The sequence below is a fragment of the Prevotella pallens genome (assembly GCF_900454935.1).
In the GTDB taxonomy this organism is placed as follows: domain Bacteria; phylum Bacteroidota; class Bacteroidia; order Bacteroidales; family Bacteroidaceae; genus Prevotella; species Prevotella pallens.
In genome coordinates, this window is the sequence record NZ_UGTP01000004.1 from 1 (window position 1) to 115,343 (window position 115,343).

Consider the following 115,343-nt stretch of genomic DNA (forward strand, 5'->3'; position numbering starts at 1 on the left):
GTATAGCTCAAAGAACGAAATACACAAGATTTACTACCACAAAATAGGCACGCCACAAAGTCAAGATGTGTTGTTTTACCAAAATCCAACCCAACCTTTACGCTTCTATTCGGTATCGCTGAACAAAGAAGAAACCATTATGTTTCTCTACGAAAGTGGGGCAGGCTCTGGCATGAACCTATATGTGCGCGACCTACGAGTACCTAATTCGCAGTTTATACAGATGACTTCCAATATGGATTTGCAGTATAATCCCATTGGAACAGTAGGCGATAACATTTATTTGCTTACTAACGATGGCGCACCAAAGGGGAGAATAATGGTGGCAAACGTGCATAAACCAGGCTTTAAAGACTGGAAAGAACTTGTAGGAGAAACCAAAAACGTGCTCGAGAATGCACAATTCGCCGCCGATAAACTGGTGCTTAGCTATAGCAAAGATGCTTCTACACACCTTTATGTTTACTCTTTAGATGGCAAAGAACTTAACGAAATAAAGCTTCCAACCGTAGGACGGGCGAGCTTTAGTGGCGAACGTGGACAAAAAGAATGCTTCTATAGCTTTGCATCGTTCACTGTTCCAGGTGCCATTTACCAGTACGACATAGCACAAAACAAGAGTTCTGTTTACACCGAACCTAAGGTTAAGTTCAGCCTTAACCAATATACCACAGAGCAAGTGTTCTTTAATAGCAAAGACGGAACACGTGTTCCAATGTTCTTAACCTACCGAAAAGGACTGAAACGAAACGGAAAGAACCCAGTGTTGATATACGGATATGGTGGCTTTAATGTATCTTTATCGCCCAATTTCTCGTCTATGCGCATACCATTCCTTGAGAATGGCGGTGTATATGTACAGGTAAACCTACGCGGAGGAAGCGAATATGGAGAAGAATGGCACGTTGCTGGTACGAAAATGCAGAAGCAAAACGTGTTCGACGACTTTATTTCGGCTGCCGAATGGCTCGTTTCTAACCACTTTACAAGTAAAGAACACATAGCCATAATGGGTGGAAGCAACGGTGGTTTGCTGGTAGGTGCATGTATGACACAGCGTCCCGACCTCTTCAAAGTGTGCATACCGCAAGTGGGAGTTATGGATATGCTGCGCTATCACAAGTTTACTATAGGCTGGAATTGGGCTCCCGACTATGGAACAAGCGAGGATAGCAAAGCTATGTTCGACTATTTGCGTGCTTATTCGCCCCTCCATAACCTGAAGAAAGGTGTAAGCTATCCTGCAACACTCGTAACAACAGCCGACCACGACGACCGTGTTGTGCCTGCACACTCGTTTAAATTTGCTGCAACTTTGCAGGAATGCCAAGGCGGAACAGCACCTGTTCTTATTCGTATTGATAGTAAAGCAGGGCACGGAAGTGGCAAACCACTGGCTAAACAATTAGAAGAGCAAGCCGACATTTATAGCTTTATAATGTGGAACTTAGGTATGAAGTTTAAATAAAAGCATTAAATAGGTTAGCTAAATATAGCCCATTTAAAATTAGAACCCATCTTTTTGTTTCGCAAAAAGGTGGGTTTTGTTTTTAAATATTGTGTTATTGGCAATCCGTCAGTAGCCGTAGGGGCATATTTATCGTGCCCGCATATACGAAAACACCCACGAAATGGGGAACGAAAATACGTGTGTGGCGATGTGAATATACGTATTTAAAAATGTGGAAATGTATATTTGTTGAAATGGATACACGTTTTTGATAACGCAAGGACACGGGCACGATAAATCCGCCCCTACGCCTTGCGGTGTGTTCGTTGGGTGTTTTGTGTGTGAATGTGGACATTTTGCGGTGTGTTTCGTGGTCTGTTTCGTGGGTGTTCGTTGCACATTCACGGAACGTTCGCAACATATTCATTATCTGTATGTTACATAATCACCATTCAAAAGTATGGTTTTTGCATTGCAAAAGTATGGTTTTTGGCGTGCAAAAAGGGGGTTTTTGGCGTGCAAAAGTATGGTTTTTGTAATTCGAAAGTATGGTTCTTGTTTTTGTTATGCAATAGTGTGCATAACCAATAATAAGGTTTGTGTATTTCGTTTTTTATACTTACCTTTACAACTTAAACGTAAATTGCAAAGGCATAATGGAAGAACACCTCACTGTTTATAGGGCTTCGGCAGGTTCAGGAAAAACATTTACGCTTGCCGTAGAATACATTTCGCTGTTGGTGAAAGACCCCGAGAACTATCAACACATACTTGCTGTAACCTTCACAAACAAGGCAACGCAAGAAATGAAGATGCGTATACTCTCACAACTATACGGCATTGCCAACTCGTTACAGTCGTCGCAACAGTATTTTAATAAGGTAAAAGAAAAAACAAATATGCCCGATGCCGTGATAAGAAACAATGCACGGGCAGCCCTAACCTTGCTTATTCATCGCTATAACAACTTCCGAATACTCACCATTGATGCTTTCTTCCAACAAGTTTTGCGCAATTTGGCACACGAATTGGGGCAAACAGCCAACCTGAGAGTAGACCTTAACAACGAGGAAATTACCGAAAAGGCTGTAGACCAAATGATAGAAAGTTTGGAAAAAGGGCAACCTGTGCTACAGTGGATAAGCACTTACATAAACAATAGCATAGAAGACGACAACGGTTGGAATATTATTGGAAAGATAAAAACCTTTGGAACAAACATATTTAAAGACTTTTATAAAGCACACGAAGCCAATTTAAAAGAACAACTTAGCAATGCCGACGACTTTAAAGTCTACGAAACTACTTTGAGAAAACGTAGAAACGACATTCGAAAAACATTCAACAGTAAGGCAAAAAGCATTCTAAACGAAATAAAAAATGCCAATCTGGACATACCTTCTAACTATCGTAGCGGACTGTATAAGTATTTAACAGATAGCGCAATAGCACCGCTTACTAACAAACCTCTTAAAGCTGGTGTGCTAAAAGCCAACGAATCGCCACAGAACTGGACCAGTTCCAAATGTGCAAAAGCCGACAAACAACAAATACAAACACTGGCTGCAGAAGTGCTTTCGGCACAACTTAGCGAACTAATTGCCTACAATGACGACAATTGGAACGAGTTTCAGTCTATTCAACTCACCCTTTCGCACCTTTCAGAACTACGACTTTTGCACGCCATAGCCGATGCTGTGGACAACTTAACAAAGGATACTAACCGCTTTATGCTTAGCAATACACAAGCATTGCTTAAAGAATTAATTGCAGATAGCGACACTCCTTTCATATTTGAACGTATTGGTGCACGCCTAAAACACGTAATGATAGACGAGTTTCAGGACACCAGCACCATACAATGGCAGAACTTTCAGGTGCTGTTAGCCAACTGTATGGCACAAGAATTGTCGCAAAACCTAATAGTAGGCGATATAAAACAAAGCGTGTATAGGTGGCGACAAGGCGATTGGGGCATACTAAACAACATTGAAAAGAGCTTTGCTCACCAAAAAATAAGACTGGAAACGCTCGATTATAACTATCGTTCCGAAAAACGAATAATAGACTTTAACAACGCCTTTTGGGAACAATGTGTTGCTAATACTGCCAAAGAAGTAGCGCAAGACGATGCCGAAAAAGCCGAAATAGTGCAGAAAGCATACGAAGATGTGGCACAAAAAACACATAAAACTACCGAAAATGGATTCGTAAAAATAAGTCTTTATCCAAGCAAAAGTATGAAAGAGGCTGTGTTAGAAGAACTTATAGAAACCATAAAAGAACTGTTTAACAATGGATATGGTGGTAAAAACCAAAGTAAAATAGCCATTCTGGTACGCTCTAAAAGCAATATTCAAGACATAGTAAACGCACTTTTGCAAAGCTTTGGCAACGAAATTAACATCGTTTCAGACGAGGCTTTTCGCTTAGATGCATCGCTATCGGTAAACATTATAGTGAGTGCTATGCACCTACTTACCCACCCAGACGATGTATTAACACGGGGAAAACTGGTGAAACTCTACAATCAGGAGGTACTAAAAAAGCCATTAACCGACACCGATTTACTGGTTTCTATCAATGAAAGCAACAATATTGACACTAAAAATATAGACAAAAAGGAACGTAGAAAACTGGCTACAGAACAGCAAATGGCTAAATTAAACAGCCAATTGCCACCAGAATACGTAGCAAACAGAGAACTTTTGTTGGGTCTTCCTATCGTAGATTTAGTGGATAAACTATTTATGTTGTTCGGCTTAGACCAGTTAGAAGGGCAAAGTTCGTACATTTGTACACTCTACGATACCCTAAACGACTTTCTGAAAGACCACACAGCAGACATCGATGACTTTATAAACGAATGGGAAAACAGCCTCTCTTCGAAGACAATACAGAGCGATGAGATAGAAGGAATACGCATTATGACCATTCATAAAAGTAAAGGTTTAGAGTTCGATAACGTCATAATACCTTTCTGTAACTGGGAAATGGAAAAGAAAGGAACACTCTGGTGCGAAACAAAAAACAAGCCAGCTCCCTACAATAAGCTACCTTTGCTACCCATAGACTTTAGCAGAGACAAGCTGATAGGCACAGTTTTCGAAGACGATTACAAGGAAGAACACTTCCAAAACATAGTAGACAACCTGAATTTACTATACGTTGCGTTCACAAGAGCATCGAAAAACTTGTTCGTTTTTGGCTTGCGTCAAGGCAAAACAACACTCGATAACATCGCAAAAGGCACTCCACCAGGAAACCGTTCTTATGCTATTGAATTGGCATTAAGGCAGGTTAGCGAACAATTACAAGGCAGTTTGCTTAGCTTTCCCGACGATATTGGTAGCGAAATACATTTCGAATATGGCACATTAGTCCCCGAAATGCACGAAAAAGAACATGCTGTGGCGGACAATCCATTCCTTATTAAACCCGACAAACACATTGTTAGCATTGCTACATACCCACAAGCGGCAACCTTTAAACAGAGCAATAAGAGTATAGAATTTGTGAAAGGAGAAGACGTAGACCCTTCTGACAGAACACGATATATAAAGATTGGTAATGTGTTACACCAACTTTTTTCAACCATTTATACCACTGCCGACATTCCAGCACGGCTCAACGAATTGGAACAACAGGGCATAATATACAACGATGAGATAACTTCGGCACAGCTGCGCACCCGTATTGAAGATGCCATAACCAACCCACAGGTGCAAGAATGGTTCTCTAAAAGGTGGCAACTATATAACGAATGCACCATATTAGAGTATAATAAAGATACCAACGAGATGGAAGAACATCGCCCAGATAGGGTAATGACCGATGGAAAAGAGTTTGTTGTGGTAGACTTTAAGTTCGGAAAAGAACGCGAAGAATATAAGAAACAAGTGCAACAATATATGGAAATTCTTATTCGTATGGGGCATAAAAAGGTGTCAGGATACCTGTGGTATGTAGTAAAAAACAACGTAGTGGAAGTGAATATCTAACCTTAAACTTAGCAAAATGAATACTTTTCTGCAAGCAGTAGCCACCAATTTAATAGAAAAATACGGCAACGACTTAGCCCATAAGGCTATTGTTTTTCCAAACAAACGTGCTGCTTTGTTCCTAAATCAGGAGTTAGCGAAACACGCTAACGGTCCTATTTGGAGCCCATCGTACGTTACTATCTCCGAATTATTCCAGCAACAGTCGAGCTTAACCATAGCCGATCCTATTAAAAGTCTATGTATTCTCTATAAAGTATATATGGAACAAACTGGCAGAAACGAGACTCTTGATGAGTTTTATGGCTGGGGACAGCTGTTGTTAGCCGACTTTGACGACATAGATAAGAACATGGCAGATGCCGAAAAGGTGTTTCGCAACATACGAGACCTGCACGAATTGGACACGATAGACTATCTTTCGGATAGCCAAAAGGCAGAACTCAGTAGGTTTTTTGCTAACTTTACTGGCGATTCGAGCATACTAAAAGACCGCTTTTTAAGACTTTGGAGCAAGCTATACAATATTTATTCGGAGTTTAAAACCAGGTTACGCAAAGAGAATTTGGCTTACGAGGGTATGTTATATCGTGATGTTATAGAGCAAAAACAACTACCTAACCGCTACGATACCTATATTTTTGTGGGTTTCAATGTGCTACAAAAGGTAGAACAAAAACTGTTTTCGGCTCTGAAAAGTGAGGGGAAAGCACGCTTTTATTGGGACTACGACCACTACTATATGGCACAATCTAACGAAGCAGGCGTGTATATTAATAAGTGGTTGCGTGATTTTCCTAACGAATTTGCTGCCGATAACCCACTCTATACTGGCTTCGAAGCGGCAAAAGAAGTGCGCTACGTGTCGGCACCAACCGAGAATTTGCAAGCCCGTTACGTGTCCGAATGGTTGTTAGAAAACCAACGTTACAAGGCAGGAAGGCATACTGCGGTGGTTATGTGCAACGAAATGCTGTTGCAAACTGTTATACATTGCATTCCACCAGAGGTTGAAACGCTCAACGTAACAACGGGTTATCCACTGTCGCAAACACCCATTAGCTCTATGGTTTGGCAACTTATAGCCTTGCAAACCGAAGGTTTTTCGGCACAAGAGGGGGCTTACAGGTTGCAACAATTGGCACATGTGCTACGCCACCCCTATGGAAAATATTTGGGAATAGATGCTAACAACCTGCTTGCAGAACTGCAAACGGAGAAGCAATACTACATTAAAGTGGAACGAACACGCCTTAAACACGTTGATAAACCAGTGGAAGCGTTGGTGGAATGGCTGGTAGAGATGGTTAGAACCATAGCTACTAATGGGGCAGAAAACCACAATCAGCTATTTCAAGAGTCTACTTTCCGAATGTACACCCTACTTAACAAGCTGTTAGAACTAATGAAAGAGGGCGACCTAATGGCAGATTTTGTTATGTTTCGCCGCCTATTCAGTCAGCTAATAGCATCTACTTCCATTCCATTTCATGGCGAACCAGCTCGCGGAGTACAGGTAATGGGAGTGCTGGAAACACGTAATCTCGACTTTGAAAACGTGTTGTTGCTTTCTTGTAACGAGGGAAATATGCCCAAAGGGGTAAGCGATGTGTCGTTTATTCCACACTTTGTGCGAAAAGCATACGGGCTTACCACCATCGATAATAAGGTTTCTGTGTTTAGTTATTACTTCCATAGGCTGTTGCAAAGAGCCAAAAACGTTACACTGTTGTATAACAATTCTACCGAAGGAACACGGGTAGGAGAAATGAGTAGGTTTATGTTGCAACTCTTAGTAGAGAGTAAATTAAACATAAAACAATGGGCATTGCAAGCCGGACAAGAGCCGTTGCGCTTGCAAAAACAAACCATTTGCAAAGACGAAACCGTGTTGAGGAAACTCAATAGCATATCTTATTTCTCGCCAACTGCCATAAACACCTACCAACGATGCCCTGTAATGTTTTATTATAAGTATGTTGCAGAACTATTGGAAAGTAACGACAACGACACAGACGATATAGATGGACGTGTGTTTGGTAATATTTTTCACTGTGCTGCACAGCTTATGTACGAGCAACTTTTACCACGCGAGGTAATTAAAAGCAGCGATATTGAACGACTTTTAAGCACCGGGCGGTCGGTGCAATCGCCTACATCGGGCAACGCAAACGCCACTTTAGACAGCGTTGTGAGCGAAGCTTTTGCCAGAGAACTGTATCTTCAGAAACCTGGAAACACCCACCACCCAAAGCTAAATGGACTGCAAATTATTAAGAAAGAGGTGATTGTGAAGTTCTTGCGACACCTTCTTCAGATAGATTTGCATACATCTCCTATGCGAGTAATACGTCACGAGTTCGACATTTACAAGCGTTTTACAATAAATGTTGGAGGAAAACAGAAAACAATAACGGTAGGCGGGCGTGTAGATAGGTTAGACGAAATAAAGCTGAACACACCCCAAGAGCAACTGAGAGTGGTTGATTATAAAACTGGAAATAAGGTTGCAGGAGAGTTAAAAAAGGTGGAAGATATATTCAATCCGGCAAAAATATTGAACGAAAAGAACGATTATATATTCCAAGCAATACTATATAGCATTATAGAACAGACCGAAGACAACACCAACAACCCCAACCACAAACCAGTAAGTCCGGCATTGCTCTTCATACAACACGCTAATAGAGAGAACTATTCGCCCGTTGTGGTGCTGGAAGGAGCACCTGTTACGAATGCTGCAACCTACGAAAACGATTTCGAAAACTTCTTAAAAGAGAAGTTGGAAGAACTGTTTAACAGCGAAACATTTATCCCAACAACCAACCAAAAGATATGTGAGAACTGCCCATACAACCAGCTTTGCGGACAAAAATAGCCGAACAAAGAGGTTAAAAATATAGCCGTAATGGTGTTGTTATGGGGGTATGAAAAGAATAGAAATACCACCCTTGTTTTTGAAAATAATTCTAACGAAAAACAAAAACCCCCTTTTTACAAAACAAAAACCCCCTTTTTACAAAACAAAAACCCCCTTTTTGCATTGCAAAAAGGGGGTTTTTGGAAGACAAAAAGGGGGTTTTTGCAACGCAAAAATATGGTTGTTGTAATGTGTTAAGTATTAGGCGGTTATGCAAGCGTGTTGTTTTTGCCAAACATTAGCGTACGAATGGTTGTGTTACATTGTTTCTTCTGATATTCTTTTAATACCATTCTGTTGAATATTCTGCCAGGTATGTTTAATGAATAGCGTATTTTGCAGCGTTCATTCCGTAGGCGTAGGGGCAGATTTATCGTGTCCGATTCCACGAAATTCCACGAAATAATGTTGCGCATCTCCACTGTTTGCATCGCAATTCGTACCCAATTTCTGTAATTTTTAAATGCTTACAGCACCTTGAATTTGGCAAATTTCAACAGCAATTGTTTCCTTCCTGCATTGCGAAACGTTACGGTTGCTTTGGTGTTTTCGCCACTTCCTTCAATTGCTTCTACCACACCTATACCGAAACGGAGGTGTTCTATGGTTGCACCAACAGATAACTGGCTGGCTGAAACTGTGCCAAATGTTGTAGAAGAGCCTGTTGGCGACTGTGCAGAATTGCCACCAACGCCAGCAGATAGGGTAGATGTTTCGGTTTGTCTGCCACCGTTTGATATGGCTGCCGATAGTCTTTTAAAGTTTCCTCCCTCGCTTATCAGTCGTTGTTTTGTGCGTTCCGATAGCGGATTTACTGCACGTTCGGGCATTCGTGGAGCCGTAATTTTGGGTCGAGGGTCAGCCTTAAACTGTGTTGCCACAGGGTTTGCGTTTTGCCATCGGCTATCTTTTGCAGGCTCGTCCCACGGCATACGGTTGCCAATACCACCAAATGGCAGGTTCTCAGCGTCTATATAAGCAGGGTCAATGTCCTTTAAAAAGCGGCTAGGATTATTGAATTGCATGGAACCAAAGTGGTAACGGTTCTTTGCATTGGTGAGATAGCAAAGCTGTTCTGCCCTTGTTATAGCCACATATAGTAGCCGGCGTTCCTCTTCAAGCTCTTTTCGCGAACTGGCAGCTATGGCATTGGGGAATATATTCTCCTCTAATCCCACCACAAACACTACCGGAAACTCCAAACCTTTGGCAGCATGGATAGTCATAAGCGACACTTTCGGGCTGCCATCGTCCGCCTTATCCAAGTCGGAATAGAGTGCAACCTCTTGCAAAAAGTCGGTTAAGAAAGTTTCATCTTCCCTTCCTTCCTCTCTTCTTTCGTCCACAAAGGCTTGCATTCCTGCCAAAAGTTCTTCCAAATTCTCACGTCTTGCAATGTCGTCGGGCGATGTTCCCTGTGCCAAATCAGCCCAGATGCCACTTTGTTTTATTATTTCTGTTCCCAAAGAGTATGCATCTGTCATTGCCAATTGGCGTATAAAGTTGCTAATAAGCTCTACAAACGCAGTTAGTTTTGTGGTTGTTCCCTTATTAATATCTAAGTTATAGGTTGGCGGATTGGTGATAACGTCCCACAAACTAGCCCCTTTTGCATTGGCACATTCTATTATTTTTTGTAGCGTAGTGCCTCCGATGCCTCGTGTTGGATAGTTTATGATGCGTTTAAATGCCTCTTCGTCGTTCGGGTTAGCCACCAAACGGAAGTAGGCTATAATGTCTTTTATCTCTTTTCGTTGGTAGAACGACAGTCCACCAAATATCTTATATGGTATTGAAGCCTTACGCAATTCGTCTTCAAAGCTACGACTTTGTGCGTTGGTTCTGTACAAAATGGCAAAGCAATTGTATTGAAATGCTTTTGTGCGGTGTAGTTTTTTAATTTCTTTTACCACCACCATAGCTTCCTCTTTATCGCTGTAGCACGAGTGATAGCTTATTTTTGAGCCTTCGCTTTCCTTAGAATAAACCTCCTTTGGAATTTGTTTTACGTTGTGTTTCATAAGCGAATTAGCTGCTTCTACTATCTTTTGGGTAGACCGATAGTTGCGTTCGAGCTTGAAAACCTGTACATTATCAAACTTTTTTTGGTAGTCTAATATGTTGTCTATGTTGGCTCCTCTAAACGAATAGATACTTTGATAGTCGTCGCCCACCACGCAAACACGTTGGTGTTTTACGGTTAGTAGTTTAACAATAGCCACTTGTACAGAATTGGTATCCTGGTATTCGTCTACCAAAATATACTGAAAGCGGTCGGCATACTTATTGCGAATGTCGGCATTTTCGTTGAGAAGGCGAAACGTATTCACCAAAATATCATCGAAATCCATAGCGTTCGCTTGTTGGCAACGTGCTTGATACACTGTATAAATGCGTGTAACAGCCTGCAGTTTTGCCCCTCTTAAACCACTTTGTCCACCATAGCTACTACCAAAAGCATCGGGACCGATGAGCTGATTCTTAGCCATCGATATAATATTGTGTACTGTAGATGGCTTATAATCCTTATCGTTCAGTCCCAAAGTCTTAATAATCGACTTTAGAAGCGACCGCGAATCGGTTTCATCGTATATGGTAAAGTTGCTGTTATAGCCTATATGTTGTGCCTCTGCTCTAAGAATGCGAGAGAAAACAGAGTGGAATGTGCCCATATAAAGCTGACTGGCTTGTTTCTGATTTACTAGTTTTGCAATGCGTTCTTTCATTTCTCGTGCAGCTTTATTGGTGAAAGTGAGTGCTAAAATGCGGTAGGGCAGCACACCATACATTATTAAATAGGCTATTTTATAGGTAAGAACGCGTGTTTTTCCCGAGCCTGCGCCAGCCACAACCAGCGATGGTCCGTTGCAATATTCTACTGCTTCGCGTTGATTTTCGTTGAGTTGTGCGAGCAGTTGTTCTATTTTTTCTTGTTTATCCTCTTGCATTTGTGTTGTAATGGTAGCGTTTTCTAATTGTTTAATGGGAAGGCTGGTATGTGTTTCATCTGTGTTTCAATCTGCCTTAACCGCTTTCTCATGTACGGTCCTGGTGCTTTCGATGAGAAGCGACGGGGGTTGGGGAGTGTCGCTGCAATAAGTGCACAGTCGGAACGGGTAAGATTTATAGCATCTACATCGAAGTTTTTCTCTGCACAAGCCTGTACTCCGTATATGCCATCGCCCATTTCTATGGAGTTGAGATATACCTCCATAATGCGTTGTTTGCTCCAAAACGTTTCTATAAGAAAGGTGAAATAAGCCTCTAAACCCTTGCGCAGCCACGACCTTCCCTGCCATAAGAACACGTTTTTTGCCGTTTGTTGCGAAATGGTAGACCCACCACGCATACGCTTTTTGCCGTTTAGGTTGTCCTTTGCAGCCTGTTCTATAGCCTGATAGTCGAATCCGTGGTGTGTAAGAAAACGTTGGTCTTCGCTCGCTATGACGGCAACAGGCATAGAAGGCGACATCTTTTCTATTGGAATCCAGTGGTGATAGAGTTTTATTTTCTCGCCATTTCCAATCTGTTCAAAGCATCGCACCAGCATTAAAGGCGTAAAATAAACAGGTATAAAGCGGTATACAATAACGCTTAATATAGTGGATACGAACAGTAAACCCACTATCCATTTAGCAAATTTAATAACTTTCTTTACCATACAATGCACAAAGTTACGAAAAAGAAAGCGGTTTAACAAGAAAACTTTCTGCTGTTTGCTATGGTGTTTGCATAGAAAGTGTTGCACAGTGTTGCTTTCTATGGCTGTTAAGTTTACCATATTTAGTTGTTATTTTCGGCAATATAGGTGTTATAGAATCCCAAACGTGCGTGGCGTTTATAGTGGTGATGGTTTGCTTTAGATCCGCTTTAACAACTGTGATGTATAGTATTTAAAAACCAAAAACCCCCTTTTTGCATTGCAAAAGTATGGTTTTTGGTGTACAAAAAGTAGGTTTTTGCAATGCAAAAAGTAGGTTTTTGGTAAGGCGTTGTTATACAAATAGTTACGCAGTGTTATTTTCCTGATGTTCTATTTGTGTTATTGGTGTCGCAAATGCGCCATATTTCGTACATTAAAACCAATTGTTTTTAATTGTGATATGGGTGCGATGAATTGGCAAATACGCCACACGGTGTGTTCGCTGCCATACATTTGCGAAAAAAGTATCCACACGTTGGTGTTCCTAGGTGTATATATTACACAGCAAAAAGGTGGATTTTGTTTTTAGATTTTATTGATCTGGATTCTCAATAAAGCCTTTGTATTGTTCTTCTAATCCATTTTCAATGCTGTTGTAAGCCTCCTTCATGGTTTCTTTTTCAAATTCAACGCCCTTTCCTTTTGGTGGAATTGGTTCGTGAATGGTGAGCGAAAGTGGGTGCCAAACAGGGAAATGCCAGTCGCGTGTGCGGGGCATAACATCGAAAGCACCATTAATAGTGATGGGACAAACTGGCAATTGAAGCTCGTCGGCTAGCATAAATGCTCCACGGCGGAATACTCCCAGATGTCCTGTAAAGGTGCGTGCGCCTTCTGGAAATACCACAACCGACATACCTTCGCGTAGAGTTTCGCGTGCTTGATCGTAGGTTCGCTTAATTTTACTCGCCCCCGACTTGTCTACAAAAATATGGTGTGCACATTCGCAAGCTATTCCAATGAATGGTATTTTGCGTATGCTCTTCTTCATCATCCACTTAAAATTTCGTCCTAAAAAGCCGTAAATGAGGAATATATCGAACGATCCTTGATGGTTAGAAACAAACACATAGCTTTGGTTTTGGTGCAAATGTTCGCGTCCTTCTACCTTTACAGGCAGCAAAAGGGCACGAATAGTGAACTTTCCCCATAGTCGTCCGGGGTGATAACCCCAGAAGTGGCCGTTGCCTAAGCGGCATCCTATGGCTGTAACCGTTGCTGTTATAATGGAAGCAACCAGGAAAAGCGGAAGGAAAACAAACAGCACGTATATCCGATAGAGCAGTGTGAGCAACGTGCCAACAATAGTTTTGTGTCCAGTTTGTGTAGTTTTTTTGTTGTAGTTTTGTTGCATAGTGTTTGTAAGATGTTGCTTATTATGTTGTTTTAGCCTTAAGTGTGATAACCACAATCTCGTTTGGCATATTCACACGGAAGGGTGCAAAGCCTCCCAAACCATCGGTAACGTTTAGAAAATGGTTGCCACTGCGATACACACCATAGTCGTTTTCCTCTCTAATTTCGGTTGGTCGAAATCCAAAAAACTGCATTTGTCCGCCGTGTGTATGTCCACACAGTGTTATTTGCGCTATGTTTTTAGGCAGTATATGGCGTCTCCATGCCGATGGATCGTGCTGAAGCATAATAACGAAAGCCCCTTTGGCAACCCCTTGAAGTGCCTTTTGGTAGTTGGCTTTTTGTGGAAATGGCGGCTTACCATCGTTCTCTGTACCTGCAATAACAATGCTATCGTTGCCTCGTTTTATGGTTATGTGGTTGTTTTCTAACAAGTTCCACCCTAATTTATGGCGTACAATGTTAGCAAAATCGTTATTTTGTTGTTCAGCCTCTTTAGGGTTTAGTTTTACATATTCGGTATAATCGTGGTTTCCGCGCACGGCAATGGCATTCTTCATACTGGTTTTCAGGAGGTTTGTAAAGGGCAGAATTTCGCTTGGACGCATATTTTGGAGGTCTCCCGTAAACACTATTAGGTTGGCGTTCTGGTGTTTTATGCTGTCCATTTCGTGTTCCAGAATAAACCGTCGCCACCCATTGAAAGTGCCAATGTGCATATCTGACACCTGAACAATGCGGTATCCATCGAAGTTTTTGGGTAAATTGCTTACATTAAGGGTGATATGGCGCACCCGAATTTGGGAAAAACCGAATGTAAGACCGTACACATACACCAAGAAAGCGGCTATTCCAGCCGCCAAACCCACGTAATGGCCGTAGTTTCTGCGTGTTTTTACAATGGTTTTGCGCACCAATGAACCAACGAGCGAGCATATACCAAAGATGGTTTTTGGTGCTACGAAAGCGCCTAAAAGGAATAAATAGGTGTTAAGCCATGTAAGATTAGTAGGTGCAAAGTTGTGTATAGACGCTAAAACACAGGTGTATACCACAAGAAAAATAGTAGGAATCCACCATGCTAATCGTTGTTGCCACGTGATATGAATACGTTTTCGGAAGTAGTGAATATCTATATAAACATCGGAAAGAACGATGATGAGTAGTAAAGGAATAACAATTCGTGCTATCATATCTATTTATTATTAAAGTTTCTGAATGCGATTTGTTCTCCGCGATAGTGGGAATCGAATTGGTTTTGGTTAAGAATATGCACCCCATTGCAGAAAGTATGCACCACTTTCCAATGGTATTCGTGTCCCATCATAGGGCTCCATTTACATTTGCTTTGTATGTTTTCCTTGCTAACCGTCCATGTTGTGTTCGGCTTAACAATAGTAATGTCGGCACGATAGCCCTTTCTTAAAAAGCCCCTTTCGTCAATTTTGAAACGCTGAGCAGGCGCATGTGCCATAAGTTTAACCAACTGTTCTATTGTAATAATGCCGTTATCAACCAGTTCGAGCATAGTTGGTAGCGAGTATTGTACCATTGGCATACCCGAAGAAGCGGTAGCACAGCCACCCTGTTTCTGCGATAAAAGATGCGGAGCATGGTCGGTTGCCACAGTGGTAATACGTCCATCGGCAAGTGCTCGGCGTAGTTCGGCACGGTCGTGCGCTGTTTTTACAGACGGATTACACTTAATTAACGCTCCCTTTGTGGCATAATCGTTGTTTGTAAAGTACAAATGCGCAATTACAGCCTCCATTGTTACGAAGTCGCAAACGTGTGGTTGTTGCAACAAATGTAGTTCGCGAGCCGTTGAAAGGTGTGCAATGTGTAGTTGGGTATGGTGTTTCAGCGCCAATTCTACAGCGAGTTTAGAACTCTGGAAGCAGGCATCTTCGCTCCTAATTTCGTAGTGATGACAGATATCGGGGTCGTCTCCGTAGAGCATTTTTGCCTTTTTCATATTGTTGGCAATAATGTTTGAGTCTTCGCAATGCGTCATAACGGGTAGGTTTTTGGCTGCTGCTGTAGCAAAAATCTGCTCTAATGCGCTCCGTCTGTCCACCAACATATTTCCCGTAGAGGCTCCCATAAACAGTTTAACCCCAGGTATGGTGTGTTCGTCGAGTAGTTTTATGGTGTCGGCATTGCAGTTTGTGGCTCCGAAAAAGAACGAATAGTTAATGTGAGAGCTGTGTTTGGCACGTTCAAACTTATCGTTTAGTGCTTCGATAGTGGTGGTTTGCGGATTGGTGTTGGGCATTTCGAAGAACGAAGTAACGCCTCCGAACGCTGCAGCACGGCTTTCGCTTTCAATATCAGCCTTGTTTTCCATTCCCGGTTCACGGAAATGCACGTGCGAATCAATGATTCCTGGTAAAACAAAACACCCCGTGGCATCGACTATTTCGTCGAAATTGCCACGGGGTGTTGTATTTTCTGTTATGATTTCGGCTATTCGATTGTCTTCAATGACGATTGTGCCATTGAATGTTTTTCCTTCATTTACTATCGTTCCGCCTTGAATGAGTTTCCTCATTTTGTATGTATATATATATAATGTGTATCTTTTTTTATTTTGCTATCGTAGTATCGCCAGCCATTTCGGCAGGAGTTGGTGGAGCAATATTGCTATTGTTGGGCATTGTTTCCTGCGTTGGTAGCTCCATTCCGTTCATTTCTTTCTGTGCGCGTTGGAACTTTTCGTAGAAGTCTTTTATGGCTGCGTTGTTCTTAAACACGTCAGGAGCTTTCGCCATAATAAACTCTACCCACGATGGAAGTTGGCTTACTGCATTTGCATATAGGTAGTCGTTCATCCAAATAGGGTAGGCGTTAGGTGTCATATCGTAGGAAACTCGTGTGAGAAAGCCCCACGTAGAGAGTGTGTTATCAAAGTTATTGGTAACGAAAGCCGTGAAAAGCTTATCTATATTGGCATAAACAAGCAGTGCTTTCTTTATTAATCGGGCGTTAGTAGCCTCTTCGTCGTGTCCATTCATTATGGAAACACCTTCTTCATGGTCTATTTCTATGAATTGATTTCGTAGTTGTGTGAACTTCGTCCAGAAGGTATTGAGCTTCTCATTTAGGGGAGTTCCGCTCACACGGAGTAGAGTATTGTCGAGTTTAAGCTGTATATCGCCTTCTTCTAACACTATTGGGAACTGCAAATTCATATCATCCATATAGATTTGAGCTACCTGTACAGAATCGAGAGTACCCTTAAAGGAGAAGTTTCCATGCACTACTTCACATGAATCGAGTGTTATTAGCGAGTCGCCAGAGCCTCCTTTTAAATAGAGTTGCCGTCCATCGAGACTAGAAATGTTTGACGTTCCGTGTATATAATATGACTTAGTGCACGATGTTAGCGCCAATAATATAACGAGAGCGTAAAGTATTTTATTCATAGAATGTATTCTTTTATGTTTCATTCGCTGGTGCGTCTCATTGCTGCGGCGTGTTCAAGCGAGTTCATCATAGTCGATTTGCTTTACTAAAAGTTTATTCATACCGTCTCACAAAAGTACAATGTAATTGTGAAGTAGCGAAAGTTTTTCATTGATTTTAAGACATCTGTAATGTATTTAGGCTTTTTTTTAAGTTCCAGACTGTTGTTCTCTTTTTAGAAGATGGTCTATTCGGTGTATTGTATAGAACTCTATTACAGTGGCAATCAGTAGTATTACCACCCAGTTATGGTACACAATGTTTACGTAAGTGGTATATCCTTCGATGGAATTAACGGCATACGGACGTATAATTCCATATACATCTTCCACCATAAATAGTCCGGCGAGAATGAATCCTATGTCTGCTATCACCATAATTCTACGCAAACGGCGTATAGCAAAGTTCGTTCCAAGGTATTGTTGCCGCATTTGCATAGTGGAAAATCCTATTGCACCAATCAGCATAACAATGCAAGCGATGTCTTGTTTAATGAAGAATGCGTAGAGTCCAGTACCCAATGCCATCATTAAACCGCCGATTGCATAAATTATTGTTTCTATTTTACTTAGTTGTTTCATATATATTTTTGCCTTTAAATGGCTGTTCGTCATCGCTAAGAACGAAGATATCCTCATCGTCTGCTTTCATAAAATAGCGTTCGCGAGCTATTTTTGCAATGGCATCGGGACTTGTATTTAGGTCCTTTAATCGCTGCATATCGCTGTAATATTGCTTTTTATATTTTGCGATATCGGTGTTTAGGTCTTGTATTTCGTAGTAACATTCTATGCTACGACGGAAGCTATTCTCATCGAAAACGCCCACTATAAGTATACCAAGTACTATTACTATTTGGTATCTAAAGCGACTTATAAATGTAAAAACGTGTCCTGTAAACTTGTTCACCTCTTTATTTTAGTTATAGTTTATAGTTTTTTGCAATGCAGTAGCGTAGATAAGCAGTTTGAATGCCATTGTTGCTATTAGCTGCAAAAGTACAGAAAACTTTTTAAAAAAGGCGGAGCGGTGTTGATATTTTATGCTAATTAACAATTAATTCGATATCTCTTCTGTTTCGTTTTCTTACTTTTTATTATCTTTGCAACACCAAAAGAAATAGAAAAATATGGGAGAATACATTGTATCGGCACGTAAATACCGCCCTATGTCGTTTGCTTCTGTAGTGGGACAACAGGCACTTACCACTACGTTAATGAATGCAGTGAAGAGCAAACGACTGGCTCACGCTTATTTGTTTTGTGGTCCGCGTGGAGTAGGAAAGACTACTTGCGCCCGCATTTTTGCCAAAGCCATAAACTGTGAACACCCTACTGAGCAAGGCGAAGCGTGCAACGAGTGTGAGAGTTGTAAAGCTTTTAACGAAGGAAGAAGCTATAATATATTTGAATTAGATGCCGCAAGCAACAATTCTGTTGAGAATATTAAGGCACTAATGGACCAAACTCGCATACCACCACAGGTAGGACGATACAAGGTTTTCATAATAGACGAGGTGCACATGCTATCGTCTGCCGCCTTCAATGCCTTTCTAAAAACGCTGGAAGAACCGCCAGCACACGTCATCTTCATTCTTGCTACTACCGAAAAACATAAAATTCTACCTACAATACTATCGCGTTGCCAAATCTATGACTTCGAACGTATGTCGGTTCCTGGCATTATTGACCACCTAAAAAAGGTTGCAGAGAAGGAAGGAATAGTATACGAGGAGGCGGCATTGAACGTTATTGCCACGAAAGCAGATGGCGGAATGCGTGACGCCCTCTCCATTTTCGACCAGGCAGCAAGCTTCTCTCAGGGCAACATAACCTACCAAAAGGTGATTGAAGACCTGAATGTTTTAGACGCAGACAACTATTTTAACATTGTAGATCTATCGTTAGAGAATAAAGTTCCAGAGATTATGGTGCTTTTAAACAACGTTATAAATAAAGGTTTTGATGGGGGAAACCTTATTAACGGACTAGCTTCGCACGTGCGAGATGTACTAATGGCGAAAGATGCACAGACTCTTTCGCTGCTCGCTACTAGCAACGAACAACGCCAACGCTACCAACAGCAAGCTGCAAAATGCCCTACACAGTTTCTCTATAAGGCATTAGAGATTATGAATAGGTGCGATGTGGAATACCGACAAAGCTCAAACAAGCGTCTCTTAGTGGAACTAACGCTTATACAAGTGGCACAAATTACACAAAAAGAAGACGACTCTCCCGCTTCGGGGCGTAGCCCTAAGCAGTTAAAAACCCTGTTCCGAAATATTATATTAACGGCTCAACCGCAAACAGCATCGCAGGTAGCTGGGGCGAGCCGTAAGCATAATGCACACGAAAAAGAGCAAGATAGTGCTGCAACACACGTTACAGTAGCTACCAAAAATCCCCTCGTAAGTGCGCAATCGCCTGTCTCTGCTATGCCAAAAGTACGGTTAGGTAGTCTTGGAATGTCGTTTGCACAGCTTATGAACGAGGGAAAGAAAGAGGAGAAACACGAAGAAGATGTTGAGATAACCAATAAAGACGAACATCAAAGCTTTACTTGGCAAGAGTTAATAGTGGAATGGAAGGGTATGTGCAACCGTATTGCTAAGATAAATGTGAGTCTTGCACAACGCATGAAGCTTATTAAGCCGCAGATATTGCCCGATGGTAACATTGAAGTAGTGGTAGGAAACAAAATCCTACTCGATGAAATGCAGACCATTCGTGGTAGAATACGTGCTACGATGGCACAGCGTTTACACAACGGACAGATAGATGTGATGTTGCGATTGGCTAAGGCTGAAGAGTTGAAACCTATTCTTACACCGCGCCAAGAACTTGAAAAAATGCAGCAACAGAACCCTTCTATTGCTAAACTTATAGAACAATTGGGACTTCAATTAGAGTAAAACACTACACAAACTACGGGCTTTGGGTTGCTATCTTCCTAAGGCTTACAAATTGTTAGTATAAAAATCATCGATTATGGAAACAGGTATAGAAAATGAAATAGTACACGATGTTGCTTCGTTATTATTAGAAGCCGAGGTTCTTTTTGCTGTTGTTATGGCATGGATAATGGCAATTTTCTTTAGCGCAATGGCTACCCGACCATCGTTTACCAAATGGAAAAATGTGTTAAAAGAACGTTTTTGGCTGTTCGTAGTCTATTTTACACTGTCTGTTATAACTGTTGCTGCCGCATATTGGTCTAGTTTCAACTATCTTTCTTTGGGTGTTGTAGCTGTTTTTCTTATAGTTTTGCTTATTTCATTTCCCCTTTATTTTTTAGTGTTTTTCTTGCGTTTGAGGCGTTGGATAGCCACTAATCCAGATTATGCAATGATAGTTTTCGGTAGGAGAAGGTGGTCTGGAAAACTTCATATTATAGAAATACAAAAGATAGATGGCGTTGTTGGAAAGCAAATGAATATATTTTCTGTTTCGGGCGAATGCTTGGTGCCACCAGGAAAGCATAAAATTAGCTTTGTGGTGTGGGAACGAACATGGATGCCTCGAGGGTATATTTCGCAGAAAATGTTCGACTATGATGTAGAGATAGAACTAAAATCGGGTGGTTTATACGTTGTGCAAGAGCACCCTTCGTTGCCTTCTTTGAATATATCTTTAAGCTGTTTTGCTCCTAATATGCGTGAAATGGCAGAATGAAAACCATAAACAGAGAGTTTGAATGTTACCATTCGAGGTGTTCTACTCGTTGTTTTGGCAAAATAATATCGTAAAAAATAAAGTAATATTACCTTATAAATATGGACGCAAGTACATTCTATTTATGTTTATTTTTGTGGTGGGCATGCTGCTATGTAATAACTTCCTACTTAGTAAACCCATCGCATGTGCGTTGGAACAACCCTATAAAGCAAAGTCGTTTTGTAGTTCTTTCGGCTTTAGCAGTATCTTTTTTAAGCTTTATAGCACATTCTTACGTGTATATAGAGGAATATCAAGCAAAGAATAACATAGAATTTAAATCAATATCCCACTTTTTTTCCTGTCTTACCAACCCACAGTCGAAACCCATTTTCGAGGCAGATTACTTCTTACTGATAGTTGTAATAGTTGTTATTTCTATAATTCCGCTTATCCAACACCTACGTTTAATATGGTGGATAAGTAGACACCCACACTATTCAATACTTACTTTCAAGGTGATACCCGAGATGCCGCCTCGCAAAATATCTATATTCAGCATAGATAATAAGTATTCTTGTGGCGGAAGATACATCTTGTCTTATTATAAATATTTGGTGTTGCCAGGCAAACATAAGTATGAATTCTGGTTAGGAGTACTACGTGGAAGGGGCGTCTATAGGCGTTTGTTCGGCCAAGAAATGGAACTTGATTTGTTGGCAGGCCATCAGTATGTGGTGGAAGAAGACGCTATGGTAGACGAATTCCACGTTTATGATAGTTGTTCAGCCCCCGAAACAGATAACGATATTGTAGAAACACGAAAATGAAATCCATTATGAGTATCAACCCTTTTTGGTTTTTTCTAACTTTCTGGCTACTCCCATTCGTTGTCATCAATATCTTACAAAGTCGCAAAAACTGGCATCTCAACCGGTGGTATAATCCTTTGCGCATAGCCATAACCGAACTAATGGTCTTTGGCGGAGCAGTTATTATAAGCGTAGCCTACTTTCTTTACCTGTATATAACGTCGGAACCGTCTTTGTTTAGTAGCTTTAGCCTTTACATTTTAGTATGTATAGTGGTTGTTTTTGCCAATGCTCTTATAAAGTTTTTGCGGTTAAAACGCTGGATAAACAAGCATTCTAACTATGCAATTCTGGCTTTCGACACTCCAACTTCGTGGATAAAATCCATTCGTTGTCTGCATATTGGAAAGTTAGATGGCGTGAAAGATGCCAAAGGAAAGGCGTTTTTTTACGATAAAAGCACCCTTGTTGTGCCAGGAAAACACGAGTTTTGTTTTGATATACAAAAGCGATCGGGCAAAACTATCGTCCATTTATATTCCGTTTATATGGACTTCAACGTAGCACCAAGTACGATGTACGTTTTAAAAGAAAACGAAGACGCAAAGAAATTATACATTAGTTACAGTTGTTCAGCCCCCGAAACAAATAGCCAACCATAGAGTTATATCCCATTATTTGTACATCAACGTTTTGCAATAACCCTGTATTCGAATTCCAAAAACCCACTTCTTGCATTGCAAAAACTATGCTTTTGCACGCCAAAAACCATACTTTTGCACGCCAAAAACCATGCTTTTGTATGATGAGTATGTAACATACAGAGAATCAATACGTTGCGAACGTTCTGTGAACACCCAACGAACACACCTGAAACGCCCCACGAACGCCCTCGAAACGCCCCACATTCACACTGCGAAAACCATACTATTGCAACACAACAGAATAGGAACGAAAATACATTAGAAGCAATTCTTAGTCTATATTTGTTACTCTTTATGCGATTTTTATCAAAGTTTCGTGATTTATAAAGCTTAAAAGTGTTTTTTAATATAATTTAGATAGTAACCTGATACATATCCGAGTATAATGTCGTACTTTTGCGTAAATATTAAAAGAAAGTAGTAAAACAAAAGAAATTATGGCAGAAGCTATAGATATTCGCGAGCTAAATATACGAATAGAACAGAAGAGTGGATTTGTAACAAACCTAGTTACAGGAATGAATCAGGTAATAGTAGGGCAACAACACCTAATAGATTCCCTGCTGATAGGTCTGCTTAGCGATGGACATATACTCCTTGAGGGTGTACCGGGATTGGCTAAAACCCTTGCAATAAAAACACTTTCGCAACTTATAAATGCCAAATACAGTCGCATACAGTTTACTCCTGACCTTCTTCCAGCCGATGTAGTGGGTACCCAAATATACTCGCAGAAGGAGGAAAAGTTCTTAGTTAAGAAGGGACCAGTATTTGCAAACTTCGTCTTAGCCGATGAAATTAACCGTGCACCAGCTAAAGTTCAGAGTGCATTATTAGAGGCAATGCAAGAACACCAAGTAACTATTGGCGACGAAACCTTCAGTTTGCCAAATCCATTTATGGTGATGGCAACGCAAAACCCTATAGAACAAGAAGGAACATATATGCTTCCAGAAGCTCAGGTAGACCGTTTTATGTTGAAAGTAGTAATAGATTATCCAACAATAGACGAGGAAAAGCGCATTATTCGCGAGAATCTTAGCGAACATTTGCCCACAGCTCCAGCACTAATATCTGCCGACGACATTATCGAAGCACGTAGTGTGGTGCGCGAAGTATATATAGACGAGAAGATAGAACAATATATTGCCGACATTGTTTTTGCCACTCGCTATCCCGAACGTTATGGATTAAGCAAACTAAAACAAATGATAACATTCGGCGGAAGCCCACGTGCCAGCATCAATTTGGCTAAAGCTGCACGTGCGTACGCCTTTATTAAGCGTAGAGGATACGTAGTTCCAGAAGACGTAAGAGCTGTTGCACACGATGTTTTACGCCACCGTATCGGTCTGTCGTACGAGGCAGAGGCAAGCAATACTACCACCGAAGGAATAGTAAGCGATATCATTAACAACATACAAGTGCCATAACGGCAAAAGAAGGATAACAAATGAACGCCACCGAAATACTCAGTAGGGTGAGAAAGATAGAGATTAAGACACGCCGTCTTAGTCAGAACATCTTCGCAGGACAATACCATTCAGCCTTTAAAGGGCGAGGTATGGCCTTCTCAGAGGTGCGCGAATACCAGTACGGCGACGATGTTCGCGACATCGATTGGAACGTTACGGCACGCTTTCATAAACCTTTTGTGAAAGTGTTTGAAGAAGAACGAGAACTCACCGTTATGCTTCTTATAGACGTAAGTGGGTCGTTAGACTTCGGAACAACGCAACGAACAAAAAGAGATATGGCAACCGAAATAGCTGCAACACTCGCTTTTTCAGCCATACAGAATAACGATAAGATAGGCGTAATATTCTTTTCGGACCGCATAGAGAAGTATATAGCACCCAAAAAAGGACGAAAACACATTCTATATATCATACGCGAGATGCTCAATTTTGAGCCCGAAAGCAAAAAAACCGATATTAATGCCGCCTTAGAGTTCCTTACTCGTGTGGTAAAACACACCTGTACGGCATTCGTTTTGAGCGACTTTTATGTGCGATCCGACTTCGAACACGTGCTCCAAATAGCCAATCGGAAACACGATGTAATAGCTGTGCAGGTGTACGATAGGCGTGCTAAGGAACTACCAAACGTAGGATTAATGAAGGTTTGCGATGCTGAAACAGGCCACGAAATGCTTGTTGATACCAGCAGCGCTAAGCTTCGGAATGCCTATAAAGCCAATTGGAACAAGCTACAATGCCAATTGCAAGCTATATTTACAAAGACAAACGTAGACAATATATCTGTTGCAACAAACGATGACTACGTTAAAAAACTAATGATACTGTTTGCTCAACGAAGCTAATGAAGAAGTTTTTAGCAACCATAACCATAGCTCTATTAGCTATAACAGCCACTGCACAAGTGCACGTGAACGCCTCTTTGGATTCAACAAAGATACTTATAGGCGAACGAACCCATTGGAATATCACCGTAGATGCGCCAAAAGGAGCACGAGTGGCATACCAACACTTTGCCGATACCACCAATGTGCCACACGGAATAGAGGTTATGGAACAACGCATAGATACTACGCACAACGGCAATGCGTATACCTTAACATTCAAACGAACGCTTACCGCATGGGACGCTCGGCACTACAACCTGCCAGCTGTTACCATACAGGTAGACGGAAAGAACTATACTACAAACAAACTCGCCTTTAATGTAACGCAAAGTAAGGTAGATACAGCCGCAACAGCACCAGCAAAACCAGCCGATGGGGTGCAAAAACCACCTTTCTTGCTAAGCGAATGGTTGCCCTATATAGCTCTTTGTGTGCTCGCTTTGGTGCTTCTGATAGTAGCATACACCATACATCGCAGGCTGAAAAGCAAGAAACCATTGGCAAAACCACGCCAACAAATGCGCAATTTGCTGCCACACGAGAAGGCTATGCAAGCCATAGAACAGGTGAAAACGCAATATAACAATAGCGAAAATCCCGATCAGAAGGCTTATTACACAGCACTTACCGATGTGTTACGACAGTATTTGGAAGACCGTTTTGGCATAAAAGCGAAGGAAATGACGTCTGCCGACATAGTAGAAACACTTCGACAGAAAAGCAATAACGAAACAAATGCCGAACTAGAACAGGTGTTTGCCACTGCCGACTTGGTGAAATTTGCTAAGTATTCTACACAAAACAACGAAAAGAACTACTACCTTGGAAACGTGGTAGACTATATAGAAGAAACCAAAAACGGCTATCAGCCACCGAAAACGCCACAACCTACCGATACCGAAACGGAGGAAAAGCGCAACCAACGCATACGCAACATACTACGTTGGTGTAAGTATGGTGCCATAATAGCCGCCATAGCGTGTGCCACTATTGCCGTATGGGGCATCGCAGAATTGTTGAATTAAAAAACGTAAAAAGCAAAATGGAATTTGCAAACAAAGAATACTTATTGCTGCTTTTGCTCCTTATACCTTATATAATATGGTATTTCTTGTATCGAAAAAAGAGCGAACCCACAATGAGAATGAGCAATACGTTCACCTTTCAGCACACTCCGAGAAGCTGGAAGGTGCGTTTAGCGCATCTGCCAATGCTTTTACGCTGCGTGGTTTACGCTCTAATAGTTGTGGTTTTGGCTCGTCCGCAAACCAATAACCCCATCGATAACGAACAGGTAGAGGGTATTAACATTATGTTAGCCCTCGATGTATCTGCCAGTATGCTATCCGATGATGTTGAACCCAACCGCATTGAAGCCGCAAAAGCCGTAGCGAGAGAGTTCATTAGCTCGCGTCCAAACGACAATATAGGGCTTACTATCTTTGCAGGAGAGGCATTTACACAGTGCCCAATGACCACCGATCACACCTCGTTGCTTAATCTTTTGGGTGCAGTAAGGGGCGATTTGTCTACAACAGGACTCATTCAAGATGGTACTGCTATAGGTATGGGACTGGCAAATGCCGTTGGACGTCTTAAAAACGTGAAGGGAAAAAGCAAAGTAGTGATACTTTTAACAGACGGAAGCAACAATGTGGGCGACATATCGCCACTAACTGCTGCTGCAATAGCTAAGAAATTTGGTATTCGTGTGTACACCATCGGACTTGGAACAGATGGAAAAGATGCACAAGGACACCTAGTTGGCGATATAGATTACAAGACTTTGCAGAACATTGCCATACAAACCGATGGCGAATTCTACCGTGCACAAAGCAGAAACGAACTCTCTCAGATATACAAAGATATAGATAAGTTAGAGAAAACAAGGCTCGATGCAAAATCGTATGGTAGGCGATACGAAGCCTATATGCCATTTGCTATGTTGGCATTGCTGGTGTTCTTTGTAGAAATAGTGCTGAGAATAACAGTGTTTAAACGCATTCCTTAACAAACAAAATGCGTTCAGAGAAAAAGAAAATATTAGTAGTAAAGTATATGAATAATAGTTCTGAAGAACAATAACAATAGTTCCGAAAAGTAAAAGTGGTACTTTTGCAGACCAAAAAGGGTACTTTTGCAATGCAAAAAGGGTACTTTTACAATGCAAAAAGGGTACTTTTACAATGTAAAAGGGTACTTTTACAATGTAAGAATTATGGTTCCAACGAACAAGAAATATAGAAAGAATGTTCAGATTTGCTAATCCTACATACTTATGGCTACTTTTGCTGATACCATTATTAGCAATAGTCTACCACGTTTGGGCTTTAAAGCGCCGCAAACGTATGGACCGTTTTGGCGATAAAAAACTGCTTCGGCAACTCGTTCCTGGCTATTCTAAATATCGACCATTACTAAAATTCTATGTTATGGAGGTAGCTTTGGCACTCATTGTGGTTATTGTGGCACGTCCGCAGATGGGAACTAAGCTATCGAAAGATAAGCGCGAGGGCATAGAAGCTATGATAGCAATGGACATAAGCAACTCTATGTTAGCCGAAGACGTAGCTCCCTCACGATTAGAACGGAGCAAACGACTGGTAGAAGACCTATTAAACCGTTTCACAAACGATAAAATTGGACTCGTAGTATTTGCTGGTGATGCCTTCGTACAACTACCAATCACGTCCGATTACGTATCAGCGAAAATGTTTTTAGATAACATTAGCCCATCGTTAATAGGCACACAAGGCACCGATATAGGTAAAGCTATCGACCTTTCTATGCATAGTTTCGCACAAAACAGCAAGTTTGGTAAAGCCATTATCATTATAACCGATGGCGAAAATCACGAAGGTGGAGCCGAAGAAATGGCACGAAAGGCACAACAAGCTGGCATACGTGTGTTTGTTCTCGGCATAGGTTCTACACAAGGAGCACCCATTCCAATGGGAAATGGTAGCTATTTGCAAGATAAAAATGGTGGAACTGTAATGACAAAGCTCAACGAAGACATGTGTAAAAAGCTTGCCGAGGCAGGGAAAGGTATGTATATACACGTTGATAACACTACTGGAGCAGAACAAATGCTCGACAACGAGATAGCAAAAATGCAACACGGCGAAATAGAAAGTGTATCATATAGCGACTATGCAGAACAGTTTCCAGCCATAGCAGCTATTGTTTTGCTGTTGCTAATAGCCGAAGCTCTGATAATGGAACGCCAAAATTTGCTGTTCAATCGTATAAATTTGTTTACAAAAAAATAAATGAATAGAAGACTATACATATTGCTTTGTCTAGCTTTTGCCATACTTACAGCAACAGCACAGACCGATAGGCAATACATAAGAAGGGGTAACGCAGCCTTTGCAACCAAAAAATACGGGGTGGCAGAGGTGAATTTTCGCAAAGCTCTTGCCGCTAATGCACACAATGCAATAGCTGCTTACAACTTAGGTTGTGCCATGCAGGCACAGCACAAAGACTCTTTGGCTCTGCAAAACTATACCTTAGCTACGAAAAACGAAACCAATAAGGCACGTCTTTCTAGTGCTTTCCATAATATGGGAACTGTGTATCAGGCTAAGAAAAACTACCAAAAAGCTATAGAAGCATACAAAAACGCACTGCGAAACAACCCACACCATGCCAATGCACGCTACAATTTAACACAGTGTATGCACCTTCTGAAGAAACAACAACAGCAGCAAAAGCAGAACAAACAACAGCAGAAGAACAATAAAAACAATAAAGACAAGAACAAAAATAAAGATAATAATAAGCAAAAGAATAGTCAAAACAAACCGAAACCGGAACAAGGAATGAGCAAAGACAATGCCGAGCAAATGCTAAATGCAGCAATGCAAGAAGAAAAAGCAACGCAAGAACGTCTTAAAAAATATATGCAACAACCCCAAAGTAGGCATTTGGATAAGAATTGGTAACGCTTTATGAAACGATATATTAACATACTGCTACTTGTTTTGCTACCTTTTACAGCGTTAGCACAGCACATTCGTGTGTTGGCACCACGCCAAGTGGAGGTTGGAGAGCAGTTTCAAATAGAGTATATTATATACACCGACAATGTAGAAGGACTAAAATTAGGCAAGATGCCTACTGGTGTTGAACTCTTAGCAGGACCTTATTATACCTCGCAACGCAATCTACAGATGGTGAATGGCCACATGAATAGCAACTCATCAGAGTCGTATACCTACGTATTTATGGCAACAAAGCGAGGCAATTTCAACATTCCGCCAGCCAAAATTATAGTGAATGGACAACATTTAGCGTCTACTCCCGTTAAAATAACCGCCTCTGGAAATGCCAATATAAACCGTTCTGCACAGATAAATGGTAGCGCAAGAGCCGATATAAGTGCTGTACGACCCGAGAGCAGAGTACCTACAGGCAAAGATTTGTTCGTAAAAGTAACTGCAAACAAGCGTACTGTGCACGAACAAGAACCAGTATTGCTTACCTATAAGGTGTATACAAACGTGAATTTGATACGTATGGCAGGCAAAATGCCCGATATAAAAGGCTCGCATGTACAGGAAATTCCATTGCCACAACAGAAAACTTTCCGCACCGAAAAGCTGAATGGGCGCACCTATCACACCACTACGTGGAGCCAATATGTGGTTTATCCGCAAATAACAGGTAAGCTACGAATACCATCTGTTACCTTTACAGGAGTGATAAGACCTACTTTAGACGACTTCGATCCATTTGCTTTTATGAACGATGGTGGCGATATTCCACGACAATTACAGGCAGAAGGGCTTACCATAGATGTTGTACCATTGCCACAAAAACCAGCTAACTTCTCTGGAGCAGTGGGAAAACTCAGTATGACAGCACAGTTAAGTAAGAGCAATATTAAGGAAGGCGACCCCATAAACCTACGTGTTGTAATAGCAGGAATAGGCAATTTGAAACTTATGCGACAACCTATTGTGAAGTTTCCTAATGGTTTTGACGTGTACGATTCTAAGCAAACAGACAAGACCCACCTTACTTCGAATGGCGTAGAAGGTAGTATGGTGTACGATTTTTTGGCTGTTCCACGTAAGCAAGGTAAGTATACTGTGCCACCAGTTAGCTTTGTTTACTTCGATACAACCACCAATTCGTATAAAACTCTCACCACTCAAGCCTTCCAAATAAGTGTGGCTAAGGGCGATGGAACCACACAAAGCGTTGAGGCTTTCACCGGAAATACAAAGCAAGATATACACGGATTGAAAACGAAAGAGACCGATATGCTGGCAGAAACCAACTTCTTTAACTCGTGGGGCTATTGGATTGTGTTGCTGTTAATACTCGGAGGCTTTGTAGGAGCACTTGTAATGCTTCGCAAACGTGCAAATATTAAAGGCGATATAGCCCGACTTAAAGGCAAAAATGCTGAGCGTGTGGCACTGAATAGGCTGCATAAAGCAAACGTTTTCATGGAAATGCACAAGGCAGAAGACTTCTATGACGAAAACTTAAAGGCTCTTTGGGGATATGTTAGCGACAAATTAACTGTGCCAGTAGAGCAACTTTCGCGCGAAAATATAAAAGAAAAGTTTGCTGAACTCGGCATAGATGGAAGCGTAATTGATAAGTTTATAGAAGCATTAGACGAGTGTGAGTTCCAGCGTTATGCCCCTGGCGACGAGCAAGGGAATATGTCTCTCACCTACGATGCAGCTGTTAAAGCCATTACTGATATAGAAGAAGCAATGAGAAACCAACGCAACAATACCAGTAAGAAGGCAAATGGCAAATCCTTTTTACTATTATTCGCCATAGTTATAGCCCTTTCGGCTATTGCGCTACGTGCCTCTGCCAACACCTTAGATATGGCTGCAAAGGCTTATAATAAGGCTAATTATGCCGAAGCTATACGCATTTACAAACAATTAATAAAGCAAAAGCCGTCGGCTATACTCTATTATAATTTGGGAAATGCCTATTATCGTAACAACGAAGTTACCCAAGCTATTATTGCTTACGAGCGTTCGCTGAAGTTAGTTCCTAGCGATGAGGACGCAAGATACAACTTACAGTTAGCTCAATCTAAAACTATTGATAGGCTATCGCCCGAGTCCGACCTCTTTCTTACACGGTGGTTGCACGCCATAGTCTATTCTTTTAGCATTGATACGTGGGCTATTATAAGTTTATTGGTACTCTTGTGCAGCCTGTCGTTTATGCTATTATACTTCTTAGCTGTAGATGTTAAACGCCGTAAAATAGGGTTCTTCTCTGCTTTATCGTTCCTTTTGCTATTTATGTTCAGCTTCTCTTTTGCTAAAATACAGCAAAACGAAAAACGAAATACCAACCAAGCTGTAATTGTTGCCTCTATTGCTACCGTGAAAGCAACACCCGATGTCAAGGGCGAAAACGCTGTTACACTGCACGAAGGTACGAAAGTAGATATAGTAGATAGTAGCATTAGTGGGTGGAAAGGCATACGCTTGCCCGACAATACTACTGGCTGGATACCCACAAACCAGTTAGAAGAAATATAGAAAACTATGCTCTGATGGATTTTTCTTCACTTCTTGAATACGACAAAACCTTGTTGTTGGCTTTCAACAACAACCATAATATGTTCTTAGACCACGTTGTGCTGGTGTTTACATCGGGCTATACGTGGATACCGCTCTATGTTTCGTTGTTCTATCTTATTGTTAAAAACAACGAAAAATGGGGACGCATTCTCCTTATAATGGGTTCCTTAGCTTTGTGTATGCTTATTTCAAACGCTGGAAACGGCGGTTTTGTGAAACCATACATAGCCCGACTACGTCCATCGTCCGACCCTTTGCTTGCACATACCCTCTTTTTGGTGAACGGTTATGCCCCCTCTGGCTTCAGTTTCTTCTCTGCTCACGCCTGTAATGCCTTCTCTGTGGCAGTGTTTTTTATGTATTTAGTGCGCAGCCGCCTACTTTCCATCTTCCTTTTGGTATGGGCTTTCATCGTTGTATGGACTCGTTTGTATCTCGGCGTGCACTATCCGTCCGACATTTTCGTGGGTATGGTGGCAGGAACACTCAATGCAAGCTTGTGTTACCTTATATATAAACGAATAGAACGCCATGTAGCACCCCTTTCAACCTATAGAACCAAACAGTTTACACGAACTGGTTACGAGGTAAAAGACATAGATGTGGTGCTCTGTACAATAGTGTTTACTTGCATTTATTGCATAATTAGAGGCGTAATAGAGATAGGATTATAAAATAAAAACAAATGTTAGAAGATACAAAACATATAAAAATATCGGACTACGACTACCCTTTGCCCGACGAACGTATTGCTAAATTTCCACTTTCTAAGCGCGATAACAGCAAACTTTTGCTATATAAGCACGGAGAAGTGGGCGAAGACGTGTTCTGCAACCTACCTAAATATTTGCCCAAAAACGCACTTATGGTGTTCAACAATACCAGAGTTATTCAGGCACGTATGCACTTTAGAAAAGAAACAGGAGCATTAATAGAAATTTTTTTAATGGAACCTGCACAGCCAACAGACTACGAACTAATGTTCCAAACCAACCAACAATGTTCGTGGCTCTGTATGATTGGAAACCTAAAAAAGTGGAAAGAGGGCTCACTAAAACGGGCATTCCAAATAAACGGACACGATTTGGTGCTAACGGCTACTGTAAATCGTACTAAAACAAATGCAGCTGTTGCTGGTGGAACCAACCATTGGGTAGACTTTGTATGGGACAATTGCCACGTAACATTTGCCGAAATATTAGAAGCTGTGGGCGAATTGCCAATACCACCTTACCTAAATAGAGAGACAGAAGAGAGCGATAAGCAAACCTATCAAACCGTTTATTCAAAGGTAAAGGGGTCTGTAGCCGCACCAACAGCGGGCTTACACTTCACCCAAAATGTGCTGCACGACATAGATAAAGCTGGTATAACACGCGACGAACTTACATTACACGTAGGCGCAGGAACGTTTAAGCCTGTGAAAAGCAGCGAGATAGAAGGACACAATATGCACTCCGAATATGTGGTAGTGCACCGACACACCATAGAAAACTTGCTTTCGCACAACTGTAAAGCCATTGCTGTGGGAACAACAAGCGTGCGAACATTAGAAAGTCTTTACTATATGGGGGTGAAATTGGAACGCAATTCGAACGCCACCGAAGACGAATTGCACGTTGAACAGTGGGAACCATACGAACAAGAACACAACTCTAACGGACTTATATTGGTAAATGGAACACCCGTTAGCGTGGAACGTGCACTGCAAAACCTGCTGTCGTACTTAGACAACAACGGCTTAACGGCACTGCATACAAGCACTCAGATAATTATAGCACCCGGATTTACCTACAAAATAGTGCAAATGCTTGTAACCAACTTCCATCAACCACAATCCACACTCTTGCTTTTGGTAAGCGCATTCTTAGGAGGCAACTGGCGCAAAGTGTACAACTATGCACTCGAAAACAACTTCCGCTTCCTGAGTTATGGCGATAGCAGCCTCCTCATACCATAGCCTAAACAATGGCAAAACATAGAGGCAGCGTTGTTAAAAACATAGTGCCAAAAACAAGTATGTAATTGTCTGTTAATAAGAAGGTTACAAAGCACTCTGCAAAAACCCTATTTTTGGCTTGCAAAAACCCCCTTTTTGGTTCGCAAAAACATAGTTTTTGCAACGTAAAAACCCCCTTTTTGCAAAGCCAAATATAAGCAATAGCCTTTTGTAAACAGATATAACAGTAATAGAAACATAAAAACATAGAATATGAAAATAGGCGATAAAGTACGCTTTTTAAGCGAAGTAGGAGGTGGAAAAATCTCTGGCTTTCAAGGCAACAATATAGTATTAGTGGAAGACGAAGACGGTTTTGAAATACCAACTCCCATTAACGATGTTGTTGTTGTGGGCAACGACGATATGGCAAAAGCCAAAATAACCAAGCTAGAACAAGCAAAAGACGAAAAAGAAGAGGGAAACGCAAAATCCATAAAAGCCCAATTAAGCGACAATACCCCCATCGATACCAACAAAACAGGTATAGACGACGAAGAAGAAGACTACGATCCTGCCGACAAATTTGTGCCGCAGCCACGCGAACGCGAGGGAGGCAACACCCTAACAGCCTATTTAGCTTTTGTGCCAACCAAGCCACGCGAAATGAATAACACCGATTTCGAAACGTATATAGTGAACGATAGCAACTACTATATACATTATTTATATATGGTAGGCACCAAAAACCAATGGCAATGCAAAGCAGTAGGCGAGTTAGAACCCAACACAAAGCTGTTTGTAGAGCAGTTCTCATATTCCGATTTAAACACTATAGCCGAAGCAAGCATACAAATATTTGCCTACAAACCCAACAAAACATTCGAACGTAAACCCACACTCAATGCACATATACGTATAGATGGAACCAAGTTTTACAAGCTAAACACCTTCCGAGAGAACGATTTTTTCGATACACCAGCACTACTTTACACCGTAACCGAAAAGGAAAAGGCTCCCGAAACCATTATAGACACAAAGATAGAACTGCCTAAAAAGTTGCAAAGCAGCAACACACAAGCAGTGGAACCCACCCCACAGCCAGCCCGAAAACCATTAGAACGCAGATACGAAAATAGTCAGAGTAAAGCAAAATATGCCAAACAAATTCTTAAAAACGATAAAATTGTTGTAGATTTGCACGCTGAAGAGGTGTTGGAAACCACTGCAGGGCTAACGCCAGGCGATATATTAGAATATCAGATGGGCATTTTCCGCAGCACTTTAGAACAGTATAAGAATAAAAATCAACAGAAAATAGTATTCATTCACGGTAAAGGCGAAGGCGTTTTGCGCCGTTCTATTATCCGCGAACTAAACTATAAGTACAAAAAATACCATTTTCAAGACGCGTCGTTCCGTGAGTACGGCTATGGCGCAACACAAGTAACAATAATAACCTAACATACTTTTAAAACGAATGAAATACGGATTTATCAAAGTGGCAACGGCAATTCCAGAAGTGCGAATAGCCGACACTAAGTTCAATCTCGATGCTATTGAAAAGCAAATAATAGCTGCAGAAGGTCAGGGAGTAGAGATAATAGTCTTCCCAGAGTTCTGTATCACAGGCTATACATGCCAAGATTTGTTCCGACAACAGCTATTACTCGACAACTCAGAGCACGCTATGATGATGCTACTCGACTTTACTCGTCAGCTAGATATCATAGCAATAGTAGGCATTCCAGTATGTGTTGGACCACTATTGCTAAACTGTGCCGCTGTGGTTCAGCATGGAAAGATAATAGGAATAGTGCCAAAAACATACCTTCCGAACTATGCTGAGTTCTACGAAAAGCGGTGGTTTGCATCGGCTCGCGACCTTTGTCCAACACAAATACACTATGCTGGACAAACCATATTGGTAACACCGGCTCGCCAAATATTCAGAACAGACGGCGGAGTAAAGTTCGGAATAGAGATATGCGAGGACATTTGGGCACCCATTCCACCAAGCAACGCACTAACGTTGGCAGGTGTTGAAATAATGTTTAACCTATCGGCGAGCACCGAACAGATAGGTAAGCACCACTATTTAGAGTCTTTGCTGGCGCAACAAAGTGCTCGTACCATATCGGCATACGTATATAGCAGTTGCGGTTTCGGTGAAAGTTCGCAAGATGTAGTATTCGGTGGCAACGCATTTATATACGAAAACGGTGGGCTTATTGCCAAAGCCGAACGCTTTTCGCTAGACCCTCAACTCGTAATAGGCGAGGTAGACGTAGAGAAACTACGTACAGAAAGACGCTCGAACACCACTTTTGTGAATGCACAAAAGGATATGTATGTGGACCCAATAGGGGGTGTGCTGCCCGAAAAAACATACATTAACTGCTTACCAAGGCAGAATGCTGAACGCGAATTTACCCTTACACGCAAAATAAACCCACAACCTTTCATACAAAGTGGACACATGGAAGATGCTTGCGAAGAGGTTTTCAACATTCAGGTAATGGGTTTGGCAAAACGATTAGTACACACCCATTGCAAGAAAGTGGTGATAGGAGTGAGCGGAGGTCTCGATTCTACACTTGCATTGCTTGTATGTGTGCGTGCGTTCGACAAGCTAAAACTAGACCGAAAGGGTATTCTTGCCGTAACAATGCCAGGTTTTGGCACCTCCGAACGTACATATACCAATGCTGTTGCCCTAATGGACGAGTTGGGAGTAGATACAAAAGAAATAAGCATAGTGCCATCGGTGGTTCAGCATCTCAAGGATATTGACCACGATACAACTACTCACGACTCTACGTTTGAGAATGCTCAAGCTCGCGAACGCACCCAAATTCTAATGGATTTGGCTAACGAATACAATGGAATGGTACTGGGAACAGGCGACTTAAGCGAGCTTGCGCTGGGCTGGTGCACCTATAATGGCGACCACATGAGTATGTATGGAGTGAACGCAAGTGTACCAAAAACACTTGTAAAACACCTTGTTGCATACGTGGCAAGCATTACAGACAACGAGAAAGTGGCAGAAGCATTGCGCGATATTGTAGAAACACCTATCTCACCAGAGCTTACTCCTGCCGATAAAGAGGGCAAAATTCAGCAGAAAACAGAAGATTTTGTTGGACCATACGAGCTAAACGACTTCTTCTTATACTACTTTTTACGACACGGTTTCCAGCCTTCTAAGATATTTTTCCTTGCAAAACACGCCTTTGAAGGTAAATATAGCGATGCTGAAATAAAGAAATGGCTTTACAATTTCGTAGTTCGCTTCTTCCAAAATCAGTTCAAACGCTCTTGTTTGCCCGATGGTCCGAAGGTGGGAACGGTGAGTTTGTCTCCTCGAGGTGATTGGCGTATGCCGTCAGATGCCAATTCTACCGACTGGTTAGCAGAGATAGAACAGCTCTGAAACGTAGGTTTCGAGTAATAAAAACGAATGAAAAGAATTTCTTTAATACTTATATTATTCTTTATTGCCATATTGGGAAGAGCTCAATATGGCAATTATCTACAACTAACAGTGGTAGAATTGTTGCAATATCAGCAGCAAAAGCTACGCAAAATGCCAACTGTTGAACCCTTTAAGCGATATGGTTTGCGCCGAATAATGGCAACAAAGTATTTAGATAACAACGATTTACGACATATTTGGGGGTGGCATTTGCAACCAAACGAGCAGTATCAGAGTTCGGAACCATTGTATAAACTCTTCCGAAAAACCGACGAATCGTCGCTTGCTGTTATAGATACGCAGGGTGGAAGTACCGAAGTTGTGTTTTGGGATAAGGCTTATTATCGCCGTTTTGCACAACAATTGCGCAATATTGGCTTTGTTGTTGGCAACAGTCAAACGGCATCTAACGTGCTACAGTTCCGTAAAGTGGGTGTTGCAGTGCATGTAGATGTAACCATTTGGCCCGATGTTTACATTTTAAAGGTAGAGTAAACTAGCGGCTTGTTTTAATGTTTTGTTTGGTGTTTTAGGTATTTTTTATATACTAAAGCCACAAGAATGTTTAGTTTTCTTAGGGCTTCTATCGCCATTATTCCTAAAAAGCGATGTTTATTCCTGCATTCACTGTGGTGTAATTCTTACGAATTGGCACAATGGGAGTAGTATCGTAAATGAGCCGATAGGCACAATTTAAGCCGATAGTTGGTGTAATGTGGTAAGCCAAATCTACTGCTGCACCAAATCGGGGTGTCTTAAAATAGCTATCGGGACGCACCTGATAGATGCCTGTTGCTATGATATCCCAATGCGGTCCGAACGTATATTTAGTGCTAAACGATAGGTGATGCTTTATGTAGCGACTATAAGCGTGGGGTTTTGTGCCTGCTGGTGGAGTGGGATATTCCCACTTTTCAAATTCGTAATATAGGGCTGTGTTGGCAAAAAGTAGCCAATGTTTAGACTCTAAAAATCTATAACGTGCCTGAATACCACTAGAAATTTTAAACGTCATACCCCTACTGCCTGCCCATTGCGACTCCATATAGGGATAAACTTCGAACTTTCGGTGGAGCAGATAGCGATATTCTAAGTGCGCATAGCCACCACTTACTGTTATATCTTTACCGTAAGTAGAAAACTCTAACTTGTTTATAAGGTTGATAATACGCTTCTTTTTAATTAGCAAATTAAGGTTGGCTGTGTTCTTTAGTGTGAATACGTTTTCCTTTTCTGTCTTGAAATCCAACTCAGGTTGTAGGGAGCCTTGTATGGTTTTCGTGCTATCTATATTCATAGTAAGGTTCTCTGAGAAAAGCATTTGGGCATTTGTATGGAGCGATATTGCCATAAAAAACACGAGAAAGGCACATTGTTTTATGCTCACTATGCCTTTACAAAAGTAGAAAACCCTTTGTATAAGCAGGTGAATAACCTTTTTGTTCGCTTCTTTATGGTGGGCGTTAAGCCTTGTTAGTGTTCCCTGAACCATTCTAAAATATATGTTTTGCTTGTTTTTTACCAATTTCCCTGCAAAGTTAAATATAATATTCTAAATAAGTATCCCCCCTTCTTTGTTTTTATTACAAAAGTCTTGGGGATACAAAGAAAATTGTTTATCTTTGCAATAATAATTAAATTAGACAGATTATGAGACGATTTATTTTAATAGGAATTATGGTATTGTCTGCTATTAGTGGGTTTGCTCAAGATGCAACAAAGGTGCAAACCCTAAAAGAACAGCAGAAAGTGTTGAACTTAACCTCTAAATTAAACAAGCTTCAGTTAGACTATGAGAAGGCGAAAGCCGACTATGATGATATTATTAGTAAGGTTGCTGATGCAAATGCAGAGGCAAATATGGTTACAACAGACTTCAATACGTCTGATGCTTCTAGCACTGTGAAAGATGCAAAAGACACTATTAAGAAGCTAAAAGCTACAAAAGCTGCGAACAAAAAGTTGGCTAAAATGCAAAAGAAACTAAGCAAAATGCAAAAGAAAATAGCTAAACTGCAATCGCGTATAGACGATATGAATAAGAAAATTAAGTTTGTGAATCAATAAGAAATTGGTTTCCTTTAATGGGATAGGGGTTTTAGTTTTTCTAAAACCCCTATTTGTTTTTTCCAAAAAGGGGGTTTTTGCAATGCAAAAACCATACTTTTGGCGTGTAAAAACCCCCTTTTTAGAAGGCAAAAACCCCCTTTTTGAAAAACCTTTTTAGCGTTTTGGTACTTGGCTGATACATAGCTTGTTAGCATAATGGGTATATACAGAAAACCGCAGTATAGATGTGGCTATACTGCGGTGTGTAGAAGGTTGAGTGCATGTGCAGATATTATTCTGCTAAGGTATTATTATTTAAATGTAAGTTCGTTGGCATTGGGGCTTTTTCCAATAGAAATGGTATCGCCTTCGTGCACTTTTCCTGCAAGAATTTGCTCGCAAATGCCATCTTCAATGTAGTTTTGAATGGCACGTTTCAGCGGTCGTGCTCCAAACTGAACATCGTATCCCTTTTTAGCAACCAGTTCTTTGGCTTTGTCTGTAATGGTTACGTTGTAGCCAAGTTCCTTTATTCGTTTAAACAAACTACGCAGTTCTATGTCTATAATCTGCTTTATGGCAGCGAGATCGAGCTGATCGAAGGTGATAATTTCGTCTAAACGGTTAAGAAATTCGGGTGCAAATTGCTTACTTAAGCTCTTTTGTATAATGGCACGCGCACGTTCTTTGTCTTGTTCGTTATGCGAAATGGCATTCATATTGGTAGCTGTGAAGCCCACACCTTGCCCAAATTCTTTGAGCTGACGGGTACCTGCATTAGATGTCATAATGATGATTGTGTTACGAAAATCAACCAATCGTCCATTACCATCGGTCAGTCTGCCTTCGTCTAACACCTGCAACAGCATGTTAAACACGTTTCCGTGTGCCTTTTCAATCTCATCTAACAACACAATAGAGTAGGGGTGGCGTCGCACTTGCTCTGTAAGTTGCCCACCTTCTTCGTATCCTACATATCCTGGAGGTGCTCCTACGAGGCGCGAAGTGTTGAAACTCTCCGTGTATTCGCTCATATCTATGCGTATAAGAGCATCTTTTGAACCGAACATAACCTCTGCGAGCTTTTTAGCTAAGTAGGTTTTTCCCACTCCAGTAGGTCCAAGAAACATAAACGCACCTATTGGGTGGTTAGGATCTTTTAGCCCAATGCGGTTACGTTGAATGGCTTTAACCATTTTCTCTATGGCTTTATCTTGTGCTATAACCTCGTGTTTCAGGTTGTCAGCCATATTAACAAGTCGTGCACTTTCGCTTTCCTGCATTCGCTGAACCGGTATACCTGTCATCATAGACACCACATCAGCCACTTTGTCGGCACCAATTTCCACGCGGTTACTATCGTCTCCACGTTCCCATTTCTGCTGTGCTTCTTGCAAATTACGCTCTAAAGCAGTTTGTTTATCACGGAAATTGGCTGCGAGTTCGAAGTTTTGGTTCTTCACTGCGTCCTTTTTCTCCTGTGCAATCTCGTCCAACTGCTTCTTCAGTTCTATTATTTCTGGTGGCACTTGTGCATTTTGTAGATGTACACGAGCCCCCACCTCGTCCATAGCATCAATAGCTTTGTCTGGGAAAGAACGGTCTGTGATGTAACGGTCTGTCAGTTTGACACACGCTGTAATAGCATCATCGGTGTACGAAACGTGGTGATGCGCCTCGTAACGGTCCTTAATGTTATTAAGAATTTGCAAGGTTTCGTCTACCGTTGTAGGCTCAACTAACACCTTTTGGAAACGTCGTTCTAATGCGCCGTCCTTTTCAATGGAATTCCTATACTCGTCTAACGTAGTGGCACCAATGCACTGTATGGTTCCACGTGCTAGGGCAGGCTTCAGTATATTTGCGGCATCCATAGAGCCAGGAGTAGATCCTGCCCCGATGAGCGTGTGTATCTCGTCGATGAAAATAATTACATCAGGGCTTTGTTCAATCTCTTTTATAAGTGCACGGATACGTTCTTCGAACTGTCCACGATATTTTGTGCCTGCCACAACCCCTGTTAAGTCGAGCATTACAACACGTTTATTAAAGAGAATAGGCGATGTAAGGCGGTTCACAATTAGTTGTGCAAGTCCCTCAACAATAGCACTTTTGCCTACGCCAGGCTCTCCTATGAGAATAGGATTGTTCTTTTTGCGTCTGCTTAGAATCTCGCTTACTCGCTGAATTTCCTTCTCTCGTCCAACAACAGGGTCGAGTTTACCTTCTGCAGCCGCCCTTGTAAGGTCGGTTCCAAAGTTATCTAACACAGGCGTATTGCTCTTAGGCATATTTGCTTGTGCCGTTTTTGTGCCTCTGCTGCTACCGCTGTGTCGGTTCATAATGGGGTCTTCTTCTTCCTCTTCGTCAGCCATTCCCATACCATCTTGTACAGGTTTGGTGGGTTGCTGGAGCATTTCGAGAGCTGTTGTATAGTTAAGATTGTTGTTTTGCAACACTTCTTTTGCTCCATTTTCTGTATTATCGTGTAGAATAGCTAGCAAAATGTGTTGTACATCAACAGTTTGTGTACTTTGTATACGTGCTTCGAGTACTGCCAATTTTAGTATATTACTAGCCTGCTCGTTCAGCATTATGTCGTTAGAGTAGGTCAGTTGGCTTTGTTCTTCGCTTTTTATGCGTTCTTCCAGCTGGCTTTTTATGTTCTCTAAATTAAGGTTTAATGTCCCAAACATATTGCTGACAGTGCCTTCTCTCTCTCTTAAGATGGCGAGCATAATGTGTTCTGGTCCTACAGAATGGCTCAATAGCCTTTCGGCTTCCTCTCGACTGTACGACAGAACCTCTGAAACTTTGGGTGAAAACTGATTTATCATACTTATGTTGTACCTTTCTTTTTATATAATTAGGTATGTACCTTGTTTGGTTTATAGTGCAAATGGTGTGCCAAACAAAAAAAATGGCAAGCGAAACAGAGTCTGTTTCATCTTGCCATTGTGGTTTTTATAATGCCTCATCGTCTGGTTTACGAATGTTTCTCACCTTTTTTATTTGCAGGTGTCGCTTCTTTCGTAACCATTCAGCCTTGCGTTGTTCGTACTCTTCGTAATGTTTCTCGAGAAAGTTATCTGCCATTGAATTTGCTATACACTACCGATATTTTTATATTGCCCATCGATTGATTTCCTCCAAGTAGCATTACGCTCGACAATCCCATATAGTGCGATATCCTATTTACTACCTCGTTGTTCTGCTCATCTTTAGATGTTCTCACCTCTACTGGTATTACAAGCGCCTTACCCCAGTTAGTATTGCTGGCAGAAGTGGCTCTGTTGCGAGCGAAATAGTTTATTATTCCAGCCATATTATCGAACTTATAGCTGTTTGTTTGGGAGTTATAGCGGGCTAAGAACGATGTTTTATTGTTGAGAACCTTATTCTCGTTGAAGAACGATTCTGCCAATTCTGTAGGTATTAATAGCACATATTGGGGTATATTCATCTTGTAAGATGAAGTGGTATGACTAATATAGCGTTGCAATTCGAACTTTGCTGAGTTCAAAGTGTCGTTCTCGTGCCCATGCATAATCTGGTTTACGGGTAGTTCTACTTCGGTAAACAAACCTGCAGGTGTCTTTAAATACGATGCATTTGGATTGTTTGCGAGTGTTTGTAATTGAGTTCTGTCGAATACAAAGTTAGTTAGTTGTAACACTTCTTCGGTACTTGTGAAGTGGGTTGCGCCTGTTTTCACCTTATTTCCGTCCTTTGCATCTTTGTAACGATAGTATATTACAAGTTGAACAGCTGCTATATTGGCAATGGAACCTATCCCATTTGTTACCTTAAAGTAGAATCCCGGACACACGTTATGTAGGAAATTGTATATGTTTTGGAAGTTATTTGGGTTCTCATAGAACTTCTGCATCATATATGTTCCATAGTTATTATATTGTATTCCCGACTTATCTGTGTATGTTTGGTTAAGTTTTATGCGTATATTTGGTGTGTGATTTTTGTCTTTCTTCACGCTATCGGGCACCGCAAGTTCTGTTAATGTGTACGTAGTACTAACCTCTAATCCGTTGTTAGCGGCAGTTCTGATATATCCTTCTGCCTGTGGGTCGAAGTTAGAATAGTTCTGTCGTCCCTCTTCTGCTGGTTTATCAAGTTCGTACGTAGTGATTTTGATAGGTGCTAATGAGTCTCCATAGTGCGAATAGTAGTACAATCGCAGTTCACAAGAGTCTGCAATAATTTTCCCGTTGGGGTCTTTGCTTGTTACTATGCTTTGTTCTGGCATTTGATAGTTAGGCAATACGTAGAGCTGAGACATTAAATTGGCTGTTACATCCGACTGTGTTTCGGGGTCTTTTAGCTTTCCCAGAAACCCATCGGTAGCTCGTGAGAGTATGTTACTAGCCAAAACGCTGTGCGAACCAATATTAAATGTATCGGCTTGTACGTTAAGTTTGTCTGTCTGATCGGTGAGAGTACCTCCTATTCCATCGGTTGTATCATCGCAAGCAGTAAGGGCTAATGCCATAAAAGCTAGCCCAAAAGCTAATATTTTTGCTTTCATTCTATTATCTTATTGTAGAACTCGGTGTATTTTGTCTTTACTTCTTCTTCGTTATCGGGCTGCAACAGTATTTCTTTTTTATTGTCTTTGGCGTACTGTATAAGCTCTTTGTTCACGTTGTTACTAGTTTGAATGATACCATCAGAGTAGTCGATAACAAGTTTTCCTAACTCTTTGAAGTCGAAATTGTCGCCATATTTCTCTATCAAACTTAGTTCTGCACTTTTAAATTCGAGGCATTGTTTAAACTTTTTGCCCAAACTTCCACGTGGTTGTTCGGTAAAAAGCGATGTAACAACCTTTGATTTGGCAAACTGTGGTTCGTCTTTGTAGGCTGTTTTTACATAGAATGGTATTACAGCAGACATCCAACCTTGGCAATGAATTACGTCTGGAGCCCATCGAAGCTTCTTTACTGTTTCCAAAACACCCCGTGCAAAGAAGATAGCACGCTCTCCGTTGTCAGGATAATCGTTGCCTAATTCGTCCTTAGTCATAGCTGAACGTTTCTGGAAATAGTCCTCGTTGTCAATGAAATAGACCTGAATGCGTGTTTGTGGTATACTTGCTACCTTGATGATAAGTGGGTGATCCATATCGTCGATGACAAGATTCATACCCGAAAGTCGTATTACTTCGTGCAATTGTCCGCGCCGTTCGTTAATAGCAGCCCATTTAGGCATAAACGTTCTTATCTCAAACCCTGCGTCTTGCATACATCGTGGCATATCAGCACCAAAGTTTGCCATCTCCGAATTAGGGACATACGGTGCGATTTCTTGGTTGATAAACAATACTTTCTTTCCCATTTATAAATGCTTTACTGTGTGCAAAGGTACGAAAAATAATTGGAATTGTAGGCTAAAAATGTGGAAATAGTGTCTAAAAGGTGGCATTTGAACATCTTTTTAGCTATTTCTTACGAGTTTTAAATAAATTTGTTGTTACTTTGCAGCCAAATTATTGAGACATCAAAATGAAAGTATTTGAAAGGATTGTCGATTTAAAGAATGAGCTGTTCTATCTCCGCAAGCAAGGAAAAACCATTGGATTGGTGCCTACAATGGGTGCTTTACACGATGGACATGCATCGCTGATTAGGCGGAGTGCACAGCAAAACGATGTAACAGTGGTATCGGTGTTTCTTAATCCCACCCAGTTTAATGATAAAAACGACTTAGAACGCTATCCGCGAACATTAGATGCTGATTGCAAATTGGCAGAAACGAGTGGTGCCGACTATGTTTTTGCGCCATCGGTAGCCGAAATGTATCCTACACCAGATACCAGACACTTTGAATTTCCCCCACAATCTACAGTTATGGAAGGGGCTAAACGACCTGGACACTTTAATGGTGTGTGCCAAGTAGTTAGCCGTTTGTTCTACATAGTGCGTCCTAATCGTGCCTATTTTGGCGAAAAGGATTGGCAGCAAATAGCTGTTGTGAAACGTTTAGTAGATTTTATAAATGTTGATGTAGACATAGTTGAATGTCCGATAGTACGCGATGAAGATGGACTGGCAAAGAGTTCGCGTAACACTTTACTCTCTGCTGACGAGCGTGCCATAGCTCCTTATATATATAAGGTGTTGAAGGCAAGTACTAACGAGGTGGAAAAACTTAGTGTTCAGGAGTTTCATAACAAGGTAATAGCCGACATTAATGCTGTTGATGGGCTAGAAGTGGAGTATTTTGATATAGTAGATGGCAACACGTTGCTGCCAGTAAAATCGTGGGACGATACGCCTTACATTGTGGGGTGCATAACCGTTTATTGTGGTAAAACACCTATCCGACTTATCGACCATATTAAATATAAGGGCTAAATTAGTATGCAGATTGAAGTATTAAAAAGCAAATTGCATTGTGTTAAGGTTACTGAGGCAAACCTTAACTATATGGGAAGTATTACAATCGATGAAGATTTGATGGACGCTGCCAATATGATTGCTGGCGAAAAGGTGCAAATTGTGGACAACAATAATGGCGAACGGCTCGAAACTTACATAATAAAAGGTGAGCGTGGTACGGGTTGTATTTGCTTGAATGGGGCTGCTGCACGGAAAGTTCAGGTGGGCGATACGATTATTATTATAAGTTATGCTCTAATGGATTTTGAGGAAGCGAAGACTTTTAAACCCACTATAGTATTCCCAAAAGAGGGTAACTGTTTATAGCGAACGGCTTCTCTACATTTTGTTTTAGACTTATAAGAATATTGAAACTGGTACAAATGTTTTTCGTAGATATGCTCTCTATGTAACTGTTTTTGTATCAATGCTTTGCAAAGCTCATTATTTGGCATTTGAAAAACCCTATTTTTACGAGGTAAAAGGGTGGTTTTTGCAACACAAAAACCACCTTTTTGCATTGCGAAAAGTACCTTTTTACTTTTAGCCTGAATTGTTTTCTGTGTGTGGTATATCTTTTTTTATAAAGCATAAATCCCGAACTTCCATTGGAAATTCGGGATTATGTTGTTTGTTTGGAATAGTTTTGTTTGTTTCGCTTTACGCTTCTGGTGTTTTGTTTTTGGCTGCGTAAGCATCTTCAGAGAGTACAGAAACCTTGCTCTTATTGTACTTTCCTCTGTGGAAATAAACGATTCCGTCTGCAAGAGCATATAGTGTATCGTCTTTACCTTGTGCTACGTTCTCTCCAGGATAGTGCTTATTGCCACGTTGGCGTACTATAATGTTGCCTGCAATAATCTTCTGTCCTCCTCCAATTTTAACACCTAAACGCTTTGAATGTGATTCGCGTCCGTTCTTAGAACTACCGACACCTTTTTTATGAGCCATTCTTTGTCCTCCTAAATTTAAGCGTTAATTGTTTTAATCTCTACTTGTGTGAAGTGTGAACGATGTCCATTCTTTTTGCGATAGTCCTTGCGGCGCTTCATTTTGAAGACGATAATCTTGTCGCCTTTCACCAAAGGATTCAACACTTCTGCCACTACTTTTGCACCATTTATAGTAGGTGCGCCCACTGTTACAGTTCCGTTGTTGTCTAAAAGCAGAACTTTGTCAAACTCAACGGTCTTTCCTTCTTCAGCATCTTTTATATGATTGACGAAGAGTTTCTTACCTTCTTCAACCTTAAATTGCTGACCGTTGATCTCTACAATTGCGTACATATTATTTAATGTAAACGGTTTGACCGATAGGCGGCGAGGCATCTATCTCGCACTTACCCGAGCCTAAACGGCATAAAAACGGTGCAAAGTTACGCTTTTTCTTTTTATTAAGGTGGAGTTTGTGATAATTACGGGGTTCGAATTAGGAAGAATTAACAAAGATTAGCTATAGTATCTATCTTATGTTTGGTAATATTAGTCGTGCCAAACGTATACCAGTGCTATTGGGTTGTTGCATTAAATATTGGTAAAGTGTTTCTTTTGGTTCTACCACTTGCCTACCATTGCGTTTCAAACTCGATGCATTGAGCATATAAAGTCCGTTGTTGTGCCACACAGCGAAGCCTAAATGTGTTGTATCAAGGTTGTATTTGCGTGTGGTAATGGCTATAATATCACCGTTGCGCACCACTTTGCGCAGCAGTTCTGTGTTGTTTAGCTGGCTTTTGGGTATGTATTGCACCTTTGTTCCGTTGGTTTGGTCTTCTATTTTCTTTAGTGCTGCCACTCGTTCGGGGTTGTTTCGCAGCATATAGTAGCTGTTATAGTTTTCGCTCATATAGTTTATCTTCAGCGTTTGCGTGGCTGTGAAGGGTGGATTTGGCGTTTCTATTTGGCGAAGAATACCTTTTTGCTGGTTATCGGTTACCCACCATTCATAGTAATGTAGTCTATTTTCGTACGAAAGTTGTCCTTTTCTATATCGAATGTATTGTAACATTTGTTTAAAATAGGCAAAACGGCTTTGCTTTTTATCTACGCATAGCAACACGGCAATGGTATTTTCTAGATAGGTAGTACAGTCCATACCACGCATATTCACCACGAGTGTTTCCTCGTTGTTACGGTCTAACGTGTGTGCAACGTAGGGAGTTCCTATAAAAATGCGTGCTACCTTTATTATTAAGTCTTCTTTTTTAAGTTCTGAACGTAGCGGAATTAGCGATGAAAGCAATTGTTCTATTTTGGCAGAGTCGGTTTGCAAGCCTTTTTTAGCCCCTTGTTCGTTATGTTGTGCGCTACCCATTATGTGTCGATAACCATAATTAGTGGGTGTAGCAATACTGTTTGTCCAAAGCAAAATGGGCATTGCGAGCAAGAAAACTAACCTTAAAGTCTTCATACTAATGTAGTTTTAAGTTTATATTTTCTTTCTTTTTCCACGTTTACCAAAGTTCATTCCCACGTAGATATTCATATTCCCAAATAGGTTTGTGGTAGAAAATCCGTTACGATGGTAGTTGAATGCGTGCATAATGATGCTTGTTCCCGCATACCATTTCATATTATTCCATACCATTCCGAAGCGTACAATGCCATCGAAATCGATATTATCGGATATAATTCGATGCTTTGAGGAGTTTTCTTCCACTATTTTTCCTCGATTGTGTTTATAGGCAAAGCCCAGCATTGCCGACCCTGCAAGCAGCCAATTACGTGCAAACACATAGTGATAGGCATATCCGCCACTCACAGTAAAGTTAGTATAGCGTAGCTCTTCTCGTTCTAACGACTTTTTAATGTCCTCGTATCGTCCTTCCATTTTTAGGTATTTGTAAACCAATTGATAGAATTCGGGCCAGTCTATGCGTAGTGTATGCTTTGTGTAACCTATGCCAATGAGCGGACTTCCAGCCGATTTGCGTTGTATTGTACTCTGACTGAAGGCAGCAGGATAGGAGAAACGTCTATGATTAAATATGTAATAGATGTTGAATCCCTTAACTGTTGTCTCCACACCATCAAACTCCATGCCCTCCATAGGGTGTGTTTCTATCTTTTTTCCTAACGATAAACTGCGTATTTTAAAGTCTTTTCCCGTTTTACGATAGTAGAGATCTATTCCTATTTTTGCACTATACAGACTTACATCGAACTCTTTTCGCTTTTGTTTTGAGCCGTTAAAGAAAGGGTGTTTTATATCGAGCGTGTATCCAAGAAATAGCCATCGCCACCCAGCATAGGGTCCGATGCGTACCGTTGGTTCGGGTGCGAGAGTAAGATGGTAGTTTTCTCTACTACTTAAAGCATACATTTCAAAGTTGTTAGTGTTCTGTAACATAACCGTAAAGTTATATTTTTGCGGTTCTATATAAGTAGTATCAATTCCACCTACCACGTTTATAGCCTTCTCTGTTTGGTGCAAATGTAGTTTAGGCATGTGTTTAATGGAGTCTGATAGTTGCCATACAGTGCTATCGCTCCATAGTTTTGTTATCCTGTTTGGTATTGTATCTTTGCTGTTTTCTGCCTTTATTGTGCTAACAAAAAGCAACAGAAGTAAGCAAATAGTAGTATTTTTGCCAACCATTGTGTTAGTATATACCTAAAATTCTGTCCATTACCCAATTGGTGGGAGTAGCTTCTATGCTGTTAATTTCGCACTTTCCATATCCCTGAAGGTCTTGTACCACAGCCCTTATAAGTGGTTCTTGCACATAGTGTGGGTTCTTTATATCGAAGCATTCCATACCTTCGCTGGTGTAAAGTGTTATGGGATTATAGTTGTAAACCGAGAAAACAATGCGTCCTTCTGTGCCATATATCTCAATACTATCCTCTTTTGCACTTTCGTGAGCGGCGAAACTCCACGATCCACTCCCACAAAGTCCGCTTTCAAAACGGAACACTGCATTCACCGTATCCTCCACTTTGTAGTGCCCTGTGCGGTTTGCTGTGTAGCCATGTGCCTTTACAATGATGCCGAAAAGATACTGAAGCAGGTCGAGTTGGTGTGGAGCTAAATTGTAAAAGTAGCCTCGTCCGCCTTCTTGTGGCTGCAATCGCCATGGCTTTTCGTCTATATTTTCATTGTCGTCTAGTTCGTTTGCAGGTACGGCAAAGCGTATTTGTATGCTTAAAACCTTACCTATGACGTGCCGTTGCAGTATATCTTTCACCGTTTTAAAGTAGGGTAGATAGCGCCGATAGTAGGCTACGAAACAAGGAACACCCGTTTGTTCTGACACACGATTAATGCGAACGCAGTCTTCGTACGATGCTGCTAAGGGCTTTTCTATAAGGCATGGCTTTCCCGAACGCATAGCCATAATGGCGTATGCTGCATGTGCTATAGGGGGAGTTGCTATGTATATGGCGTTAATATTGGGGTTATCTATCATCGATTGTGCATCGGTGTACCAGTGAGGAACGCCTAATTGGTTGGCGTACGTGCGTGCATCGGCTGCATTTTCGCTGAAGATGGCTTCCACATTCGATTCGGTTACAGCGTTAAAAGCTGCTCCCGACTTGTGTTCTGTGGCTTCTCCTAAACCTATAAATCCCCAAGATATGTGCTTCATTGCTAATTCTTTTGTGCAAAAATACAATTTTTTACCGAATAAAAGTGCCTTTATTAATAAATATATATAAGGTGAAGACAGAATAAGAAAAATATTATTAAATTTGCAAACAAACGAAAATACTATTTAAAATATGAGGAAAATAAATTTGCTATTGGTATTCTTGCTTATTAGCACATTTGCTTTTGCGCAAGATTTTCAACGTTATTTTGAAGATGCAACGTTGCGTTTAGATTACAATTTCGCAGGAAACGCACGCCATCAAGCCATTGCTGTAGACGAACTCTGCCGTATTCCACACTGGTATGGTAAGAAACAAAGGTTAAATGAACTGCCTGTAGAGGGTAACGGGCATATTACGGTGCGCCAACATGGTACAAATAAGGTGCTCTACCGTAATTCTTTTTCTACACTTTTCCAGGAATGGCTTACCTACAACGAGGCTAAAACAAACTCAAAGTCGTTTGAAAATGTTTTTTTAGTGCCATTTCCTAAAGACACTGTAGATGTTACGGTTGAACTGTTTGACAACCGCAGACAGGTAATGACATCGCTTACGCACACCGTTGTGCCCACCGATATTTTGATAAGACGTATTGGAGAAAAGCACGTAACCTCCTACGAAACACTGCAAAAGGCTGCCGACACTACACGTTGCATACATATTGCCTACATAGCAGAGGGCTATACAGAGGCTGAAATGCCTACCTTTTTGAACGATTGCCGCACGGCTATGGAAGCTTTGTTTGCTCACGAGCCGTTTAAAGCATTGAGAAACCGTTTCAATGTAATAGCTGTTAAATCGCCATCGGCTGAAAGTGGTACGTCAAATCCGGGCAAAGGCATTTGGAAAAACACGGCTTTGCACTCTAATTTTAATACATTCTATAGCGACAGATACCTTACTACGTTGCACCTTAAAACCCTTCACAACTGGTTGGCAGGTACACCTTACGAACACATAATAGTGTTGGTGAACACCGAAAACTATGGTGGCGGTGGCATTCTTAACTCGTATAACCTCTCAATGGTACGACATTCTGCTTTTAAACCTGTAGTGGTGCACGAGTTTGGACACTCTTTTGCAGGGCTTGGCGATGAGTATGGCTACGACGATATACCTATGTATCCGCACGATATAGAGCCATGGGAAGCCAATCTTACTACTTTGGTAGACTTTAAGTCTAAGTGGAGCGATATGGTAACACCTGGTACGCCCGTGCCAACGCCACAACCAGCCGACCTTGATAGGCCTAATGCTAACCAAAAGCTATGGAAAATAGGTGCATACGAGCCTGCTGGATATACAAAACACGGGGTTTACCGTGCCTATCCCGACTGTAGAATGCGCACAAACCAAAATCCTAACTTCTGTCCGGTGTGCCAACGTGCCATTACAAAGCTAATAAAGTTTTATACAGAATAGGAGAAGACAAAACGAAAGGCAGACTCTGAAGGTGTAAACAAACGAGTCTGCCTTTATTGTTTTCGGCTAATTCTATTTTTAGAAGGTGCCGAATGTATTTTTATAAATGGTTGTTTGCTATGCAATAATCATAGCAAACTTTTGTTTTAGAGTGCTGTAAATGCAGCAATAAACCCAAGAATAATGCCTGGAGTGTTGGCTATGGCAAGTGCCCAGTCGCGTTTTTCCTTAAACAAACCGTAGCAAACCCATAGCGTACAGTTTACTCCTGCCATAAAAGGCTGTATGAATATACCTTTATGGCCGTGCAAATTGTTCCATATTTGCGGGAAATAGAACACGTACATTAGTATAGATGTTACCATACCTACCCAACCCATAGCTTCAAAAAACTTCTCTTTCGTCATGTTAAATCCTTTTTTTATTTGTGTGATATTACCTTTTTTATTTAGTGGTAGACAAGGATAGCATAACGAATGTGCTTTTTTACTATTGAAAGGTGTATTCTTCTGTTACCCTAAACTCCGTTGCAAAGATATAGAAAGTTTGGTTTTTAAAAAAGAAATGCTGAAAGAAAGTATATCTTTTTGTATTTTTTTTGTTAGAATGGGGGCTGTTTTTGTGTTTTGAATGTTGTGTTATTGTAATCCGTCAGCAACATTATTGGCAGGCTGTCAGCAGCTGTAGGGGCTGATTTATCGTGCCCGTGTATACGTGCTCGCCACACATTCGTAAAACGTTGGGGCACATTTGCAATCCGTTTGAAACACATTTATGTAATGTTCGCAACGTGTTCGCTATCTGTGTGTTACATATTCGCCGTGTAAAAGTATGGTTTTTGGCGTGCAAAAGTATGGTTTTTGGCGTGCAAAAAGGGGGTTTTTACATTGCAAAAGTATGGTTTTTGCAATGCAAAAAGGGAGTTTTTATTTTTTGGCTTCGGCACTCTTACAATGTTGCGATGTATTAGCTGCTTTCTATAGTATGTATTTCTCGGTTGCAATAACTATTTTGGTGTTTCCTCGCTGTGTGCGTTTTGTGTGCCTTTGTTGTCAGAAACCTGTTGCTTTCGTGCCGTTCGTGCCTTTTCAATTTTGTCTTTTGTTCGTCCCACATGGACAATAGCGTGTTTCCGTGCACTAATAATTTGGTAGCGATACACCATACACGTAATGAAGAAATAGACAATGGCTTGTGTCCAAAGTGCAAACACTTCGGTGCGAATGTCGTCTAACGTGCCTGCCATAGACGACAAACTAAGGAAGCCGCGTACGCCAAATGTTGAAGGAATGAGCCATGCTATGCCTTCCCAAATGGCAGGAATGTTGGTGCGAGGCCAGCTAACGCCTGTTAAAAATAGGAAAGGAATGGACGTAAACACCACAAGCAACATTACGTTTTCGCGGTGTCGAACAAGGCACGAGAGTGTCATTCCAAAGAAAATAACCGATAAAAGGTAGGGTACAAGCAGCCCAACAAGGTCGGCAGGCTGTGCCAACATGGTGAAATGGAATATGTGTGGTACGGCTAAAGTAATGTAAGCAGCCACCACACAGTATATCATGAAATAGCAAAGCGACTTTCCCAGCACTATCTTAAATATGCCATTATGGTGCTTGCTGATGGGGACAAGGTCTTGATAGCGATTGTTTTCGCGTGCTGTACCTGCCGAAAGTCCAATGCCAAGCAGCAGGGTTTGTTGTAGAATAAGTATTAACACACCCGGCAGAATGGCATTTCCGTAACCTCCAGTAACGTTAAAAATGGGTTCTTCTACCACCTCTAACGGTTGTGTGTTCACCTGTTCGTCGCGTACGGTAATATTTCCTATCATATCTTTTTGCCGTTCTTTTCCCATCTCGAGGGCTACAGCGAGGCTTGTTTGGTATATTGCTTTGTAGGCAAGCATAAGGTTCATATCGCAATAAACACTTATATGGGCTTGCTCTCCTCGGTTTAATGTTTGCTCAAAGTTCTTTGGTAAATATATAATACCATTGGCATTTTGTTGTTCTACAACGGTTTTTGCTTCAGGCAAACTGTTGCAATAGTAAGCCACCTCCACATCGGGAGACGCATTAACCATACGCACAAACTGGCGCGAAGTAGCTGTATGCGACTGGTCTACCACTACAACGGGCACATTGCGCACCACTTCGTTATTGTAAATCCATGAATAAAGCAACGGGTAGAGCAACGGAACGAGTACGAAGAATATAAGAACACCCTCGTCTTTAATGGTATTCTTCATTTCAATCCACCAAATGTAGCAGATAGAAACAATTAAATTGCTGTTGGCATTTGTATGCCTACTGTTTGTTTTTTTCTCCATAAGCTCGTTTTTCTTCCTTGCTTTTACAATAGGAAACTTGCCTTTTTGTTGAATCTTTTACTATCTATTTTCTGTTCGTTTGTACAATGTAGCATACAATGAATGGCACTTTTATGTGCACTAAGGAATGTAAACATACTCTAACATAGCCCTCCTTATGTTGCGTGCAGTAAGCAATGGCAGAGCCGCAAAGGCAACGAGAGCCACCACATGTGGCCATGCGTTAATGAGAGGATAGCCATTGAAGACGGCAATTTGGTATACCATATAATAGTGTCGGAGGGGTATGAGCTGCGCTAAAGCTATAATTGGCGAATCCATAGCAAACAAAGGGAAGGTTGCTCCACACGCTGAGAACCCCACAACAGCCCATAATGAGCAAACGCTCATAGACATACGGAGCGATGGCATTAGTCCAAATACGAACACACCAAACCCTTGTGCCGCTGTAACGGTGAGCAAAGCAATAAGCAACATCTTGGAAATTCCACCGGGGTGGGGGAAGTTTAAGTGCCCATAGACATACCATTCGTAGCACAAAAACATACTGAAGAATACAAGAAACTGTGGTAACAATTTGCCCGAAAGTGCTATAAAAATGTTCTTTCCTGCCATTTGCATCCACTCTTTAGACCGTCCAAACTTTAGTTCAGTGCCTATAGAGTAGACCGTAATTAGTAGCATGAATAGCATAAACACACCTGGCACCATAATGGTAGAGAGGTAAATGTTGTAGCTTAACCACGGATTTCCAATGGTATGCACGTCGAGTGCTATAGGCTGAAGGGTAGTTTTTATTTCTCTATTGGTCTTTCCTAACATCTGAAGCTTAGCCGAACCAATGGCAGCCGAGCCGAGTGTGGTGATGGTTTTAAGGTCTTTGAAGAGCAACGACCCTGCTACCAATGTAACGTTGCTATAATAAAACGACACTGTAGGCTGTCTTCCACTAACAAGTTTTGCGGTTGTTCCTTCTGGAATATATAGATATGCGTATATTTTTCCCTGCTGAATGGCACGCCGCGCCTCGTTTACGTTTGTGTAATGGGCTACTACTTTTGTGCTTTGGAAGGCATCTAATCGGCGTATAAGTGTACGTGTTACAGCCGAATTGTCGTTATCTACCACACCACAAGGCATCTTTTCGGGTTGCCCAGAACTCATTAGCGATGTGAAAAAAATAAGAATGATAATAGGAAAAATCACCATACAGAACAGGTAGATGGGTGTATGTACAAGCTGATCTACCTCTCTTGCCGCTATGTTTATAATGCGTCGGAACACGATTGAGCCGTTTTTTTTGTTTTGTTTTTCTCTCTTTCTTAAGTAAAAAGCAGGCTATATGCAAAACCAATGTAGGCAGGTTTTGTTGCTTTTGCTATTTTACGGGAGAGTTATATCTATTTTGTTAGAAAACTATTTCCACCTTATTATATATAGACTTCCACCTTTTGGTATAGTAGCTTCTGTATTTTTAAGATGTAATTTCCACCTTGTTACGATGCTATTTCTTTAATATGACCGACATACCAGGGCGCATTCCATCTACTTTTGTTATGGGTTTTGTCTTTACTTCAAAGGTTTTAAGGTCGTATTGTCCGTTTGCTTTTGTTGCTTTCCATACAGCATACGAACCCTGATCCTTAACAGACGTAACCTGTAAGTCTATATTCTTGTTGAATGCAGGTAGGAAACCTTTCAGCTTTGTGCCCACCTTCATACCATTAAGCTGGTCTTCGCGAATGTTAAAAGTAACCCAAACGTCGTTCGTCATAGCAATACTCATAATCGGACTTCCTAGTCCTACCAACTCGCCAACCTTTGGATAGATAGTAGAAACCTCCCCATCGGCAGTAGCTCTTTGTACTGTTTCCTTTAAAAACGACCTAACAACGTCTACTGCAGAGCGTGCTGCTTGTGCCTGTTTCTTGGCTGCTTGTTTGGTTTCCTTACGTTTTCCGCTCTTTGCAAGGTCGTATTGAGCACGCGCAACGTCCACTGCTGACTGCGTAGTTTTATATGCTGCTTCAGCTTCGTCGCGTTTTTGAGCCGAAATAACCCCCTCGTTGAAAAGTCGAAGTAGTCGTCCGTAGGTCTTTCCAGCTATTTCGTTGGCAGTAATAGCCTGCTGATAAACATTGTAAGCTGCTGTAATCAGCTCTTGTCTATTGGGTTCTTCCACCAAATCGCTTAGAGCTTCGGTTGCACCGGCAGCAGCTTTGGCTACGTTCTCCTGTGCATTCATTTCAGGAATGGCTAGTACAGCGAGCACTTGTCCCTTGTGTACGTAGTCGCCTTCCTTTACTTTGATGTCTGTAATACGTCCTGGTAGTTTGCAAGCTACACGATATTCGCTGACATCAACCTCGCCTTGAATAATCTCTTCGTCCTTTCCTAAGGTGAAATAGCCTATTACTGCCACTAGTATTACTACACTGGCAAAGCCCAGAATGGCTAAAAGAATGTTGTTATGTTGCGATTTTGCTGACATAATGAATGTCTTTGTTATGTTTGTTTTGTTTCTATTATAGTTCTAAAATAATATTTTTCAGCTTGAAGATCCACTTTCTTGTGCAACAATAGTGGTTGTTTGCTAAAGCTTCTACAGTTCTCCGAGTGCCTTTTTAAGTGCTACTTGTGCGGTTCGAACATCTATTTCGGCATCAACAATGGCAGTTTTTGCCGACATCCATGCCGTTTGTGCTTGCATAACATCGGTAACTGTCATTACTCCTTCCTTAAATCCGAGGTTGGCAACACGTAGGTTTTCTTCTGCCGAAGCCATATTCTTGTTAGCCGTAGCCAGGCGACTGTTGGCGTTTTTAAGGCGGAAACGAGTTTGTTCTACCTCTAATCTAATCTTGTTTCGTACGTCGTTCAGTTCCATTTGTGCCATTTGGGTAGCTGTTCGAGCGGCTCTCACCTTGTATTTGCCTTCTCCCCAGTTCCAAATGGGTACGTGTAACACCAGTCCAACACTCCAAATGTCTTTGAATTTCTGCTCAAATCCGTTGAAAGCATTGGGGTTCGATACAGTATAACCTGCTGTTAAGGCTAGGTGTGGACGATAAAGTGCTTGTATTATTTTGGTGTTTTGTTTGGTAATATCTACTGTATTTTGTAGTATTCGTACCTCTGGACGAGCATTAAAAGTAGTATCTACATTATTATAATGTGTAGGAACAAAACCTGAAAGATTGTCTGTTGCTTCGTCTTCGAGTATTAAATCGCCATCAAGAGGTAGTCCACAAAGCTGACAAAGTGCCATTTTCGCTAACGAAATGCCATTTTCTATTTCCGAAATGGTAAGGTTTGCGGTGTTTTCAGCTACTGAAACCTTCAGACCATCAGCCTTTGTTGCAACGCCGGCATCGTACATTTTAGTTACATTATCGTGCAGCTTGCTTATTAGATTGCGGTATTGTATAGCCAGTATCGACTTTTTTTGGAGCGAAACAATAAGCCAATATGCATTATCAACGGCAAAAAGCACTGTTTGTTGCTTTAGTTTTATATCGTTTTGAGCAAACTCTTCGCCAATGGTAGCTATGTCGTTAAGTGCTTTTATGCCTCCTCCCATATATATAGGCTGCGTAACCATAATGCCAGCAACATACATATTCTTTGTGTTTGTACGCAATCCGCGTCGTATTGTCTCACCAATGTTGTTGCCTGCTTGGGATAGTGGCGTTGTAATACCACCTAAAACATCGGCTAATCGTTGGGCTACTTGAGCCGAAATGAAGCCTTGTTGTTGCAGCTGACCAATGGTTTGACCAATCTGACTGCCTACCTGACCTACTGTTGTAGACCCTAATGAAGAGAGAGTTTGCTTTTGTTTATCGTTCAGAAGCGATATTTCGCGCGACAGATGCTCGTATCCTGCCATACCAGTAACACGTGGTAGATACTTAGTTTTGGCAGCTTTGTGTGTGTCTTCGGCTATTTGAGCAGTCAATTTAGATATTGCGAGCTGTTTATTATTAGCCAAAGCCAGTTCACGACAACGTTTTAACGACAGCACATTGCGTCTTTCTGCAATCACTTCTTGGCTTTCTGCCGTTCCGTTTTCCATCTTATCGGCAGCTGTTTCCTGCGTTGTTGCAGTGTTTTCTAGTGCCATCGAAGTTTGCACTTTATGTTTTTCGCCTATTGTTTCTTGCGCAATTGAGGGCTGTATTCCCAGCCTTCTCAGTGGTTTTTCCTGTATAATAGAAGCCATTTCTTGCGAAAAAACAAAATTAACAGCACCTAAAAATATGCTGAAAAGCAACGTTCGTTTTATCATAAAGTTCTATTCTATATCTAATACTGCCATTTTTAAATTCCCAAAGTATGGTTTTTACGTACCAAAAATATGGTTTTTGCGTTCCAAAAGTATGGTTTTTGCATTCCAAAAGTATGGTTTTTGCATTTCGTACAGTTGGTTTTGTACCTTAAAGCAACCTATATTTTGTAGTTCAAAAAACTTAATTCGTACTAAATTAAACCTTGCTTGGCACTTGATAGTACTATCTTCTGTAACTTAATACAAAGGTAAACTATTTGTAATATCGCCCCAAATAAATAGCTTTATTATTTCTTTATTTTCGTTAAAGTGGGTAAAATAAAAGAAAAAATGCCTAAGTTTTATTTTTATTTCTTACTTTTGCACCATACAATTGTATATAGTACACATTACGAAACAATTACATTAAATGCGCAAAAGAGGCTTTATATATAGGGTTTTTGACTTATACTACGATGGATTTCGTAGTATGACGCTTGGCAAAACGCTATGGCTTGTAATATTAATAAAGCTCTTTATTATGTTTTTTGTCCTAAAATTGTTCTTTTTTCCGAACTTTATAAAAGAGCATTCTAAGGGTAGTGATGAAGCAAAATTCGTTGAAAAGGAAATGTTAAAGCGCAACTAAATGTTATGGATAGAGACTTTTTAAAGCCTACTATTATAGAATATGTGAATTGGTTATGGTGTATATAGTAAATTGTATGGTGTGTTTAAGCATCTGTTATGTGTAGAAATGAGAATAAACGAGGGAACTATAAATAAATTCTAACAGTTATATTATTAAGAAATGGGAAATCTATTATTAACCATCGACCCCGATGTTGTGAACTGGTCGCGTGCTCAGTTTGCGCTAACAGCCATCTATCACTGGCTGTTTGTGCCGCTAACACTTGGTCTTGCTCTCATTATGGGGATTATGGAAACGTACTATTATCGTACGGGAGAGATGTTTTGGAAAAAGACGGCGCAGTTTTGGCAACGTCTTTTCGGTATTAACTTTGCTATGGGAGTAGCTACTGGCATCATATTGGAGTTCGAATTCGGAACCAATTGGAGTAATTACTCTTGGTTTGTAGGCGATATCTTCGGTGCTCCGCTAGCTATTGAGGGTATGTTAGCCTTCTTTATGGAATCTACTTTCGTGGCTGTTATGTTCTTTGGGTGGAAGAAAGTGTCGCCCGGATTCCATCTTGCGTCTACCTGGCTTACGGGTATTGGCGCCACAATATCGGCTTGGTGGATTCTTGTAGCCAATGCTTGGATGCAGAATCCTGTGGGTTGTGAATTCAATCCAGACACCATGCGTAACGAAATGACCTCGTTTTGGGAAGTTGCTTTAAGCCCTATGGCTGTGAATAAGTTTACTCATACCGTTACATCTGCATGGGTTTTGGGTGCAGCTTTCTGTGTTGGCGTTAGCTGCTGGTACCTTTTGAAGAAGCGACATGTAGACTTTGCGCGCAAAAGTCTAAAGGTTGGCGCTGTCGTAGGACTATGTGCGTCGTTGCTTACTGCCGTTGCTGGCGACGAATCGGCTTATCTTGTGGCACAACATCAGCCTATGAAGCTTGCAGCAATGGAGGCTTTGTACGAAGGAGGCAGGGGAGAAGCTCTTACGGGGGTGGCTCTTGTGAATCCATTTGCACAGTCCGACTACACAAAAGAGACAGAACCACCAATGAAAATTGCTGTTCCTAAGGTGCTTTCGTTCCTTGCTACACGCGATTTTAACGGTTATGTGCCTGGTATTCGTAACATTATTAATGGTTACACAAAGGACGATGGCACGATAGAACTACCACTTAAAGAGAAAATTATACGTGGAAAACAAGCCATAGAAGCCCTTAAAGCCTATCGTGGAGGACAGAAAACAGATGCCAACATAAAGACTTTGAAGGAGAACATGAAGTACTTTGGTTATGGCTACATTAAGAATGCAGACCAAACTGTGCCACCTATTGGTATCAATTTCTGGGCATTCCGCTTTATGGTAGGCTTAGGAGCATTGTTCATTTTGGTGTTTGCCATTATCCTGTTTGTGCTTTATAGAAAGGATATAAGCCGTCCACGTCTATTGCAAATTGTGGGCGTTGCACTTATTCCGTTGGCATATATTGCTAGCGAATGTGGGTGGTTGGTAGCCGAATTTGGGCGTCAGCCTTGGACAATACAGGATATGTTGCCTACATGGGCAGCTGTTAGCGACCTCAATAGTGGGAGTGTTGCACTTACATTCTTCTTGTTCTTATTCCTATTTACGGCTATGCTTCTAGTAGAAATAAGTATTATGTGTAAACAAATAAAGAAAGGACCGCAGCTATGACATACGATTTTTTGCAACATTATTGGTGGTTTCTAATTGCACTCTTAGGGGCATTGCTTGTCTTCTTGATGTTTGTGCAGGGAGCAAACTCTATGATTTTTCAATTAGGAAAGACTGATGTAGAACGCCGTATGGTGGTAAACTCTACAGGACGTAAGTGGGAATTTACTTTCACTACCCTGGTAACGTTTGGTGGAGCCTTCTTTGCTTCGTTCCCATTGTTCTATTCTACCAGCTTCGGTTCGGCTTATTGGGTGTGGATTATCATTCTTTTCTCGTTCATAATTCAGGCTGTTAGCTACGAGTTTCAGAACAAAGCAGGTAATCTTTTGGGTGTAAAAACCTTCCAAACGTGCCTAATTATAAATGGTATAGTAGGACCATTGTTGCTTGGCGGTGCCGTTGCAACCTTCTTTACAGGGTCTAATTTCATAGTAGAAAAGGCTAATATAGTAAACAGTATGCAGCCTGTTATCTCTCATTGGGCTAATGCTTCACGCGGATTAGACGTGTTATTGAACCCATGGGTGGTTGTTTTTGGAATTGCCGTTGTGTTTCTCGCACGCGTGTTGGGCATTCTTTATATTAATAATAATGTGTCCGACGATGCCATACGTGCACGCATTCGTCCGCAATTGCTTGTAAACACCATACTGTTCCTTGTGTTTTTCCTTGCATTCTTGGGCAAAACCCTTCTTGGTAGTGGCTATGCGGTAAACGCAGAAGGTGCCATAGTAATGGAAGAAATGAAGTATTTGCACAATCTTATAGATATGTGGTACTTGGCTCTTGTGCTTTTGGTGGGCGTGTTGTTGGTGCTTTTTGGCATTGTACGCACACTTTTGCAAAAAAACTACATAAAAGGCATTTGGCCAACAGGCATTGGCGTGGTGTTAGTTGTAATAGTTTTGTTCCTTATAGCAGGCTATAACAACACAGCATACTACCCATCTACTGCCGATTTGCAGAGTTCTTTAACTATTAAGAACAGTTGTTCGAGCGAGTTTACCCTCACCGCAATGTTCTATGCAAGCCTGATTGCACCATTTGTTTTGGGTTATATCTTCTGTGCTTGGCGCAGTATTGATAGCAAAAAGATTGACCGTCAGGAGATTGAGGACGACGATCACGCTTATTAACAACTCTTTTTCATTTCATTGTTTTAGCCTCAATAGTGGTGAAACAATATATAGTAGTGCGATGTATTCCAAACGAATGCATCGCATTTTTATTTTATTTTGTAGACAATAGTACCCAATTTATTCAGCAACAACAATAGCACATTTCTGCATATTTATGGTGCATATATTGTGAAAGATACTCTACCGGAAAACAAAAGATGGGTTTTTACCTTGCAAAAACCCCCTTTTTGCATTATAAAAACCCCCTTTTTGCACGCCAAAAACCTACTTTTTGAAATGCCTTTGTAACTATTTGACTTTCAGAAAGATATATTACAGCGCAACGATACGTATATTTGCATATATACACGAAAACAATTTTATATATTCATATTCAATTTATTGGAATGTTAAAAAACACTTATAATAATGCTTTATTTACCTTATGTTATACTTATTTAAGAATAAAGGGTTATATTTGCACCGCAGATTGAGAACCTGTATAAGGCAATTTTTTTGCAATTAAGCTTGTTTGAGCACTGCAAAAACAAGACTTACATTGGCTAAAAGAATTGTTCTCGTTCAAAAAAACGTACAATGTTAGCTGTGCTTAGGCATTGAAACAATGAGAGAACGCACGCTTTAACGAACGAGAAAAGAGCTAAAACAACCCTAAACACAATGCAAAACAGACTGACTTAAAGCTCTTATCAATTCACAATAGTTATCATAAAACCAAATAGTTACAACTAAATTTAAAAGCATGAAACGTAGTTTAAATCTTTTGCTGCTATTTGCGATACTCGCAATACCTGCCTTTGCCGAACGAATTTCACGGACAGAGGCACAACGCATAGCACAAAACTTCTTTGCAAAAAAACTTCAACGGAATGTTAAAACAACCCTAATGGCACTGCCAAAAAGGTTGTTGCCCAGTACACCCACCACACCTTCGTATGCACCTTTCTATATTTATAATGTAGAAAACAACGGCGGATTTGTTATTGTATCGGGCGATGACGCCATCGGAAACATCATAGGATATAGCGATAATGGTACCTTCGATTTGGAAGGAGCACCCGATAACGTTGTAACTATGATGCAAATGTTTGCACGTACCATTGAAAACCAACAGCGTACAGGCTCTACCGACTTCGTAAAAGAAGACGAACGAGTGGCACCACACGGCGAAGTGAAGGTGAAACCACTACTAAAAAACATTCAATGGGGGCAAGATGCACCATTCTTTAACAAGATGCCAGAACGCAAAGCAACCGAAAACAACCCAAAAGAACGATATTATGTGGGGTGTGTAGCTACCGCAATGGCACAAATTATGCGCTACTATAAATGGCCAATGCAGGGAACTGGCAATATGACTTACACCGACAATCTTGGTAAAAAACACATTGTAGATTTTGCATCAGCCACCTTCGATTGGACAAAAATGCCCGAACGGTTAGAGATTGATAATGCCGATGAAACCGAAAATAATATGGTTGCCACACTAAGCAGCCTTGCAGCATTTAGCGTACACATGTCTTTTATGCCCAGTGGTGAGGCTGGAGCCTACTCGCAAGCCGTTACTGGCGCAATGGTAAACCACTTTGGATACGACACAGGTATAGCCTATAAAAAGCGCGAGTACTATTCTACACCGCAATGGATAGCTATGATAAAGACAGAACTAGATGCAGGACGTCCCGTTTTCTACTCAGCTTCGAACGAAGATGGTAAAGGCGGACACGCTTTTGTGTGCGATGGATACGACAGCGAAGACTATTTCCACTTTAATTGGGGCTGGTATGGCAAGAGTAACGGATACTTTAGAGTGAACGCTCTCGAACCCTATGCACTCGGAATTGGAGCTAATGGCGGCGGATATAACCTTCAGCAAGAAATAATTACGGGTATAAAGCCTCTCGATAGTGCCAATCCTGGCAAAAAACAATGGGCTATTTTTGGTTCGAGCAGACTATCTGTGGTTGAAGCAGAAGGGCAAATACTTGGAATGCAACGCATTGATAGCCACGATTGCGATAAGTTTACAGGGAAAGTTGCACTTGTTTTGTTGGATAAAAATAAAGAAGTAAAAGCCATTTTAAAGCAAGACGACAAAGTGTTTGATGCCGTAAAGCTAGACGGAAATCTCTATACTACAGGCTACTACATTAGTAATTGGATACATAAAAACATAGAAAATAATGTGCCAGATGGTAGCGATTACAGCATACAATTTGCCGTTAAAGCCGACAATAGTAACGATTGGCAGTTGGTGCTTTGCCCTAACAACCTGCCAAATTATGCTGCAGCAACAGTGAAGAACAACACTATTGTGAGCGTAAAACAAAACGAACCTGTGCCAAATGTAACACTTGTGAAACCTATTACGGCAGAAAACGAATTGCACGCAAAAGGTTCTGGTAAGTTCACACTAGTGCTAAAGAATAATAGCAACGACTTTATTCTCAACCATATATGGCTCAAATTCACAGACGTAAACAACGATTCGAAAGTTTATTACGTGCACGAAGACGATAAAAAAACATTCCATCAGGTTTACGATAATAGCGAAAAAACAATACAATTGCTATGCGAACTACCAGAAGATATGCCTTCTGGTAAATACAAAGTATCGGCTTTCGAAAAGAATGTGAATGTTTCTAAACCTAAAGACGATGCTACCGAAGAAGAGAAACAACGCTACAGAGAACGAATTGCAATGTGGGAGAACTACCCATTCGTACCTGGTTTTAGCGAAGAAAATATACTAGAGGTACGCGAAGAGGTAACAACTCCAGTGTTCTATCAGGACGGTGAGATGCTATGGATAAGCAGTAGCAATAAAGAAAATAACGCAGCTGTAAAGCAAGGAGATATTATTGCCATTCTGCAAAACGCACAAAACTACGGTGCAGCAGGCACTTCGGCATTGCTAATGAAGGCAATAGACGTTGCCGACCATAGTAAAATGTACGATATTGTGCAGACTAAAGAAGCTAATTATAAGAAGATGGAACTGGCAAAAGGGGTATATTCGTCTCGTTTAGACTTAGCTCCAGGTAAGTATTTGCTAGTCCCTTACTATGTGGTAAACGGTGTAGAAACACCTATGGGAGGCAAAAAGAAAGAATATACACTAGAGGTTCTCGACAACGAAGCTATAGAAATAGCATGCACAGAGTTCACAATTCCAACCACAGACTTAGAAAATGGAAAGCGAACAGACAACTTTAAGATTAAAATAACAGCACGAAAAACAGTGAAGGGAGTACCTCTTTATGTACGTTTGCGCCCTCTTACTCGCACAGGAGGTATGTTAGCGTTTATGAAAACAATAAGTTTAGACGAAGGAAAAAGCGCAGAATACACCTTCGCACTAACTCCCGATGCTGCATTAAAGCCCGGTACGTATCTGCTTTATGCCGAATATCGCCCCAAAGGAAAGGCGTATGGACAAGAAGTTCCCCTTGCTGGCAACAACACACAAATAGTTTATATAGATACAAAAGCAGGTGTAAAAAATGTTCAAACCAACGAAACAGAACTAGATTGCACTATAAACGGCAACACAATTTGCATTAACAATACACAGAAAGTATGTCGTATAGATGTCTATAGCATAGCTGGCAGAAAGCTATTCGGCACATCTAACATTGCAAATACCATTAACTTGCCCATACAAAATGGCATCTATGTAGTGCGAATAGCAACAACTAACGGAATAATAACAAAGAAAATAGCAGTAAAATAAGGAATATTGCATATTAAACAATATAAAAGGGCGTCCTAAAATAGAAGGGCGCTCTTTTTAATATCAACCTTAAAAAAAAACGAAATATATTTCAATATATGCAAGAAAATACGTAATTTTGCCACGTTATATCAACTTTTAGCAATCAATAGTGTTGCAACGACAAAGCGAAAATAATAAAATAATATAAACAAACATGGTAAACAAAAAAGCAGAGGGCACATACGAAGACACCCTCAACAAGTCGGAAGCCTTCTTTATGAGGCACGGAAAAACCGCAATCATTGCTATAGTAGCAGTCCTTGTAGTAGTTGCTGGGTTCTTCTTATATAGAACTTTCATCGTAGAACCACAGGAAGAAGATGCAAGTACCGAGTTAGCACAAGCTCAAAAGCTCTTCCAAGCACAGCAATACGACCAAGCTCTCAAGGCTTTTCAGAAGGTTCAAAGCGATTATAGTAGTACCGATGCAGGCAATCTTGCTAATCTTTATGTCGGATTATGCTATGCTCACCAAGAAAAACCCAATTGGGCGAAAGCCTTAGAGTACGTTCAGAAGTTCTCAACATCTAACGATCAGATTATTAGTCCTGCCTCTCAGATGGCTCTTGGAGATATTTATGCCAACAATAACCAGAACGATAAGGCAGTAGAAAGCTTTAAAAAGGCTGCCGATATGGCAAATGCAAAAGGCTTTGAAGGTGTTAATATCAGCATAGCACCATTGGCATTGAGAAAGGCAGGTATCATTTTAGAAAGCGAAGGCAAGAAAGCCGATGCCCTAAAACTATATCAAGAAATTAAAACAAAGTATGTAACGTCTCCAATGTATCAGGATATTGATAAGTACATTGAGCGTGCAAGCAACTAATTTCTACCCAGAAATGTCTACAGCATTACACAATTTATCTGACTACAACCTCGCTTCAGTCCCCGATGCAAGTAATATGTGCTTCGGAATAATAGTGTCTGAATGGAATCCAGATATCACTGGAGCACTCCTTGATGGTGCTGTTAGAACGCTGGAGAAGCATGGTGCCATTCCTGAAAATATACATGTGAAGACTGTTCCAGGTAGTTTCGAATTGGTTTATGGTGCTCACCAGATGACGCTAAACGGAGGTTATGATGCTATTATCATACTTGGGAGCGTTATTAGAGGCGAAACTCCACACTTCGACTATATCTGCCAGGGAGTAACTTATGGCATTTCACGCCTCAATGCTACGGCAGAAATACCTATAGTGTATGGTCTACTTACAACAAACGACCTACAACAAGCTAAGGATAGAAGTGGTGGAAAGCTTGGAAATAAGGGCGATGAATGTGCAATTGTAGCTATAAAAATGGCTAAGTTCTAAGTTTAAGATAGGCAATAGTACGATGAAACTAAAAGAATACTTCCAAGCTTACGAGTTCGAAGAGATATTTCCATACATCGGATTAATGTTTCCAAAGGCACGCCATCAGCGTAATGCTTTCCAGAATGCCTATGAATTGCTATTAACCTGAACTCGGGATAAGTTTCTTTTTATTACTCTAATTTATTTATCCTAAAACCCATTTAGCCTCAATCGTCTTAGATTGAGGCTACTCCTTTTTATCAAAAACAAACTGTTTTTTTAGAACAAAGAAAGTTGACCGTTGTGTTGTTCTATGCAGAAATCTAAATTGACTTCAGGTTTCTTTTCAAAGAAGCTATATGCAGCCATTGCTGATAATACATTCATAGCAAAATTAAGTACACTTCTATGTCTAGAGTGGACCAATTGTGCTACATTTTTCAGTTCGTCATTGATAGTTTCAATTACAGATCTTTTTCTTAAAAGCAGTCTATCATATATTGGGATTAACTTGTTTTTCATATTACTTCTTATACCTGTTACCAAGTTAATGCCATCATTGAATAATTTTTCAAATAGTCCCTTAGAGATGTATCCTTTATCGGCAAATAATTTTCCAAAAACATTATCAGTCAGCCTATTAAAGACATTCTCATCTCTATCATCTACATTGGCTTTGGTAAGCATAAAGTTGAGAATTTCCCCTCGTTCATTGCATATAAGGTGCAGTTTAAATCCAAAATACCAACCCATTGTGCTTTTGCCTCTGGTAGCATAATCCTTAAAAACCTTATTGCGGTAAATACGTTTATTATGGCAGACTGGGATACAGGTAGAGTCAATAAAGCTAATACCAGTACATCTGCCAAAACAACATATTTGCAAGAACATCATCATTTCTACCGAAACTCTAGCTTCAAGCTCCAAAAAACGATTATAGGATAACAGATGAGGAAACATATCTGCAAGATGCTCCTTGATAAAGAACATATAATAATGTTGAAAGTTACGATAAGAATTAAAATGAAAACAGATCATTATGGTTATGATTTCTGACTTGCTCATACGCCATTTACGAAGGCGATGCTTACACTTGGTATCATTAGGAAGCCCTATTTTATCAATTTCTGACTCAAATTCTTTGCAAAAGTCATCTGCAATACAAAAGATTTCGGTAATTTTGTCTTTGGTAATCATCGCTATATTAATTGTAAGTTATTGATTTTCAACTATAAAGTTACAAAAATATAACGAGATTACCAACTTTTTTGAGTATTATTCTTATCCCGAGTTCAGGTTATTAAATATCACTCCTGTTCCATCGAAAAAGTACATTCATTACCAGTTAATGGAGGATCCTGACTCGAACGAAATGTTCTTTGGTGCCGATGATAGTAACTTTAACGGACCATGGGAGGTATTGTTAGGGAAAGATGTACGTATAGATCCGAAGGTTGATTTAAGTAAAGAAGAGATTGTTGCTAACTGTTTATTGAATACCGTTCTTATAGGGCGGCACCCCAAACAGTTCGATTCCGATTTCAACTTTATATGTCGTTAATTGGAACTTTAAAGAATTTTCCATATTATTAGAAGGTATTCTGCTTTGTTCGGAGTACCTTTTTTTGTGCATATTTGCTTTGTTATGTAGTGTGAAAAGCATTTGTTTATGTTTCTAAAATATTTTATTTTGTTATCAAAGGTTCTTACTTTGAAATGCAAAAGGCATACTTTCGATATTTAAAAAGGTAGTTTTTGCAAGCTAAAAGTGTGGTTTTTGCATACTAAAACCCATACTTTTACAACGCAAAAACCATACTTTTACACGGCGAATATGTAACACACAGATAACGAACACGTTGCGAACATTACATAAATGTGTTTCAAACGGATTGCAAATGTGCCCCAACGTTTTACGAATGTGTGGCGAGCACGTATACACGGGCACGATAAATCGGCCCCTACGGCTGCTAACAGCCTGCCATTTCGCTGCGAACGGATTGTTAATAATGCAACGAACACCCACGAAATAACCACGAGACACTCCGTAAACACCCAACATTCACCTACGAAATAACCACGAAACACTCTGTAAACACCCAACATTCACCCACGAAATAACCACGAAACACTCCGCCAGGCGTAGGGGACCGATTCATCGCGCCCGTATTCTGACATAAACAAATACACATATCAATTTCACCGAATACGCATTTCCACATTATTATATACGTGTATCCATTTCACCGTATACGTGTTTCCGTTCGTCATTTTGTGGGTGTATTCCGATATGCGGGCGCAATAAATCGCCTCCTACAGCTGCTAACCGCCTGCCAATAATGTTGCTGACGGATTGCAACAACACAACATTAAAAAAACAAAACCCATACTTTCGCAATGTAAAACCCCATTTTTGCAATTCAAAAAGGTAGTTTTTGCAATTCAAAAGAGTGGTTTTTGTAATTTAAAAAGAGTGTTTTTTGCAGACCAAAAAGGTGGTTTTTGCAGGTCAAAAAGGTAGTTTTTGTAGACCCAAAAAGTGTGGTTCGTAGTTATGAACTTAGGATATTCTATGGTTTTTAGCCCTTTCCTGAACTTTATTCTGTTGCAGAAATGTTGCGTTTTAAACCGTCGAATTTGACGCGTTTTACAGCCGAGCCTTTGAAAAGTGCGCGATATTGTTCGATGGTAAGGTTGTGCCAATCGGCTTTTGTCATAGCAAGTAACTCAGATTTAGGTTGGAATTCGGGTGTAGTATTGGGTGTAGCAAACTTGTTCCAAGGGCATGCGGTTTGGCAACGGTCGCACCCATAGATGGTTGTTCCCATTGTTTGTTTTGCTTGTTTCGATAGTTCGCCACGGTTTTCTATTAGCTGATACGATAAACAACGCTCACTTTCAAAGTTCTTTCCCTCGCATATTGCACACGTGGGACAGGCATTTATACAACGTTTACATCTACCACAGCGGTTCGGCATAGGCACATCGTAGCTGTCAAACTCGTATGGTAAGAATATTTCTCCCAGGAAAAACATTGAACCAGCCTTAGGAATAATGAGCTGATGGTTCTTTCCTATCCACCCTAAACCAGCTTTTTGTGCCCAATAACGTTCCAAAACGGGAGCTGTATCAACGAAAATGCGTATTTCGCCTGTTGGTTTTTCAACCTCGTCAGTATCAAATTTATTTGCGATAATAGTAGCAAGCTGTCGCAACTTTGTCTTCATTACATCGTGATAGTCTTGTCCGTAGGCGTATGCAGCAAGCTGAAACTCTGTAGCAGCCATAGTTTTTGCAGGTGCATAGTTCATTGCGAGTGAAACAATAGTCTTTGTTCCCGGTACAAGTAAGCAGGGGTTAAGTCGTTTTTCGGTGTAGTTTGCCATATAATCCATAGTGGCTTGACTGCCTTTGCTTATCCACTGGCGCACAGCAGCGGCTGTTTCAGCATCTACAGGCATAGCTTGTACAATGCCACAAGCAAAAAAGCCGAGACTTTTAGCCTCAGCTTTAATCTCCTTCCTCGAATATTTTAAACTCATATCCTTCGTGTTTTAGCCACTCTAAAGCACGTGGCAAGGCATAATGAAGCTTGTCGATGCTCTTCAATGAGTCGTGAAACGTAATGATAGAACCATTGCGTGCATACCTACGAACGTTACGAAGAACATCGTGTCCCGTAAGCCATTTAGAATAATCGCGTGTTACAAGGTCCCACATAACCACTCTGTACTTTTGCTTTACCCACCAATAGACGCTATGACGAAGCCACCCATGTGGTGGACGAAAGTATTTAGACTTGATAAGAGCATTGGCTTCGGTAACATCAACAGCATAAGTTAGCGTGAAATGTTTAAACGAACCGAGATGGTGATAGGTATGATTGCCCACCAAATGTCCTCTTCGTACCACCTCTTCGTATAGTTCTGGATACTTCCTAACGTTGTCTCCTACCATAAAAAAGGTAGCTTTTGCCCCATATTTATCGAGTGTATCGAGAATGAAAGGTGTAGCTTCGGGTATTGGACCATCGTCGAATGTGAGATAAACGGAATGGTCATCGGGCGACATTCGCCACAATGCGTGTGGGTAAAGCCACCGTATCCAGCGTGCAGGTTGTTCTATAAACATACGTCAAAGTATACTCTTTGTGTTCTATTAAACATTTATATGAGTATTAAAATCTTCGTGTTTTGAGCACGAGAGAATTACTTTTATTGCTTTATACATATACAAATCTATAATGAGAAATATGCTTTAACTTATTTCATCTCATAGATTGGTTATGTTATAAATAGGTAGAGGCGGATAAAAATCCGCCTCTTTTACTTATTGCATCTTGCCTCCGCGTGCCTCGTAAGCCTTTAACATACCCATAAACTCAGCGTTATGAGCTTCCGCCCAGCGTGGATTGTTCTGCTTGTTTGCGTCTATATATTGGTATAATATCTGCAAATGCATTGCGCAAGAGCTCATACTGATATTGAATAACCGCTCTGACAGGTTGAGATAGTAGCGAATGTACTGCGCAGAAGTCTTCCACATTTCGTTATACATTGCCTCTGCCTTAGCCTTCTTTCCTAACATATAGTAGGCATCGGCTATTATTGGACCACCCTTTACATACGAGAATGAAAGTGGAAGATTATAAGTTGGCAACACCTTTTCGGCTTTTTCGAGCACTTTCAGTGCCTTATCTTTCTTGCCTTCCAATATTAAATTCATTGCCAATTGTGCCATTTCACGACGGTGTGTATAGCACATTCGCATTACAGTTTCGTCAAGATAGATACCTTTAGTAGCCACTCCTCCCCATCGGAACTTATTCATTACAAGGTTATAGGTCTTTTCAGTGTCGAAACTACCTCCTTTTCGTGTGTTGAAAGGTGTAATACGGTTCAGCAATCCTTCCTGTATAAAGTTGTCACCGAGGTTCATAAAGTTCTCACTACCCACAGTAATAGCCACATAAAGTGGACGAGTCCAGTTGCAATTGGCTATCATTTCGAGCATCATAATATCGTTTTTAAAGAGCTCTTCTTTACCTGCGAGCGAGATAACCATACGGTCTGGAATGCTATCGGTAGGCATCATCATACCACTTCGGCGTACTGCTGCCTTATCAATAGTCATATATAAGGTATCGGTAGGTATGACATGGAACTGCGAATCCTTAGCGCGTACCCAATATTTTAGTATGTTTTTCAGCTCGAATGGGTCTTCTCCGAACTGCTTCCGAGCCTCTTCTGGATTCTCTTTATACATATCCAGAACTTGCTGTTTTAGGTTTGGTCTCACTGGAATAGCCTCGTTTGTACCACTTATATAGTCGAGTCGGTTCCATTTTATAGGTACACTTGGCGATGTATAAGCAGGTCGGCGCATCTGGTCGATATACCAATCAGTTTGCAAATACGACAAGTTGCATACACGAGTATCGGTGCGTACGCCTTCAACATCTTGATTATACCATAGTGGGAAGGTGTCGTTGTCGCCATTGGTGAATACAATTGGATAGCCCTTTTCCTGCATAGAGTTCAGGTAGTTCTGTCCAAAGTCGCGACAAGTGTATCGATTTGAGCGATCGTGATCGTCCCAAGTCTGCGATGCCATCTGTATTGGTACGATGATAGATGCTATTGATGCAATGGCTGCAGCGGCTGTTCCAGACAGCTTTAGCTTCTTTAATCGGTCGTAAATGGCTAGAACTCCGAGTCCACACCATATAGCATAAGCGTAGAAAGAGCCTGCATACGAATAGTCGCGTTCACGCGGTTGTCCTGGCGTTTGGTTAAGATAGATGATGATTGCTAGTCCCGTCATGAAGAAAAGGAAGAAGATTACCCAGAATTGTTGTATACCTCTGCGTCCTCTCCATGCCTGCCAAAACAGACCAAATATACCAAGTAAGAGTGGCAAACAATAGAAAACATTGTGTCCTTTGTTTGTTTTTAGCTCATCGGGCAGCAAGTTTTGATCGCCATATAGCATATTATCGATGAAAGAGATACCTGTAATCCAATTTCCATGTTCGGGTTCTCCGTATCCTTGTACGTCGTTTTGGCGTCCAGCAAAGTTCCAAAGGAAGTATCTCCAGTACATAAAGTTGCACTGATAAGATAGGAAGAAGCGTATGTTTTCCATCTGTGTAGGCATCTTAACGCCGTCAACGTCGTGTCCTTCAATGCCTCCCATAATCTGTTCGTAGTCTTGTGCGTGTGCATTATCCCACATACGAGGGAAGAACATATTCTGTTCGAACACCTGAGAAGTTTTGTTTCGCACCAAGAAATATGCATCTGGTTCGTTTGGCGATGCCTTTTCTTTACGTTCGTAAACTGGTTTGCCCTGTTTAATTTCGTAGTGTCTACCGTCCTCTGCTACCTTTGGTTCACTGGTATAAGCCTGTCCGTAGAGTAGTGGATGGTCGCCATACTGGTCGCGTGCAAGGTAGTTTCCAAGCGTAAAGATATCTTCTGGCGAGTTCTGATCCATAGGAGGGTTAGCTGTTGAACGTATTACTATCTCTGCGTATGATGAATATCCTATTATCATCATAAGCATACAGAGCAGTGCGGTGTTCTTTAAGCGAGCCGAAATAAGCAATTCTTTGTTGCGTTTCATATTCAGAACGAAGTAGAAAGCCACTAAGATTATGGCTCCAACAATGAATGCAGACCAACCGTAGCCTACGAATGGAATACCAATAAGGGCGAAAGCCGTTAAGAATGCAATGTTCTGTCGGCGTAGATTGCTGTCCTTATATGTTTCGGCAATTGCCCAAATGAAGCTTCCTATGAGTAGTAAGATATATAGAATGGTACCTGTGTTGAACGGCATTCCGAGTGTATTGGTGAACAAAAGCTCGAAAAATCCGCCCACAGTAATAATGCCTGGCACCACGCCATATAGCACAGCGGCTACCAAAACAATTGATATTGTGAGAGCTACAAGCGACCCTTTGAGGTTGGCATCGGGCACACGCTTATAGTAATAAACCAGTACGATGGCTGGAATACATAGTAAGTTGAGCAGGTGGACACCAATAGAAAGACCTGTCATATAGGCAATTAGCACCAACCAACGGTCTGCGTGCGGCTTGTCGGCATTGTCCTCCCACTTCAAAATCAGCCAGAACACTACTGCGGTGAATGCCGATGAGTAGGCGTAAACCTCGCCTTCGACAGCCGAAAACCAGAAAGTGTCGCTGAAGGTGTATATCAATGCGCCCACCATAGCAGCCCCTTCAATGGCAATTATCTTGCCTAACGAAATGTCTTCACCGTCTTTTATGATGAGTTTACGGGCTAGATGGGAGATAGTCCAGAATAAAAACATAATACAAGTTGCCGATAATAGCGCACTCATAGTATTCACCATGCGTGCCACTTGGGTAGCATCGCTTGCAAAATGCGAGAAAAGATTGGCGGTAAGGGCAAAGAATGGTGCCCCGGGAGGGTGTCCTATTTCGAGCTTATCGCCTATTGTTATGAACTCGGGACAATCCCAAAAGCTTGCCGTTGGCTCAATTGTGGAACAGTAAACAAAGGCAGCTATCAAGAAAGCAAGCCACCCCAGCGTGTTGTCCACTAGTCTAAACTTTTTCATTTATTATATATATAATAATGTGTAAATTACTTTTAGCTACTTGTTAGCCTGCTTATAAAAAGCAGTTTACCCACTTATGCAAAGTAGGGTACAAAGGTAATACTTTTATTTCAGTATATTTTAAAGGTCTTATAAAAATAAGTTAAAGTTGTTAAATCGTTCTTTTTGAATTCAAATAGAATATTAGAGTATTGGAAATTATACCCACAATGGGGGACGAAAATGTATGTACGATGGAACAAATGTACGTATTCTATGAAACGAATATACATATTTGATAATGTAAGGATACGGGCGCGATGAATTTGCCCCTACGCCTGACGGGGTGTTCGTTGCGAGTTTCGTTGGTGGGAGTTGTGTATTTGCGGATTGTTCGTTGTGTGTTTCTTTGGTGAATGTGGTGTATTTGCGGATTGTTCGTTGTGTATTTCGTTGCGTGAATATTGCGTTATTCCAATTTGTTCGCAATATTTTGGCAGTTTGTAAGCAGCTGTAGGGGCCGATTTATCGTGCCCACATATTCGTATACATCCACGAAATGTGGTATGAAAATGCGTGTACGATGGAACAAATGTACGTATTTTATGAAACGAATATACATATTTGATAATGTAAGGATACGGGCGCGATGAATTTGCCCCTACGCCTGACGGGGTGTTCGTTGCGAGTTTCGTTGGTGGGAGTTGTGTATTTGCGGATTGTTCGTTGTGTGTTTCGTTGTGTGAATGTTGCGTTATTCCAATTTGTTCGCAATATTTTGGCAGTTTGTAAGCAGCCGTAGGGGCCGATTTATCGTGCCCGCATATCCGTATACACCCACGAAATATGGTATGAAAATGCGTGTTCGATGGAACAAATGTACGTATTTTATGAAACGAATATACATATTTGATAATGTAGAAATACGGGCACGATGAATTTGCCCCTACGCCTGTCGGATTGTTCGTTGTGTATTTCGTTGCGTGAATGTTGCATTATTATAATTTGTTTGTAATATTTTGGCAGCCCATTTGTGGCGTATTGTTTGTGTATTTATGGTTTATTTGAATAGTGGGGCAGGACTTCTGTTTTGCAAGATGATGGAGTGCGTTTTGTAAGAATAGTGCCGAAGAAAAACGAAAGTGGGGTTTTGACATTGCAAAAACCCCACTTTTGCAATGCAAAAATAGGGTTTTTATCGTGCAAAAACCCATCTTTTGCAACACAAAAAGGGGGTTTTTGGTAAGTGGTTAATATTTAGATGGTTACAGCTTCTATATATTTTAAAAAGTTATGGTGCCACACAGGGGGTAGTTTTGTTGTGTATGGCTCACGTTTAATGTGCCTTACAGGGTGGTTGTACTGTTTATTTCATGTGCCAAAACCTTTGCTGCATGCTCGCCCATAGCCTTGTATCCTTCTGGGTTAGGGTGCAACCAGTCGCCACTTTGCCACTCTTTGCGTAACTGTTTGGGGTGTTGTGGGTTGCGCATAAGCTCATCGAAGTCTATGAAACCATCGGTTTCGTGTGTTGTTCTTATCCATTCGTTCACGGTTTGTCGTGCCTTTTCGCGTGCTTCGTTGTAGTAACTTTTGCACCCTTCAAAGGGTGTTATGGTGCCCATATATACTTTTAGCCCGTGCGCATGTGCTTTTTTCGTCATTTCTTTATATGCTTCTATCAGCTGACGTGCCGTTTCTTCTGGATTTTTAGAAGTACCAATGTCGTTTATTGCCTCGAATATTATAACAGAATGTAGTCCGTGTTGTCCAAGAATATCACGGTCGAAGCGTTCTTTTCCGGGTGTTCCTAAGCCAACAGACAGTATTCTGTTGTCGCCAATACCCAAATTTAGCACTCCTGTTTCGGCTTTTTCGGGTGTGTTAATGGCAGCCGAGAAGAAGTCGGGCCATCGGTTTTGTGCATTGTTTGTGCTTGCTTTGCCATCTGTAATGCTGTTGCCGAGTATGGCAATGGCTGTTGCTGTGTTGCTAAGCACCTCTATTCCTGCAATGTTAAACCAGTGTTCTTCTTTGAAAGCTGTGCGAAAACTGGTGTCGGCATTGGCTTTTCCTTTCAGAATATAGCTTGTTGTGCGCGACCCCATGTGCACTGTTGGTTGTTTAGGAGCCTTTATATAGTTTATGGTAATGGCTATTTTGCTTAGCGGTTGTAGTTCGAACTGCAATTCATCAGAGTATATTGCTTTTCCTGCTGGTAGGGTTACACCGTCTTTACCACTGAACTTAAGATAGCTAACCTTGCCTTTGCGTATGTCCGAACCGTTTTCTGCTTGTGCAATATATACGCTCTCTATTTCTACGGGTGTAGTAGACAGTTCGTTACTTAGCTTCAATCGTATTGTTTTTCCACCTATACTCACTTTCACAATCTGCCTTACAGCTCTGTTATTCATCTGGTTGTTGTAGGGCATAAACCTTTTATCTACTGTTTGTGGGGCACAAGCCCATGTGCCAACCCAGTGTTCTTGTTGTGCGAATGTGGCAATACCAAATAGCAACAATAGTGCTGTTAGAAAGTTGCGTGTATACATAATTCTGAATAGTTTATTGTTTTGATGCCGACAAAGTTACGAAATAAATTCAGATGCGTGTAGAGTTTGCATTATTAAAAGAAGGGTTTTAACCTCAATTGGCTGTTCAATAATAAAACAAAATAAGGCACAACTCTAATTCGTAATTTGGTTTTAAGCAGTGCACAAATGCTTTTTAGCCCACTATAATATACAACGAAGGGAGTACAAACCACTTGCACTCCCTAGCCACATAGATAGATACTCTTATCTAAAACAATGAAAAAATTAAGTATATTGAACCTTTTTAGAATTCTTAAGAATAGGAAAGAAGTAGCAGGAGTGCCCGCAATGCACTCCGTTTCTAAGCAGATTATGGCTTTGCTACTATCCTTCCGTTTACGATGTATAGGCCTTTTGGTAGCCGATTGAGTTCGGTTGAAAGGCGTGCACCACCAATAGAGTAGATGTTTTGTGTGGTTTTGGTAGTCCGAATGGTGTGTTTGTCAATGTAAGCAGGGTCGGTTGTGATAGTAATCCAGTCTGTTATGGTTTTCTCCGAACCATCTACGAGCGAGTAGCACGTACCATATTGGTCGGTAAATTCCTTCCAATGCGTGCCAGTAGGTACCTTTAGAGCGCAGCCTTCCAATAGTGGTATGCGTGTAAAGTATGCCATACTGCCTGCAAACGGATATTTATCATCGCCGTTTCCCTTTACTTTGATGTTACAACGGTCGAACTTCCATTCGCCGAAAGAGAAGCCATTGATACCCGCATTTGCCTCTATGGTGCACTGACTAATGGTTACTGAGCCGTGATTTTGGAATGCTTGACGACTCGCTTTGTCCTTTGCTTCAATGGCACCGTGTAGGTTTAGGGTAGCATTTGGTCCAACGACGCTCAGCGAACAGTCGTCGTTGTTATATATAGTATTACTTAGTTGGGCCGTAATATTGTTAGTTCCAACGAGCTGAATAGTTACGTTGTCCATGAAATTTAGTATTCCATAGTGTGCGTTTGTGCTTATATTGGCATTCTCTAATGTAAGTATGCGTGTTGCAGGGTCGAACTTTACGGTGCCTTCTACACCTGGAATAGTTGTAAGGTCGTTGCAATTGTCCAGTGTTATAAGCTTTCCTGCAATCCATATTTGGTATGTTGTGGGTGTAATGGTTATAGGTTCTTTTAGCAGTTTGCCGTCTTTGCCTATTCCTCCAAGCTCTTCATCGAAGTCAGCATCCGTAGGCTGACTTATTTTGCACCCCATTAGTGTAAGATATTTAAAGCACCCTATCGAGGCAATATTCTTACCTTCGGCTGTTACGGTGGCATATTTTATGGTTAGTTTTTCGTTGTTTTTACCATCTTCGCCCACTATTCCGTAGTTTAATCCTCGTGCGTTCAATGTGCATGCATCTATTATTAAGCTGGTAGCATTGGCATAAATGGCATCGCCTTGCATATTTTCCACGTTTAATGTACCACTTCCTGCAATTTGCATAGGCTGTGTAAACTGTATGGTAGAGGTAAAGTCTGACCGCATTTGATTCTTTCCTGCCACCCTAATGGTTAGTCCTTCGAGGGTAGAATAGATAGCATTGGCATTTCCTCCGTCTATTTTTGCGTTCTTCAGAAATAGGGTTTTGTTTTCTGCATCGTATTTAACACTACCTTCTACACCAGGTATAACGGTTAAATCGTTACAGTTTTCTGATGTAACCCACGTGCCTGCAATGGCGAAATCATACTTAGTTTGTGCCTTTAGCTGCTGTGCGAGAGCTAACAAAGCAACTATCGCAATAACAATGGTTGTGTTTTTGGTTCTCGTTAGTAGATAATTCTCCATACTGTTGTATGCCTTCCCTGTTGAAACTCTTGTGGAGTAACGCCGTGTCGGAGGCTTGGGCGTTGGTTAGCTTATAGGCTTTCCAGTGTTGTCTGTACCCGATTTAGGTGATAGTGGGTATAACACGGTTGTTTGGTTCTTTTGCTTTTTTCTTTTATTTAGTAGATTTATGCAGCAAATTTAAGTAAAAATTATGATACAACCTAATATTTTTCACAAAAATTTTATACTACTTTCATTTTTCTAAATATTGGCTATTGTTTATGTTTCTTTTAGCGATGACTTTACTGTAGTGTGGTTTCTGTTTTTCAAAAGTATGGTTTTTACATTGTAAAAGTATGGTTTTTGTTTTTTGAATGTTGTGTTGTTGCAATCCGTCAGCAACATTATTGGCAGGCTGTCAGCAGCTGTAGGGGCAGATTTATCGCGCCCGCATATCGGAAGACACCCATAAAATGACGAACGGAAACACGTGTGCGGTGAAATGGATATGTGTATTTGTTTATGTCAGAATACGGGCGCGATGAATCGGCCCCTACGCCTTACGGGGTGTTCGTTGCGTATTTCATTGGTGGGAGTGGTATATTTGCGGATTGTTCATTGTGTGTTTCGTTGGGTGAATGTTGGGTGTTTACGGAGTGTTTCGTGGTTATTTCGTGGGTGTTCGTTGCATTATTAACAATCCGTTCGCAGCGAAATGGCAGGCTGTTAGCAGCTGTAGGGACAGATTTATCGTGCCCGCATATCTATATTCGACATGCATTTGCAATCCGTTTGAAACACATTTATGTAATGTTCGCAACGTGTTCGTTATCTGTGTGTTACATATTCGCCGTGTAAAAGTATGGTTTTTGCGTTGCAAAAGTATGGTTTTTGGCGTGCAAAAACTACCTTTTTGGCTTACAAAAACCACCTTTTTGACCTGCAAAAAGTGGGTTTTTGTATCTTCGTAAAATACATCAGTATTTTTATAGATATAAATAAGGAATATGAAAGAACTTATAATAAATTCATAAAAATGGTATACAATAGCCTAAAACGGCAATCTTGCCATTGTGTTTTGTATATATTTGATATATGATGTAAGGTTAAATAAACAGTGTTTGCATAAATATAGAAATATTGTTTGTACCATTTTGTATTCTCTTACTAATTGTTTTAAGTTGTAAGCATCTTCCTTTTGAATTACGTTAATATTGCTTTCATATTTTAATTTGCAAACGATTGCATATAAAAATATGCGAAAATAGATAATTGTATATAGGTTATTTCGATGTTCGTGCGTATCTTTGCACACAGAAAGACTAAGATAAAGAAATTTAGTTATTAGGTAGATAGGTTTTTTTCATGATAATTATTAACAAGTTATTTTGCTTAAAGAAGATAGAAAAGTAAATGAAACATTTAGAATACTTCATGTAAATAGTTTTTCATAGGTATAAATTCAGATTATATTTTTGGTTCAACGGGGCTCGTAGGCTGTGAAGCAAGCGAGTCCTTTTTGTATATATGGTGTATCAATTGTAGGGGGAGATAATAACAGTTGCGAGCTTTTATAAAAACTAAAAGCAATATGAACTAAGATGTATTTAGGGTTTCGCGTTTGCTAAAATGTACTCAGTATCTATGATATTCCTAAGAGTGGAAACAGAAAAAGCCTCCCTCTTGTATTGCGAAAAGGGAGTTTTTACTCTCCAAATAGACCATAGATACCAACGAAATACACAACGAACACTCCGCCAGCCGTAGGAGCCGATTCATCGTACTCATATTTTCGTTTAACCATACTAACACATTTTTGTTTCCACGCCCGCATTTTCGTTTTATCGAATACACATTTTCATTTCACCGAATATATATATTCACATCATCGGATACGCATATATTCGTCATCGTACACGCATTTTCGTTCCGCATTTCGTGGGTGTATATAGATATGTGGGCACGATAAATCGGTCCCTACAGCAGCTTACAGACTGTCAAAATATTGCGAACGAATTATAAAAATGTAACATTCACGCAACAAAATACGTTGCGAACACTTCGTAAATACGCAACACTTACAGTGCAGAAATGCCGATATTGTATTGCAAAACTACTGTATTTGTAAGACGATAGTAACCGTACGATTTGTAGAAACGTCTAAAGAAGTATTGCAAAATTACTGTAATTGTAAGACGATAGTAACAATATGACTAAGAGAGTGTTGCGTTGTTGCTATTTGTGTGCTACGTTATAGCAAGCTGTTTGTGGCTTTAGGGTGTCTTTTTATCATGTTCTTTTATCTAAAAACGCACGTATATAGCCCTGTATATTGTACCCCCTGATAGGTTGTTTTTCCTAATACGATTCCTCGTTGTTAGGGAATGTTTGCGCTTTTACACACTTCATATAATCGCCGATTCCATCGGTCATACACTTTCTAATATTGGCAAACTGACGTAAGAATTTAGGTTTGAAACCTTGTGTCATACCCATTGCATCGGCATAAACCAGCACTTGCCCATCGGTTCCACTGCCTGCGCCAATTCCAATAGTGGGAGTTTTAATCTGCTTAGACACTTCGGTAGCCAATGCTTGTGGTACTTTCTCTAACACCAAAGCACACACACCAGCCTCGTCTAATAGTTTAGCATCGTTCAAAAGTTTGGTTGCTTCCGCCTCGTTCTTAGCTCTTAAGCCGTAACCACCGTACTTATGTACGCTCTGCGGGGTTAAACCAAGATGTCCTACTACTGGTATTCCAGCCGCAATAATAGCTTTTACGGTGGCAACAACCTCGCTGCCGCCTTCTAATTTTACCGCATCTACGCCGCTTTCTTTCATTATACGGATAGCATTGCGCACACCTTCATCTCTATTAACCTGATAACTACCAAACGGCATATCACATACTACAAAGGCATGGGTACACGCTTTGGCAACAGCTTTGGCATGGTAAATCATCTCTTCTATAGTTATAGGCAACGTATTGTCGTTTCCGCACATTACGTTCGAAGCCGAATCGCCAATCAATATGCTGTCGATGCCAGCCTCATCAAATATTTTTGCTGTCGTAAAATCGTAGGCAGTAATCTGCGCAATCTTCTCTCCAGCCTTCTTCATCTGCCGAAGTGTTATTGCAGTTATTTTCTTTTTATCTGTTGATAAATAGCCCATTACGTTGTTTATGTTTTATTGCTGTTCTGTTAATTTATAGCCAACGAAGTTTGGTATCACTTCTTTTGTAAACTCTTTAATGCTTTCTACCGAATTGGTAGTAGCCAATCCAACAACTCGTGCCTTAGCCGCAACACCTGCACGAAGCCCATTAAAGCTATCCTCAAACACTACACATTGAGTTGGTTCTACACCCAATGCACGTGCAGCAGTGATATATCCATCGGGCGAAGGTTTACTTTCGTGGAAGTCTTCTGCTGTAAACACAGCATTAAAAAGCTGTTTAAATGTGGGGTGTTGGTGGTAAACATTTTCCATTTTAGCTTTATTGGAACTTGTTACTATAGCGGTTTTTATGTCATTTTGCTTCAACTGTTGCACAAAGTCCACAAAGCCATCTACGAATGTGTAGGGCATTTGTTGTTCGTAGGCGTCCAGTCGGCGTGTTATTTCCGCTTGTTGATTGACTTGTTTAGCAAAATAACGATTATAAATTTGGGCGAGAGTCTGTCCTTTAATCTTTAATTCTAAACCTTGTTCGGTAGGATAAAACTCGTTAAATATACTCTTCCAGAACTCAGTATAAAGTGGTTCGGTATGGAAAACCACACCATCTAAATCGAAAAGACACGCCTTTATCATTTTCATTATATTATTATTATCGTGTGCAAAGTTACGAAAGTTTTTTTGTAACTTTGCCAATTGATATGGTAAAGAATATATTTACAGCAGTTTTAGTTTTTGTATTGGCTTGCTTTATGGCTATAGGTTGTACAAAGAAGCAAGCAAAAGTAAAGGCAATTGTACCCACCAGTACAGTTAAAATAGACACTATTATTTGGTTTAATAAAGATGCTGCGTGTAAAATACACATTAACTATGTGTATTTAAAAGGTAAACAGTATGCCACAGCTAACGATTCGTTGCTTAGAATGGGCACTTTGCAACCCAATTACTTTGCAACAAGCTACGAAAAACTTACACCTCAGCAGGTAATAGAACGTTTAGTGCAGAACTATGGTAAGGAATATTTAGACCTTGCACGCTGGTTAAAAGACCGAGAACACGCTGCAAGTCAGCTGGATTGGGCACTTAACATAGATACGCGCATACTTTCTGGTAAGGAAAACTATGTGGTTTACATATCGAATATATCTATTAAGACAGGCGAAACAATCACTAAATATTCGCTTTGCTTTAATATCGATCCAAAAACTGGTAGGCAAATAACGCTGAAAGAGACCTTTGGCGACGATTACAAAGCAACTTTGGCGGAGAAAATAGTGGAACAAATGGCGAAAAACAATGGTTGGGATAACGACGATGTGTCTGAAGCGCAAGCCAAAGGTTACTTTGTAGGGATAAAACCCTATCCTTCAACCAATTTTATTCTGTACGACGATTCCACAACATTTATATATTCGCCAGGAGAAATTAATCCTAACGAAGTGCGAGTAACCATAGAAAACTAACGAAAAATATAGATATGTCAGACATTATAACCAAATATTTTCCTCAAATAACAGCTCAACAGCAAGCGCAGTTTAACGCTTTGTACAATTTGTATGCCGAGTGGAATGCAAAAATAAATGTTATTTCGCGTAAAGATATAACTAATTTATACGAACACCATGTGCTTCATTCACTTGCAATTGCCAAGTTTATAAATTTTAGAGACGACACAAATGTGCTCGACTTTGGCACTGGTGGTGGTTTTCCAGGCATTCCTTTGGCAATAATGTTTCCCAATGCAAACTTCAAAATGATAGATGGTACAGGCAAAAAAATTAAAGTTGCCACTGAAATAGCCAATGCTATAGGCTTAGAAAATGTGCTTTTGCAACACAAGAGAGGCGAAGAAGAGAAAGGAAAGTTCGATTTTATTGTGTCGAGAGCCGTGATGCCACTACCAGACATGATGAAAATTGTGCGCAAAAACATTGCTAAAGACAACCATAATGTGGTGGAGAATGGTGTAATAGTGCTGAAAGGAGGAACACTCGATGAGGAATTGAAACCCTATAAAAAGGTAGCTATTCAAGAAGAACTATCGCAATGGTTTGAAGAAGCGTGGTTCGAAGAGAAGAATTTGATATATGTTCCTCGTGTTTAGTATGTTTATTACAAGCATTAAAGTAAACTATAACACTCAAAAAACAATATTTATATGATACAGATAAAGTGTTTTGTGTTCAATATGATAGAAGAAAATACCTATATAGTATGGGACGACAGTCTGGAATGTGTAATCATTGACTGTGGTGCTTTCTATGAAGAAGAACGCCAAACAATAGTGAATTTCATAAAAGAAAACCATCTTAAACCCGTACATTTGCTGACAACGCATGCACATTTGGACCATAATTTCGGCATAAACACCATTAACGATACGTTCGGACTGTTGCCAGAGGTGTCTGAAAAAGACGCTCCTGCTTTGCGTTCGCTCAAAGAACAGGCGCAAAATATGTTTGGAATGCAGCTAAACTACGACTTCCCACCTGTTGAACACACCTTTAACGCTGGCGAAATAATAAAGTTTGGGCATCACGAACTAACGGTTATAGAGTGCCCAGGACACACCCCCGGTGGTGTAACATTCTATTGTAAAGACGAAAAAGTGGCATTTACAGGCGATACTCTCTTCCGTGGTAGTGTAGGAAGAACCGACTTTGCGGGCGGTAGTATGTTTCAGCTGATTAGTAGTTTACGAGAGTTATCGCAGCTTCCCGACGATACTGTGCTTTACCCAGGGCATGGAGAGCAAACAACAATGGGCTACGAACTGGCGCATAATCCGTATATGGATAGATAGAAATATGACAACAGCGCAGCAAAATCCGTCTAAAATCATATTAGGCATAGACCCCGGTACTAATGTTATGGGCTATGGCGTTATCCGTGTACACGGTAATAAGGCTGAAATGGTGGTGATGGGAGTTATAGATATGCGCAGAGAGAAAGACGTTTATCTACGTTTAGGTAAAGTTTTTGAACGCGTTACAAGTATAATAGAAACCTATTTACCCGATGAAATGGCTATAGAAGCTCCCTTCTTTGGTAAGAACATACAATCTATGTTGAAGTTAGGGCGAGCACAAGGGGTGGCTATTGCAGCCGCAATACAACGCGATGTGCCCATACACGAATATGCTCCATTGAAAATAAAAATGGCAATAACAGGCAATGGTTCTGCTTCTAAAGACCAAGTTGCGGGTATGTTGCAACGTTTGTTGCACTTGCAAGACAGCGAAATGCCACAATTTATGGACGCAACCGATGCTCTGGGTGCTGCCTATTGCCACTTTCTGCAGTCTAATCGTCCTAATTCAGATGCTAAACACTATGGATCGTGGAAAGATTTTGCACTTAAAAACAAGTCGCGCATTAGTAATAAATAACATAAAACTCTATAAAAAATAAGCGTTTTGTACGGTTTTAAGTTATAAGAGTTGTACTTTTGCACAAAGATAGGTATAATTAGTAAATATAAATAACACTATTTCTACATTGTTGAATAGCAATTAAGACGATGCGAAAGCAAGAACAAACATTATAAGATAGTTAAAATAAATAGTATTAAACAATAACGATAACAATTAAACTCAATAACAATGATGAATTTAAAAAAGGTAACTATGGCACTTGTAGCCATCTTGTTTACAGCCACTGCTTATGCTCAAACACCACAACGCGTATACGACCAGATTTATAGAAGTTCATATAAAGTGGCTTCAGATAAGTCTGAAGATACCGAGATTCGTAAGATAGCATCGTTTAGAGTAGACGCAATATCTTACTTAAAAACCAAGACGCTGGAAGCATTGTCTGTTTCCGACAAGGAATTAACGGGTAAAGAAGTAGCCCATCTGAATGCACAGTTAGACTCAATGGCATATTATATGTACGACTTCGTGAACCTTTATCTAAAGAATTATGCGAAAGCAGGTACCGATAAAGACAAAAACCGCATAAAAAAGATATTCCGCGATGCTAGTATAAACAACCCATTGTATGGCGATAAGGACGATGAAGTGGTATTAGCATACTACAATCGTGAGGATTATCCTACGCAATTCTCCCTCGATACCAATTGGATTGCTGCACTCGAAGAGGTGAAAAGAGAGTTAAAGTAATACTTTAAGTATATTAGCAAAACATTTAAAGACTTATAATATACAACTATCAATAAGTCGTTTCTTAATATACAGCGGACGCTTCTAACAGCGTCCGCACATCGAAAAACATACATTAAGCCAACTATATTCGTGTAAACAATTTGTTGTGATACTGTTTGTTACAACATTTCATTAAGTTTCTACTTTTGTTTACAATAATAGCCCCAGACCATACATATAGTCCTCTCGCATAACCATAAATGCAAGTTTAGTAGAAACGAAGTTGGAAGGTTATAAACAGTGCTTATTTGTTTATTCTCAATAAGATAGAACATCTTAGATATTTAGAAAAATCTGCTAAATACAGTTACTTTCTTTTCAGATATCTATCACGCTTGTTTCAGATATCTGTCAGTAACGTTTCAGATATCTGTCAGTAACGTTTCAGATATCTATCGCATTCGTTTTAGATATCATCAAGAAACACCACCCATATAACGCTATATTATAACACCTAAAATATACCCATTCAACAGAAGATTTATAGAATACATTATATAGAATGTTTTAATTAATGTATTCTTACAACTTGTTGAACAGCAATATGTTGTTTGTTATTCAATTATATATAATTAAGACTTACCACAATAGTTCTTTTTGCCGAAAATTCATCACCTTTTTTCTGCTGAGCTGCATAAATGATAGTTTTTATTCCATTTTGTTTGCATTTTTAAAATAATATTTATACATTTGCAAACAAATACTACCATTTGTTGGCAAATATTATTTTAAAAGCATATATACGTCTACGTCTTGTTATATATAGAGGTGGAAAAATAGAGGTATCGCCGTAGAAAGATACAAATATGTGCGCATAAAAAGCGCAAATGCCAATGTATAGAAACGGGAATAACCTAAAAACTGTAGAACTATCTAATAATTAATAAAAAGAATACATACGATGAAAAGACTTTTTACTACACTCTTTGCAGGTATAGCTCTGCTTGTTAGCCTGCTTGCTGCGCTACCTGTAACGGCACAAACAGAATATACTTTGTACGGACATCTTGTTGGCACAAGAGAGAATAATGGTATCTATAAGTTTACAACAGCATCTACATCTAACTTTACTGAAGTGCAAAAAATACCATATACACCCGACTATGGCATTGTGAAGGTGAAAGACCGCTACTATTTTTTTGTGAAAGACGACTCCGATTATGGTGCAGATATGTATGTGTACATCTACAACGCCAACGATTTCACTCAAATAACACGCCACAAAGTGCCTGCCGACATGGTATCTATAGGTTGTCCGATAGCCTACGATGAAACAACAGACAAGGTATATTCAGTCTACAAAGATGGTTCAACCTATAAGCTCTGCACCCTCGAACTAACCAAACACGAACGCAAAGAGGTGGGCGTATTGGGCAACAACATTCTCGCAATAGCCTTTAACAAAGAAGGAAAACTATACGGAATAAACTCAGCAGGTAGGGTAGGAGAAATCTCAACAACCGATGCTACATTCACAGAGATACTCTCTACGGGCATGAATCCGCTTTATCAGCAGTCTGCAGCCTTCCCCGCAAACGACAATAACACCCTTTATTGGGCAGCAACGCTCGACGATTGGGGCGGAACACCGGGCATTTATAAAATAGACCTAAAGGCTAAGACCAGCACAATGCTACGCGAATTTAAGCACGAAGAGGAATTTGGTTGCCTCTGGGTGGGCGATAAGATAGTGAATCCAGGTGCTCCTGCAGCGCCAACAGATATTGTTGCCGACTTCGCAAATGGCGATTTGAAAGGCAAAATAGGCTTTACGGCACCTACAAAAACCTACGACGGCCAGCCTCTTACGGGAGCTTTAACCTACAAGGTGCTTGTTGATGGCGTGGAAAACACCAGCGGCACCACACAGGCAGGACAGGCTATCACAGCAGAAGTAACCACAACGCAAGGCTTACACAGCTTTGCTGTTATTGTGATAAATGCAGAAGGCGATGGCGACAAGGCAGAAATAAAGAACATTTACGTGGGACACGATACACCAAAGCAGGTGAAGAACGTGAAACTAACACAAGGCGAAGATATTAATAAGCTGATATTGACCTGGGACGCAGCCACAGAAGGAATGTACAACGGCTACGTAGATCCAACAGAAGTGAAATACCAGGTGCGCAAAATGCCTTCAGGCGAAATAGTAGATAATGCTGCCACATCGCCATATACTTACAACGTTACACAAGAAAAGGCTGAAAAGTGCTTCTTCGATGTTACCCCTTACATCGACGACGACCATAAAGGCATTCCAACAGCATCGAATAAGATAATGATAGGTAAGCCTTTCGAAGAGCCTTATACCGCAACTTTCGATACTAACGACGAGGTATTGCTCTTTACTACTGAACATCTTGGCGACGGAAACGCCTATTGGGACTGGGACAACGACTACAAATTCATGAAGATATATAGCTCTTCATCTCCTAAAAACGACTGGCTGTTTACACCATTCATAGCCGTAGAGAAAGACGCAATATACGAATTGTCGTTCGATATACGCACCATCGGCACCGAAAAGTATGAAGTGATGTACGGTTTACAACCCGAATCTGCTGCTATGACCGAACAATTGGTGCCTGATACACAAGAAGACACAGACAAGTTTGCTCCGCGCATTGTTGAATTTACAGCTAAACAGACGGCACCAATATATATTGGATTCCATGCTAACACTACCGATGTAGAGAAAGGAATGAACCTTTACTTAGACAATATATGCTTAAAGAAGATAGGAACAACTGGCATTAACAGCGTATCTGCCCTTGCAGCCGATGTCAGCCTACGCATTGCCGATGGAGGAATCTATGTTCTTGGCGTTGATAACTATATCAGCGTAGTGCGCATCGACGGCACTCACCTCTTTAGTGGCGCTGTTAAAGCTGGTCAGCCCATCGCCCTCGAAAAGGGAATCTACCTTGTGCGCACCGCTAAAGGCACACAAAAAGTGGTAGTAAAGTAAGGTTTAACCACACAGTAGCTGTATTCTTTTAATGCAGTAACCCACTTTTGAAGGGGCTTCACCGCTTGGTGGAGCTCCTTTTTTGTTTGATGACCTTCCTGTTGCCTACAGTTTTCCTATTATTCATGGTCCTTCTAATTTCCATCAATCCCATTGCTACACCGAAAAAATCGTTATCAACAATACCATTATATCACAAATAAACATTATCTTTGCACACACAAAAACAAAACGTATGGACACAAAAAACAAACAAACACTGTGGCAATTAGTTAAGCGATGCTTCAATGTAATGCCCGATAGAGCCTCTGAAGACAACATAATAGCACAGATAACCGAAGGTGTAAACTTCCAGGGAGCACCCTTATGGATACTTATTCTTGCTATCTTCGTCGCTTCCTTAGGACTCAATGTCAATTCAACAGCTGTCATTATCGGTGCCATGCTCATCTCGCCACTGATGGGACCAATCATCGGAATGGGCTTAGCGATAGGAATAGCCGACCTGAATTTGTTCAGGAAAGCTATCATCAACTACCTCATTACCACCATTCTCAGCGTTGTTACAGCTACCATTTACTTTTCCCTTTCGCCTATCACAGAAGCACAATCAGAACTTCTTGCACGTACATCGCCCACACTTTACGATGTGTTGATAGCACTCTGTGGCGGTGCAGCAGGTATTTTGGCAGTAGCTACAAAAGGCAAAAACAACGTGATACCGGGTGTTGCGATTGCTACTGCCCTAATGCCACCACTCTGTACGGCGGGCTACGGACTTGCAATGGGCAACATATCTTACTTCTTGGGTGCCTTTTATCTTTACTTCATCAATACTGTTTTCATCGCTTTCACCACCTGCGTGGGCGTTCGTTTAATGCACTTCCATCGTAAAAAGATAGTCCATCAGGAGAAGTTGAAGTATGTAAACTACTGTATTGCAAGTATTGTTATCATCACAATGATACCTGCTGGCTACATGACATGGCAAATTATTAAGCAGAGTGTCATCGAAAATAACGTCGAAAGCTTTCTGCGCAACGAAATAAAAGACAAAGGAACTTACATTCTTTCGCACACTTTCGACAAAGAAAACAAAACGTTGGATGTTATTACAATAGGCAATTCTATTTCTAATAGCAACGTTAAGAAGGCACAGGAAGCCCTGTCCGACTATCAGTTAGCCGACTATCGACTTCGCATTATACAAGGTGCTAGTGCTGATAGTCTTATGGCTATGCAGCAAAAGAAGCGCGGTTTGGTAGCAGCAGGCGAAGGAACGTCTTCCGATTTGAAGGAACAAGTGTACCAAAACGATGCCTTACAGAAGCAGTTAGCGGCTTATACACGTTATCCGGAGTTGGCTAAAGAGATGAAACAAGAGCTGAAAGCCATTTGTCCGGAAGCTAAAAGTATAACCCTTTCGCACACTTCTGAAGTCTTTGTAGATACTGCTCTCACCCAAAAATACGTGCTTGCGGTGATTAAAACCAACAAAACACTTCCTGCAAACGACAAGCAACAGCTTTACAAATGGCTTAAGGTGCGCATAAAAACCGATAGTCTTCAGTTGGTGGTATTGCCACAATAGGGTTGCTACAGAAGCATAACGAGAGCTTCGAAACAACTTTGTTTACCCCCTTACACCCCTTGCGTAAAGATGCAAGGGGTTGTTTTTGATTTGTTATCTCCCAAATATTGAAATCTTAGCGTTTCTATATCGTTAAATAAGTTTACCCCTTCGTCTTCCTCCCTTATCGCTCTACCATAACCTCACATCATTTCTTTCATTTACCGCTAATTTCCTTTTCTTGTCGTAATAACAGCTTACAGAATGTTGAAAACATATTGAGATTTTTCTTCTCTTTCGTTTGTGTAGTTGAAATAATATATTTATTTTTGCAAAACATTGTGGACCTTCAAAACGAAAGAAACAATAGAGAAAGCACGCACTGTTGTACACCTTATTATATATAGAGGTTCGGCAGAGTAACGTAAAAAAGCAATATATAAACGAATACAGTTATTTTAAGGCAAACAAGCACCATATTATTTCTATAAATGGACCTTTTGTGTGCAGTAGGCTGTAACTATGTATAAATACATAGCACTATGCACCCCTATAACCGTAGACAAGTACGAAACAACCGAGAAACTTTCGTCATCATCGTGATGGCATATTACTCACTAAATTTATTGCTTATGAAAAAGAAGTCTTACATTATGTTTGCTGGCATCATAGCCTTTTTGCTATGCTGGTCATCAGCAATGATGGCACAGAACAACAGCCAGCGTGAGAGTACACTAAGAAACGCCTTGTCGGCAAGACAAGGTGGTATGGCGATGGGTTCAACCCTCAAAATGCCTGTCGCTCAGCGTCCAAGTACAGACAATATACTATTGCAGACAGTGGCTGCACCTCTGCAAAAGCCGCTTGCTGCGCCACTCTTGAAGACTAATGGAGGCATTGTGCTGTGGGGAAACGTCATTCATCAAGAAGGATGGAAGGTGGGTGAGGCTGCCTACGGCATGTATTCGGTAGGCACAACAGTCCCTATTGAAGTGAAACCATTAGGACTTATGCACTATATGGAGGTGAATTCAGGAAGCGGAATCGTCGGCGACGTGTTCCATGCCATGTATTTAGACCTCTTGGCATACTCGGAAGGTCAAATAAAAGTACACCATTACACTTATGATATAGATACGTGGGAACAGTTATCTGACGATAATTTAGGTAGAGATGGACTTTCTTTGTGCGCCATGGAAACTGCACAAGACCGTAACACAGGTAAGATTTACGGCGTATTCTGGGACGAGAGTGGTACGAACCTGCAGTGGGGAACCATTGATTATACTAAGATGAAGCGTAACTTCATTGGTTGGGCTGAACGCCAGTATGTAGCACTCGGTATAAGTAAAGAAGGTACACTCTATGGAATATCACTTGATGGGAATCTTTATTCCATTAGTACAACAGATGGAAAGGAAACATTAGTAGGTTCAACAGGTGTTACTGTGAGAGATTCAGATGGTAGTTATTACCAACAAAGTGGGGAGATAGATCAGAAAACAAATATATTCTATTGGGCAAGTATAGATAAAGACGGCAAGTCGGTGCTATATAACGTAGACCTTACAACTGGAAAGGCGAACAAAATAGGTGATATGCCATCTGAAACGCAGATATTAGCATTGACAATACCCACAACAACAGCAGCACCAGAGGCACCTGCACGTATAAACAACCTTAAGTTTGTATTTGAAAAGGGTAATACCACAGGACGCATTCAGTTCACTGCTCCAAGCAAAAAGATAAACGGTGAACCGCTAACAGGCAATCTTACATATTATGTTGTGGCTAATAACGACACTGTAAAGAAAGCTGTTGCTACGGCAGGAGCTAAGGTTGATGACGAAATAACCGTATCTGGTGGCGACACAAAGTTCCTCGTTACCATAGCCAACGCTGCAGGCTCATCGCCTAAAGTAAGATATACTGCATGGGTAGGCTACGACATTCCTGCCGATATAGAGCGTGTGAAGTTCAACTACGACGGCACAAAGGCTGTTGTTACATGGCATTCTGTAACGCAAGGAAAGCACGGCGGATATGTTGGAGAAGTGATATACGACGTGAAAAGAATGCCAGATGGAGCCCAAGTGCAAACCAATGTAGCAGGAAACAGTCTGACGGTACCTTTCACAACCACCGAATTAAAGAAGTATAGTTTCGCTATTACACCGAAAGCGGGCAACCGTCAAGGTAATGAAGTGGCTTCTAACGGAATCGTTATAGGTAAGGCCATCGTGCCACCGTTTAAGGAAAGCTTCTACGATGAGGAATCTTTCAACAACTTTACAGCCATAGATGCAAACGACGACGGCCAAACTTGGGAGTGGGGATTGGCTGATGACTGGAAAGGAAGGGCTCAATCGGGATATAATCCTAAGGGAGTAGCTGACGATTGGCTACTATCTCCACCGTTTGAACTAAAGGCAGACCGACTCTATACTGTTTCTTTTGAAGCCTATAACACGCTTGCTGAACAGTTTAAAGAGGTGTTCCAACTTGCTTGTGGCGAAGGTTATAACCCTGAAAACTATGCGAAAGTGGGGCAGCCAGTACTTGTTCCGAAGGCACAAACAAAGTTTTCTTACGAACTGAAAGTACCTAAAGATGGTTCATACCATCTTGCCATTCACGATAAGAGTGGCTTTAACCAATGGCGTTTCTATGTTCGCAACTTCCAATTGGTGCCTGGTGCGCTCTTCACAGCACCTGATGCAGCGACCGATTTCCACGTTATTGTAGACCAAACAGGAAGAGAGAAAGCAACATTAAACTTCAAAATGCCAGTGAAAGCAGTCAATGGAGACGCCCTTACTGCCCAGTTAGATTCGGCAGTTATATACCGCGACGATGCGAAACTCGGTGTTTTGAAGAACCTTATGAGCGGTCAAGTCATGACATATAAGGACGACAATGTTGCAAAAGGCGCACATATATATAAGGTGGTAGCTTATAATACAGCAGGAGCAGGTCGCGAAGCAGTGGCAAAAGCCTTTGTAGGTTTCGATATACCAGCTACTCCTACAGGATTGAAGGCATTGGATAAGAACACTGTTGCAGCCCTTTCATGGGATAAAACTTCTACTGTTGGAGCTAATGGTGGCGTTGTTGTACCTGAAGAGATTACCTATTACGTTATGTCTATGAAAAATTCAAAAGAGCCTACCGACACTTTGGCTTCGTTTAAGAATAAGAATAGCTACGACGTAACGCCTGTAGACCTTAACACTGGCGAGCAACAACACTTTGTTTATTGGGGCGTTTCAGCGCAAAATCAGTTGGGAAGCAGTGGCATAGCTACCACTCGACTCATTGCCGGAAAAGCTTATAACGTTCCATTCAAGGAGAGTTTTGCCAACGCATCGCTTTCTTCGTTGGTTTGGTTGGCCGATACGAAAGGCACATCGTGGAAGATTAGACGTGGCGTAGCATACGATAAGGACGGTGGCGCACTCTGTTTCGAACCTGCACACACAGGCGATGAAAGTACGTTAGGCACAGGAAAGATTTCGCTTATCGGCACTACCAATCCTAAATTGATATTCAGCTACGGACGAAAGAACTTCCCTGACACCAAACTTATAGTATTTGTGCAACGTCCAGACGGCACCCGCACCGAACTAAAAACGATAGATTACTCTCTAATAAATAACAATCAGGCATGGTTTAACGAGGTTATTCCATTGAGCGCGTTCGAAAATGAGCGCTTTGTATTTATTGGATTCAAAGCTGTTGGCGGCACTAACCACGAGCCAATCTTCGTCGATAACATTCGTATCATGGAGGTTCAGCGCAACAATTTGGCTGTTACCGTATCTGGAACAGGCAAGATTATCAAGGGACGTACTGCCAAACTCCAGGTGAAAGTAGAGAATATTGGCGAATGTGAAGCCAAAAACTTCACCGTTCGTCTTAAATCTGGTGGCAAAGAGATAAATTCTTATGAATGGAATGATAAACTCGCACCATTCAGTAGCTGCACTTTAGACTTCCAAGTGCCATCATCTGCTATCATTGCAGACGCAAAAGAGATGAAGGTTATCACAGAAGTGGAATACGATAAAGACTTAGATAACACCGATAATAAGGCAGAAACGACCATCAGACTTGAAGATTCTGAAAAGCCAACGATACAGAATCTGAGAGGAACAAGGGAACAATCGAATGTATCACTGGAATGGGAAGCACCCAATACAGCTCCGCAAACAGTAACAGAAGACTTCGAACGCTATGATGCATGGTCTACAGAGTTTGGCGATTGGACTCTTATTGATGCCAATGGCGGCTATTCTGGTGGTTTCTTCGACGATCTTTGGTACCCCAATCAGTTCACACAGTTCGCCTATATCATATTCAATCCTTTTGTATTAGGCGAAAATGTGGCAACCCTTAATCCTTGGCTGAAACCATTCTCGGGTCAGCAGTATGCTTCAGTTCCATACGAGCTTGATGAAACAGGGCAATCTTATGTAAATAGTGATAACTGGATTATTAGTCCAAAACTATCAGGACAGGCGCAAACAATATCGTTCTATGTGCATAATATGACGGTGAATAATGTTGCTTATATTGAAAATTATGATGTACTTTATTCGTCAGCAGGTAATGACATTACAGATTTTACCAATATTGTTCTTAAAAATCGTCAGGCTGTATCGGGCGAATGGGAGAAGGTAACCATCAATGTGCCTGCTGGAACAACCTATTTTGCAATTCATCAGACAACCCCACAAACTGGTCTTATGTTTGGAATTGACGACGTTACTTATACAAAAGAAACGCCTACACCAATATATTATGGCATCTACAAGGCTGGCACACTCATCAATAAGGTGCCTGTTACCGTCCGCCATTGCGTAGATGTCAATGCTGGAGCGAATACCCAGTATGCCGTTACAGCCATTTATGCCGACGGAACAGAGTCAGCTCCAGTAGAAGTAAATGTACCAACAGGTATCGAAAACGTCATAACCGACGGCAAACCAGTAGATGTTTACACCGTCGATGGCAAACTTGTACGTCGCCATACAACTACACTTCGTGGTTTACGCAAAGGAGTTTATGTTGTTGGCAACAAGAAAATACTTATCGAATAAATGCTCTTTGTCGGTGTTCGCTCCCATATCGGGAATAGCGAGCACCGACATTTTTATATATAGAGAGTGGAATAGCTGTTAGAAATTCAATTAATATTCTCATTGATATTCATTTTAAATATAAAACCTATATGAACGTTAAACAAAAAATGCTGGTAGCCTTTGTGCTACTCACACTTCTGCCCGTGGCGGTAGGGGCTAAACCTCGCACAACAGCTGATATGAAGAAAACTGCAGCACGTGCAATTAACCTACAAACAACTTTAAGTGCTTACAAAACAGGTAAGCGTACAAGCAGCGGAACTAGAAGCACTGAACAGTTGCGCGAACTAAAACATACAAAGGCGTATTCAATATATGGCTATAAACAAGGTGGGTTTGCCATAATATCGGCAGACGACCTCGCACCAGAACTGTTGGGAGTATCGGAAACTGATTATACGCAAAGCGATAATCCTGGATTCAACTGGTGGTTGAAAGCTATTGATGAAGTGATAACTAAGGCAGTAAAAAGCAATACCCCTCTTAATGTTATTAAACCAGACCCTACTAAATATAAGTCTGAAGTTCCAACGATGCTAACAACCGTTTGGGGGCAACAAATGCCATACAATAAATTGTTGCCCAATACGCCAAAAGGACGATTGCTTACAGGTTGTGTAGCAACGGCAACAGCACAGGTTCTTAATTACTTTAAATACCCTTTACGCGGCATAGGCTCACACACTGTATACTATCCAGCCAACGATTATGATGGAGATGCCATAGAAGCTAACTTCGGAAATACAGTTTACGATTGGGCTAATATGAAAGATGACTACAGTGGAAGCTATACAAACGAAGAAGCTAATGCTGTGGCTACACTAATGTTGCATTGTGGCGTAGCATCTGAAATGGGATACGGAGGTCCGAACGAAGGTAGTGGAGCCTTTATGAACGATTGCGCTGAAGGTCTTCGTACTTATTTTGGCTTTTCAGATGTTGAGCATTTAGTTCGTGCAAACTATTCTTCTAAAGAATGGATGGACATTATTTTCAGTGAACTATCAAGCGGACACCCACTTATTTATGGTGGTGTTAGTCCGGGCTCTATGGGACAAGACGCTGGACACGCCTTTGTGTTAGATGGCTATAATAGCGATGGTTTAGTAAGTGTAAACTGGGGTTGGAATGGCGATGTAAACGGTTATTACAAGATAGACCTGCTTAACCCTGGCAATATGTACTCGTTTACATCTGACCAAGATGTTATACGAGGCGTTTACGGTACACCTAAAGAATTAAAGAACCGTACCATTCAGTTGCCTAAAGCTGGCGTTTTATCTGATAGCATTCCTGCTAATATGCGCACAGAGATAGGCGAACTTACTTTGATTGGCGAGATTAATGGAGCCGACTTCCGTGTTATTCGCGAGATGGCAGGTCGCGATTTTGATGGAAAATTCACACAAGGCGGACTGTATATGCTCGACCTTAAAGGTGCAAAAATTGTGAGTGGTGGCGGAGCATACCTCAAAGATGGTAATCTAACAACCTCTAACGATAATCTTCCAGAGCGTGTTTTCTACAATTGCAATAGTTTGCGCAAACTTGTTTTGCCCGATGGCTTAAAAACCATTGCCGATGGTACATTTGCTTTCTGTCGTGCTTTGGGAACAATAGAGAATATTCCTGCTAATGGAGGCGACAACTTTGTTTACAGCGATGGTATTTTCTTAAATAAAAAAGGCGACGAAATAATTAGTGCGATACCTGGAATGGTAACCGATCTTGTAGTTCCTGAGGGCATAACTGGTATTCACGATTATGCTTTAGCTGGCTGTACAGGATTAAAACGTATTGTTTTGCCCACCTCTATCGCAAGTTTAGGTAAAGAGAGCGTGGCAGGTTGTCATAGCTTAAGCCAGATAAAAATATTTGCAAAACAACCTCCAAAGGCGGGTAAAGATATGTTCTTAAGTAGTCCAATCAGCAATATCGTTTTACGAGTTCCTATTGATACAAAGAAGTTATACCGTGGTTGGGGTGGTCTTCTTGTTAGAAATATAAAAGAATTTGGTAGCATTGTAACAGTGCGCAATACCATTCGCGAATATGGCGAACCAAACCCGAAGTTTGGATATAGCATTCGTGGAGAGTACTTAGAGGGAAAACCAGAAATTACGTGTGTGGCTGATGCTAAGTCGCCAGTAGGAAAATATGAAATCCATATAGACTATGGCACTATTGCCGACAAGAGTGTTCAGCTTGTTGGTGGAACACTAACAGTAGACAAAGCTATGCTTACTGTTACTACTAACGATGTTACACGTCAAGAAGGAAAGCCTAATCCAGAGTTCATATTGTACTATAGAGGATTTGTAAATGGCGAAAACGAGCACGTTCTTACCAAAGTTCCTGTTGTTACAACTACTGCAACCGAAAGTAGTCCGGCGGGCGAATACGAGATAATTATAAGTGGTGGTGAGGCTCAAAACTACAGATTTACTTACAAAAAAGGTAAGCTAACTATAGCTACAGCAGCTGGAATAGAGAACGCAAATGCCGATTCTACTGCTACACCACAGCCAGTTTACTCTGTTTCGGGTGCAAAAGTGGGCACCACAGCAACTCTTTCTACACTTCCTTCAGGCGTATATGTAATAAATAAAAAGAAAATACTAGTTAAATAAAAATCGCTATTGAACGAAGCAAAATTACGAAACAAAATGCAAAAGAGAGTTTTGCTAAATATATGTTTAGGCATCTTTCACACTCAGTAGCTTAGGGTTGAGAGTATTCTCTTTTCGGTTGTTCGTAAATAGTAGTTAGAGTTTTTAGGGCTTTCAGATTATTCTGAAAGTCCTATTTTTTTGCTATCTATAATGTGTTGTGCCACAATGGTATATGTACGCACAAAGTTTTAGACGTCTAAGACGATCGTCTCAGATATCTGTAACGAGTCTCTCAGATATCTGTCGTAAACGTTTCAGATATCTGTTTCTATTCCTTCAGACGGCAACTCCATAAAATGTATAATGGTGCAATGGTCTGGTAAGTCAATTCAGGCAAATGTCTTCTATTACACTATTTTAATTCTTTATTCACCTTTTTTGCACCAAAAAGTAAGCAAGAATATATAAAATGTTATACCTTTGTATGTTGTTTCAAAACACACTAAGGAAATTTATACAGATTGAGGTATGGATAAACAAGTATTTCAAACAGATTCGCGACAACGCTGGAATCGTTTTAAATGGACATTACGTGTACTTTTAACCATTGCTATACTACTGGGAGCAGTGTTTTTGGCAATGTTCGCATTAGAAGAAAGCCCCCAAATGCCTTTTCGCCACGACTATCGTAGCGTGGTTTCGGCTGGAAAACCATTTCTAAAAGACAATAAAACGTCGAAAGAATACAAGTCGTTTCGCGACTTCTTTCACGAACAGCGAATGCATAGCAACGATGCTCATATTGCAGCAAAACAGCACCGATTTGTTGGAAAGGCAAACAGCTTAACGCAAAAATACATTGCCGAGTGGACCGATTCGCGAATGGGAATACGTTCTGCATGGTATGTAAATTGGGACAAACGAGCCTATTTGTCGCTAAAAAACAATATTAAAAACCTCAATATGGTGTTGCCAGAGTGGTTTTTTATAAACCCTAATACCGACCAACTGGAAAGTAGGATAGACAAAAAAGCACTGAAGCTAATGCGTAGTGCGGGCATTCCTATATTGCCAATGCTTACCAACAACTATGGCGCAAAGTTCCGTTCTGAGCCTATTGCTCGTATTATGAACAACCAGGAAAAGCGAATGGCACTTATAAAGCAACTTGCCGACCAGTGCGAACAGTATGGATTTACGGGTATAAACCTCGACCTTGAAGACCTAAACATTACCGACAATGTACCGTTGATAACGCTTGTGAAAGATTTTGCTACCGTTTTTCACGCTCGTGGACTCTATGTAACACAAGCCATTGCAGCTTTTAACGACGATTACGATATGCAAGAGCTTGCAAAATACGACGATTATTTGTTTCTAATGGCATACGATGAGCACAACTCTACCAGCCAACCAGGCGCCATTAGTTCGCAACGCTGGGTAGAAAAAGCAACCGACTGGGCTGCTAAAAATGTTCCTAACGATAAAATAGTGTTAGGTTTGGCAGCTTACGGATACGACTGGACCGAAGGAAAACCAGTAGGCTCAACCGTTTCTTTCGACCAAATTATAGCTACGGCGCAGAACGCTGAGGCTAAAATAGCCTTTAACGACGATACTTATAACCTTAATTTCAGCTATGAAGACAATACCAACGGCACGTTGCACCACGTGTTTTTTCCCGATGCGGCTACCACATTTAACATCATGCGCTTTGGCTCCGAATATCATTTAGCAGGCTTTGGCTTATGGCGTTTGGGCACAGAAGATAAACGCATTTGGCGCTTTTATGGTAAAGATATGGCTTGGGAAAATGCCGCAAAACTATCTATAGCCAAACTTATGCAGCTGAATGGTACCGACGACGTAAACTTTGTGGGGTCGGGCGAGGTGCTTAATGTAACATCAGAACCACATCATGGTAAAATAGCACTAACTATGGACAAAGACAATTGTCTTATAACTGAAGAATATTACCGTGAGCTTCCCACAACATACACCGTGCAACGGTTGGGTAAATGTAAGCCGAAACAATTGGTAATAACCTTCGACGATGGTCCAGACGAACGCTGGACACCATCTGTGTTAAGCACTTTAAAAAAGTATAAAGTGCCTGCCGCATTTTTCATGGTAGGACTACAGATGGAAAAAAACTTGCCTTTAGTGAAACAAGTGTTCGATGCCGGGCACACCATAGGCAACCATACGTTTACCCACCACGATATGTCAGAAAACTCCGACCGCCGTTCGTATGCCGAACTAAAGCTAACGCGTATGCTTATAGAGAGCGTTACAGGGCAAAGCACCATTCTTTTTCGCGCACCATACAACGCCGATGCCGATCCAACAGGACACGAAGAAATATGGCCAATGATAATTGCAAGTCGCAGAAATTATCTTTTCGTGGGCGAATCAATAGACCCTAACGATTGGCAACAAGGGGTAACAGCCGACCAAATATATAAACGTGTTATAGACGGAGTGCACAACGAGGACGGACACATTATTCTTTTACACGATGCAGGAGGCGCAACACGCGAACCAACCATAACGGCTTTGCCACGAATAATAGAAACTTTGCAACGCGAAGGCTATCAGTTTATATCGTTAGAACAATATTTGGGTATGAGTAGGCAAACACTTATGCCCCCCATTGAGAAAGGAAAAGTGTATTACGCAATGCAGGCTAATCTTAGTTTAGCCGAATTTATATACCACATTAGCGATTTTCTCACAGCATTGTTTTTGGTGTTCCTTGTGTTAGGATTTGTGCGTTTACTTTTTATGTACATACTTATGATTAGAGAGAAACGTGCCGAAAACCATAGAAACTATGCCCCTATAAATGCTAAAACTGCCCCCGAAGTATCAATAATAGTGCCAGCTTACAACGAAGAAGTAAACATTGTGCGCACCATTAACAACCTTAAACAACAAGACTATCCAAACTTTCACATCTATTTGGTAGACGATGGAAGTAAGGATAACACCCTGAAAAGAGTGCACGAAAAGTTCGATAACGATACTGCGGTTACCATCATAGGAAAAGAAAACGGTGGAAAGGCATCTGCCTTAAATCTGGGTATAGCAACATGCTCCACCGAATATGTGGTGTGTATAGATGCCGACACACAACTACTCTCCGATGCGGTGAGCAAACTAATGCGCCATTTTATTGCCGATAAGACAGGGCGCATAGGAGCAGTGGCAGGCAATGTAAAGGTAGGAAACTCCCGAAATATTCTCACTTATTGGCAAGCCATAGAATATACCACAAGTCAGAACTTCGATAGAATGGCATATTCAAACATAAATGCCATCACAGTTGTACCTGGTGCCATAGGTGCTTTCCGTAAAAAAGTGTTAGAAGAAGTAGGCGGTTTCACCACCGATACATTAGCAGAAGACTGCGATTTAACAATGTGCATAAACGAGCGTGGTTATATAATAGAGAACGAAAACTACGCTGTGGCTATGACCGAAGTGCCCGAAACACTCCGCCAGTTTGTAAAGCAACGCATACGTTGGTGTTTTGGCGTAATGCAAACATTCTGGAAACACCGTTCTTCGTTATTTGCAACATCTAAAAAAGGCTTTGGTATGTGGGCTATGCCAAATATGCTTATATTTCAATACATTATACCAACATTCTCGCCACTTGCCGATATACTTATGATAATAGGTTTGTTTACAGGCAATGCCGCTCAAGTATTTGCCTATTATCTTGTGTTTTTGCTTGTAGATGCAAGTGTTTCTATAATGGCTTACATATTTGAACACGAACGTTTGTGGGTGCTTCTTTGGATAATTCCACAACGTTTCTTCTATCGTTGGATTATGTATTACGTGCTTTTTAAGAGCTATTTAAAGGCTATTAAAGGCGAATTGCAAACTTGGGGCGTGCTAAAGCGTACAGGACATGTTAAGAATAAATAAACCTTAACAGCCCAAATAGTCAGCCTCTAATAACATCATTTCTATTAAACGCAGTTCGTAAGTGTTCTAAACTTTATAGAGCACTTACGAATTGCGTAGCGTGTTTGTGTTCTTCTTGCATTATTTAAAACTCCCTTTTCTGTTCAGTTATAAAAATGCTATAGCATAGCAAATTAGCGACGTTCGGCTATTCTAAACAAAGTTCCTGTGGGGCAAACATACGTGCAATAAGGACGAGCAACAAAAAACGAAAGCACAAAGAACACACCGCCAAGCACTAAAACGAACACCGATGCCGTTTGAAAGATAAAGGCAGAAAATATCTCATAGTCCATCCACTTAAACCAAATGCCAGCAAGAGAAAGCACCAACAGCACTGCAAATAAAAACTTTCGGGCGGCATTAAGGCGTTTCGCAACCTTACTGCTTATGTGCCACTTCTTGTTCTTAGTTTTCACAGCTAAGTCTTGCAGCGATCCGCACGGACATATATTTGTGCAATAATAGTTTTTCTTACCAAAAAGCGGATAAATAAAGGCAGTAGTTAGCATAACAATAGGCACGAGCGAAGCCCAAAAGTTAATACCACTCGACACGAAATTAACAAACATAGACCACGAAAGAAACGTGCCACAGCCAAAGCCCAGCACCACAACGTTTAACAATAGTTGTACGGTGCGATAGTGTTTGTTGCGATAAAACAACGGAACAATAGCAGCTAAGAGCACCACTATTAATGCCGAAATGGTTTTTGCATCAAGATTCATTTGCTCCAATATGCTGGGTTCTATTGCTTTTTGTGAAGCGTATGCCAGTCCGCGCTTCATATTTCCTATTACGCCACGCGAAGAGAAGGTAGCTCCACTTATAGCATCAACCTTCAGCTGTTGAGCTTCGTTTATGGTTTTACCATTCCATTTGCTAAGCAATGGTTTCACTTCGGCAAAAAATTCTGGAGTCTCAGCATTCTTTAATGCCTTTACCTTCACAATTCTACTTTCCTTCACGTATATTTCTAAAGGTACGTTGCCTCCATACCCTGTAATATCTTTGCCTAAAACAGTGGTGTTTATCACTTTTGTTCCATCGTCGAGCGTACGCATTGTGTCTACTCTTGCAGTTTTTAGAGAGTCGGCTTTTGTTGCTTTCAGACGATGTCCCCATATTTTTCCATCTCTCTGGACGGCTGCAATCATTAGTATTAGCATACAAACTGCCAGCATACAAACTTGTTGTAGCTTCTTCATAATCAATGTTTTTAAATCTTATAGTATAATTATTTCTATTACATTTTGCGCCTGTTATAGCGAAGAACGTTACTACAAAGGTAGAGAAAATATTTGTTTTATAGCGTTATTTCATCTTTTTTAATCTCTCTGCAAAGCATAGTTTGTAATAAAAAGAGTGTATTTTAGTATAAATCAATATTTTTTTGTACATTTGCAAGCCATCGGCGATACTAGTAAGTGATATGGTTTTGCTGCTAAAAATCGCATAAAAATATATATAAATAAGGTGAAACAGCCTATTAAAACACATTGAAAACAATTGTCTGAACAATGAAATATATCATCATTCCTGAACAGAAAACAATACACCAGTTGCCTTTTTATTTTGCCGTAGAAGAATATGTAGCGCGTAAATATACTAACGACGATTACTTTATGGCTTGGCGTGTAGAACCAACAGTTATGTTGGGGCGCAACCAACTAATAGAGAACGAAGTGAATATAGACTATTGCAAACGCAACAATATACACATTTTTAGGCGCAAAAGCGGAGGAGGTTGTATTTATGCCGATAAGGGTTGTATGCAGTTTTCGTACATTTCGTTTGCTGAAAACGTTAATAGTGCCTTTATTGAGTATATGAAAAGCATAGCAGAAATGATAAAAAGCTTAGGTATAAATACCGAACTTTCTGGACGAAACGACATACTTGTTGATGGAAAAAAAGTAGCGGGCAGTGCATTCTATCGCCTTAAGGGGCGTAGCGTGTTGCACAATTCGCTCTTATTCAGCACACAATTAGAACATCTTTCGCAAGCACTAACACCCGGTAAAGAGAAGTTGCAAAGCAAAGGAGTTGCCTCTGTGCGACAGCGTGTTACAAATGTTGGAACTTACACCACGCTGAATATAGAAGCATTTATGGCTTACGTACGACAGTATATGTGTGGTAACGAAGTGTTGGAACTTACGCCCGACGATATGCAACAAATTGCTGAGATAGAGAAGGAATTGGCTTCCGACAACTTTATATACGGTAAGAATCCAAAATACACAGAGGTTCGTAAGAAACGTTTTGCCGATGTAGGTACTATTCAGGCACATATTGAACTGAAGAACAACAAGATTGTGAATATAAACTTGATGGGCGATTATTTCTTATCTGGCGATTTAGACAATGAATTGCTGAACCTTTTGCATGGTGTAGACTTCTCTCGTGAAGCTGTAGCTAATGCTATTGAAGGTGTGGAAATGGGCAACGTGATACGCAATTTTACCACCGAACAATTCTTACGCTTGCTTTTTGGTCGTCCGCCACACGTGATGAAACCCGACTGGTTGAAGATAAATTTAACATCGAAGAAATCGTCTGGCGAAACAGCGGGCATATTAGCACGCCACCAAATGAACACTATTTGTACCAGCGGACTGTGCCCGAACCGTACAGAATGTTGGGCTGCACGTACTGCAACACTTATGATAGGAGGAGACATTTGTACGCGTAAGTGTAGATTTTGCAACACATTAAGTGGCCGTCCGAATGCTTTAAATCCAAACGAGCCGCGCCATGTGGCTGAATCGATAAAGGCTTTAAACCTGCGTTATGCTGTTATTACATCAGTAGACCGAGACGATTTGCCCGATTATGGTGCCGAACATTGGGTGAAAACAGTGGAGGCTATACAACAACTAAATCCGGAAACAAAGATAGAATTGCTTATTCCTGATTTTATGGGGAAGAAGGAATTGATAGAAAAGGTGCTGAAAACACAACCGCATGTGTGTGGACATAATATGGAAACGGTGCGCCGACTGACGCCATCGGTGCGTAGTGTGGCTAAATACGACCGTAGTTTGGAGGTACTGGCAGAGATAACACGTTGTGGTGTGCAAGCTAAAACAGGCTTCATGTTGGGATTGGGCGAAACGCACGAAGAGATATTACAGACGATGGACGATATTTTGGCTACGGGCTGTAAGCGTTTAACATTAGGACAATATTTGCAGCCCACAGCTAAACACTTACCAGTGAAAGCATATATAAGTCCGCAACAGTTTGCCGAATACAAGAAAATAGGTTTAGAGAAAGGTTTTAAACACGTGGTAAGCGGTCCGTTGGTACGTAGCTCGTACCATGCAGCCGATGCTATTTAGTTTAAAAAACTCATTATGCTTTAAAAAGGTTTTGTTTTATCTAAATGCCTCATTAGAGCCTTGCAAATTTGGCTTCAGCCGAAAAAGGGTAGGAAGGTTGTAAATAGTTTCTACTGCCTGTTTACCAAATAGATAGAACGTATTAAATGTTTAAGAAAGTAGGCATAAAATAGTAGTTCACGTTTCAGATATCTCTTACGTTCGTTTCAGATATCTGAGACGTTTGTTTTAGACGTCTGTGGCATTCGTTTTAGATATCTATCCGTTACGAATTAGATATCACAGAAAACGCTCTCTTTTTTCACCAAGTTCATTTTTAGGTTTATAGTTGCGCAATATAGATAGTATTTATAGCAAATGCAAAGCGAGCTAACATAGTGTAAGAGTAGCCTTACAGAATGTTAGCTCGCTTTAATAGTTATGTTTTTATACGGCTTTTTGTAGTTTTGTTTTTATTTTTCGCCCTTATCTTGCAAGAAACGTTCAGCCTCTATAGCAGCCTTTGCGCCACTTCCGGCAGCAACCACACCCTGTCTGTATATAGGGTCGGCAACATCGCCAGCAGCGAAAACGCCCTCTTTGCTTGTAGCGGTAGACACCCCTTGTGTAACAATGAAGCCCTGTGCATCTAACTCTAATTGACCTTTAAATAGGTCTGTGTTAGGCTTGTGGCCTATAGCAAGGAAGAAACCATCTATCTGTATATCGTATTTCTCTTCGTTTTCTTCGCCCTTAAAGCGTACTAAATGTGCTCCTTCTACGCCATTTTCGCCGAATAGTCCAAGAGTGTTTGTGTTGTAAAGAATTTCTATATTCTCTTTTTCTTCTACACGTTTACGCATTATTTCGGCTGCACGCAGATAGGGTTTGCGCACTATCATATATACTTTTTTAGCCAAGCTTGACAGATACATAGCTTCTTCGCAAGCAGTATCGCCGCCACCCACAACAGCTACAGTGCGCTTGCGATAGAAGAAACCATCGCAGGTAGCACAGGCACTAACACCTTGTCCGCGATATTTTTCCTCGTCAGCTAACCCAAGATACTTTGCACTTGCACCAGTTGCAATAATAAGCGTGTTAGCTTCTATAATGTTGCCACGTTCGTCTTCAATAATAAACGGACGTTTAGTAAGGTCGGCTCTTGTTATGGAACCATCGCGAATGTCGGCGCCAACATTAGTAGCTTGCGCCTTCATCTCCAACATTAGTTGGTTAGCATCAATGCCATCTTTAAATCCGGGAAAATTCTCAATGATGGTTGTTGTTGTTAATTGTCCGCCAGGTTGTAAGCCAGAGTATAGCACAGGCTTTAAGTTAGAGCGACTTGCGTAGATAGCAGCTGTATATCCAGCAGGGCCACTACCTATGATTAATGTTTTTACTTTTTCCATAGTGTTTGTTTCTACAATGTTATTTTATTTATAGTTATATTGATTTAGCGAAATCATTCAATCAAGTTAGTCGTATCGAAGTAGGGTAGAGCTTATTACTTTTTAGGCGGAAATAGTCCAAATAAGCGCGCATCTATCATATCTTCAATACGTTTAAAGTCTTGCGGATTTTCTGCAAAGTCGGTGGTATCGCCATCAACAATCATTAGTTCTCCGTTGTATGTTTTAATCCAATCTTCGTATCTTTCATTTAATCCTCTTAAATAATCAATGCGCATAGTTTGCTCGTAATCTCTTCCTCTGCGTTGAATGTGTTCAATAAGGTGCGGAACACTACTCCTTATATATATTAGTAGATCAGGGAGCTTTACCAAACTGAGCATTAAATCGAACAGCTGTATATAGTTATCGAAGTCTCTATCGCTCATCAACCCCATATCGTGTAAGTTAGGTGCGAAAATGCGAGCATCTTCAAAAATAGTACGGTCTTGAATAATGGTGTCGTTCGACCGTGATATTTCTACCACATCTCTGAATCGTTTATTAAGAAAATATATCTGAAGATTAAACGACCAACGTTTCATATCCTCGTAATAGTCGGCTAGATAGGGGTTGTTGTCTACTGGTTCGAACTGTGCAGTCCAACCATATCGTTTGGCAAGCATTGTTGTAAGAGTTGTTTTGCCAGCTCCAATGTTTCCTGCTATTGCTATGTGCATATTCTTTTTATTGTGATATAATAGTAAGTGTATTAAATGATTAGAACAATCCAAATAGCTCTCGATCTATCTTATCGGTAATGAAGCCAAAGTCTTTTGGATTGTTCTGATAGTCGAGTTCGTCTACATTAATGGTGAGAACACGCCCTTTATACTGATTTTGTATGAAGTCTTCGTATCGTTTGTTTATATTCTCCAAATAATCTAGCGGCATACGTTGTTCGTAGTTACGTCCTCGTTTCTCTATATTTGCAACCAAATGACTGACCGAAGCTTGTAGATAAAGCATTAAGTCGGGATATCTAACAGCATCGGTCATATCTTCGAACAGCTCCATATACGTTTCGTAATCGCGTTCATCAAGATTGCCCATTGCGTAGTTGTTAGCCGTAAACACATAAACACCTTCGTAGATGGTGCGGTCTTGAATAACATTATTTTCCGATTGGCTGATTTCTAGCAAATCTTTAAAGCGTTCTTTCAGAAAGAAGACTTCCATAGCAAACGACCAACGCTTAATATCTTTGTAGTAATCGTCCAAATATGGGTTATATTCCACCGATTCGTAGCGTGGTTCCCAGCCGTAACGCTTTGCCAGCATAGTGGTCAAAGTGGTTTTTCCGCTACCAATATTTCCAGCAATTGCAATGTGCATAGTGTGTTTTTAGAGTTTATCGTAATGCAGCTTTACCAATGCAGCCACTTGGCATTTGTATTTTCAACATAGCGCAAACGGTAGCAGCAATGTCGTTTATAGTAACCTCTTGCGTACTTTCTCCATGATTTACATGCCAACCGAACATAACCCATGGAATGTGTGTATCGTATGGATAAGGCTGTCCGTGTTGAGTGCCAATATAGTTTGGAGAGTTTTTTGCACCAAAGAATTGCGCACGAGTAACCACACCTATTTCACCAGAACGATTACGCATATAACCATTCAGCATACGTGTTTTAATGAAGTCGGGCATGGTTTCGGTAGCAACACGTTCTTCGTTGAATACAAAAATATATTGAGGATCTTGCTTTAAGAATTTTATTGCTTCGTTGATAACATCGTCTTTGTCTTTTCCAGCTTGTGCTATCATCTTATCGTTAAAGGCGAATTGATAATTGTCTTCGCCCATAACAGGCTTTATTCCGAACTTTTCTTGTAAGTGATTGTTAAGGTCTTCTACAGCCTTTTTATATTCGAAAGCACCAGCAGGTATGCGATGCTTCTTCAAGAAGTTATAGTTGTGAGCCGCACCGTGGTCGGCTGTGAGGAAAAGAAGATAGTTTCCGCGTCCTACTTTTGCATCTAAGGCATTGAGGAACTCGGTTAAATCCTTATCCAACTGCATATAAACATCGTGATTTTCCTTTCCGCGTGTGCTGTATTTATGGCCGATTGCATCGGTAGAAGAGATGCTGACAGTAAGCATATCGGTTTCTTTGCCTTGTCCTAAATGTTCGTTTTCAAGTGCAGCCTCAGCCATTTTGAAAGTCATTGTAACCCCTTCATTCGATGTCTTAATATTATAATTAGGTGCTGTATGGTTGTCTTTATTAAACTTCTCTACCCATTCTGGTAGTTTATCCATATAGTACGAAGAAGAAACAAAGTGGCCAGCAGATGTGTCCCACCAATATGCTGCATTTGCAGAATGTCCAGCTGGTAGAATAGCAGCACGGTCTTTTAATGCCACACCAATAACTTTTGAACGAAAGTCGGTAGCTAATCGCAGTTCATCGCCTATTGTAGTGGTAAGCAATCTGTGTGGGCTCATTTGTCCTTCCTTACTGTCCGAGCCTACGCTACGCACAGTAGTATCGGTGCAACAGTACACATATTGGTCGTCCTGCCAGAAGCTGTTACCACAAATGCCATGCAATGCTGGTACCGATCCTGTAAAAACAGACGAGTGTCCAATGGCTGTTACAGTTGGCGCATAGTTTATTTGTGTATTTTCAAAAGAGAAACCTTCGTTAAGAAGCCGGCGAAGCCCACCTTGTCCGTACTCGTTTTGATAAAAATAGAGATAATCCCAACGCATCTGATCGACTACAAGACCAACTATGAGCTTAGGTCTTGACACTTGAGCCTGTGAGTTTAACACCATAAAAAGCGTTAAAACAAAAAGCGAAATCTTTTTCATTTTCAAATATTTGGATAAGTTTAAGTAAACCTCAATGCTGCCATTGTAAAGGCAGATGCAGGTCATTTTATCTTTGCAAAGATACAACTTAATTATGAAATAGGGAAGTTCCTCTATATATATTTTCTATTGGCAATCGTTTCTGGTTTTTTATGCAATGTAGTCTTGGTTATTTCAAAGTTTTATATTATATTTGCAAAAAATAAAAGATGAAATGAAGTATGTAAATGAAACTGTTCGTCGGAGAGACCGACTTCTGGACGAAGAGAGAGCATTGGAACTGTTGAAAGATGGAGAGTACGGTGTGCTCTCAATGGTATCAGAAAACAGTGGCTATGGCATTCCAGTGAACTTTGTTTGGAATGGTAAGAACAGTGTATATATACATTGTGCACCTGTAGGTCGTAAGTTAGAAGCATTAAAGGTAAACAATAGAGTGTCTCTTTGTATTATCGGTAATGTGAATTTGTTACCAGGAAAGTTTACTACAGAGTATGAAAGCGCTATCTTCTTTGGTACAGCACACATACAACTTAGCGATGACGAAAAGATGGAAGCATTGCATTTGCTTATTGATAAACTATCGCCAGATTTTAAAGAGATAGGCGATATGTATGCACATAAGAGCTTTCACCGTGTAGAGATAATACGTATCGACCTTACAGAGTTTAGCGGGAAACGAAAGAAAGTGCCATTGGCTGAACAGCAAGTGCATATAGGCGACTAATTAAAGATATCTTGAAAAGTCAGAGCACTATTTAAACATAGCGTATAGTGGTTGCTCTTGTATTACACAATATACAACTGCACTATACATAAATGTATCTCTTACATTGCACAATATATAAATGTACTATACGATAATGTATAAGGAGAGAAAATAACAAATATACGAAGAAAGGATAAGACTATAATTTGAAAACAAAAAATAACGACTTTATGAAGAACAACTTAAGAAAAGTCCTCTTCTTAACAGGTTTTGCATGTGCCGCTATTGTGGCTACAGCAGCCTCTATACAGAAAGGAAAAAAAGGAAAATCAATGTATTCGAACCCATTAATGCAAAAAAGCACTCTGCCGTTTGGCGCACCAGACTTTAGCAAGATAAAGGATACAGACTATCTTCCAGCTATTAAAGCTGGTATAGAAGAGCAACGTGCCGAAATTAAAGCAATTGTAAACAACAAAGAAAAGCCAACTTTTAAGAATACAATATTGGCTTACGAAAAGAGTGGATTACTACTCGATAGAGTGAAAAACATATTTTTCTGTGTTACCGAAGCTAATAAAACACCCGAGATAGAAGCAGCAGAAAAGGAAGTAACACCATTACTTACAAACTTCGAGAACGAAATAAGCTTTAATCAGAAGTTTTTTGAACGTGTAAAATATGTGTACGACCATGAGCGGAAAAGCTTGAAGGGCGAAGACAAAGTGCTACTGGAAGAAATATACAAGAACTTTGTACGCTCAGGCGCATTGTTGCCAAAAGATAAAATGGCTCGTATGAAAGAAATAAACACTAAGTTAGCACAGTTGCAGCAAGACTTTGGAAATATGCTTCCTAAAGCCTCTGTAGCATCAACTGTATGGGTAAACGATGTGAAAGAACTTGCTGGACTTAGCGAAGGAGCTATTGCACAATGTAAAAAAGACGCTGAAAGTCGTGGCGGGAAAGCCCCTTATTGCATTGTTATTACCAATACCACGCAACAGCCTATACTTGCTAATCTCGAAAACCGCCAACTTCGTGAACGTGTTTACAATGCTTCTATTCATCGCACCGATGGAACAGGAGAATACAACACCTTTCCTATAATTGTGGAGATTGCTAAGTTACGTGCCGAAAAGGCTCAACTTATGGGCTATAAGAATTATGCATCGTATGCCTTATCGAATGTAATGGCGAAGAATACCGATAATGTGTATGCTTTTCTTAACCAACTTATAAAGGAATACCAACCTAAGGCTGCTGCAGAAACGGCAGATATAGAGGCGTATGCGCGCAAAACACAAGGAGCCGACTTTAGTTTGCAACCTTACGATAGATTCTATTACTCTGCAAAGATGAAGAAAGAATACTTTAACTTTGCTGACGATGAAGTAAAACCATACTTCAATATCGATTCTGTTCTTATTAATGGTATTTTTTATGCTGCAAATAAGGTATATGGTTTAACTTTTAAGGAACGCAAAGACATACCTACTTATCACCCAGATATGAAGGTGTTCGATGTAATAGACAATAATGGTAAACAGTTGGCACTATTCTATTGCGATTATTTCCGTCGTCCTTCAAAGCGTGGCGGAGCGTGGATGAGTGCTTTTGCAAAGCAAAGCAAAATGCGCCAGCAGATACCTCTTATATATAATGTGTGCAATTATGCAAAGGCACCAGACGGACAGCCTACTCTTTTAACATGGGATGAGGTGTCTACTATGTTCCATGAGTTTGGTCATGCGCTGCACGGAATGTTGTCGAACTGCTACTACAACACACTAAGTGGTACAGCTGTGGCACGCGATTTCGTGGAGATGCCATCACAATTTAACGAGAGTTTTGCAAGCATACCAGAGGTGTTCAATCATTATGCAAAACATTACAAAACCAACCAGCCTATGCCTGCCGATTTGTGCGACCGTATGTTGAAATCTATAAACTATCAGGCTGCATACGCCTTAGGCGAAAATCTTGGCGCAACGTGCGTAGATATGGCTTGGCACATGCTCGATACTAAGAATGTTCCTACTGCTACCGAAGCTAAAAACTTCGAAGTAAAGGCTCTAAACGATGTTGGATTGCTTAACAATCAAATTCCTCCACGATATTCTACATCGTATTTCAACCATGTTTGGGGAGGCGGTTACGCAGCAGGATATTATAGCTATTTGTGGTCTGAAGTATTAGCTGTTAATATTGCTGACTACTTTGCAAAGCACGGCGCATTGACCAGAAAAGTGGGCGATGACTTTAGGAATAAAGTGCTGAGTCGTGGAAATACAATGGACTTAATGGAGATATTCTCCAATTTTACGGGCCTTAAGGCACCAGATGCGTCTGGTTTGCTAAAGGCAAGGGGGTTGTGATAACTCTCTGGTAATTAATCTTTTTCATCTCTTCCGCCATTGCATTTAATTGCAGTGGCGGTTTTTTGTGTATTGTTTAATCCAATGTGGTCATTAAGCCCATACAAAACAATAAACAACCCTACGGCGTAACCATTTATATTGCATATTCTTTATGTGCGACCAAGTGGAATATGCCTCCAAATGCAGTTAGGAATGTATTGCCAAAAGAAGGTAAGAATGTGCCAACGAGTGTCTATAACACAAATGTGTTTATGTTTTTTAATGGCTTTCATAATGCGGTGTGCAACATATTTGGTTGTCATTAGCATAGGAAAATGAGCAGCACCAGCGAGTAGGGGAGTATCAACAAAGCCTGGTCGGATATCTGTAAAGCATATATTCTGATGCTTTGTAATAGCCAATTGTTCCAGAGCCTGAATATAAACATTCTGCAAAGCCTTTGTAGCGCTATATGCTGGAGCCACACCAAGTCCCTTTGTTCCTGCAATTGAAGTGATACAGGCAATATGTCCGCCACCATTCTCAGTAAAGTATCGATATGCTGCACCCACCATTCGTGTAAATGCTGTGGCGTTGGTTTCCATTGTTTTAATTTCTTTGTCGGGGTCTAAAGTTGTGTTTTGCCACCCTATTCCTGCTGAGTGAAAGTAAAGATTTAACCCTCCTATGCGCTCAATAAGTTGGCGAAAGTTTGTTTCGGCGTTGTTGTCAGTAACATCAATTTTAGCAACAACCACACGTTCGGGAGCAACATTTTGTAAGTCGGCTAATTTGTCGATACGCCGTGCAGCCACACCTACAGTCCACCCATCGGCAATAAGCAGTTGTGCAACTTCGTGCCCAATGCCACTACTAGCACCCATAACAATAGCCCTTTTCATTTACCACCCCTTTCTATTAGCTGGTTAAGCCTATCATTGCATATAAGTTTAGGTGCTGCCTTACCAGCTAACACCATTATTTTCTTACCATTTCGGTAAATGTGCAACTGCCGAGAGCGAACAACGGCACTAAGTTCTTCGTCTTTTTGTATTGCTTCCCAAACAGAATGGTATATGCCATCAGCCTCAAACAGCTTCTTTTTAAGGTGAGAGCACATATTTGTAGTATCTATATTTGCCATAAATGTATATTCTTCTGTATTTCAAAAAAACAGATGCTTTGTAAGCTGTTTTGTTGTATAAGGTTCTAAATTTCAATATAGCAGCGTTCTACAACTTTTTAAATACTTCGCTATTATTGTTTCTTTTCAATACTCGTAAAACATAGCATCACGTTTTTTGTGCGTCTGTTCCAGTATATTTCCGAGTAATATATTGGTATGCTTTAATAGTGTTAGTAAAACGCCTGCAATATGTTTGTCTTTAATTTTCTCTTTGTTGCAAAGATAGCAAATAGCTCTGAAACAAGCAAATTTAATATTGTTAATAGATATCAACGAAACGATGAATATTTTTTGTTTATTCCTGTTTCGAGCAATACGAAAAAAACAGATATCTGAAACGCACACGACAGATATCTGAAACGATTACGACAGATATCTGAAACGCACACGACAGATATCTGAAACGTTCGTTATAGATATCTAATTTGCTCATAGCAGTTTTCGCCTTTCTTAATGTAAGCATTTTACGCTTATCATTATAGGCTACTAACGTGTAAAAGTTGCTGAAAAGAAGGTTTAGAAGGCTGCACCTAATTTTGGTTCCGAAGTGGGTGTAACAGCTATATGTTGGTGTAAATTCTTAAACATTTGTAGCCTATGATACCAATGCACAGAACGTTTGTTTTTGCGCATTGGTTTGTTGTTTACAGTAGGTGTACTGCTGCAATGAGTTCTTAAAACCGCAACCCGACTTATCTTGTTAATGCTATCAAAATCTGTTTTCTATGTCTTCTGTCGATTCAGATATGCGCAACGAAGATTTATCTTTACCATTCGAGAACTTATAAGAGATTGAAAAATAGAGCGTTGGATAATCGTATCGGTTATTAAACGATATAGTATAGCCCTGACGATAGCTAACTCCTTTATATCTTGACGATAAGAGGTTTAGCCCTGAAACAGTAAGCGACAAGCGTCTGTTCAGCAAAAAATAGCTCATTCCAATGCCTAAATCGTATAGCGGTTCTATAGTGGCTGCAGTTGTTTGTTTGCGTCCCGTATATCTTTCACATCTACAGAGAATCCATCTGGTTGCGTGCGCACGTGAACAATTTTTCCTTGTACAACAACATTTTGTAGTTCTTGGGTGGTTTCTTCTAAAACAATAGAGCCAACATTGTTATTTCCTTCCGTAACGTTTATTTTTTGTCCATGCAGAGCATAACCCACATAGCTTACTCCTAAAACATAATCGCCTACGGGAACAGTAATTGAAAACCTACCATTGTCGTCGGTTATGGTATGTTGATAGATGTCTTGTGTAGACATATCTTTAATTAAGAAAACAGAGGCTCCGGCTAAAGTGCCTTTACTATCTTTAACTTCGCCCGAAATAACACTGCTACTATTTTGTGCCGATAGCATAGCAATATTTAAAAATACTGACACTACGAATAATAAAAATCTTTTCATATAAAATAGGTTAATGGGTTGTTGTATTTATATTGTTGTACACGTTGTTTTATTCCATATTAGTAGAACATGGGTTGCAAGTAATTCATTGTATAATACTAAACAATTCTTGTCTACATAAGATGTAACTATGATTTGCTACAAAGTTAAGAAATAACGCTGATACCACAAAGAGTAATTCTTTTTTTTTACAATCGGATAAATTTTAGCAAACAGACTATTATTATTAGCTTACTGTTTATGCATTGTTACTTTTTCACCTTATATATATAGTAGGCATATAGCATAGCAAGTGCTATGAGAGGAGTATTTTTTTATGCGATATAACCCCACAGCGTGTGTAATGATACAAATAAGGCACTACCCTTTAATTTTAAAGCCTCTGAAAGTATAGTAAAATAAGGCATCGCGGAGGTAGCTACAAAACTACCCACAAACAGTTTGTAATTTTCTTGCAATCG

General features: G+C 40.6%; 85 protein-coding genes. 44 read left to right on the top strand and 41 right to left on the bottom strand.

What is annotated here, in order from left to right; genetic code table 11:
* The 3 genes from DX009_RS11440 to DX009_RS11450 form a co-directional block, all read left to right on the top strand.
* Positions 1-1,468 (top strand): prolyl oligopeptidase family serine peptidase (locus DX009_RS11440; RefSeq protein ID WP_147278691.1); only part of this gene is annotated, 1,468 nt, incomplete at its 5' end.
* A 638-nt stretch (positions 1,469-2,106) separates the two neighbouring features.
* Positions 2,107-5,451, top strand: a complete 3,345-nt coding sequence (locus DX009_RS11445) for a UvrD-helicase domain-containing protein (RefSeq protein WP_115084179.1) — start codon at positions 2,107-2,109, stop codon at positions 5,449-5,451.
* 16 nt (positions 5,452-5,467) lie between these two features.
* On the top strand, positions 5,468-8,329 hold the full coding sequence (locus DX009_RS11450; protein WP_115084180.1) for a PD-(D/E)XK nuclease family protein: 2,862 nt from the start codon (positions 5,468-5,470) through the stop codon (positions 8,327-8,329).
* A gap of 251 nt (positions 8,330-8,580) precedes the next feature.
* Here the strand turns inward: DX009_RS11450 and DX009_RS11460 are convergent, their stop codons facing one another.
* The 9 genes from DX009_RS11460 to DX009_RS11500 form a co-directional block, all read right to left on the bottom strand.
* A complete protein-coding gene (locus DX009_RS11460) occupies positions 8,581-8,802 on the bottom strand; it encodes a hypothetical protein (protein ID WP_115084182.1) in 222 nt (73 codons plus the stop codon).
* A 36-nt stretch (positions 8,803-8,838) separates the two neighbouring features.
* On the bottom strand, positions 8,839-11,319 hold the full coding sequence (locus DX009_RS11465; RefSeq protein ID WP_115084183.1) for an ATP-dependent helicase: 2,481 nt from the start codon (positions 11,317-11,319) through the stop codon (positions 8,839-8,841).
* A gap of 23 nt (positions 11,320-11,342) precedes the next feature.
* A complete protein-coding gene (gene mtgA / locus DX009_RS11470; RefSeq protein WP_040595866.1) occupies positions 11,343-12,032 on the bottom strand; it encodes a monofunctional biosynthetic peptidoglycan transglycosylase in 690 nt (229 codons plus the stop codon).
* Positions 12,033-12,606: 574 nt separating this feature from the next.
* Positions 12,607-13,428 (bottom strand): lysophospholipid acyltransferase family protein, encoded by an 822-nt coding sequence (locus tag DX009_RS11475; protein ID WP_115084263.1) that lies wholly within the window; start codon positions 13,426-13,428, stop codon positions 12,607-12,609.
* A gap of 22 nt (positions 13,429-13,450) precedes the next feature.
* Positions 13,451-14,623 (bottom strand): metallophosphoesterase, encoded by a 1,173-nt coding sequence (locus tag DX009_RS11480; RefSeq protein WP_115084184.1) that lies wholly within the window; start codon positions 14,621-14,623, stop codon positions 13,451-13,453.
* A 2-nt stretch (positions 14,624-14,625) separates the two neighbouring features.
* Positions 14,626-15,981: a dihydroorotase gene (locus tag DX009_RS11485; RefSeq protein WP_115084185.1), complete on the bottom strand. Its 1,356-nt coding sequence runs from the start codon at positions 15,979-15,981 to the stop codon at positions 14,626-14,628.
* 34 nt (positions 15,982-16,015) lie between these two features.
* Positions 16,016-16,855, bottom strand: a complete 840-nt coding sequence (locus DX009_RS11490; protein ID WP_040595867.1) for a DUF4369 domain-containing protein — start codon at positions 16,853-16,855, stop codon at positions 16,016-16,018.
* Between the two features lie 189 nt (positions 16,856-17,044).
* Positions 17,045-17,476: a hypothetical protein gene (locus DX009_RS11495; protein WP_115084186.1), complete on the bottom strand. Its 432-nt coding sequence runs from the start codon at positions 17,474-17,476 to the stop codon at positions 17,045-17,047.
* Positions 17,460-17,804, bottom strand: coding sequence for an FtsB family cell division protein (locus DX009_RS11500; protein ID WP_006045933.1), 345 nt, complete (start codon positions 17,802-17,804; stop codon positions 17,460-17,462). The genes DX009_RS11495 and DX009_RS11500 overlap by 17 nt, the downstream gene beginning before the upstream one ends.
* Before the next feature lie 220 nt (positions 17,805-18,024).
* On the opposite strand from DX009_RS11500, the gene DX009_RS11505 reads away from it, so the two are divergent.
* From DX009_RS11505 to DX009_RS11585, 16 genes are all read left to right on the top strand, one after another.
* Positions 18,025-19,809, top strand: a complete 1,785-nt coding sequence (locus DX009_RS11505) for a DNA polymerase III subunit gamma/tau (protein WP_115084187.1) — start codon at positions 18,025-18,027, stop codon at positions 19,807-19,809.
* A gap of 76 nt (positions 19,810-19,885) precedes the next feature.
* A complete protein-coding gene (locus tag DX009_RS11510; protein ID WP_006045936.1) occupies positions 19,886-20,569 on the top strand; it encodes a hypothetical protein in 684 nt (227 codons plus the stop codon).
* A gap of 101 nt (positions 20,570-20,670) precedes the next feature.
* On the top strand, positions 20,671-21,381 hold the full coding sequence (locus DX009_RS11515; RefSeq protein ID WP_040595758.1) for a hypothetical protein: 711 nt from the start codon (positions 20,671-20,673) through the stop codon (positions 21,379-21,381).
* 8 nt (positions 21,382-21,389) lie between these two features.
* Positions 21,390-22,025 carry a hypothetical protein gene (locus DX009_RS11520; RefSeq protein WP_112316984.1) on the top strand — a complete coding sequence of 212 codons (636 nt, stop codon included), beginning with the start codon at positions 21,390-21,392 and terminating at the stop codon, positions 22,023-22,025.
* A gap of 479 nt (positions 22,026-22,504) precedes the next feature.
* On the top strand, positions 22,505-23,500 hold the full coding sequence (locus DX009_RS11525; protein ID WP_006045940.1) for an AAA family ATPase: 996 nt from the start codon (positions 22,505-22,507) through the stop codon (positions 23,498-23,500).
* 20 nt (positions 23,501-23,520) lie between these two features.
* Positions 23,521-24,390, top strand: coding sequence for a DUF58 domain-containing protein (locus DX009_RS11530; RefSeq protein WP_006045941.1), 870 nt, complete (start codon positions 23,521-23,523; stop codon positions 24,388-24,390).
* Entirely contained in the window at positions 24,390-25,457 is a 1,068-nt protein-coding gene (locus tag DX009_RS11535; RefSeq protein WP_115084188.1) for a BatD family protein, read from the top strand. The genes DX009_RS11530 and DX009_RS11535 overlap by 1 nt, the downstream gene beginning before the upstream one ends.
* A 17-nt stretch (positions 25,458-25,474) precedes the next feature.
* Positions 25,475-26,443: a vWA domain-containing protein gene (locus DX009_RS11540; protein ID WP_040595869.1), complete on the top strand. Its 969-nt coding sequence runs from the start codon at positions 25,475-25,477 to the stop codon at positions 26,441-26,443.
* A 238-nt stretch (positions 26,444-26,681) separates the two neighbouring features.
* A complete protein-coding gene (locus tag DX009_RS11545; protein WP_115084189.1) occupies positions 26,682-27,704 on the top strand; it encodes a VWA domain-containing protein in 1,023 nt (340 codons plus the stop codon).
* Complete coding sequence (locus DX009_RS11550; RefSeq protein WP_006045945.1) at positions 27,705-28,382, top strand: tetratricopeptide repeat protein; 678 nt, start codon at positions 27,705-27,707, stop codon at positions 28,380-28,382.
* 6 nt (positions 28,383-28,388) lie between these two features.
* Positions 28,389-30,965, top strand: coding sequence for a BatD family protein (locus tag DX009_RS11555; protein WP_115084190.1), 2,577 nt, complete (start codon positions 28,389-28,391; stop codon positions 30,963-30,965).
* Between the two features lie 14 nt (positions 30,966-30,979).
* Complete coding sequence (locus DX009_RS11560; protein WP_006045947.1) at positions 30,980-31,681, top strand: phosphatase PAP2 family protein; 702 nt, start codon at positions 30,980-30,982, stop codon at positions 31,679-31,681.
* An 11-nt stretch (positions 31,682-31,692) separates the two neighbouring features.
* On the top strand, positions 31,693-32,967 hold the full coding sequence (locus tag DX009_RS11565) for an S-adenosylmethionine:tRNA ribosyltransferase-isomerase (protein ID WP_115084191.1): 1,275 nt from the start codon (positions 31,693-31,695) through the stop codon (positions 32,965-32,967).
* A 252-nt stretch (positions 32,968-33,219) separates the two neighbouring features.
* Positions 33,220-34,410 carry a DUF2027 domain-containing protein gene (locus DX009_RS11575; RefSeq protein ID WP_115084193.1) on the top strand — a complete coding sequence of 397 codons (1,191 nt, stop codon included), beginning with the start codon at positions 33,220-33,222 and terminating at the stop codon, positions 34,408-34,410.
* 16 nt (positions 34,411-34,426) lie between these two features.
* Positions 34,427-36,382, top strand: coding sequence for an NAD(+) synthase (locus DX009_RS11580; protein ID WP_115084194.1), 1,956 nt, complete (start codon positions 34,427-34,429; stop codon positions 36,380-36,382).
* 27 nt (positions 36,383-36,409) lie between these two features.
* Positions 36,410-36,919 (top strand): hypothetical protein, encoded by a 510-nt coding sequence (locus DX009_RS11585; protein WP_115084195.1) that lies wholly within the window; start codon positions 36,410-36,412, stop codon positions 36,917-36,919.
* Between the two features lie 103 nt (positions 36,920-37,022).
* Here DX009_RS11585 and DX009_RS11590 read toward each other — a convergent pair whose 3' ends face one another.
* Positions 37,023-37,916, bottom strand: a complete 894-nt coding sequence (locus DX009_RS11590) for a hypothetical protein (protein ID WP_006045953.1) — start codon at positions 37,914-37,916, stop codon at positions 37,023-37,025.
* 158 nt (positions 37,917-38,074) lie between these two features.
* Here DX009_RS11590 and DX009_RS11595 point away from each other — a divergent pair, with 158 nt between their 5' ends.
* Positions 38,075-38,491, top strand: coding sequence for a hypothetical protein (locus DX009_RS11595; RefSeq protein ID WP_115084196.1), 417 nt, complete (start codon positions 38,075-38,077; stop codon positions 38,489-38,491).
* Between the two features lie 293 nt (positions 38,492-38,784).
* Here DX009_RS11595 and DX009_RS11605 read toward each other — a convergent pair whose 3' ends face one another.
* The 4 genes from DX009_RS11605 to DX009_RS11620 form a co-directional block, all read right to left on the bottom strand.
* Positions 38,785-41,310, bottom strand: a complete 2,526-nt coding sequence (locus DX009_RS11605; protein ID WP_115084198.1) for an ATP-dependent Clp protease ATP-binding subunit — start codon at positions 41,308-41,310, stop codon at positions 38,785-38,787.
* A 127-nt stretch (positions 41,311-41,437) separates the two neighbouring features.
* Positions 41,438-41,569 (bottom strand): hypothetical protein, encoded by a 132-nt coding sequence (locus DX009_RS11610; RefSeq protein WP_006045957.1) that lies wholly within the window; start codon positions 41,567-41,569, stop codon positions 41,438-41,440.
* Complete coding sequence (locus DX009_RS11615; RefSeq protein ID WP_115084199.1) at positions 41,559-43,016, bottom strand: DUF4270 domain-containing protein; 1,458 nt, start codon at positions 43,014-43,016, stop codon at positions 41,559-41,561. The genes DX009_RS11610 and DX009_RS11615 overlap by 11 nt, the downstream gene beginning before the upstream one ends.
* A complete protein-coding gene (locus DX009_RS11620; RefSeq protein WP_006045959.1) occupies positions 43,013-43,825 on the bottom strand; it encodes a glycogen/starch synthase in 813 nt (270 codons plus the stop codon). The genes DX009_RS11615 and DX009_RS11620 overlap by 4 nt, the downstream gene beginning before the upstream one ends.
* Positions 43,826-43,992: 167 nt before the next feature.
* On the opposite strand from DX009_RS11620, the gene panC reads away from it, so the two are divergent.
* Both panC and panD read left to right on the top strand, forming a co-directional pair.
* A complete protein-coding gene (gene panC, locus DX009_RS11625; protein WP_115084200.1) occupies positions 43,993-44,844 on the top strand; it encodes a pantoate--beta-alanine ligase in 852 nt (283 codons plus the stop codon).
* A 6-nt stretch (positions 44,845-44,850) separates the two neighbouring features.
* Entirely contained in the window at positions 44,851-45,195 is a 345-nt protein-coding gene (panD, locus tag DX009_RS11630; protein ID WP_115084201.1) for an aspartate 1-decarboxylase, read from the top strand.
* 333 nt (positions 45,196-45,528) lie between these two features.
* Here panD and rpmA read toward each other — a convergent pair whose 3' ends face one another.
* The 5 genes from rpmA to DX009_RS11655 form a co-directional block, all read right to left on the bottom strand.
* On the bottom strand, positions 45,529-45,819 hold the full coding sequence (gene rpmA, locus DX009_RS11635) for a 50S ribosomal protein L27 (RefSeq protein WP_006045963.1): 291 nt from the start codon (positions 45,817-45,819) through the stop codon (positions 45,529-45,531).
* 17 nt (positions 45,820-45,836) lie between these two features.
* Positions 45,837-46,154, bottom strand: coding sequence for a 50S ribosomal protein L21 (rplU, locus tag DX009_RS11640; RefSeq protein WP_006045964.1), 318 nt, complete (start codon positions 46,152-46,154; stop codon positions 45,837-45,839).
* Positions 46,155-46,329: 175 nt separating this feature from the next.
* Positions 46,330-47,277, bottom strand: coding sequence for an N-acetylmuramoyl-L-alanine amidase-like domain-containing protein (locus DX009_RS11645; RefSeq protein WP_115084202.1), 948 nt, complete (start codon positions 47,275-47,277; stop codon positions 46,330-46,332).
* An 18-nt stretch (positions 47,278-47,295) separates the two neighbouring features.
* Positions 47,296-48,465, bottom strand: a complete 1,170-nt coding sequence (locus tag DX009_RS11650; protein ID WP_115084203.1) for a DUF4421 domain-containing protein — start codon at positions 48,463-48,465, stop codon at positions 47,296-47,298.
* 4 nt (positions 48,466-48,469) lie between these two features.
* On the bottom strand, positions 48,470-49,456 hold the full coding sequence (locus DX009_RS11655; protein WP_040595760.1) for a Gfo/Idh/MocA family protein: 987 nt from the start codon (positions 49,454-49,456) through the stop codon (positions 48,470-48,472).
* A 133-nt stretch (positions 49,457-49,589) separates the two neighbouring features.
* Here DX009_RS11655 and DX009_RS11660 point away from each other — a divergent pair, with 133 nt between their 5' ends.
* On the top strand, positions 49,590-50,882 hold the full coding sequence (locus tag DX009_RS11660) for a M64 family metallopeptidase (protein WP_115084204.1): 1,293 nt from the start codon (positions 49,590-49,592) through the stop codon (positions 50,880-50,882).
* A 146-nt stretch (positions 50,883-51,028) separates the two neighbouring features.
* Here the strand turns inward: DX009_RS11660 and DX009_RS11665 are convergent, their stop codons facing one another.
* The 5 genes from DX009_RS11665 to DX009_RS11685 form a co-directional block, all read right to left on the bottom strand.
* The gene (locus DX009_RS11665; RefSeq protein WP_006045969.1) at positions 51,029-51,289 is read right to left on the bottom strand and encodes a SemiSWEET family transporter; all 261 of its coding nucleotides are present in this window, start codon (positions 51,287-51,289) and stop codon (positions 51,029-51,031) included.
* 599 nt (positions 51,290-51,888) lie between these two features.
* The gene (locus tag DX009_RS11670; RefSeq protein WP_115084205.1) at positions 51,889-53,214 is read right to left on the bottom strand and encodes an ABC transporter permease; all 1,326 of its coding nucleotides are present in this window, start codon (positions 53,212-53,214) and stop codon (positions 51,889-51,891) included.
* 120 nt (positions 53,215-53,334) lie between these two features.
* Positions 53,335-54,498 (bottom strand): ABC transporter permease, encoded by a 1,164-nt coding sequence (locus tag DX009_RS11675; RefSeq protein WP_006045973.1) that lies wholly within the window; start codon positions 54,496-54,498, stop codon positions 53,335-53,337.
* Positions 54,499-54,718: 220 nt separating this feature from the next.
* On the bottom strand, positions 54,719-55,705 hold the full coding sequence (locus DX009_RS11680; protein WP_115084206.1) for an HlyD family secretion protein: 987 nt from the start codon (positions 55,703-55,705) through the stop codon (positions 54,719-54,721).
* Positions 55,706-55,816: 111 nt separating this feature from the next.
* Entirely contained in the window at positions 55,817-57,502 is a 1,686-nt protein-coding gene (locus DX009_RS11685) for a TolC family protein (RefSeq protein WP_115084207.1), read from the bottom strand.
* 409 nt (positions 57,503-57,911) lie between these two features.
* On the opposite strand from DX009_RS11685, the gene DX009_RS11690 reads away from it, so the two are divergent.
* The 7 genes from DX009_RS11690 to DX009_RS13755 all read left to right on the top strand — a co-directional run bounded on the left by DX009_RS11690 (position 57,912) and on the right by DX009_RS13755 (position 66,215).
* Positions 57,912-58,130 (top strand): DUF4492 domain-containing protein, encoded by a 219-nt coding sequence (locus tag DX009_RS11690; RefSeq protein WP_115084208.1) that lies wholly within the window; start codon positions 57,912-57,914, stop codon positions 58,128-58,130.
* Positions 58,131-58,292: 162 nt separating this feature from the next.
* Entirely contained in the window at positions 58,293-59,828 is a 1,536-nt protein-coding gene (locus DX009_RS11695) for a cytochrome ubiquinol oxidase subunit I (protein WP_115084209.1), read from the top strand.
* On the top strand, positions 59,825-60,967 hold the full coding sequence (locus DX009_RS11700) for a cytochrome d ubiquinol oxidase subunit II (RefSeq protein ID WP_115084210.1): 1,143 nt from the start codon (positions 59,825-59,827) through the stop codon (positions 60,965-60,967). The genes DX009_RS11695 and DX009_RS11700 overlap by 4 nt, the downstream gene beginning before the upstream one ends.
* 745 nt (positions 60,968-61,712) lie before the next feature.
* The gene (locus DX009_RS11705) at positions 61,713-64,703 is read left to right on the top strand and encodes a thiol protease/hemagglutinin PrtT (protein WP_115084211.1); all 2,991 of its coding nucleotides are present in this window, start codon (positions 61,713-61,715) and stop codon (positions 64,701-64,703) included.
* 196 nt (positions 64,704-64,899) lie between these two features.
* On the top strand, positions 64,900-65,574 hold the full coding sequence (locus tag DX009_RS11710) for a tetratricopeptide repeat protein (RefSeq protein ID WP_006045983.1): 675 nt from the start codon (positions 64,900-64,902) through the stop codon (positions 65,572-65,574).
* Positions 65,575-65,587: 13 nt separating this feature from the next.
* Positions 65,588-66,064 (top strand): 6,7-dimethyl-8-ribityllumazine synthase, encoded by a 477-nt coding sequence (ribH, locus tag DX009_RS11715; protein ID WP_115084264.1) that lies wholly within the window; start codon positions 65,588-65,590, stop codon positions 66,062-66,064.
* A 22-nt stretch (positions 66,065-66,086) separates the two neighbouring features.
* Complete coding sequence (locus DX009_RS13755) at positions 66,087-66,215, top strand: hypothetical protein (RefSeq protein ID WP_262510435.1); 129 nt, start codon at positions 66,087-66,089, stop codon at positions 66,213-66,215.
* Between the two features lie 110 nt (positions 66,216-66,325).
* On the opposite strand, the gene DX009_RS11720 is transcribed toward DX009_RS13755, so the two are convergent.
* Complete coding sequence (locus DX009_RS11720) at positions 66,326-67,243, bottom strand: IS982 family transposase (RefSeq protein WP_115082805.1); 918 nt, start codon at positions 67,241-67,243, stop codon at positions 66,326-66,328.
* A 58-nt stretch (positions 67,244-67,301) separates the two neighbouring features.
* Between DX009_RS11720 and DX009_RS11725 the strand changes: the two genes are divergently transcribed.
* Complete coding sequence (locus DX009_RS11725; protein WP_410525575.1) at positions 67,302-67,607, top strand: hypothetical protein; 306 nt, start codon at positions 67,302-67,304, stop codon at positions 67,605-67,607.
* 1,036 nt (positions 67,608-68,643) lie between these two features.
* Here the strand turns inward: DX009_RS11725 and queG are convergent.
* From queG to DX009_RS11765, 7 genes are all read right to left on the bottom strand, one after another.
* Entirely contained in the window at positions 68,644-69,588 is a 945-nt protein-coding gene (queG, locus tag DX009_RS11730; protein WP_115084212.1) for a tRNA epoxyqueuosine(34) reductase QueG, read from the bottom strand.
* Complete coding sequence (locus DX009_RS11735; protein WP_006045989.1) at positions 69,557-70,177, bottom strand: polysaccharide deacetylase family protein; 621 nt, start codon at positions 70,175-70,177, stop codon at positions 69,557-69,559. The genes queG and DX009_RS11735 overlap by 32 nt, the downstream gene beginning before the upstream one ends.
* Positions 70,178-70,375: 198 nt before the next feature.
* Positions 70,376-73,654 (bottom strand): protein O-mannosyl-transferase family, encoded by a 3,279-nt coding sequence (locus DX009_RS11740; RefSeq protein ID WP_115084213.1) that lies wholly within the window; start codon positions 73,652-73,654, stop codon positions 70,376-70,378.
* A gap of 1,325 nt (positions 73,655-74,979) precedes the next feature.
* Positions 74,980-76,188, bottom strand: coding sequence for an SGNH/GDSL hydrolase family protein (locus DX009_RS11745; RefSeq protein ID WP_115084214.1), 1,209 nt, complete (start codon positions 76,186-76,188; stop codon positions 74,980-74,982).
* Positions 76,189-76,540: 352 nt separating this feature from the next.
* The gene (locus tag DX009_RS11750) at positions 76,541-78,016 is read right to left on the bottom strand and encodes a hypothetical protein (protein ID WP_115084215.1); all 1,476 of its coding nucleotides are present in this window, start codon (positions 78,014-78,016) and stop codon (positions 76,541-76,543) included.
* Between the two features lie 2,340 nt (positions 78,017-80,356).
* The gene (panB, locus tag DX009_RS11760) at positions 80,357-81,175 is read right to left on the bottom strand and encodes a 3-methyl-2-oxobutanoate hydroxymethyltransferase (protein ID WP_115084217.1); all 819 of its coding nucleotides are present in this window, start codon (positions 81,173-81,175) and stop codon (positions 80,357-80,359) included.
* Positions 81,176-81,190: 15 nt separating this feature from the next.
* Positions 81,191-81,823, bottom strand: coding sequence for an HAD family hydrolase (locus DX009_RS11765; RefSeq protein ID WP_181792370.1), 633 nt, complete (start codon positions 81,821-81,823; stop codon positions 81,191-81,193).
* A gap of 59 nt (positions 81,824-81,882) precedes the next feature.
* Here DX009_RS11765 and DX009_RS11770 point away from each other — a divergent pair, with 59 nt between their 5' ends.
* The 10 genes from DX009_RS11770 to DX009_RS11815 all read left to right on the top strand — a co-directional run bounded on the left by DX009_RS11770 (position 81,883) and on the right by DX009_RS11815 (position 101,580).
* Entirely contained in the window at positions 81,883-82,647 is a 765-nt protein-coding gene (locus tag DX009_RS11770) for an RsiV family protein (protein ID WP_115084219.1), read from the top strand.
* Positions 82,648-82,661: 14 nt separating this feature from the next.
* Positions 82,662-83,288: a 16S rRNA (guanine(527)-N(7))-methyltransferase RsmG gene (gene rsmG, locus DX009_RS11775; RefSeq protein ID WP_115084220.1), complete on the top strand. Its 627-nt coding sequence runs from the start codon at positions 82,662-82,664 to the stop codon at positions 83,286-83,288.
* Positions 83,289-83,342: 54 nt separating this feature from the next.
* Positions 83,343-83,987 (top strand): MBL fold metallo-hydrolase, encoded by a 645-nt coding sequence (locus DX009_RS11780; RefSeq protein WP_006046001.1) that lies wholly within the window; start codon positions 83,343-83,345, stop codon positions 83,985-83,987.
* Between the two features lie 4 nt (positions 83,988-83,991).
* Complete coding sequence (gene ruvC / locus DX009_RS11785; RefSeq protein ID WP_006046002.1) at positions 83,992-84,573, top strand: crossover junction endodeoxyribonuclease RuvC; 582 nt, start codon at positions 83,992-83,994, stop codon at positions 84,571-84,573.
* Between the two features lie 213 nt (positions 84,574-84,786).
* Positions 84,787-85,308, top strand: coding sequence for a hypothetical protein (locus DX009_RS11790; RefSeq protein WP_006046004.1), 522 nt, complete (start codon positions 84,787-84,789; stop codon positions 85,306-85,308).
* 943 nt (positions 85,309-86,251) lie between these two features.
* Complete coding sequence (locus DX009_RS11795; RefSeq protein ID WP_115084221.1) at positions 86,252-88,321, top strand: choice-of-anchor J domain-containing protein; 2,070 nt, start codon at positions 86,252-86,254, stop codon at positions 88,319-88,321.
* 235 nt (positions 88,322-88,556) lie between these two features.
* The gene (locus DX009_RS11800; RefSeq protein WP_115084222.1) at positions 88,557-89,912 is read left to right on the top strand and encodes a TIGR00341 family protein; all 1,356 of its coding nucleotides are present in this window, start codon (positions 88,557-88,559) and stop codon (positions 89,910-89,912) included.
* 611 nt (positions 89,913-90,523) lie between these two features.
* Positions 90,524-94,990 (top strand): choice-of-anchor J domain-containing protein, encoded by a 4,467-nt coding sequence (locus DX009_RS11805; protein ID WP_245944647.1) that lies wholly within the window; start codon positions 90,524-90,526, stop codon positions 94,988-94,990.
* A gap of 131 nt (positions 94,991-95,121) precedes the next feature.
* Entirely contained in the window at positions 95,122-97,662 is a 2,541-nt protein-coding gene (locus DX009_RS11810) for a C10 family peptidase (protein WP_115084223.1), read from the top strand.
* A gap of 510 nt (positions 97,663-98,172) precedes the next feature.
* The gene (locus DX009_RS11815; RefSeq protein ID WP_115084224.1) at positions 98,173-101,580 is read left to right on the top strand and encodes a glycosyltransferase; all 3,408 of its coding nucleotides are present in this window, start codon (positions 98,173-98,175) and stop codon (positions 101,578-101,580) included.
* Positions 101,581-101,753: 173 nt separating this feature from the next.
* Here DX009_RS11815 and DX009_RS11820 read toward each other — a convergent pair whose 3' ends face one another.
* Positions 101,754-102,827, bottom strand: coding sequence for an FMN-binding protein (locus tag DX009_RS11820; protein WP_115084225.1), 1,074 nt, complete (start codon positions 102,825-102,827; stop codon positions 101,754-101,756).
* A gap of 312 nt (positions 102,828-103,139) precedes the next feature.
* Between DX009_RS11820 and lipA the strand changes: the two genes are divergently transcribed.
* A complete protein-coding gene (gene lipA / locus DX009_RS11825) occupies positions 103,140-104,963 on the top strand; it encodes a lipoyl synthase (RefSeq protein ID WP_115084226.1) in 1,824 nt (607 codons plus the stop codon).
* A 452-nt stretch (positions 104,964-105,415) separates the two neighbouring features.
* Here the strand turns inward: lipA and trxB are convergent, their stop codons facing one another.
* From trxB to DX009_RS11845, 4 genes are all read right to left on the bottom strand, one after another.
* Positions 105,416-106,357, bottom strand: a complete 942-nt coding sequence (gene trxB, locus DX009_RS11830) for a thioredoxin-disulfide reductase (protein ID WP_006046015.1) — start codon at positions 106,355-106,357, stop codon at positions 105,416-105,418.
* Positions 106,358-106,452: 95 nt separating this feature from the next.
* Positions 106,453-107,076 (bottom strand): deoxynucleoside kinase, encoded by a 624-nt coding sequence (locus DX009_RS11835; RefSeq protein ID WP_115084227.1) that lies wholly within the window; start codon positions 107,074-107,076, stop codon positions 106,453-106,455.
* Between the two features lie 40 nt (positions 107,077-107,116).
* Complete coding sequence (locus tag DX009_RS11840; protein ID WP_006046017.1) at positions 107,117-107,731, bottom strand: deoxynucleoside kinase; 615 nt, start codon at positions 107,729-107,731, stop codon at positions 107,117-107,119.
* Between the two features lie 16 nt (positions 107,732-107,747).
* Positions 107,748-109,214: an alkaline phosphatase family protein gene (locus DX009_RS11845; protein WP_115084228.1), complete on the bottom strand. Its 1,467-nt coding sequence runs from the start codon at positions 109,212-109,214 to the stop codon at positions 107,748-107,750.
* A gap of 214 nt (positions 109,215-109,428) precedes the next feature.
* Between DX009_RS11845 and DX009_RS11850 the strand changes: the two genes are divergently transcribed.
* Both DX009_RS11850 and DX009_RS11855 read left to right on the top strand, forming a co-directional pair.
* On the top strand, positions 109,429-109,941 hold the full coding sequence (locus DX009_RS11850; protein ID WP_115084229.1) for a pyridoxamine 5'-phosphate oxidase family protein: 513 nt from the start codon (positions 109,429-109,431) through the stop codon (positions 109,939-109,941).
* Between the two features lie 212 nt (positions 109,942-110,153).
* Positions 110,154-112,301 carry a M3 family metallopeptidase gene (locus DX009_RS11855; protein ID WP_115084230.1) on the top strand — a complete coding sequence of 716 codons (2,148 nt, stop codon included), beginning with the start codon at positions 110,154-110,156 and terminating at the stop codon, positions 112,299-112,301.
* 152 nt (positions 112,302-112,453) lie between these two features.
* On the opposite strand, the gene DX009_RS11860 is transcribed toward DX009_RS11855, so the two are convergent.
* From DX009_RS11860 to DX009_RS11875, 4 genes are all read right to left on the bottom strand, one after another.
* Positions 112,454-113,185: an SDR family NAD(P)-dependent oxidoreductase gene (locus DX009_RS11860; RefSeq protein ID WP_115084231.1), complete on the bottom strand. Its 732-nt coding sequence runs from the start codon at positions 113,183-113,185 to the stop codon at positions 112,454-112,456.
* Entirely contained in the window at positions 113,182-113,427 is a 246-nt protein-coding gene (locus tag DX009_RS11865) for a hypothetical protein (protein WP_115084232.1), read from the bottom strand. The genes DX009_RS11860 and DX009_RS11865 overlap by 4 nt, the downstream gene beginning before the upstream one ends.
* Positions 113,428-114,178: 751 nt before the next feature.
* Positions 114,179-114,493, bottom strand: a complete 315-nt coding sequence (locus DX009_RS11870; protein WP_115084233.1) for an outer membrane beta-barrel protein — start codon at positions 114,491-114,493, stop codon at positions 114,179-114,181.
* Complete coding sequence (locus tag DX009_RS11875) at positions 114,436-114,882, bottom strand: carboxypeptidase-like regulatory domain-containing protein (RefSeq protein WP_115084234.1); 447 nt, start codon at positions 114,880-114,882, stop codon at positions 114,436-114,438. Before DX009_RS11875 ends, DX009_RS11870 begins: the two co-directional genes overlap by 58 nt.
* Positions 114,883-115,343: the final 461 nt, after the last annotated feature.

Excerpts from the sequence above, each read along its gene's own strand:
- DX009_RS11445 (WP_115084179.1), top strand. The coding sequence starts at position 2,107 with ATGGAAGAACACCTCACTGTTTATAGGGCTTCGGCAGGTTCAGGAAAA.
- DX009_RS11450 (WP_115084180.1), top strand. The coding sequence starts at position 5,468 with ATGAATACTTTTCTGCAAGCAGTAGCCACCAATTTAATAGAAAAATAC.
- DX009_RS11460 (WP_115084182.1), bottom strand. The coding sequence starts at position 8,802 with ATGCAAACAGTGGAGATGCGCAACATTATTTCGTGGAATTTCGTGGAA.
- DX009_RS11465 (WP_115084183.1), bottom strand. The coding sequence starts at position 11,319 with ATGCAAGAGGATAAACAAGAAAAAATAGAACAACTGCTCGCACAACTC.
- mtgA (WP_040595866.1), bottom strand. The coding sequence starts at position 12,032 with ATGGTAAAGAAAGTTATTAAATTTGCTAAATGGATAGTGGGTTTACTG.
- DX009_RS11475 (WP_115084263.1), bottom strand. The coding sequence starts at position 13,428 with ATGCAACAAAACTACAACAAAAAAACTACACAAACTGGACACAAAACT.
- DX009_RS11480 (WP_115084184.1), bottom strand. The coding sequence starts at position 14,623 with ATGATAGCACGAATTGTTATTCCTTTACTACTCATCATCGTTCTTTCC.
- DX009_RS11485 (WP_115084185.1), bottom strand. The coding sequence starts at position 15,981 with ATGAGGAAACTCATTCAAGGCGGAACGATAGTAAATGAAGGAAAAACA.
- DX009_RS11490 (WP_040595867.1), bottom strand. The coding sequence starts at position 16,855 with ATGAATAAAATACTTTACGCTCTCGTTATATTATTGGCGCTAACATCG.
- DX009_RS11495 (WP_115084186.1), bottom strand. The coding sequence starts at position 17,476 with ATGAAACAACTAAGTAAAATAGAAACAATAATTTATGCAATCGGCGGT.
- DX009_RS11505 (WP_115084187.1), top strand. The coding sequence starts at position 18,025 with ATGGGAGAATACATTGTATCGGCACGTAAATACCGCCCTATGTCGTTT.
- DX009_RS11510 (WP_006045936.1), top strand. The coding sequence starts at position 19,886 with ATGGAAACAGGTATAGAAAATGAAATAGTACACGATGTTGCTTCGTTA.
- DX009_RS11515 (WP_040595758.1), top strand. The coding sequence starts at position 20,671 with ATGGACGCAAGTACATTCTATTTATGTTTATTTTTGTGGTGGGCATGC.
- DX009_RS11520 (WP_112316984.1), top strand. The coding sequence starts at position 21,390 with ATGAGTATCAACCCTTTTTGGTTTTTTCTAACTTTCTGGCTACTCCCA.
- DX009_RS11525 (WP_006045940.1), top strand. The coding sequence starts at position 22,505 with ATGGCAGAAGCTATAGATATTCGCGAGCTAAATATACGAATAGAACAG.
- DX009_RS11530 (WP_006045941.1), top strand. The coding sequence starts at position 23,521 with ATGAACGCCACCGAAATACTCAGTAGGGTGAGAAAGATAGAGATTAAG.
- DX009_RS11535 (WP_115084188.1), top strand. The coding sequence starts at position 24,390 with ATGAAGAAGTTTTTAGCAACCATAACCATAGCTCTATTAGCTATAACA.
- DX009_RS11540 (WP_040595869.1), top strand. The coding sequence starts at position 25,475 with ATGGAATTTGCAAACAAAGAATACTTATTGCTGCTTTTGCTCCTTATA.
- DX009_RS11545 (WP_115084189.1), top strand. The coding sequence starts at position 26,682 with ATGTTCAGATTTGCTAATCCTACATACTTATGGCTACTTTTGCTGATA.
- DX009_RS11550 (WP_006045945.1), top strand. The coding sequence starts at position 27,705 with ATGAATAGAAGACTATACATATTGCTTTGTCTAGCTTTTGCCATACTT.
- DX009_RS11555 (WP_115084190.1), top strand. The coding sequence starts at position 28,389 with ATGAAACGATATATTAACATACTGCTACTTGTTTTGCTACCTTTTACA.
- DX009_RS11560 (WP_006045947.1), top strand. The coding sequence starts at position 30,980 with ATGGATTTTTCTTCACTTCTTGAATACGACAAAACCTTGTTGTTGGCT.
- DX009_RS11565 (WP_115084191.1), top strand. The coding sequence starts at position 31,693 with ATGTTAGAAGATACAAAACATATAAAAATATCGGACTACGACTACCCT.
- DX009_RS11575 (WP_115084193.1), top strand. The coding sequence starts at position 33,220 with ATGAAAATAGGCGATAAAGTACGCTTTTTAAGCGAAGTAGGAGGTGGA.
- DX009_RS11580 (WP_115084194.1), top strand. The coding sequence starts at position 34,427 with ATGAAATACGGATTTATCAAAGTGGCAACGGCAATTCCAGAAGTGCGA.
- DX009_RS11585 (WP_115084195.1), top strand. The coding sequence starts at position 36,410 with ATGAAAAGAATTTCTTTAATACTTATATTATTCTTTATTGCCATATTG.
- DX009_RS11590 (WP_006045953.1), bottom strand. The coding sequence starts at position 37,916 with ATGGTTCAGGGAACACTAACAAGGCTTAACGCCCACCATAAAGAAGCG.
- DX009_RS11595 (WP_115084196.1), top strand. The coding sequence starts at position 38,075 with ATGAGACGATTTATTTTAATAGGAATTATGGTATTGTCTGCTATTAGT.
- DX009_RS11605 (WP_115084198.1), bottom strand. The coding sequence starts at position 41,310 with ATGATAAATCAGTTTTCACCCAAAGTTTCAGAGGTTCTGTCGTACAGT.
- DX009_RS11610 (WP_006045957.1), bottom strand. The coding sequence starts at position 41,569 with ATGGCAGATAACTTTCTCGAGAAACATTACGAAGAGTACGAACAACGC.
- DX009_RS11615 (WP_115084199.1), bottom strand. The coding sequence starts at position 43,016 with ATGAAAGCAAAAATATTAGCTTTTGGGCTAGCTTTTATGGCATTAGCC.
- DX009_RS11620 (WP_006045959.1), bottom strand. The coding sequence starts at position 43,825 with ATGGGAAAGAAAGTATTGTTTATCAACCAAGAAATCGCACCGTATGTC.
- panC (WP_115084200.1), top strand. The coding sequence starts at position 43,993 with ATGAAAGTATTTGAAAGGATTGTCGATTTAAAGAATGAGCTGTTCTAT.
- panD (WP_115084201.1), top strand. The coding sequence starts at position 44,851 with ATGCAGATTGAAGTATTAAAAAGCAAATTGCATTGTGTTAAGGTTACT.
- rpmA (WP_006045963.1), bottom strand. The coding sequence starts at position 45,819 with ATGGCTCATAAAAAAGGTGTCGGTAGTTCTAAGAACGGACGCGAATCA.
- rplU (WP_006045964.1), bottom strand. The coding sequence starts at position 46,154 with ATGTACGCAATTGTAGAGATCAACGGTCAGCAATTTAAGGTTGAAGAA.
- DX009_RS11645 (WP_115084202.1), bottom strand. The coding sequence starts at position 47,277 with ATGAAGACTTTAAGGTTAGTTTTCTTGCTCGCAATGCCCATTTTGCTT.
- DX009_RS11650 (WP_115084203.1), bottom strand. The coding sequence starts at position 48,465 with ATGGTTGGCAAAAATACTACTATTTGCTTACTTCTGTTGCTTTTTGTT.
- DX009_RS11655 (WP_040595760.1), bottom strand. The coding sequence starts at position 49,456 with ATGAAGCACATATCTTGGGGATTTATAGGTTTAGGAGAAGCCACAGAA.
- DX009_RS11660 (WP_115084204.1), top strand. The coding sequence starts at position 49,590 with ATGAGGAAAATAAATTTGCTATTGGTATTCTTGCTTATTAGCACATTT.
- DX009_RS11665 (WP_006045969.1), bottom strand. The coding sequence starts at position 51,289 with ATGACGAAAGAGAAGTTTTTTGAAGCTATGGGTTGGGTAGGTATGGTA.
- DX009_RS11670 (WP_115084205.1), bottom strand. The coding sequence starts at position 53,214 with ATGGAGAAAAAAACAAACAGTAGGCATACAAATGCCAACAGCAATTTA.
- DX009_RS11680 (WP_115084206.1), bottom strand. The coding sequence starts at position 55,705 with ATGTCAGCAAAATCGCAACATAACAACATTCTTTTAGCCATTCTGGGC.
- DX009_RS11685 (WP_115084207.1), bottom strand. The coding sequence starts at position 57,502 with ATGATAAAACGAACGTTGCTTTTCAGCATATTTTTAGGTGCTGTTAAT.
- DX009_RS11690 (WP_115084208.1), top strand. The coding sequence starts at position 57,912 with ATGCGCAAAAGAGGCTTTATATATAGGGTTTTTGACTTATACTACGAT.
- DX009_RS11695 (WP_115084209.1), top strand. The coding sequence starts at position 58,293 with ATGGGAAATCTATTATTAACCATCGACCCCGATGTTGTGAACTGGTCG.
- DX009_RS11700 (WP_115084210.1), top strand. The coding sequence starts at position 59,825 with ATGACATACGATTTTTTGCAACATTATTGGTGGTTTCTAATTGCACTC.
- DX009_RS11705 (WP_115084211.1), top strand. The coding sequence starts at position 61,713 with ATGAAACGTAGTTTAAATCTTTTGCTGCTATTTGCGATACTCGCAATA.
- DX009_RS11710 (WP_006045983.1), top strand. The coding sequence starts at position 64,900 with ATGGTAAACAAAAAAGCAGAGGGCACATACGAAGACACCCTCAACAAG.
- ribH (WP_115084264.1), top strand. The coding sequence starts at position 65,588 with ATGTCTACAGCATTACACAATTTATCTGACTACAACCTCGCTTCAGTC.
- DX009_RS13755 (WP_262510435.1), top strand. The coding sequence starts at position 66,087 with ATGAAACTAAAAGAATACTTCCAAGCTTACGAGTTCGAAGAGATATTT.
- DX009_RS11720 (WP_115082805.1), bottom strand. The coding sequence starts at position 67,243 with ATGATTACCAAAGACAAAATTACCGAAATCTTTTGTATTGCAGATGAC.
- queG (WP_115084212.1), bottom strand. The coding sequence starts at position 69,588 with ATGAGTTTAAAATATTCGAGGAAGGAGATTAAAGCTGAGGCTAAAAGT.
- DX009_RS11735 (WP_006045989.1), bottom strand. The coding sequence starts at position 70,177 with ATGTTTATAGAACAACCTGCACGCTGGATACGGTGGCTTTACCCACAC.
- DX009_RS11740 (WP_115084213.1), bottom strand. The coding sequence starts at position 73,654 with ATGAAAAAGTTTAGACTAGTGGACAACACGCTGGGGTGGCTTGCTTTC.
- DX009_RS11745 (WP_115084214.1), bottom strand. The coding sequence starts at position 76,188 with ATGTATACACGCAACTTTCTAACAGCACTATTGTTGCTATTTGGTATT.
- DX009_RS11750 (WP_115084215.1), bottom strand. The coding sequence starts at position 78,016 with ATGGAGAATTATCTACTAACGAGAACCAAAAACACAACCATTGTTATT.
- panB (WP_115084217.1), bottom strand. The coding sequence starts at position 81,175 with ATGGGCTATTTATCAACAGATAAAAAGAAAATAACTGCAATAACACTT.
- DX009_RS11765 (WP_181792370.1), bottom strand. The coding sequence starts at position 81,823 with ATGAAAATGATAAAGGCGTGTCTTTTCGATTTAGATGGTGTGGTTTTC.
- DX009_RS11770 (WP_115084219.1), top strand. The coding sequence starts at position 81,883 with ATGGTAAAGAATATATTTACAGCAGTTTTAGTTTTTGTATTGGCTTGC.
- rsmG (WP_115084220.1), top strand. The coding sequence starts at position 82,662 with ATGTCAGACATTATAACCAAATATTTTCCTCAAATAACAGCTCAACAG.
- DX009_RS11780 (WP_006046001.1), top strand. The coding sequence starts at position 83,343 with ATGATACAGATAAAGTGTTTTGTGTTCAATATGATAGAAGAAAATACC.
- ruvC (WP_006046002.1), top strand. The coding sequence starts at position 83,992 with ATGACAACAGCGCAGCAAAATCCGTCTAAAATCATATTAGGCATAGAC.
- DX009_RS11790 (WP_006046004.1), top strand. The coding sequence starts at position 84,787 with ATGATGAATTTAAAAAAGGTAACTATGGCACTTGTAGCCATCTTGTTT.
- DX009_RS11795 (WP_115084221.1), top strand. The coding sequence starts at position 86,252 with ATGAAAAGACTTTTTACTACACTCTTTGCAGGTATAGCTCTGCTTGTT.
- DX009_RS11800 (WP_115084222.1), top strand. The coding sequence starts at position 88,557 with ATGGACACAAAAAACAAACAAACACTGTGGCAATTAGTTAAGCGATGC.
- DX009_RS11805 (WP_245944647.1), top strand. The coding sequence starts at position 90,524 with ATGAAAAAGAAGTCTTACATTATGTTTGCTGGCATCATAGCCTTTTTG.
- DX009_RS11810 (WP_115084223.1), top strand. The coding sequence starts at position 95,122 with ATGAACGTTAAACAAAAAATGCTGGTAGCCTTTGTGCTACTCACACTT.
- DX009_RS11815 (WP_115084224.1), top strand. The coding sequence starts at position 98,173 with ATGGATAAACAAGTATTTCAAACAGATTCGCGACAACGCTGGAATCGT.
- DX009_RS11820 (WP_115084225.1), bottom strand. The coding sequence starts at position 102,827 with ATGAAGAAGCTACAACAAGTTTGTATGCTGGCAGTTTGTATGCTAATA.
- lipA (WP_115084226.1), top strand. The coding sequence starts at position 103,140 with ATGAAATATATCATCATTCCTGAACAGAAAACAATACACCAGTTGCCT.
- trxB (WP_006046015.1), bottom strand. The coding sequence starts at position 106,357 with ATGGAAAAAGTAAAAACATTAATCATAGGTAGTGGCCCTGCTGGATAT.
- DX009_RS11835 (WP_115084227.1), bottom strand. The coding sequence starts at position 107,076 with ATGCACATAGCAATAGCAGGAAACATTGGAGCTGGCAAAACAACTCTT.
- DX009_RS11840 (WP_006046017.1), bottom strand. The coding sequence starts at position 107,731 with ATGCACATTGCAATTGCTGGAAATATTGGTAGCGGAAAAACCACTTTG.
- DX009_RS11845 (WP_115084228.1), bottom strand. The coding sequence starts at position 109,214 with ATGAAAAAGATTTCGCTTTTTGTTTTAACGCTTTTTATGGTGTTAAAC.
- DX009_RS11850 (WP_115084229.1), top strand. The coding sequence starts at position 109,429 with ATGAAGTATGTAAATGAAACTGTTCGTCGGAGAGACCGACTTCTGGAC.
- DX009_RS11855 (WP_115084230.1), top strand. The coding sequence starts at position 110,154 with ATGAAGAACAACTTAAGAAAAGTCCTCTTCTTAACAGGTTTTGCATGT.
- DX009_RS11860 (WP_115084231.1), bottom strand. The coding sequence starts at position 113,185 with ATGAAAAGGGCTATTGTTATGGGTGCTAGTAGTGGCATTGGGCACGAA.
- DX009_RS11865 (WP_115084232.1), bottom strand. The coding sequence starts at position 113,427 with ATGGCAAATATAGATACTACAAATATGTGCTCTCACCTTAAAAAGAAG.
- DX009_RS11875 (WP_115084234.1), bottom strand. The coding sequence starts at position 114,882 with ATGAAAAGATTTTTATTATTCGTAGTGTCAGTATTTTTAAATATTGCT.